Origin of the sequence: Desulforhopalus sp. IMCC35007, from assembly GCF_005116575.1 — a bacterium.
In the GTDB taxonomy this organism is placed as follows: domain Bacteria; phylum Desulfobacterota; class Desulfobulbia; order Desulfobulbales; family Desulfocapsaceae; genus Desulforhopalus_A.
This window is the reverse complement of the sequence record NZ_SWCN01000010.1, coordinates 1-115,343: the sequence shown is the minus strand read 5'-3', so window position 1 is coordinate 115,343 and position 115,343 is coordinate 1. Positions and strand designations below refer to the sequence as shown.

The window sequence follows — 115,343 nt, the reverse complement described above, 5'->3', positions numbered from 1 at the left end:
GCACTCAATTGATTTAGCCCTGGATAACACACAATCATCCTATGTTTTACTAGCAATATTGTCAATTCAAAATTTGGTTATAATGAAAACAATTTACATAAAACATATTTATAACATGGGTTATGTGTTATTTTTTCACAAAACACTCAGCATTACTTTTTCTATGCTCTGTAAGATGAGAATAAAAAAAGCCGTCCCCGGAAGGAGACGGCTAGCATAAATGACGGTTTAAGCCGATACAGTCGAAAGATCCCCCTCGACGTTCTTCAGCTCAGCCATTTTCTCTGTTAAAAACCACAGAGCCTGGTTCAGTTTGATATTTCGATCAAGTGCTTTAACCGGTCGTGTTGTTGTTCTCCTCAGCCGGCCATTTCCACCTCTGGTAAGACCTTTAAGACCGCCACGCATGACATTTTCCTGGATCACATTAAATGTTGTCCAAAGATCTTTGCCCTTGTCGTCGTAGCGCCTTTCATCAAGCAATTGATTTGGTTGCACGGGGGCCTGTTCGGGCTCATCATACATCAAACTGTGCGCTGCCTGGGCGAATACGCCTCGCTCGTCAGGGGTCATCTCGATTATTTTCATCTCGTCGACCCGCTCGGCAATGGTTCCGGCTGCAGAGGCAATCTCACCTGCCGAATGGATAAAATCATCCGGAGAAAAACCAATATGCTTATGGCTGAAGTTGGCAAACTCGGATGAAACCATGAGGCCATTGCTACAGACCTGTCGCCAGACCGAAGCTATCAGCTTAAAAGCACAACCACAGTCATGGGAATTATAGAGAACCAGATCAACCCGTTCACCAGCAAAGGATAAACCGTTTTTGGCAAAACGGATGAGGTGCCGCTGGTACCCTTCTCTCTTGGCCTTACGAACTGTGCTTTGTTCTGCATGGATTGGAAACCATCCTGCATCGCGCAGTAAATCGACCGCTGTTAAGGTCGGTACAAACGAATACCTGGGTGATACTCCATGAATAGGTTCGAGAGCTCCTGCAGCTGGGGCGAGAGAAATTATATGATCGTTGGATAAAGTTTTGAGCGTGTTCATACCTGCCTCCTTGATTTTTATAGGTATCAATGGGGCAGGCCACTCCCTTCAAGGGACATGTCTGCCCCTTGATATGGGATGTGAGTTAATTTTCGGGTAAAAGTCCCAGATCTGAAAACGCGGTTACCTCATCGCCAACTACCAGGTGATCGAGGATCCGCACATCTACAACTTTAAGAATATTTATCAGAGTGGCAGTCAGTGAAATATCCTGACTGCTCGGCTCACTGCCACCTGAAGGGTGATTGTGGGCCAGAATGATTGCCACAGCGTTGAGTTGCAGGGCCTCTTTTACGATCTCTCTGGGATGGACTGTTGCATGGTTTATTGAACCTGTGAACATCTCTTTGAATGCCAGAACCCGGTGACGTGCGTCCAGAAACAGACAGGCAAAGACTTCGCACTGTTTGCCACGGAGCTTACCGCCGATAACAGCCTTCGCGCATTCTGAAGAGAGGATCAAGGCACCGCGTCGCAACCGGTAGCCCATGAGCTTATTCGCCTCAGTGAGAATCAACTTTTTCGGTGCAGGATGATATTCACCATCCTGATCTTTTATAAAGAGCATTAGCTTCCTCCTTTTAGGCCAGGGGAAACAATGCCCCATGCGGGGAATTGATTCCCCTGGATAGGTGAATGGTTGTTAATGTAATCGGTTAGAACGGGACATCATCTGGCAGGGGTGGCTCAGCGCCATCACTGTTGGGTGGAAGATTTTTAACAATCTTTTCACCATGACCACCAAGCATCTCCATTTCCGCGGCGATAATTTCGGTGGTGTAGCGGGTATTGCCATCCTGATCTTCCCATTTCCGTGTACGGAGTTTTCCATCAATATAGACCTTATCGCCTTTTTTGAGATGTTCGCCACACACAAGGGCAAGTCCACCCCAGGCAACGACACGGTGCCAGTCTGTCTGTTCTTGTTTGTTGCCGTCGGCATCTTTCCACCGTTCGGTTGTGGCAACAGATAAGGTTGTCACAGGAACAGCACTATTCTTGGTGTAATGTAGTTCAGGGTCATTGCCGAGATTGCCAATTACCATTGCCTTGTTCATGTTGATCTCCTTTAATGAGTGGTTGGTACAGATAATTTTGGAGAAATACAGATTCCCACCATGGGAAAATGTTCTCCCCGGTTAAGGATCCTTTTGTTCTACTTAGGCGGCTGTAGCCTTTGCCTTTTTTATCTCCAGAAAGGAGAAAGGCCGATCTTCTTGAAATTCATCAATGGAACTGCCATGATCTCTTAAAAACTGATCAAGCCGATCCGTTACGAGATGTTTTCTATTTCTGGTGGCCTTTCTGAGAATGCAACCGCCTGATTTGATTGATCCCCTCTTTTGCACAATGGCGAAAATCTTCTCCTTGCAAAGATCAATTTTATCTTTGAACTTTTTCTCGCTCGCCTGCAGTTCCTGTAATTCATCAACACTTGCTGCCAGTTGAGGTACTTCTTCAGCCTCGAACCTGGGGCAACTTGTTAAATGGTTACAAAATCCACAGAGGGGTCCTGGATCAGTATCGAGTTCAATCTCTTTACTGGCAAGTATTGTCAGGTAATCAGACCAGAGACGTTCCGCCTTTTTCACTAGTCCTTCAAAGATGGTTTGCTGCGGGGAATAGCCATTGAAAAATTCAACATCGCCATTTGCGAGGTCAAGTGCTATAACCGCACCCCTGATGGTGTAATCAGGAAATTTGCTCGCCAATGCTCCCATCTGGATATAGAGCTGAGACTCCCAGGAACCATAGGGATCGTCCGGGATATTACTCGTGCTCTTGGTCTCCAGTACAGATTTGATCTTATGGACTTTTGAGGTAAAAACGAAATCTATATGTGCTCTGAGTGGAACCTTACCATCGACTATAACTTCAACCTGTCGCTCAAAGTTTGTGAAACCTGCGGCGGCAAAAGCGTTGGCAACGATCTCCTCAGCCATATGGCCCCGCTCAAAACGAAGAAGGGTCGCTAGATCATGTTCGGTTGGATTGATTTTCTCCAGGATCACTTTTCTTGGGCAGTATCCGATATCGGATGCTCCAAGGTAATTTCTGCGATCTCCAAGAGTCTCTTTAGTGTGTTGTTGAGCCAGCTTGCGCAGACTTGTCAGTAGTGTGGTTTTGATATCCATGTGTCATTTCCTCCGTAAGGTAAAGAGAGAGAACACACGAATCCCACGAGGGGAAACAAGTCCTCCCTCATTGGGTGAGTTAAAATAAGTGTGATGGGTTGAGCGTTAGCCCCGATAAACGGGATCAGCACCTCGAAGGCCTGCCACTATATAGCTAAATTACTCCTTAAAACAAATCGATAATCGCAGACTTTAAACAATTTTCTAAGGTACTAATGCACTACAACCTCTTTGAACCAGCTTTTATCCGCTTTATCCCATTTGAAACCGGCTGATTTCAGCAGATCTTTTTTATCAAACGAGTTACCGACAGCTATAACAATTCCATCCCTCTGCTGATAACTGATTCCAGCTATCTTTGGCAGATCGGAATTGTGAGGCGCTTGATCGGCATCGTGTTCCTGGCTTGATTGAGCAGGTTGATCTAATTGTTGCTTAGGCAGTAAAAGATCAGGACGATTTACAGAGAGATAGACATCACGAAGCAATCCCCTGTAGGCATCAGTTCCAATGGAGAGCAGAGACAGACATTTCTGGATAGCATCCGTAATTGCCCCTTTAAAGGAGTCGCCGACATTACCTTTGACGATTTGCATCTGCCCTATCTGAGATCCTTTACAGATCCACTGATCATCATTCACACGAATAAAGAGCCGGACCTCAGCTACCACCTGGCTATCAAAAATTTCTTTGCTTACGACTTCGTAGCGCCAGTTTTCCGGGAGCAGGATACTATTTACAGCATCAAAAACAAACTGCGGCTTGTACCCGTAGCGGACCTGGCCAATGACTTTGCCATCTTTCATCATCTTGATCTCTTGCACAGCCGCGTGGCCAAAACCGCGCAGCACTGCATTGATCTCTTCAACCTGTTTTGTGAGCTTTTTGTTTTCAGGCATTGTTGTTTCCTCCTGTGATGTGGGAGAGAGACAACACGTCCCCAGTCGGGAGTATGTGTTACTCTCCCTGTTTATGGGGTTGTGGTAGAGATGATTGAGAAATGATATTAAAACGCAGAATCAACCTGGAAGGTCTCATAGATAGAGTAACTTTCGGTTTATCGACGTAGCGCGTAAGATTAATATTTGGGAAGAGCCACTCAGGAGACAAGACAAAGAAGTCCGCCATTGCGGTTAAACGTTGCCTGAAAAATGGGTGGCAAATGTACCTGGAATTCAAGAACACGTGAAACGTATTCAGCTAAGCCCTGTGACGGGGTATCTCATAGAATATGAGCTGGAGTAATACAAATATATTATTACTGACATCGAAAAATGCAAGAGAAAATCAAACGCAAAACCAATTGGGTTTACTCCTCCTGTATATTTCCTCGGGATTATTTCTTCATCTATGGGTATCCGCCGCACTTTTATTGATGAGATGCATATTCATCGAGCAATCTACGAATCATTTTCTGATACTGGGTATTATATTTTTTTGCTTCTTTTTTAAAGAAGTCAACACTCGTTTTGCTAAGAGAGATTGTAACTTTGATAGTTTCGTCTTTCAGAGCAAGTTCTTCCGGTGAAGGAAGAAAATCAGCAATTACTTTTACCCTGCCCATTGGCTCATCTGTGTATTTTATTTTCTCTTTCATATATTTTCTTCCCTTTCCGCCAATACCCTGAACCGATGATTCTGATTTTATTTTTTCGATAAGCAAATCTGACTGTTATGACGCCTCCGGCGACTTTTCCAAGACAATAATATCGTTTTTCATTCAGGCTTATGTTCCAGATCTTCCAGAATAATACGATTATGATCCATAAAAGCAAGTTACGCTATGGCAAAGGATACACCGTGTTTTTCCTGATTTATCTTATCTTTAGTTGAACCCCACTCAAAATCAGAGGCTACTGTCATAAATGATAAAATAAAGTTAAAGAATATTTAAGTCAATATAAATATATGGCTATTTATATGGTTTAAAAACATTAGTTCATCCAGTCTTCTTCGTTCCTGACCTGTCGCTTTTTATAAATTCCTTCATTATTTTTCTGTACCTTTATTTAAACGAATTTCTCCCCCCTTTTTCAAGAAACCGTCATCCCCTCTGAAAAAAGGATATAGAACCGACAAGGATGAGTTGTCCTTACAAGTACAACGGGGTGAAAAAAATCATGCAGAACATCATCAACTTGTTTGCCAAGCAATATGGACTTACCAGAAACGAGGTCATGGCGGAGATCGAAAATGTTTTCTCTACCGTACTTTCCAGGTGGTATCGCCTTGAAGTGATGGTCTTTTTTAGAGATGATCTACAGCTGGAGGCTGTAGCGTATAATAAAGTCAATGGTGTTACCATGCAACGCCTGGTTGATCTTGCAGCAATACGGGGGCCAAACACCCTTAAGAAGCATTTGCAGAAAAGTCTCACCAGGTCAGCTGTCCTCAAGCAAACCAGATACTACAAATCCTATAAGAAACAATTGTGCTGGGGAGACATCATATCCCACGATTCTGCACAGAATATCTTCGTCGAGACGGAAATCATACCAGGCCAGATTGTGACAGCGTTTTGCCCGCTAAACCGCATCGGTCTGCATGAGCGAAATTTGCGGCACTATCGCCTGTTCACTAATTAACAAATTGGGTACAATACAATGATATTTCTGGAAATATTATCATCAGTACAATCATGACACCGATCATAAAAACGAAAGGTGCTGCACCGATCATTACATCACTAATTGATCCTGATCGCCTTACACCCTGAACGACATAAAGATTTAAACCTACAGGCGGGGTAATAAGTGCCATTTCGATCAACAAAATCAGTAGTATTCCAAACCAGATGGGATCGTAACCCAGGTTTACCAGGATTGGAGCTACGATTGGAACGGTAATCACCATAAGTGAAAGAGTTTCGATAAAAAAGCCCAACACAACATAGAGCCCAATAACTACCATCAGTGTATATATTGGAGAAGTTCCAAGATTTATAACAAAATCGCTAAGCATCTCAGCCAGGCCTATAGAATCCAGGATAAAGTTCAAGAAATTAGCAGATATGAGAATCAGCATAATCATAGAACTCGTGCGCATTGTCCCCTCAAAAACCTGCTTGAAGAAACTGACACTGACCGTCCTATAGTAAAACGCTAATCCCAATGAAGCCAACACGCCTAGCGCCGCAGATTCTGTTGGAGTGGCAAGTCCCGCATAAATAGAACCGATTACCACAAGAAAAATCAGAAGAACAGGGATTAAATCTTTCAGGCTTTCTAACCGCTCCTTCCAGGATGTATTCTGTTTATCGCCACTAAGTTCAGGTTTTATCAGACATGCCACAGCGATACAGAGCATAAAGAGTATTGCCAACAGAACACCGGGCACAATACCTGCCAGAAACAGACGAGGAATGGATGTGTTAGTTAAAAAACCATATACAATCAGGTTAATGGAAGGTGGAATAAGTATTCCCAACGTTCCGCCCGCAGCTATTGATCCAGCAAAAAGCTTTTCTGAATAATTGTATCGCCTCCCCTGAGGCAACGCCACCGTGGTGATAGTTGCAGCAGTAGCTACCGAAGAGCCGGATGTTGCAGCAAAGAGAGCAGAAGTTCCGATATTCGCCTGCAGCAGGCCTCCGGGCAACCAAGAAAGCCATTTATTCAAGGCATTATATGTTCTTTTAGCAATACCAGCCCGCAGCAGGATTTCACCAAGCATCACAAAGAGAGGAATCGAGAGGAGGAGAAAATCGGTGCTAGCAGACCATGTTATTTCTCCCAAAACTCTATACAACGGAAAGCCAGAAAAAATCTCTCCAATGGAAAGTCCGAGAACTATGAGTGCCGCCGAGACCGGGACACTCAGCACCAATAAAGTAAGCAGGATTGCCAGAGTAATTGCAATAATCATTTGTCCCCTCCGGCTGTAGTGCCCCGCTCTGTTGTTTCCTGGATCTCGTCATCCAAAGTGGAAATGCCTGCCAACCTGTTCGCCTCATTATGCTTGTTGTTGAGCCTATAGTATATTGTTCCTGCAAGAACGATGAAAATAGTAAACCCAAACCACAATAGCCCTAAGAACCAGAGACCTTGGGGGATCCATAAAGGGGTTGCGAGTGGGGTGTTGGCTGCAGAGTGTTTGAGGATAGATGTTTTCAATACGAAAAAAGCATAATAGGACAAGGTTACAATATAAATACCCAGCAGAAGGTGGGCAAAAATATCAAGAAAAGAACGCCCAGCCTGAGGGAGATGGTTATAGAGAATATCAATTCGAATATGAGATTTCCTTATCAGGGCAAAGCTAAAACCCCAGGTACAGCTTATCGCAAGTGCATAGCTGGAGAGCTCGTCAGCGCCGCCAATCGAGTAAGAAAAAGCTTTTCTCATGATTACTTCGAAGGCAATCATGATTGCGGCCAAAAAGAGAAGTAGTCCTGAGCACCAGGCGGCCACCTGAGAAATCTTTTCAGTTTTTTCTATAAAACCGTTCATATTTTACCTGCTAAACTATCTGACTGAGATCTTTAAAACCAACAGACTAATTGCTTTATAAAGCCCTTATAAAAAATGCGGCCAACATATTTCCCGGTCACACTCTAGGACAAAAAGGTACGCGGCTTAATATTTGAGAAACCGCGTACCTATCTAAAATTACAGTTCTTACTTGGCCTGGATTCCTACAACTTTACCGATAGTCTCATTCCAGGTGGCAATTGTGCCAGGAGAAACTTTTTCTGCCAACGCTGGTAATACGTTATCAACCAGAACCTGCTTAACTCTGGCCTTGGCCTCATCAGTCACAGCAACTTCTATCAAATTCTGTGGGTCTCCCTGTGAACAGGTCTTCCCAGTAAGACAGTCAATACCTTCCTGAGTTTCTTTTGCAGTGACAGCCCAACCCGGTTCTTCGAGTTGGTCATGAACGAGTGTTTGTAGCTTGTCCTGCTGTTCTTTGGACAAACTGTTCCAAGTTTTCATTGACATCATGCCGACCACATAATCCCAACCGCCAACAGGCAGAGGATAAATGTATTTGGAGACTTCCCCCCAACCCGCCGAATACCCGGACAGGGAGCCGGTGATACCACAGTCTACAACGCCGCGTTGAAGAGATTGAGGAACTTCACTAAAGGACATGGTTACACCCGTTGCCCCCAAAGCAGACACAAACTCAGAAGTAGTCCAACCTGACGCTCGTACCTTTTTGCCTTTTAAATCATCAAGTCCTCCAATTGGCACACGGCAGAAGAGAACCTGGGCGGGATACGGGATGACACTAAGCAGCTTGACATCAAAATCTTTTTCCAGGTATTTCTCAAGCGCGGGTCGATATGCTTCGACGGTCTTCTTTGCTGTTTCGATATCTGTAGTTACACCAGGAAGATCGAGACCTGCAAGATCAGGAGAATCTGAGACGATATAATCGGCGACGGTGTGAACAACATCGAAGACTCCCATGCTCATTTGTCGTACAACTGCCGGTCCTTTTAAATTTACCTGTCCAAGAGAGGTCATACTGGTTTTTATGCCCAGTTCTTTCGGTACAGTTTCGGTCCAGAATGGTTTCTCAAAATTTTTAAAAAGAGTTAAGCTGTTCCAGCTTCCAACCACGCGTAACTCGTCTGTCTGGGCCATAACTGATGAGCAGGAAAAAAGAAATCCTGCACAAACAAGTGCTGTTAATTTTTTACCTAATTTCATAAAACCTCCTGAGATTAAATTAATATTGAATCTACCCAGTAGAACATCCTGCAAAACAGCGAATTTATTGGGTACATGCATAGTCTTTATTCTTGATATCGCTCACGAACATAAAACCGGGAGCGTGCGTTATGGCAAAGGGTAGTTTTGCACTGCGCAAGACATTTTGAGGTGTAACTCCACAGGCCCAGAAAACTGGAAGTTCATCTTCCTTTATTTCGACGAATTCGCCATAATCTGGATTGTTGATATCAACAATTCCGATCTTTCCAGGATCCCCGACATGGACAGGAGCGCCATGCACATCTGGGAACATTCCGGTAATCTGGCTAGCCTGTTCGACCTGATCGCGTCGGATAGGTCGCATGGAGACCACCATATTTCCCGCAAAAATCCCAACTGATTCAAGCTTGATATTAGTGCGATACATCGCCACATTCTTTTTCTGGTCAACATGCCTGAGGTAAATTCCAGCTTCAATCAATGCCTCTTCAAAAGAAAAACTACAACCTAACAAGAAATAAACGAAGTCAGTTGTATCTATTGCTTTTAGATTTGAGACAGTTTCAGCGCAGGCCCCGTCACGCCAGATCTGATACCGAGGAATAACATCCCGGATATCTGCTCCCGGTGCCAGTTTTTTGGACAGGCTGGTCTCAGGTCCAATGACCTCCAATAACGGACATGGTTTTGGATTTGCTTTGCAGAAAGCTTTGAAATCTGCAGCATATTTTTTGGGAAAAGCTGCAAGGTTCGCCTGTACAAATCCTGGACAGTATCCAGCTGTGGGAAGTTCAAATTTCCCCGCCGCAGATAAAGCTCTAAATTCTTCAGGAGTCATAGAAAACATCTCCTCTAAATAGTTACATGCAAAATATAGTATTTCTTACCAATATAAAGCTAATACAATTCTGGACGGCGATCCTTGAATACGGGCACCGCTGTTCGAATGGCTTCTACTGCCTGCGTCTCAATACAGACTTGATTGACCCCCTCCTGGAATTCGAATTGGCAGAGAGTACTACCGTCAGGTCCATGGGCAACCGAATGCCCTGCAAATGGAGCATCCCCTGTAGCAACATTGTTAGCAGCAAGAACATAACATTGATTTTCAATGGCTCTTGCCTTGAGCAGTGCCCGCCAATGACTGAGCCGGACCAGGGGCCATTCTGCAGCAACTATTATTGCCTGGGCGCCATTGAGAGCGAGTTTTCTGATAAACTCACAGAATCGGATATCATAGCAAATCGCAAAACCAAATTTGACACCTTCGATTTCATGGATACATAGGTTAGACCCAGCGGTTAAATACTTGTGCTCGTTAAGCATGGGGACGAGATGAACCTTGTCGTATATGCCTTGTAGTAGCCCGTTTCGATCTATGATTTGTGCCCTATTAGTTATTCCGTCCTTTGTCTTCGCGGCAACCGAGCCCCCGGCAAACCATACCCCATTTTTTCTGGCGAGCTTACCGAGGAATTCTGCTTCTTCACCACCCTCATCACTCGCTATACGAGCAAGATCGGCAAGCGCATAACCGGTTGACCAAAGCTCAGGTAATATTAGCAGATCTGGTTTCGGGGAACGGGTCAGTGCTTGTTCAACCAACTGAGTGATACGATCGTAGTTTTTTTGTTTGTTACCAGCTGAGACTGCCTGCTGAATCAGTGCTATTTGCATGTTGTCCTTAGCTCCGGTCCGGGAGGACAATAATTTGGTATTGTTTGGTAATAACGCGATGTAAAATAGAGTCTGTCATCGTTATTTTGCAGGCTGATGTAAATATTGCATCACCACCTATAACCGGAATCGTGCCACTCAATAGCGAAGGGTGTTTACCTGCAGGTGAATCCCTACGAATCACATCCAGCAGATCATTGTAGTGAAGAATTTGAGATAGTGTTCCCGATTGATAAGGGATCCATTTTTCATCTTTTAACACCTCAGAACGTATCTGAATTTCATCCCAGTGGTCTGCGATATCATCTACCTTCCAGAAATGATCCCCCAGTACTTTATCACAAACCTGTTTTGCTTTTCCGACAGAAACTGCCTCAAGTTCCCGGTCAGTATGGTCACTTGCGACTGTTATGTAGAGGGCTCCGTTTTCATCTTCAGCAAGGAAAAATTCCACCTCTGGACTTGTCTGGCTTCCTACAACCTGCAATTCCTTGCTACTGGTCAGGCGTGTTGGACAAATCCAATATAGTGCTGGAATGGCGTATGGAGTGGCAACACCAAGTTTTTTGAGTTCTTCGATATGGGTTTGAACCATTTCTTGGTTTCTACCTGTATATCCTGCAGCCACACAACTATCCATCTGCAAATTAATAATTTCCTGATCCTTATTAAGATGCTCAAAATATGCTTGATGGGTAAACATGATATTCTCTCTCCACATTTATTAGGGATACGAAAAAAAGATAACACCCTGCTAAAAAACTTAATCGCTTTATTACATTTATGGAACAATTACATAATGCTGACACTTTGTCTATATTTTTTCCACACTTTGCACATATTTGTAATTTAAGTGCTCTAGGATTTGCCTAAACCAACTATTGTTACACAAATAAAAACGGGTCCATGGCCGTAGCGTCATATCCATCCTAACATTTTTCTGTACAATTATAAACAAAGCCAAATTTCCTCCAAATATTGCCGTCAATCTCTAAAACCGTCATCCCCTCTGAAAAAAGGATATAGAACCGACAAGGATGAGTTGTCCTTACAAGTACAACGGGGTGAAAAAAATCATGCAGAACATCATCAACTTGTTTGCCAAGCAATATGGACTTACCAGAAACGAGGTCATGGCGGAGATCGAAAATGTTTTCTCTACCGTACTTTCCAGGTGGTATCGCCTTGAAGTGATGGTCTTTTTTAGAGATGATCTACAGCTGGAGGCTGTAGCGTATAATAAAGTCAATGGTGTTACCATGCAACGCCTGGTTGATCTTGCAGCAATACGGGGGCCAAACACCCTTAAGAAGCATTTGCAGAAAAGTCTCACCAGGTCAGCTGTCCTCAAGCAAACCAGATACTACAAATCCTATGAGAAACAATTGTGCTGGGGAGACATCATATCCCACGATTCTGCACAGAATATCTTCGTCGAGACGGAAATCATACCAGGCCAGATTGTGACCGCGTTTTGCCCGCTAAACCGAATCGGCCTACACGAGCGTAACACAAGATGTTTCTCCATCGGCATGCGACGGGCCTTTCACGTGCGGCGTATTGATCCTGTTGTACTGGGTGATACTCCCCGGCTGAAAATTGTCGTAGATCGGGTGTCAAAAACCCTGGTTGAGACTTTACTGAGAAACAATCTCGGTCCGGACGCTGAAAGGATCAATTTTCGCTGCGTCAAACGCTATGTCGGCCATAAAAGTTTTGTGCTGACCACCAGACGACTGCCGAAGTCAGCCATCAAAGCGGTCTCTCAGGAACTCAAAGAACGGGTACAGGTCAACTTTGTCAAAAAAATCTAATGATTAAAATAAGAAGAAAACAAAAACCACTCTGGACACATATCGGTACCGGTATTCATCTTGACCATCCGGAAACAATTCTGGAGCTTGGTTTTCCCGATAGTTTCCGCAAGGGCCACTTCTGGTGTTTCGGTACCACCAGGGTTGGCAAAACCCGGATTATGGAGCACATCATTGAGCAGGATATCCGCAAAGGGTACTCTGTTGTGGCTATTGACCCTAAAGGTGATATTGCCCTTTTTTCCAAGATTACTCAACTTGCGGGTAAAACCGGCCGTCTGCAGGATCTGATGTTGATCACCCCTATTTTCCCTGAATACAGCGCTATTCTCGATCCCCTCTCCTCTTACTACATGCCCGAAGAATTAGTGGCCCATATAACAGCCGGAGTTGCAGTGGGACGGGAACCCTACTTCTTCGGGGTGGCCTATGAGGTGAGTCTGGTCGTGGTGCAGGCCCTGATCATGCTGGCGCAGGTTGCTGGTACAATTCCATCATTTAATCTCAACGACATCAAAAACCATATCAGCCACCAGGACCTGGAGAGACTGAAAGAAAAGCTCGAATATGTGAATACACCGGATGCCGAGCAACTTTGCCTGGATATGCAAAAAATCCTTTCAACTCCGGCAGATTACTACTCCAAGGTGGCCAGCTCACTTCGGGTGGCACTCACCGAGTTGACCTCAGGGAGTATTGGCCAGATCATCGGGAAAGCTGACGAAAACCGTTTTATCAAACGCCTCGAACAGGGGAAAGGCATCATCCTGGTGGTTCAGTTGGGTTCACTCCTGACCAAACGAGCGGCCTATACTGCAGGAAAAGTGATTATCTCCATGATCCAGGCCTTTGTCGGCCGGGTCTATTCCAGTGGCAAAAGTGTCACGCCCTCTTTGGTACTGCATATCGACGAGGCACAATCTGTTCTCTACCACGGGATTGAAGATCTGTTTGCCAAAGCCGGCGGAGCTGAGGTTTTTATCCACGGCTACTGTCAGTCCATCAGTCAGTTGCATGCAGAAGTTGGAGAGGACCGGGCCAACACGATCCTGGATAACTGCAACACCAAACTCTTTATGCGGGTACCCGACGCAAACACCGCAAGCTATGTGTCGAGGCATCTCGGCGAGGAACGCAGGTTCTCGCCTATTATCTCTGTTGGCGGCGGTTTGTCTATTCGAGAAACAGAAGAGATCAGGATCAAGCATACTGAGATTCTTAACATGGCACCTCGCGAGCTGTTCCTGAGCACCTATTCCGGTACGTTTAAGGGCAAAACCGCTACTGTCAGTGACGGGAAGTTGAAGGTGCTATTCCCAGATCTTTCTATAAAAAATCAAGTCAACCAGCCAAATGGCACCTGAGAGTTGATGCTCGCCTTTGGTAACTTGGTTGAGAGGATTGATTGGGACCACTTCATATTATGGCTAGCATTAGGGTTGGCTGTAATGGTTGTTATGATCCTGATTTTTAGTAAGAAAAAGAGAGTAAAAGAAATTCATCTGCATGAACTGTCGAAGATCTGGATTAAGGAGGGTTCCAAGACAATCCACATCTCGGAGCTCTCCCCTCTTTGGCGAGAGCAGCAGCCTGTGCCTGGAGACAATGAATCTCTTGAACTGCATAATCCCAGAGCTATTGCATTTATGGAAAACATCCTGCATAAGCCCTTATTTGAAAAATTCCCTCAGCAGAAAGCGGTATGCGAACAGATCCTCAAACTCCTCGACAAAGAAGGAAATTGTCCCTCAGTGGTCAATTTACAAGGGGATGTGGAAGGAAACTGGGATGAAAACACCTACCGGTTACTTGCAAAAACGACTCTTCTTGATCATTCCCTCAATGTAGCCGAACAGGTTGTCCAGATTCTCTCTGACAATAAGGCCTGGCATGTCATCCCGGATACAATTATCGCGGCCTTAGCCCACGACCTTGGCAAACTGCAATCCATACGGGGGTATCTCTATTCCCTGGGAGAGCATCCCCTGGCCGCAGGACGACCCTTGGCTGCAATTGCCGGTTTTAATGCGTTACCTAAAAAAGATGAAATCTTACGGGCAATCAAACTTCACCATAAAATGGCCAAAGGCCTGCTTGGCAAGACCTTGAAAAAGGCGGATCAACTTGCCAGACAGAAAGAATTGGAAACGACAGTTCTCCAAGAAGTACCGAAAACGGTGGTAAATGAAGATATCTCAGCGGATATTCCACATCCAGTGACAAAAAGTATAACGACGTCAGCTCGCCAGGCACAGGCAGATATTTACAACGACTGCGATGAGTCCGACCAGGAAAAATCTACATCCATTGCACCAGAATTAATCGATATCTCTGGCTGGTTCGATGCTTCTCAGTACTTGGAAGAATTGAAACCGTATATCAACAAGATGTTTGGCCGCAGGTTCCTCGCTTTTTCCATGCCCGATGGCCATGTCTACTTTCAGGTGAAGGTACTGGAAGAGGTGGCCCGTAAGATGGCTGAAAAGGCTGGGTCTATGGACATCGCCACGATGGCGCAAAAGGATGAATCCATGCGCAGCGTATTACTCTCCATCGTCCACCAACTCCGAGCCGAGCATGACGTTATTGACAGGGGTCTGATCAAAGATTCTTTTTTCGGCGGATATTTCACGGTGACACGAAAGATCGGCAAATCCATCAAAGGCTATTACACGCCATTTCACGCTGAACCCTTCGGATCCATTGCTGAAATGGAACAAGCAAAACCTGCAATACTGGGCGATATCGTAAAAGTCAGTCCCTATCTCGACAACAATGACTCACAGGACAAATAATGGTCAAAGATTGGGAGAACAAAGGGCAAAGTGACACCAACGCCCAGATTATTACCACAGATAACGGCAGGATTTACAGGCCAAGCAATCTGCTAAACGCCATCTCCGAGATTCAGCAATTCTATGTTATCGAGAGCAAAGGCCAGAATATCCCTGCGGAATTCCTTACCCTGGATCGAACTCTGGACTTTTTCAAGATCGGCATAAAAAGTGGCTTTCATGAAGGTTTTGCCCTGATACTACTGTTCCCGGTCTTCCATTTCTATCTCTTTCCCTTCGTCTTTCATAAACTCGATGCCTTCAGCCATTTGATGTTTAGCTCCATCCCCTATCTTGTCCTGCTCATCAATACCGCGATGTGTACCTATATCAGCCGCTACTATGTCGGCAACATTACCAGAAAGGCAATAAACTCACTGCTTCTGGGCCGGGCCATGTCCCTGCTGCTCAAGTCCTTTCTTATCTATGTGATATATCTGGTGCTCTATCGGCTCAGTACACCACAGAATATCTGGAAACTGGTCGTCCATTTTGGCTCCATGGCCGAGAAAATATATTACGGGTTCTTCGAGATAAAACCGCACCTGTTGCCGGTGGCCAGCAAAAGTTCCATGCTGATGGTCATAGCAGCCATCTGCCCATATGGTTCAGTCTATCTTCTGGACCTCTGGCATCGGTACCGAATCAAGAGAAACGCAAAAATCATTTCCGCATAGCATTGAGGTGAGATAAAATGGCTGAAAAAAATGAGACAAAACCAACCTGGCAGGAGATTCAGGAAAAAAAGATCAGTATGGTCAAAGAGCGCGGATCTCGGGTATTGAAAATCAACTCACCGCTCAGCTCGACCATGTTTAATATCCTGCGCCAGTTCGACCTGGCATATATCAATTTCAAGGCAAGACTTGGCGAGTTCGATGGAATATCACACAAGGAGGGAGAACAGTTAATGGAAGAAGGTCGCGAGATTGTCATGGCCTTTTCCGACTATACCAAAAGGCTGAGCAAGAGGATACGGTTTCAATATTATACGCCCCGGGAAATTGTGGAATTCATGAAAAACGAACAGGAAACGGATTCGAAATAACCTTGAAAAAGATAAGCAAACCTACTATCTGAGCAATGCAACGCTTTCCAACCCCTATAAAACTTAAAAAATAACAAGGAAAAACTATGAACAAAGGCGATCTGGTAGAAAAAGTGGCAACTGAATGTGGACTGAGCAAAGCTGTAAGCGATCAGGTGTTAAACAGTATCCTCAGTTCAATCACAGAAGCCGTTAAGGCGGGCGATAAGGTTACCCTCATCGGTTTTGGTACCTTTTCGGTGAGCGCACGGTCAGCTCGCGAAGGTCGTAATCCCCAGACGGGAGAAACCATCCAGATTCCAGCTAAAAAGAGTGTTAAATTCAAAGCTGGCAGCAAACTAAATGATGCAGTGAAATAAATTGTAAAAACCTGGATTGTGTCGGTCGGCAATCTAGAAACCTTTCCTCTATTGGAAGTGTTGCCCTGCACAAATTAACCTACTCGCCAAACGCAACTAGGGAGGCTATAGTAATTAATGGAAAAAAGACATCCCCATTGCAATCTCCCGGTTGCCAAGGAATTAGTTAAAGCTGGCAAAGTGCGAACCACTCATTCGGCTCGAGCAGGTGCTAATGATTTGGGGGTCGATTTTCAAGGCATGCTGAATGTGGCGTGGCACTCAAGCCATCAGATTTTCACAAAAGTATGACTAAATATGCCGACCATACAATCTGGCTAGACGTTTACCGACCGAACACTTCTGCGTGAGATGTGTACCTGAAACTCACGGTCATTGACGACGTGCTGATTGTGTCTTTTAAGGAGCTGTAAATATGAAATGTCCTGTTTGCGGCGCGGTGGAACTGATCCATGACACCCGTGACATCCCTTACACTTACAAGGGTGAAACTACCTCTATTCCAGCGGTAACCGGTGACTTCTGCCCAGCCTGTGCAGAATCAGTTCTTGATGCGACGGAATCCGATCGCGTCATGCAAGAGATGCGCGCTTTCTCGAAGCAGGTCAACGCAGCAATTGTTGACCCCAAATTTATCGCCGCTGTGCGCAAAAAACTCATGCGTGATCAACGTGAAGCTGCAGAAATCTTTGGTGGAGGTGCCAATGCCTTTTCTCGGTATGAAAACGGTAAAACCAAACCACCTCTTTCCTTAGTGAAGTTGCTCAAAGTGCTTGGCCGTCACCCTGACTTGCTACATGAAGTTTTTTTGAAACAGAATGGCGTAGACAGTCTCTGTTTCAAAAAAACTTCATGTATTTGATCTGGAAATATTAATCTGGATTCTGTCAAATCCACCTCAATGCAGCACACCAACGCCTGGGAGAAACCTCAGATGCCGAGATTTCCAATGTGATCAATGGCCTTTATTTTATGATCGTCGAGCAAGTGTGTGTAGCGCTGAACCATTTGCATGGTACTGTGGCCCAAAATATCTGCCAGAGTACGAAGGTCAACGCCGGCCATCAATAAATAGCTTGCGGCGGTGTGTCGCAGGTCATGCATGTTGAAATTTTCGATTTTGGCCTTTTTCACCGCATTGTCAAATGCTCGGCGGAAAAATAGATTCGGCCGTCGCTGAACAGTTGCCGATATCTTTTCTGGTAAGAACACTCGGTTCTCCCTGCTACAATTTTCCGGCATTATATCAAGCAAAATTTCGATCGCCTTTATCGTTAAAGGCACACGCCGGGGCTCTGTCTTGGTAACCGTCAAATCAATGATTCGTTTATCGATACTGATTTGCCCCCAGCACAGCCCGGCACCTTCTGATGGGCGCATACCCGTATGAAGTAACAGTTGGACATAATGATAGAGTTTCTCGTTACGGCTTTGTCGACATATCTCCAGTAAATTTCGCGCTTCATCTTTGCTCAAGAGACGCAGTCTGCCTGCAGGCATGGCCGGTTTCCTGATGGCTGCAACCGGATTATTAATCTCCAAGGCCCACTCAGTCCTGGCAATTGTATAAAGATGAGACAGTAAAGCTAGATCCTTTTGAAGTGTTGACGGCCCGATGGTTTCTAACCGCTTATCCCTGAAGGCAGCAACCACGGCCGGAGTGATTTGTTTCAAGCTCAACCCTTTAAAGCCCGCACGCAATGCGTTAGCGGATGTTATCTCCCGGGCCCTGGTATTTGGTCGTTTCTGACTGGAAATCTTGAGTTCGTACTTGTCGAGAGCCTGGGAAAATGGCATATCATCTGGCGGAGTTTCACCAACATGCCCACCAGAGCGAAGTATGGCTTCTGTATCTTCCGCCCATCTTTGGGCATCAGAGAGCCTATCAAATGTCTGGTAGAGAGGCGAGCGCCCCTGAACCCTGATCTCTGCCTTATATATAGTCCCTTTTTTTCGTTTGACGGTTCGAATATAGGCCATAACTCACTCTCACTGTTTTTTTAATAAGTTGTTTTAGCCGTCGAAGTTCAATCTTGAGTTCTTCAACCTCATCAGACAACACAGAGAAACGATCATTTATGGTTAACACTTCTTCATTTTGTTCCGACATTCGCATTATATTTTCTTTATCTTTGGACCAATTTCAAGAAGCAGAGAGCGTAACAAATGTTTTTTGAAGTGAATTGATGCTCTTTAAATCTAACCTCAGCCGTATAAACAGTTCCTTTTTTCCTTTTTTCCTATTTTTATGGCCGCCATATTTTTAGACGGAGCTTTGGACGGAATTTTGGACGGAGTAAACTGCAAATCAGTGCTATTTTCTGTCATTTTACGCTAAACACAGCTAAAAATCAACCCAAAGAAAAAAGGCCGGAACCCCAGTAATACTGGGATCCGGCCTTGATTTTATTGGTGCCCCCGGCATGATTCGAACATGCGACACCAGGATTAGGAATCCTGTGCTCTATCCCCTGAGCTACGAGGGCATTCATGATATTTTTTCCAGGGGGGATAATACCTAAGATTTTACAAAGCGCAATCTTTATTTAGCCCTGCAGAAGAATTAGCCAATCCTTGTTAATTGATTTCCCCATCAGCAAAGATTGTCTCTCCATCTTCAATATCTTGACCTGTATAGGCACTTTCCGCAACTCCTCCGTTGACCACACAGTTTCTCCCGATTTTCTGACCAGCAGGAACAACAGCACCTTTACCAACAAGAGTGATGCCAGTATAGAGATGGGTCGGTTTGAGTACATTGGCAACCTTGTAATTTTCACCACATCCAACAATGGCATTTTCTTCAATTACAACACGCTTATCGAGTATAGCAAGATCAACTGTAGCACCCTTTTTTATTACACAATCTTGAAATATAATAGAGTCTTTGACTATAGCCCCCTCTTCAACGATCACCCCAGGGGCCAGCACAGAATTAATAACAGTTCCATCTACCCTGCTTCCTGCGGAAATCAGACAGGTATCAAGCGTACAATTGTCACCAAACCGCGCAGGTGCTCTGTCTGCAATCCGGTTATCTTCATCAACATTGGTTCTTATTTGCCAGTTCTCAGGCGATAGACCACTATCTTTTCTCAACACATCCATATTGGCTTCCCAATATGCCTGAATAGTTCCAACATCACGCCAATAACCGTAGAATGGGTAAGCAAAGACATTGTCTTCAGCAATCGCCCGCGGAAGTATATGCATTCCGAAATCAACTTCTGAGCTATCTCTTTTTAATGTATCAAGCAGATATTTATAATCAAAAACATAGATGCCCATAGACGCAAGATTGGTCCGTGGTACCTTTGGCTTTTCTTCCCATTCAATTATTCTATCGTGCTTATCAACAATCCCTGCACCAAACTGATAGATCTCGCTTCGAGGAACAACCATCATGGCAACCGTTACATCTGCACTCTTAGAACGGTGAAACTCTATCATGGCATCGAAATCCATATGATAGATATGGTCACCTGACAGAATAACGATTTCATCTGCTGGATTAGATTCAAGAAAATCGATATTACGCCGAACAGCATCAGCCGTTCCTTTATACCAGTCAAACTCCTTTTCACCAGTTCGAGGAGGTAAAATTGAAATTCCCCGGCTCCTCCCAGAAAAATCCCAGGCGTCTCCCTTTCCCAGGTGATCCATCAGGGAGAGAGGCTTGTACTGGGTGAGAATACCGACCTTATCCAAGTCTGAGTTCATCACATTGCTGAGACTAAAGTCAATAATCCGGTAAATACCGGCAAATGGAACCGCAGGTTTTGCTCTTTTTTGCACAAGAATATTGAGTCTACTTCCAACCCCACCCGCTAAAATAAGGACAAGTGCCTCTTTTGCTCTTTTCATTATAGTTCACCTCCAAAAGCAAGACTATCGTCCGGACGCTGACTTTGGTGACCTGGGTGGATCGTCACACCTTCATCAATTTGGGTGTTTTCAAGGATGGTATTGTTCCAGCCGATAACCGTTACCTGGCTGTTCGGCTCACATGCCTCTGGTCCAGCCTTCACATTATCTTGAAATAAATTGTTAACATCAGAAACAACCTTGTTGAGATGGCAACCTTCTCCAACCATATTATTATAAAAAAGAATGGAATTTTCGACAATTGCCCCCTTTTTTATGTGAACTCCAGGAAAAAGGATCGAATTTTTTACCGTTCCATCAATTTTACAACCATTATAAACTAGAGAATTCTGCACCACCGCATGTTCGCCCATAAGGGCCGGTTCATTGTCTCTTATGTTACGGTGGTCAAGATTTGTACGGAATTGCCATTTTTCAAGATCGATGGCAGGCTCTGGACCGAGCATATCCATACTCGATTGCCAGTACTCATCGATAGTTCTGGTGTAGCCCCAGTATCCATTGTATTTATATCCGTATACTTTAAGTTTTTGACGCAGCAGTGAGGGAAAGATATCCAAGCCAAAGTGATAGGAATCTCCCTGATGATTTTCCTCTAGAGCCTTATACAAAACCTCAGGTTTAAAACACATAATGGTCATAGAAGCCCAGTTTGACTGAGGAACTGATGGTTTCTCCCAGTAATTGAGGATTCTGCCCCCACGAGAATCATCAGATTCTTCTATTTCTGCAAGGCCAAAACGGTGCGCATCCGATTGTGGGACGCGGGTAAAGGCAATAGTAAGATCCGCATCTTTTTCCCAGTGGTAGTCGATCAAATCCTGATAATCCATGTTATAAACATGATCGCCTGACAAAATGAGAACTTCTTCAGGACAATGATTGCGAATAAAATCTATATTCTGATGAATGGCATCAGCCGGGCCACGGTACCAATCGCCTCCCTCGGACCCTTGAGACGGCGGGAGAATCGATACTCTTCGATAGCGACCAATCATATCCCAGGCAGCACCGGTGCCGATATGATTGATAAGGGAATAACTCCGATATTGACTGAGAAGAGCAACCTGCTCAATTCCAGAATTGAGCAGGTTGCTGAGAGGAAAATCTATAACACGCCCAAGACCACCAAATGGGACCGCCGATTTTGGGCGAAACGATGTCAGGACATTAAGTTCATTGACCCTACTTCCAGCTAAAATCATAGCCAGCGTAGTTGGCTTCAGCATGCAACCACCTCCTAAGAACGAAAAACTTGCGAATAAATAAGAATTTCAATTACCCTGCTCTACTTTCACCTTAATTCTTTCTGTCTGTACACATGGTAAAAGAAATAATCGTGAACCGCAACATTTCCCGGCTGAACTGAGGTAAAATATCTAGATATGGCGCATGATAAATCGCTTCAAGGTATCTGAAGTAAACTCTTTATCTCCGAGATTAAGATTCTTTAGTGGAACTTCAGCACGAGCAGCACCTTTATGTCCGCCAGCCGAACCAAGAGAGCCAAAGATTTTGTCAGCGAGCTTCCCTGCACTTTTCCGGTAACCATCACTGCGAAAAATAACCACAAGTTTTTCACCATGGATGCCCGAGACAAAAACCCAGTCAATCTCTCCAACGTGATTGAGAAAGTCAGCTACAATGACAAGGACATCAGGGCTTCTTACCCGCCCGACATGGCTATAATATCTGCCTTTTGAATATTTGAGTTCGGCAAGAGCTATAGTGAAATATTTCAACTCTGATCGACGCAGATCGGTAAGCTCAAACTTTCGGACCAGATCACGGTTAGCAATGTTAAACAGGTACCGGAAGGAGATGCCGTCACCCAGCACGGATTTTTGTTCAAAGTCCTGTGTATCAACTTTGATGCCGTAAAAAAGAGCCGTAGCCAAAGCAACAGATGGCACCATTCCAGCCGCACGCAGATACTCAACCGCCATCGATGCTGTGGCCCCGTACTCCGGGCGGATATCTATAAACTCAGCATCCCAGTCACCACTTACAGGATGGTGATCAATTATGGCATGAATCTTAATTTTTTCAAAACACGGGAGATGACTCGGCTGAGAATCAACCATCACTTTTTTACTAAAAGCGTCAAGTTTAACATCTTTGAGACGTTCAAGAGGGATACGCAATCGCTTAACCATCTCCTGATTGTTAAGGCGTCGTATCTCATTTGGGTGGGCTATGGTTACACTCTTCACCCTATATCGCAACAGACGCTTAACTGACATTGCCGTTGCCAGGGCATCAGGGTCTGCATTTATGATAACTAAAACTTCGTCTTCTTTTTCAAAAACTTGCCAAAAAGCCTGCAAACGATCCCTTGCAGTACTTTTATAAGGTTGTTTACATCCAGAATTACTGTTTTTTTTTCGTTTTTGAGCCATAAACTGTAACAGTGACCATTAGTAGAATCAGACGGCCATAAACACAGCCCCGTCCATTGCTGTTATTGGAAATCAGAGTATCTCAGATTTCAGCAATTCACAGACAAAACAGACTCTAACACATCCTAAAAGCCAACCATCCCCAGTAAAAAAAAAGCCCTGTTTCAGTAATCCATTCGACCTCGACAGAGCAGTTAAATGTCGCAAAACCCTACAATTACGTACAGTTTTGTAATAAAACGACATCACAGTGAAGTTTTGATTATACCACATGAAAAAAAGAAAATGCAAGCGAATGTAATTTCCACAGCGGAGGACAAAGGTCTTCTTGACGCCATTAACCCATACATGTTACCTATTTTGTGCAGATATAGTCTGGCGAAGCAGGGGAAAATAGTTCTATGTGTATATTTTTTCTGCAACCCTCCAGAGAAATTGAGAAAATTGTATGGTAAGCTCAGTATTTTTGCCGTCTTAACATCACTTCATATATTCCGCAGCTCAATATTTATCAGTTTTCGTGTTTTTTATTACAGGCTTTTGAGTAAGACTTTTTAAAAAGTCTGTGTATGTATTATGATAATTTTAACCCCAAAATTTGAACTTCACTTTAATTTCATTCAAGCACAATAATTAACCATGATAATTGTTTTAGCCATCATGCTTGGAGGAGGCCTTGGAGCTCTCACAAGATATGGTGTAAGTATAGGTATTGAAAAACTGATTTCTCTGAATTTCCCTTTAGAAACATTGACAGCCAACCTGCTGGGCTGTCTTCTTATCGGTTTTTTCTGGTGCTATTTTGATAGGGTACATATTTCCCATGAGTTCAGATTGTTTCTTTTTACCGGGTTTCTTGGTGGCTTTACCACCTTCTCGACTTTCGGCAGAGAGAGCGTGCAGCTCCTGAAAGCAGGAGAGCCTCTACAGGCTTTTTCTTATATCATGGCAAGTAACGTCCTTGGTATCTCAATGGTAATACTTGGTTTTTTTCTCTGTAATCGTTTTTTTCGTTCGTAAGGATATTACGTGAATCTGCTCAATCGATATCTTCTCAAACAATTTTCTAAATATTTTTTCACCGTAAACGCGGGGTTCGTCTCGATCTATCTTCTTGTTGATTTTTTCGAAAAATTCGACGATTTCACCAATGCAGGAAAGCCATTATCCATGGCACTTGAGTATTTTATACTCACCATCCCTTCGATAGTCGATCAGCTCGGGCCGGTATTTATCCTCCTTTCCGGAGTCATCACCCTCGGTATACTCAATCACACCAATGAACTGACTGCATTAAAGGCAGGCGGAATCCCGCTACGCCACATCACCAGACCACTTTTACTCGGCTCGGTGGTCATTACTGTTCTTTTTATTCTTGCAGCTGAATTTATCCTGCCGGTGACGGTTTCCAGAACAAACAGCCTCTGGTTTGAACAGCTTAAGGGTAAGGTAATGCTCGGGATTATGCGCAATGACCGCTACTATTATAAAGGAAAGAACGGGTTTTATTCGTTTAACTGGCCTGATCCCAAACGTTATGTTTTCAAAAACTTCTCTTTTTCTGAATGGGATGAAAATTATAACATTAAAGTTCTCACAACAGCCCGTTGGGCGACCTGGGACGAAAAAAAGAACAACTGGAGCCTCAAACACGGCCAGGTTCAGGATCAGGGCAAAGATAAAGAATACAAGATAAAAAATTTTGAAAAAATAACGATCCCCCTGCCCGAACATCCTCAGGATTTTCTTATTCCCGCAAATAAAAATGCAGAGCTTTCACTTTCCGGACTCTATCAGGAGATTTATCGGGCGGACGTAGATCATGAGATCCAGGCAGCCTGGACCATGTTCCTGGGCAGGATTTCCTACATCCTTTTAGGGCTGCCATTGCTTCTGCTGGGACTGCCCATCCTTCTTTATTCGTACCGCAAATGGGGAAGAGATCTTTCTGTCGCCATCCCTGTGAGCTGTGGACTTGCATTTGTCGCCTGGGGTATTTGGGGCGCCCTACAGTCATTGGCCATTGCCGGGTATATATCTCCTATTCTTGCCGCTTGCAGTATCCACGTAGTGTTTTCTCTTGCGGGGCTGCTGCTCCTTGTAAAAGAAGACCGGTAAAACCAGGCTCCCAACAAAAAAAGGCCCAACCGGAGTTGTTCTCCGACTGGGCCTTTTTTATTCCAAAACGTTTTCTTACTTTTTAACGATTTCCAAAAGCTCTACATCGAAAACCAGCACGGAGTTGGGCTGAATTCGGGGAGCAGCACCCTGTTCTCCATATGCAAGATCGGAAGGAATGGCCAGACGTAATTTACTTCCAGCATTCATCATCTGCAAAGCTTCAGCCCAGCCTTTAATAACCTGTCCAACCTGAAACTCCGCAGGCTCACCATGCTTTGCAGTGCTGTCAAACTCAGTGCCGTCTATCAGGGTTCCGACATATTCTACCTTCACTGTATCTTCGGCGGTAGCTTTGTCACCGGTTCCTTCTTTTATGACTTCATACTGCAAACCACTTTCGGTTACCATTACACCGGATTTTTTCTTATTTTCTTCAAGAAATGCTACACCTGCAGCAAGGTTTGCCGCTTTCATTTCTTCAAGTTGAGCCATTTGCTGTTTCTGCATTTTCTCAGCATATTCTTTTTTAACCGCAAGCATCTCTTCATCGGTCAATAAAGGCTTATCACCGTTATATGCCGCTTCAATACCAGACACAAGGAGATCTTTTTTGATATCTCCACCAGCTGCCTTAAAATAGCTGCCAACCTCAAAGCCCATACTGTAGCTTAATTTTTCCTCAAAGGTTTGCAAACCTTCTCCCTGAGAAACTACTGGAACAGTGAGACAGAGGCCCAGGACAGTGGATACAAAATATTTTTTCATTAAAATCTCCATTTAAAGGTTTAAAGTACTTCTCAGAAAAGCGACATTTTATCGCAAGATCAATTATAAAAAGAGGAGGAATAACAGCGCATGTTAAGTGCGTTGCAGATTGCTCTTATGTTTTTTATGTAAGAAATCAATCTGTATTATGACACTTTTCCCGGCTTCATTAACATTGAGTAGGGTAGCGCAGTTTACAACCTGTCAATTGAGAATCACCAGAGTAATTCCTCTGTTCCCCCGGTTCAGGTTTCTATCCAAAGCAAGCTCTGGAAAACGATTCAACTGTGCTTTAACAGGTGCTGCTCGTTTGTTGAAGTCTTCCCCGCAAATATAGTCCCGGATGTCATTTTTTATTTTCATGTATTCCAGTGTTTTGCGACATTCCTGGCGAATAATTCCACCTTTTCCACTGGAACCATAACCATGAATCAATGTCAGTACATGCACACCGTTTCTTTTCGCATCAGCTATGACTTCATTCATCCGATGAAGAGCAATATCCAGCACCGGTCGTCCAATCTCTAGATTCACCGTTTTCTTGCTAAAACGGCCAGATCCTACGGCCGGCTTCGATTCATTTTGGACGCCACAAAAAGGGCAGAGAGAAACACCGTCAAGAACCTCATTGCCACAGATTTCACAGATAAACTCCATGTTAATACCTTAATACGAAACAGACCATTACCTTTTTATTACAAACGACGTACTGTTATCACAGCACGAATCTGGCGTAAATGCTGCAAGATAACATTAAGATGATCAAGAGTTTCAACTTCAAGAGTAATGGTCATATGCGCCTGATCAGTAGGAGTGGTATGGGCTGAAATATCAACAATATTGGCATTATCACTGGAAATCGTTCCACTGATTTCTGCAAAAATGCCCCGTATATTTTCTGCTACAACATTAATGGTTACCCGGTAGGTTTTATCCGCAATACCAGACCATGATACATCAATCCAGCGTTTTGGATCAGAACTGAGCAGGTTCGGACAGTTTGCTTTATGCACAGATACCCCACGCCCCATTGTTATAAAACCAACGATGGCGTCCCCCGGCAGAGGACTGCAACACTGACTGACTTTAACCAGCATCCCATCAATACCGTCTATACGTACTCCGGCTTTCCCCTTATCCGGTTGCTGACTATGTTGGCTCACCATAAGGCTTGCCAACTCTTCCGGTGGCAGATGTTCTAGCTGCTGGGTATCATTTTCTTTTCTGAGTTCGGGTGGAACAAGCCCTTTGACAAGATTTTGTAAGGTGATTGTACCATTACCGACTTTCACCAGCAGGTCTTCAAGGGAATTACAACGAAGTTGTTTGAGAAGAAGACGAATATGGCCGCTCTTAATGATCTTTTTCAGAGAGGTATTATGCTTGCGTATCTCACGCTCGCAGATTTCGCGGCCAAGTTTTAGAGCTTTTTCTTTTTCTTCACGTCTGAGCCAGGAGCGAATTCGTGTTCTTGCCCGGCTGGTCTTGACCAGATCAAGCCAGCCTCTTCGAGGAAACTGAGTGGCTGAGGTGATAATTTCGACAATATCACCATTTTGCAACTGATACTTCAACGGCACATGACGACCACCGACCTTGGCACCAACGCATTTATCTCCAACTGCTGTATGGATAGAATAAGCAAAATCTATAGGACAACTACCAAGAGGAAATTCCTTCACCTCTCCTTTTGGAGTAAGGGCAAACACCTCAGGGTCATAAAGCTCACCGATTAAATTATCGAGGAACTCTCGTGGATCCTCAACTTCCTGCAGTGAGGTTACAAGTTTCTTCAGCTCACGAAAAAGCTTGGCATCCTTGTTCGACGCCTTTTGCCCTTCCTTATATGCCCAGTGAGCCGCAACACCTTCCTGTGCAATCAGGTCCATTTCATCGGTGCGGATCTGAATCTCGATAAAATGACCACGTGGCCCCACCACCGTTGTGTGCATAGACTGGTAATTATTTGCCTTTGGTACCGATATAAAATCTTTTATTCGGCCCGGCACAGGTGCCCAGTTGGCATGAATCGTGCCCAGGGCTTCATAACACTCGTTCACCGTTTCGACTATGATCCGAAAAGCAACTTTATCATACACCCTTTCCAAGGGAATATTCTGAGCGACCAGTTTTTTATAGATCGAATACAAGTGTTTTGGCCGGCCGATAATGCGCATAGGGACAATATTGCTTTCCCTAAGTTTTTCATGGAGAATTTCGATCACCTCGTCGACATACTGCTGTCGCTCATCCAGAGAACTTTCCATGGCATGGCTCAGCTCATAATGCTCTTCGGGATAAAGAAATTTAAAGGCGTGATCTTCAAGCTCTCTTTTGAGCCAGTCAATTCCAAGACGAGAGGCCAGTGGAGCATAGATATCCATGGTTTCTCTGGCGATATAGAGCTGCTCCTCCCGGTCAACCATATCCAGGAGAAACATATCCAGCAGCCTGTCTATCAAACGCACCAGTAACACTCTGACATCAGAAGCAATTGCCAGGAGCATTTTTCTTAAATTTTCCGCCTGGCTTGCAAGCTGGGAATTATAGGCAACCTCGTTTATCCGGGTGGTACCGTCAACAATTACCGCAACATCTTCTCCAAATTTCTTTGCAATCTCTTCAAAGGTAACCCCGGCCTTAAAAACTCCATGGAGCAGTCCCGCGAGTATTGTCTCAAGATCAAGCTGCATTGAAGCAAGGGTGGAAGCTACCTCAAGCAAGTGAAGAACATACAACTCACCCGAAAAATGCCTGCGCCCTTCATGGGCCTTGGTAATTAACTCCCAGGCTTCATCAATCTTTGATAAATCCTCGTCATGCAGATAATTGCTGACCAGGACTTTCAACCCGTTTGGATTAATGGTTGCTAAATTTGTCATAACATTTTCAGCTTATGAACTTAGGGCACTGCTGATTCTTTTTTTAAGAACTGTAACAAGACTCTCCGGAGTCATCTCTTCGACATCGCCGGTTTTCCTGTTTTTTACTTCAACCTGACCACTTTTTACAAAGCCCTTGCCAACGTTAACTCTAAAAGGTATGCCCAGAAGATCTGCATCTTTAAACTTAAACCCGGGTCTTTCATCCCGATCATCGAGTAATACCTCGATCCCAGCCTTCTGCAAATCTCCATACAACTTTTCAGCCGCATCGGTAATAACCTTGTCATTTACACCCAGATTAAGCACGACAACACTAAAAGGTGCCAGAGGAATAGGAAAAATTATGCCATTTTCATCATGATTCTGCTCGATTGCTGCAGCGACCACACGGGTAACACCAACCCCGTAACAACCCATGACAAAATGCTTTTCTTTCCCATGCTGATCCTGAAAGGTTGCATTCATCGACTCTGAATAACCTGTACCCAGTTTAAATACATGACCGACCTCAATGCCTTCAGTCGTTGCCAACTGCCCGCCACATTCAGGACAGGGGTCTGCAGTTGTTATCTGACGAAGATCTCCTATAGCCTCAATAGTGCAGTCCCGGTCCAGATTGACATTTTTGAGATGAAAATTTTTCTCATTGGCACCAACATAAAAATTTTCCATGCTGGCAACTTCCTGATCAGCCACTACTTTTATTTTGATTCCAACAGGTCCAAGGTAACCGGTTGGAACACCGGTAGCATCAAAGACCTCCTTATCATCTGCCAGCTCTACATCGGCGGCACCAAGGAGATTTTTAAGTTTGACCTCCTCTACATCACGGTCCCCACGAACAAGCACGGCAACGGGTACGCCATCAGCCTTAAACACCATGGTTTTAACAAGTTTGGAAGCCTCTATACCAAGAAACTCACACACCGCCTCAACCTTTCTTTTTCCTGGTGTTTCAATTTTTTCTAGCTCCGCCATCGGCTCAACCCGTTCTTTTGGAGCCACAACAACAGCTGCTTTTTCCATATTGGCAGCGAATTCGCAGTTCTTGCAGATCACGATAGTATCTTCACCGGTCTTTGCCAGCACCATGAATTCATGGGAGAAACTTCCGCCTATTGAGCCGGAATCAGCCTGAACCGCACGAAATTCAAGACCACATCGTGTAAAGATCCGTTTATATGCATCATACATCTTCTGATAAGAAAGACTGGCCGCCTCGTCACTCACATCAAAGGAGTAGGCGTCTTTCATAACAAATTCCCGTCCCCGCATGAGGCCGAAACGTGGACGAATTTCATCCCGGAATTTAGTTTGGATCTGATAGAGATTGATCGGAAGATCCCGATAGGAATGCAGTTCCTTTCTGGCAATATCAGTAATGACTTCTTCGTGGGTTGGTCCAAGGCATGATTCCCGGTTGTGGCGATCATGAAAACGAAGGAGTTCGGGACCATATTTTTTATAGCGCCCGGTTTCTACCCAGAGATCTGCAGGTTGAACCATAGGCATAAGCAACTCCTGGGCGCCGGCCCGGTTCATCTCCTCACGAACGATATTCTCAACCTTACGAATGGCCGCAAGTCCTAAAGGAAGATAGGAGTAGACACCTGCCGTCAGTTTACGGATAAATCCGGCACGTAGCATAAGCCTATGACTGATAACTTCGGCTTCTGCCGGGGTTTCTTTGAGCGTGGGTATAAGGGTTTTTGAATAACGCATAAATTTATATTGTTCTATGAGGGTTCATCTTACGAAAATATCATTGTCGAGAATACTGTTGGGAAAACATGTCGGCCAGCACCTGTGTAAGGATCTGGCGTCACCATATTTTAACAGTTATTCAATGCCTCTTTATCCATCTTCTTTAATTCCGCCATAAAGACAGCCATGAGCTCATTTTCATCAACCTTTTTCCAGATCTTGCCTTTTTTGAAAATGATTCCAACGCCGTTACCACCGGCAACCCCTATATCCGCCTGCTTCGCCTCACCTGGTCCGTTGACGACACATCCCATTACAGCAACTTTTAGAGGTGAAACCATAGTCTGAACAAATCGCTCAACCTCTTCTGCAAGACCAAACAGATCTATCTTCGTTCTGCCACAGGTAGGACAAGAGATGAGTTCGGGGCCGCGTTCACGAATTTTCAGAGATCGCAACAACTCAAAGCCCACTCGGATTTCTTCAACCGGATCACGGGTAAGAGAAATTCTAAGGGTATCACCTATTCCCTGACTGAGAAGAATCCCAAGGGCAACGCTTGATTTGACAGTTCCCGCAATCAGGCCACCGGCTTCTGTTACGCCAAGGTGCAGGGGGTAATCAATGGCTTTTGAGATCTGCTGATAGCTGCTGATAGTCGTTAACACATCGGAAGACTTGATGGAAATTTTAATATCGGTCAGGCCATATTTTTCTACCAGGCGAACATTTCGAAGAGCACTCTCGATCAGGGCAGTGGTATTTTCAGGAGATGGATACCCATGTTTTTTCAGCAGGTCTTTTTCAATGGAACCACTGTTAACACCAACACGAATGGATACTTTGTGCATGCGAGCAGCTTCAACCACCTGCTTGGTCTTTTCCTCTCCCCCAAGGTTGCCCGGATTGATACGAATGCAATCTGCTCCATTTTCCATGGAGGCAATGGCCAGCCGATAATCAAAATGAATATCGGCGATGAGGGGAATCGAAATCTGGTCCTGAATAGCTTTAATGGCTGTCGCTGCCTCCAGATCAAGAACCGCAACCCGAACAATATCGCAGCCAGCGGCTTCAAGACGTTTTATCTGAGCTACCGTCTCAGAAACCTTGGCAGTGTCGGTGTTAGTCATCGACTGCACGGCAATAGGCGCACCTCCACCAACGGGCACCGAACCAACCATAATTTTATGGGTCTGTCGCCTAATAATCATGATGCTATCATGTACGCTACTGAGCAACCGGCTTTTCGATTAAAGCCAGAGCCCGCTGCTTCTTCTGAAGGTTAAGTTCCGCATCCGAACTTCTTACGTACAACGGAACAGCGCTATCTATACTTAAAACATTACCAGCCAGGAGACGTTCTCCACACATCAGACCAAGGGTTGCCGCCGAAGGTTCATGCTGCTCTGAACTGCCAATGAAAAAGTTTTCTGCCAACTCCTGCTCAAACAACTCTCTGTACGCCACCGCACCATCACCCACCATTAGTACCGGCTCTTTTATTGCTGCTGCGAGAGCTGTCGGACTATAGGCTACAATCTCACTTACCCTCGTTGGATAGCCGTTATGGTCTGCTTTATAAAACGCTGCGTAAACCTCTTTTTTTCTCGCATCGACGACAGAGCAGACAAGTCGCTCGGTTATACAAGCCGATGCCAGAACATCCAAGGTCGAAATACCCAGGAGTTGAAGCCCGGCACCAGTAGCCAACCCTTTGGCTGTGGCCATCCCGATTCTTAGCCCGGTAAAGCTTCCCGGGCCAACACTGGTACCAATACCATGAATATCTGCCCAGCAAATCTCAACCTGCTGCATTAGCCAGTCGATGCCGGTCAACAGGCGTCTGGAGTGAGTGACGTTAGAGGAAAGGCTAAGAGAAGCAACAACCTTACCGGTATTCCTCGTACCTCTGGTGATGGCAATTCCGGTTGCAGCTGTTGCGGTATCAATTGCAAGTATAACTGGACTCTCTAGCTCCATTAATGAAACAACCTGGCTATATCATTATAAAACACAAAAACCATCAATGTGCCCAGAAGCCCCATACCAACCTGCTGGGCGACGATCTGCGCCCTTTCCGCAACCGGTTTTCTCCGTAACCCTTCAAGCGTTAGAAAGACAAGGTGTCCACCATCAAGAACCGGAATTGGCAGGAGATTGAGAATACCAAGATTGACACTGAGCAGACCCATAAAATAAATGAGATTAATCCAGCCAGCCCGCATCTGCTCTCCTGCTATCTGGGCGATGAGAATGGGTCCACCGAGTTCGGATGCTGGAACGACCCTTTGAAATATCTTAACGAAACCCATCACCGTCAGCTCAATATACATCCAGGTCTGAAGAACCGCATTTTTTACAGCACTGATTACCCCGACACTTTCATAGGTAAAATCATCGCTTTTGACTATGCCGATCATGTACCGCTGCTCTACGTCTTCTCCAAAGACATTTTTCACGGTATCAATTGCGGGAGTCACATGAACTGTCTGCTCACCGCCATTTCTTTGAACAACAATCTCTATCTCGTTTCCTTCGCTTTCCTTGACACTTTCCAACACATCCATCCAGCCAAGTGTCTTGTTCTTATTGATCTCAAGGATAATATCTCCCTGTTGCAAGCCGCTCTTATCCGCGGGGGAATCAGCAGTAATTTTCCCAATAGTGGTCGAGTCCATTGAGGTCGGAACACCAACAAAGGCAAAGACCATAAAAAAAAGAAAAACGGAAAAGAAAAGATTAAAGACCGGTCCCGCAAGGACAATTGCAAATCGCTGCAGCACACTTTTATGGGCAAAAGAGGCATCTTTGTCCTCACTGCTCATTTCTTTTTCATCGGGGTTCTCCCCAAACATCTTCACAAAACCGCCTAATGGAATTGCAGAGATGACATAATCCGTATCACCAATTTTTTTGCCGCCAATCCGTGGGCCAAACCCAAGAGAAAATTTTAAGACACGCACACCAAACAGTTTGGCAAAGAGAAAATGACCAAGCTCGTGGACAAAAATTAAAAGTCCAAGAACGAGTATAAAAGAGAACATAGTATTCATAAGCCAATATCTTATATTAAGTTAATTGAAGTGAAGATTCGTTTAACAACCAATTATTCTGGCTGCTTCTTTTCTGGCTAAAATATCAGCCTCAAGAATATCTTCAAGGCAGTTTTCATCACCATCAATAACAATATCCATTGTTTTGGCAACTGTCTCCGCAATTTGCAGAAAACTTATCTTTCCAGCCAAAAATGCCTCCACTGCAATTTCGTTGGCACTGTTCATCACAGCTGGCAAGGTTCCACCGCTTGCAATGGCATCAAATGCAAGCCGCAATGCTGGAAAACATTCGTAATCTGGCTCTATAAATTCTAACTGACCGCAGCTTGAAAGATTGAGCGGTGTAAGCCCTAACTCCATACGCTCTGGATAGGACAGTGCGTAGGCAATAGGGATGCGCATATCTGGTATGCCCAGTTGGGCGATGACGGACCCATCTAAGTATTCGACCAGAGAATGGACAATGGACTGGGGGTGTACGACTACATCAATGGCATCAGTGGATACGTTAAAGAGCCACCTCGCCTCAATCACCTCAAGTCCCTTGTTCATCAAAGTGGCAGAATCGATTGATATTTTACGCCCCATACTCCAATTTGGGTGATTCAAAGCCTGTTCAGGTGTAACTGAGAGCAACTCATTATATTTTCTTCCGCGAAAAGGGCCGCCCGAGGCTGTCAGGATAATCTTCTTCAGATCATCCCTTCGTCCGGCTTCAAGGGCCTGAAAGATGGCAGAATGCTCAGAATCCACAGGTAATAATTTAACACCTGAACTCTTGACGCCATCCATTACTATCTTCCCTGCCATGACCAGGGTCTCTTTATTGGCAAGACCAATATCTTTTCCGGCTTTTATCGCAGCTAGAGTTGGCAGAAGACCTGCGGCTCCGACAATTGCGGAAATGGTAATCTCGGTTCCCGTGGCTGCGGCTACCAGTTCATTGCCCTTTACCCCAAAGTAGATACGATCTTTATAGAATGACGGCAGGAGCTCAGCAAGGCCCTGGGCACGGCGTTCATCAATTACAGAGACAAGCTCAGGAGTAAACTCAAGGACCTGCTGAGCAAGAAGTTCTATATTTGTTCCGGCGGCAAGGGCCACAATCTTAAAACGATCGGGATACTGTCTTACAACCTCAAGAACATTTACACCAATCGAACCTGTCGACCCCAGCAAGGAAACACCTTTCATTAAACCACCGAAAAGATAAGAAAATAATAGAGAACTGGAGCGACAAACAACAGAGAATCCACCCGATCAAGAATGCCACCGTGCCCGGCAAGGCAGTTACCTGAATCTTTTGTTCCTGTGCCTCTTTTGATTATAGATTCCGTCAAATCCCCGGCGATACCAACACATGTCAAAAATACTGTCGCTATAATCAGAGAAAAGTAGTTGACAGCTGGTAGAAGCAGAACGGCAAAACCAATGGAACCAAGGAGTGCACAACAAATTCCACCAATCGCCCCTTCTACAGTCTTATTTGGACTTATATTGGGACAGAGCTTTCTTTTTCCAAATTTTTTCCCGGCGAAATAGGCCCCGCTGTCCGATGATGCGGTTATAGCTGTAGCAATAAGTATCCAGCTTGCCCCTTCCGGCAAAACCCGAAGAAGCAGAAGATGCCCTCCCAGCACTCCCACATAAAAAATACCGAACACCAGGCGGCAAAGCAGAGAATAACTGTTATCAAGCCGTCTATAACGGTAGAGAAAATAGCTTACAGCTAAAGAGAATGAAACGAGAGAGGCAGGAAACAAAAGGCCCTGAGCAGGTTGCAGACAAAGGACAATACTTGGAAAGGTGACAATCAGGCCAAGAATACAGCGGTCTAAAGGGCTTAAAAAGGTTGAAAACGCCATGCGCAGATATTCGTCGGCACCGATAAATACTATTGCAACGATAACGAGGTTAAAGAAAGACACCGACCCAACGAGCAATAACAACAGCCATAAACCTGCAATCAACAACCCGGGTACGATACGTTTCATATTCTACTCTTTAATCACCTGCTCACCTGTTTTACCAAACCTTCTTTGCCGCTGTTGAAAGTCAGCAATCGCGTTGAGATACACATCTTTTCGAAAATCAGGCCACATAACGCCGGTAAAATATATCTCAGCGTAGGAAAGTTGCCAAAGCAGAAAGTTAGAAAGCCGAGCTTCCCCTCCCGTTCGTATGAGCAGATCAGGATCAGGCATACCACATGTGTCAAGAGATTGCGAAATATCATCATCGCAAAGGGATTGCACATCTAAATCTCCGCTAACACACCTTTGGCTAATTTTTTTTACGGCACGAACTATTTCGTCCCTTCCTCCGTAACTCAGAGCAAGGTTGAGAGTAAGTTTTCTATTATTTTCAGTAGCCTTTATAACGGACTGGAGAGATTTGCGTACAGCATCAGGAAGTCTGGTCTGATCACCAATTGAGACGAGACGGATACCGTTTTTTTGCATTTTAGGTAACTCCGACTCAAGGTAGTGCTTTAATATAGACATTAAACCACTCACTTCCTGTTCCGGACGACGCCAATTCTCCGAAGAGAATGCATAGAGAGTGAGAAATTCAATTCCAAGTTCCCCACTAACCTCAACGATTTCCTGTACAGAGGTCGCACCAGCTTTATGTCCAAAGAGTCGTGGCTTTCTCTTTTTCTGAGCCCAGCGTCCATTGCCATCCATGATGATGGCAACATGGCGTGGAAGACGATTCAAATCAACTTCTATAGACTCACTCATATTGTATTTAACACAGTAAAAAGAGGTGCATCAATTAACAGCGACAAAAAGATCTAAACTTCCATAACCTCTTTTTCTTTCAACGCGGTAGCTTCGTCAATTTTTTTAATATGGGCATCAGTTTCAGCCTGCGCCTCATCCTGAAATTTAAAAAGATCGTCTTCAGAGATTTCTTTATCTTTTTTAGCCTTTTTAAGAGTCTCAAGGGCATCACGACGAACATTTCGAACAGCCACACGAAATTCCTCTGCAACCTTTTTCACCTGCTTGACCAGTTCCTTGCGTCTTTCTTCGGTGAGCATTGGAATATTTAGGCGTATTGTCTTTCCATCCCCGACAGGGTTGAGACCGATATCTGATTTAAGGATTGCTTTTTCAATGGCTGGAAGCATTTGTGGATCCCAAGGCTGGATAGCAATCATCCTGCTCTCAGGAATAGTTAACGTTCCCACCTGATTCAACGGCATGACGCTGCCATAGGCATCAACGGTTATTCCATCAAGAATTGCAAGAGAAGCTCTTCCCGTGCGAACCTTAGATAATTCCACACGAAAAGCATCAACACTTTTTTCCATTTTCAGAGACATCTCTAAAATCACATCGCTCATCATATCACCCTATTTGAGTAAAATATCAATAATTATAGTCCTCTACTTTGAAGTAATTATCGTTCCTACATTATCGCCAATTGCGGCTTTCTTAATGTTACCGACAACCCCCATATTCAAGACCATAATAGGCAGGTTGTCCTCTTTAGCGAGTGCAATGCCAGCTGCATCCATAACCCGTAATCCTTTTCTCAATACCTCATCGTAGGTGAGAGAATCATATTTTACCGCATCGCTGTGAATCATGGGATCTTTATCATAAACACCATCAACCTTCGTTGCTTTAATGACAACATCCGCATCTATCTCAAGAGCACGAAGTACTCCAGCCGAATCGGTGGTAAAATAGGGATTTCCTGTTCCTGCAGCAAAAATCACAACACGTCCTTTTTCAAGGTGCCTTGTAGCCCGTCGTCGTATATATGGTTCTGAAACGGACTGCATGGGAATTGCTGACATCACCCGGGTAATGACACCGTGTCTCTCCAGCGCATCCTGCATGGCAAGGCTATTCATAACGGTTGCCAGCATTCCCATATTGTCCGCAGTGGTTCTATCCATCCCCTTACTGGCGCCTGCAACACCTCTGAAGATGTTTCCTGCACCAATAACGACACCCAGCTCAACGCCTGCGGCTACAACTTCCTTAATCTCTGAAGCGACAAATTCGAGAACACCGGTATTGATTCCGTAGGAATCCTCTCCCATCAATGCTTCACCACTGAGTTTGAGTAGAATCCGTTTGTATTTCAAGTTCCCTGACATAGTGTCTTTCCTTTTATGTGAAATTATATGGAAACAGAGATAATAGTTAGGGGTGGTTATCACAACCACCCCTGAAAAACAAGAATTTACTCTACACCAACCTGAAAACGCGCAAAGCGTTTTATGGAGATATTCTCGCCCATTTTTCCAACTAGTTCATTAAGTAGATCCTGAACAGTTAAATCGGGGTTCTTTACATATTTCTGTTCGAGAAGTGCTACTTCTGCAAGAAACTTTTCGATTTTACCCGTTACCATCTTCTCAGCAATATTTTGAGGTTTACCGGAATCGATAGCCTGCTGAATAAAAATCGCCTTTTCCCGCTCAACCATTTCTGCGGGGACATCTTCTCTTGAAATAGCTGCAGGGTTTACCGCTGCAATGTGCATAGCGATGTCCTTTGCAAAAGCTCGAAAATCTTCATTTTTTGCAACGAAATCAGTCTCACAACCGAGTTCGACCATAACACCCAGGTTCCCTCCGGCATGGATGTAGGTTTCAATACATCCCTCGCTTGTAGCACGTCCTGCTCTTTTTGCAGCAACGGCGAGACCCTTCTGGCGAAGCAGGTCAACCGCTTTTTCCATATCTCCCTTGGTCTCGTTGAGGGCTTTTTTACAATCCATCATTCCAGCCTGGGTCTTATCACGCAGATCCTTTACCATCTTAGCGGTAATTTCCATGGTAAATCTCCTTTTTACTTACATTGGATATCAATAAGAATTCTGCAGGTTATTTGCCTGCAAACATTCATGTCACTCTACATATGAAAAAGGGGCGGTCGCACGACAGCCCCTCTTCACATAGTACTTCCTAAAACCGGCATAAAACCGATACAATTACATTCTTTTACTCTGCACTACCCGCTTCTTCAACCATATCCTGACCAGCATCGCCCATGGCTGCAGCCACTGCTTCCTCAGAAGCATCATCACCATCACGCATCGCCTGTCCGGCGAGAACTGCCTCAGCAATATGGTGGCTTAAGAGTCGAATGGAACGAATCGCGTCATCGTTGCCTGGGATAACAAAATCAATATTATCGGGGTCACAGTTGGTATCAGTAACTGCTACAACTGGTATACCTAACTTAATGGCCTCATTGACTGCGATACTCTCCTTACGAGGGTCAACCATGAAGATTACCGAAGGAACACTCTTCATATCTTTGATACCGCCAACATTACGCTCTAGTTTGATTCTCTCTTTTTCCATAAGCAGTATTTCTTTTTTTGGAAAACGATTGATAGAACCATCTGCCTGCATGTTTTCAATAGCCTTTAACCGATCAATACTATTACGAATAGTTTGAAAATTGGTAAGCATACCACCAAGCCAGCGGTGATCAACATAGAATTGACCGCATCTGCGGGCTTCCTCATTTATAATACCCTGAGCTTGGCGTTTGGTACCGACAAAAAGGATAGTTCCACCTTTTTTCACTTGCTCAGTAATATAATTACAGGCCTTATCGTACAATTTTTTGGTGACATCAAGATTGATGATGTAGATACCATTACGAGGTCCATAAATATACTGCTTCATTTTTGGATTCCAACGTCTGGTTTGGTGTCCAAAGTGAACACCGGCCTGTAACATGTCTTTAATAGTAGCGTTTGCCATGATTTTCTCCTTCTGGTTATTCCTCCATCTTCTGTAATCAACTGGATCGTTTGAGATCTAGTCAACACCAGAACTACTCGAAGATGTGTGTTATAGTAATCGAGACTCCATCAGTCCCATAGATAAAACGAACAACATCGTCTATTACCACGACTTAAAACAATTTGCAAGAATTCTTCCAACACAATGATTATGAACTGCTATCTAATCTGAAGGGATGATTTTCCTGTGAGAATGTGTTTCAACCATTCAAAACCAAATTTCATAAGTTCGCTGTCTTCTTTTTTGATACGATTTTTAAAATCTTTGGCTAATTTAAATTGTTCAAACAGCTTGTGGATATTACAGAATCGGCGAAACCCGTCAATATTATAGCACACCATAAAGGCAAGCTGCTGCTTTTCCCTACCTGAACCTTCACCTTTCCAAGGGTTATCCCTGAAAAGCATATCAATCTCAGCCCATAGCCCATTCATCATGTTATAGTCATGAAGTTGCTGGGAACGAATCCATTTATTCACATCCATTTCTTTTGGTTCATTATGGCCAAGGCAATAACTGTGATCGGTTAAAAAATAGAGATCCTTTATCGTAGAACGTTCACTTGAACCAATAACACCCCGCTCGAGTGGGTAAGTACGGCAGGCCGAAGGCCGGTTGGAATATACAGTACATCCTTGTTTGGAAAGAAATGGGCATGACGACTCTACATCATCTTTAAGCTTAAGCTTTACCGTGGGAAAAAACGGGTTATCTCCTTTTACAAGAAACGTGTGGCTGCGTATAAAATCTTCAGAATCGAGGGAAAGGTGGTTTTTTATTCTGATGATGTCATAGGGATAGAGAGTCAGATTAACATTCTTGCAGCAAACCGTAAAACAGGCAACTCTTGGGTGACAGTCAAAATTAAAAGTGGCCGTACCTATTGCTTCCCCAGCTATTCGGTCCTGTATGTTGTCATTCGTCACATCAACCTCCAGAAGTTGTGAAAAAAAAAGCTGGTAAGAGCGAAATGCTCTCACCAGCTTTTACTAACTGACTTTTGTTCAGGTTATTCCTCGGTTACAGGAACCTCGATCACTTCCTCATAACCAACAAGCTCGAGTATTGCCATTTCAGCGGCATCACCTTTTCTAACACCAGTTTTAATGATCCGAGTGTAACCACCTTTCCGATCATCAAACTTATCTTTTATTTCTGTAAAGAGTTTTTCAACAACGTCCTTACTACGAATAAAACTGAGTGCCTGACGTCGTGCGTGTAAATCACCACGTTTACCTAAGGTGATCATCTTCTCAGCTATTGGACGAGCTTCCTTAGCTTTTTCCGTAGTAGTTACTATACGCTCATGTTGTAAAAGGGAAGTAACCATATTTCGGAACATTGCAATTCTGTGTGAACTGTTCCGTCCCAATCTTCTACCGGAGTATTTATGTCTCATTTTTTTTCCTCAACTACTACACAAAACTAAAGTAAGTATATCAGTTTTATAAAATTAAAGTTATCTGAGATCAGGCTTCTTCTTTATCAGATCTTTCATTGGGGGGTACCCAATTCTCGAATTTCATACCGAGGCTGAGATCCATCTCAGAAAGAAGTGCTTTTATCTCATTTAGTGACTTACGACCAAAATTTTTCGTCTTAAGCATTTCCTGATCCGATTTCTGTGCCAGATCGCCAATAAAATTAATATCGGCGTTTTTCAAACAGTTGGCTGAACGGACAGATAACTCAAGATCCTCGACAGGCTTATCCAGATATGGGTTGAGAGGCTCTAAATCAGCCTTAGCATCAACTTTTACTTCAGGTTCAGCCCTTTCTTCATCGAAATTAATAAATATAGTTAACTGCTCTTTTAATATTTTACCTGCATATGCCAAAGCATTCTCAGGCTTAAGGCTGCCATCAGTTTCAATCTCAATGGTGAGCTTATCGTAATCGGTCTGCTGACCCACACGAGCCTGTGATGTGACATACTGAATCTTTTTAATGGGAGTAAAGATAGCATCAATTGGAATTTGACCAATTGTAAGATTTTCTTTATCCATTTTTTCGGCAGGTTGATACCCCTTGCCCCATTCAACAGTTAATTCGGCATGAAAGGTGATGGCTCCTGTTATCGTGCAAATGACAGCATCAGGATTCATCACTTCAACGTAACCACCAGGAATTATATCTCCTGCGGTAACAACACCAGGTCCGGTTTTGTTGATGGTTACTTTTTGTGAATCACGGCAGTTCATCTTTAACCGAACCTGCTTCAGGTTCAGAATGATTTCACTCACATCTTCCATGATATCTTTCATGGAGGTGAACTCATGCAAGGCACCTTCAATCTTTACCGTGGTAATCGCAACACCCTGAATAGAAGAGAGAAGGATTCTTCTAAGAGAGTTTCCAATCGTTGTAGCGAAACCCCTTTCAAGCGGTTGACAAACAAACTTACCATAAGTGTCAGTGTGTCTGCTTTGATCTACCTCTAACTTTTCAGGTTTGATCAGCTCGTGCCAATTACGGTGAAATGGTATTTTTTCGTCGGCAACTTGAGTCATAGATTTCCTTTTACGCGCTGTAAAGACCCTTAAAAGTGTTTACAGCAGATATTTTACTCTTTTTTAGGATAAAGCTTTTTGTTCTGTTAAAAATAAGTGTTGCGCTGTACAACGATACAACGCAATCACTAGTACATCGACAAATTTTACTTGGAGTAAAGTTCGACGATAAGCTGTTCCTGCATAGGCATAGTCAACTCTTCTCTGTTTGGCAGAGCTTTGACTACAGCCTTGTAGTTATCCTTGTCTAATTCCAACCAACTGGGAACACCACGTCTAACAACTGCCTCAAGATTTTCGTTAACTGCAGCATTAGCACGACTCTTTTGTTTGAGTGTAATGATATCATTCACTGAAACTTGAAAAGATGGGATATTCACCTTCTTACCATTAATAAGAACATGATTGTGTCGAACCAACTGACGGGCTTGATTTCTCGATGATGCAAAACCAATTCTAAAGATGGTATTATCGAGCCTTCTTTCAAGGAGTACGAGAAGATTTTCGCCGGTTACGCCTTTTTGGCTCTCAGCTTTCTGAAAATAGAGACGGAACTGGCTTTCAAGCATACCGTACATGCTTTTAACCTTCTGTTTTTCCCTTAACTGGATGGCATAGTCAGATTGCTTTTTAAATCTAGATTGTCCGTGCTGACCGGGACCAAAAGCCCTCCGCTCGAAAGAACATTTGTCGGAGTAACAGCGATCACCTTTGAGGTACAATTTTAAATTTTCTCTTCTGCATCGACGGCATGCAGCACCAATATTTCTAGCCAACGTGGGCCTCCATTCTAATTAGAATTCTATAATTTTAAAACAAAAAGCCGTTAAACTCTACGGCGCTTTGGAGGTTTACAACCATTGTGAGGAATAGGTGTTACATCGTAAATTTTACTCACCTCAAGCCCGGTGGTGATGAGCGCTCTAAGAGCTGCCTCTCTACCTGGCCCTGGTCCTTTCACTTTAACCTCAACTTTTCTCATACCACAATCTGTGGCTTTTTTGGCGGCATCGGCCAGCGCGTTTTGGGCAGCAAAGGGGGTGCTTTTGCGAGACCCTTTAAAACCAAGAACACCAGCACTGCACCACGATACTACGTTACCCTGCTTGTCTGAAATCGTAACGATAGTATTATTAAAGGTGGAATAGATAAAGACAACACCTTCAGGTATGTTCTTTTTCACCTTTTTCTTTTTTGAAACAGCCATATTCTACACCTGTATATAGTTCAATTACTTGCGACGGCCCGCACCCTTACGCGGACCTTTTCGAGTACGTGCATTTGTCTTGGTCTTCTGACCACGAACCGGAAGACCCATGCGATGCCTACGACCACGATAGCAGCCAGAATCAGTTAGACGTTTGATATCCATAGAAACTTCTCTACGACGATCACCTTCAACGACGTATTCGTCTTCGAGTACCTTTCTGATTCTGTTTACATCGTCACCATCAAGATCGTCACTATTCATAGTGTACGGGAGGTCAACTTTGTCTAAAATGTTTCTTGCTGAGGTTAGGCCTATACCGTGGATATAGGTTAACGCTCGATCCATATGTTTATTTTTTGGAAGGTCAATTCCTGCTATACGTGCCAAGACATATCTCCTTAAGAGAAGTAGGTTAAATTAGCGGTAAAAGTGCTTTATCCCTGCCTCTGTTTATGTTTTTTAATTTTACAGGAAACGCGAACGACACCGTTACGTTTGAATATTTTACAATCACTACACATTTTTTTTACAGATGCGCGTACTTTCATGATGAACGAACTCTCTATTTTTTCTTTTTGGCATTTTTCGCCCGAAATGTAACCCTACCCCTTGTCAAATCGTAAGGAGAGAGTTCTATAGTCACCCTATCACCAGGTAGTATTTTAATAAAATGCATACGCATCTTTCCTGAGATATGAGCGAGGACCTTATGACCGTTATCTAATTCAACACGAAACATTGCATTAGGTAGCGGCTCAATAATAGTACCTTCAACTTCAATAGCTTCTTCTTTTGCCATGGTATTCCTGGAGGATCATAGTTTCAATTAAAAACGGATCAATATACAGCATTTCTTCCGATAAGAGAAGATTTTTTTTTGGATCTGTTAATTTCCCCAGGAACTTAGTACCAGAGGGCCCTTTTCTGTAACTGCCACAGAATGTTCAAAATGAGCTGATGGTTTTTTATCAGCGGTAATAACTGTCCACCCGTCTCGCAGTACTTTGACTTTGGATGTTCCTAAATTAACCATCGGTTCAATAGCCAAAACCATTCCAGGCATTAACCTGGGGGTTCTTTCCCCCTGATAAAAATTAGGAATTTCAGGCGCCTCATGGAGAGACCGCCCAATACCATGACCTACGAATTGCCGGACAATTGAAAAACCGTTGCCTTCAGCGCACTTCTGAACCGCCTGGGAAATATCAGAAATTCTATTTCCAACAACAGCTTGCTCAATGCCTTTTTCAAGCGATTCTTGTGTAACTTTTACTAATCTACTAATATCTTCCCTAACAGTTCCTACTTCTACAGTTATGGCTGAGTCACCGTAAAATCCATTGTATAGAACTCCAAAATCAACCGAGATGATATCTCCCTTCTTCAATTTTCGTTTCCTAGAAGGTATACCATGTACAACCTCTTCATTAATAGAAACGCAAAGTGATCCTGGAAAACCTCTGTATCCCTTGAATGCTGGTTGTGATTTTTTCGAAAGACAGAATTCTTCTGCAATCTTATCTAAATCCCATGTCGTAATACCGGGTTCGACATTTTTTTTTACCAACTGAAGAGTTTGAGCAACAATCTGATTGGCTTCCTGCATGACCAGGATATCATTTGGAGATTTGATAAGGATAGATTTTTTATCCTTATCAACTCCTTCCGAACCAGTCACCTTTATTTTCTTCCTTTAATCTTACCCTGCTTCATAAAACCTTCGTAATTCCTCATGTGAAGGTGCGACTCAATCTGCGAAATTGTATCGATCCCAACTCCGACTACAATGAGTAGGGCAGTACCACCAAAGAAAAAGGGAATATTAAACTGTTGAATAAGTAAGGTCGGTAACACACAAACAGCACTAAGATATATTGCACCGACTACCGTTAGCCTGGTCAGCACTTTATCTATAAACTCAGCAGTCCTTTTGCCAGGACGGATACCTGGAATAAAACCGCCGTTCTTCTTTAAATTTTCAGCGACATCGTCGGGCTTGAATGTTACTGCTGTGTAAAAGAAGCAGAAAAAAACAATCATACCTATATAACAGATGTAATAATAAACGGTGCCTGGTGACATGGCAGCGGAAACTCTCTGCACCCAATCAATCTGGATAAAACTTCCAATAGTTGCTGGAAACATCATAATTGAAGAAGCAAAAATCGGTGGTATAACCCCGGAGACGTTTATTTTCAGGGGCAGATGTGAGCTTTGACCACCATATACTTTCCTACCAACGACTCTTTTAGCGTACTGAATCGGTATCCGTCGCTGAGAGGTTTCGAAAAACACGATAATGGCTACGACTGCGAACATAAACAATACTAAAAATGGCACAAAGAACATTGGAATCTCGCCTGCCTGAACCAGCTGAATTGAGTTAACAATTGCAGCAGGCCCACGTGCTACGATACCCGCAAAAATGATCAGGGAAATACCATTTCCGATACCTCTCTCCGTCATCTGCTCACCTAGCCACATTATAAAAGCTGTGCCTGAGGTTAGGGTTAGCATGGTCATAAGCTGGAATTGGATCCCAGGTTGAAGGACAATCGCCTCTCCCCCGGGTCCTGTCATTCCTTGTAGACCTGTCGCTATAAATGTTCCCTGAATGACACTCAATACTACGGTCCCGTATCGAGTGTACTGGGTAATTTTTCTATTTCCAGCCTGACCTTCTTTCTTGAGCGCCTCAAGCTGGGGAATTACAACGGTAAGGAGTTGAATGATAATAGACGCACTGATGTAAGGCATAATACCAAGTGCAAAAATGGAGAAATTCTCTAAGGCACCACCCGAAAACATATTGAACATACCAAAGAGTGTTCCAGCATTTTGATTAAAAAATGCTGATAATGCCTCTCCATTAATCCCTGGTGTTGGAATTTGAACTCCAATCCGGTAAACAGCCAGCATGATGAGCGTAAAAAAAACTCTCCTACGTAGCTCCGGAATATTTGCAGCACTCTGCAATCCACTCATTAATCGTACCTATAGCCTTTCAAAAAATATTAAGTGTCAAGGTCTTTACAAAAAGTCGTATTCTTATTCTATAATTTTAAGAGTACCACCAGCAGCTTCAATTTGTGCTTTTGCACTTGCAGATGCTTTGTTTACCTCTACGGTTAATGCAGTTTTAAGCTCCCCGTTTGCGAGAACCTTGACAAGATTGTTCTTTTTAACAAATCCTGCAGCAACGAGTGCGTCTACAGTAACAACAGAGTCCTTTTCAAAAGAATCAAGCTGACTCAAAGAAACAAGAGAATACTCAGCTTTGAATATATTGGTAAAACCTCTTTTGGGTAGACGTCTTTGAAGTGGCATCTGACCGCCTTCAAAGCCTGGCTTAACTCCGGATCCAGATCTTGCTTTAAAACCCTTATGACCTCGACCGGCAGTTTTACCGTGTCCACTACCTGGTCCACGACCAAGTCTTTTAACCTGCTTGGTGGAGCCTTCTTTAGGAGAAAGATTACCTAACGTTAACATGCTATATCTCCTCTACTTTTACAAGATGCGATACTTTTTTGAGCATACCACGAATCTCTGCGGTATCTTTTCTTGTGATTTTCTTGTTCATTTTGGTGAGCCCAAGCCCTGTCAGGGTTGCATTGATTTTTTTAGTACTCCCAATGCCACTCTTAACGAGAGTAAATGTAATTGTCTCGGCCATCTGACTACCTTCTATTATATTATTACTCAACCCCCTGTCTAATTTTCCTAGACCAGGTTAGCTGAAATTATGCTGTAATTTCTTCTACTGTTTTTCCACGTAAATCGGCAATACTTTGAGCTGTACGCAGTTGCTTAAGCCCTTCTAACGTTGCCTTAACCATATTATGAGGATTATGAGAGCCAAGGCACTTGGTTAATACGTTAGACACGCCAGCTGCTTCCAGGACGGCACGTACAGGACCACCTGCAATAAGACCCGTACCGGCAGATGCTGGCTTGAGCAGCACTTTTCCAGCTCCGAAATGTCCAGTAACCTGATGGGGAATCGATACATCGGTTAAAGAGACATCGAACATGCTTTTGCGCGCTTTCTCAACACCTTTACGTATTGCGTCAGGTACTTGATTTGCTTTGCCCAGACCATAGCCAACTTTACCATTGCCATCACCTACGACAATAATTGCGCTAAAGCTGAATCTACGACCACCCTTTACAACCTTTGCTACACGGTTGATGAAAACAATCTTTTCAATCAGTTCCTCAGTAGCAACACTTTTGGAACGCTTAAAATCAGACAAGGGGCACCCCCGTTATTCTATAAATCATTAAAATTCCAGGCCACCTTCCCGAGCACCCTCGGAAAGTGACTTAACTCTACCGTGATATACCGATCCGCCCCTGTCGAAAACTACTTTAGTGATACCTGCAGCTTTCGCTCTCGTTGCTAACATCACACCAACCACCTTGGCAACATCAACTTTTTTGGTCACCTCACCAGGGGTATATTCTTTATCAACAGTGGACATCGATACCAGCGTTTTGCCCTCGGTATCATTGATGATCTGTGCATAAATGTGCTTGTTGCTTTTAAAAATGCGTAAACGAGGACGCTCAATAGTTCCAGTGATCTTCTTTCTGATTCTGCGAACACGTTTTGCACGAGCTATTGTCTTTGGATTTGTTCTAGCCATTACTTTTTACCGTTAATTTTATTACAGCCTATTGGCCATTTTAAATTATTTAGCGCCAGCTTTACCTACTTTTCTTACGATATGTTCATCTTCGTAGCGAATCCCCTTGCCCTTATAAGGCTCAGGTTTTTTAATCTGGCGAATCTTTGAGGCAACAAGTCCAAGTAGCTCTTTATCTATGCATTCCAATGTGATCTTGGTGTTTCCATCAACTTTCGCGGAAACCTCCTTTGGAAGATTGAACTCGACCGCATTAGAGTATCCAACGTTAAGCGTCAGCGTGGATCCACTTACATTAGCCTTGTAACCAACGCCTTCAATTATTAAAACTTTCTTGAAACCATCAACAACACCAATTACCATGTTGTTAATCAGGCTACGTGTCAGACCACGAAAAGCATTTACTTTTGTTGTTTCAACACGATTTTTAACTTCTATGACATTATCGGCAATAGAGACTTCAATTTCATCGATAATGTCACGATCTAACGTACCTTTAGGGCCGGTGACAGATATTTTTTGATCTTTCAGATCAATTTTAACACCAGCTGGCACGTTGATTGGTTGCTTACCAATACGAGACATAATTTCCTCCGTTATCAGCGGGTCTACCAGACCTCACAAATTATCTCTCCACCAACGTTCAGGGATCGTGCAACTGTATCAGTAACAACCCCCTTGGAAGTGGAAACAATTGCAATTCCAAGTCCATTAAGAACTTTAGGAATGCTGTTTGCACCAATATATTTGCGCAAACCTGGTTTACTCACACGTTTAATACCCGTGATAACCGCTTCTTTGTTTGGGCCGTATTTCAGATCAATTTTCAAGGTATCTTGAACATCGCCCTTAACCACAGCGTAATTGGTAATATAACCTTCGTCTTTTAGGACTTTAGCCACACTCACCTTTACATTTGAGCTTGGCATCTCTACAGACTCAAATTTCACCATAACACCATTTCTTATCCTGGTCAGCATGTCTGCCAGTGGATCGCTCATAGACATAGCGAACACTCCTTATTTTTCAAATTTGTAAACAATATCAAACAGAGATGAAGGTTAATATTACCAGCTCGACTTGGTTACACCGGTAATTTCTCCGCTTGACGCCAGTTTACGAAAGCAGATTCTACAAATACCAAATTTTCTGATGAAACTTCTTGGGCGACCACAAAGCGGACACCTATTATATTTACGTACACCAAATTTTGGCTTGCGTTGTGATTTTGCAATAATGGATTTTTTAGCCAAACCGACCTCCAAATTCTCTCTATTTAAATAAACTTTTATAATAAGGCTTACTTCTTAAATGGCATCCCAAGCATCTTCAGAAGAGAAAGTCCCTCTTCATTGGTGTTTGCTGAGGTCACTATCGTAATATTTAAACCTTTGATTTTGTCAATTTTATCGTAATCAATCTCAGGAAAAATAATTTGCTCCTGAACACCCATTGAATAGTTCCCACGTCCATCAAAACCTTTTGGTGAGACGCCACGAAAATCACGTACCCGTGGAAGAGCTATATTTATAAGCTTACTTAAAAAATCAAACATCTTATCTCCGCGAAGAGTAACGCAACAACCGATTGGCATTCCTTCACGAAGTTTAAAAGTAGCAATGGATTTTTTGGCCTTGGTAATAACAGCTTTCTGTCCAGAAATCCTTGTGAGTTCCTCTGCGGCACCCTCAACTATTTTTGGATTGGTAACTGCTTCTCCAAGTCCCATATTAAGAACAATTTTTTTAATCTGAGGAATCTGCATAGCATTTGTATAACCAAATTCCTCTTTGAGTGCTGGTACACACTCGTTGTTGTAAATATCTTTAAGCGCACCCATGATGACTCCTAGCGTATCGTATTTGATAATCTATGATTTAGACTCGATGGATTCGCCACAGCTCTTGCAATACCGTACTTTGGTGCCATCATCGAGGATCTTCTTTCCTATGCGACCGGTCTTGGTGCACTCGGGACAAATGAGCAGAAGATTGGAAACATGAATAGGAGCTTCTTTTTCTACGATCTGCCCCTGCTGGTTCATCTCCTGTGGCTTGGTGTGGCGCTTAATCATATTAATGCGCTCAACAACTACCTTGTCTTTATCTTTAATGACACGTAGTACTTTACCAACCCTGCCCTTATCTTTTCCGGCAATTACTTCAACCTGATCATTTTTTCTCAGGTATGTTTTACCTTGTCTCATTGTTATACCTTTATTCAATCAATGTATCTATTGCCCGTAAACAGTACTTTTCTTTACAGTGCTTCAGGGGCCAATGATATAATTTTCATGAAACCTTGGTTTCTTAATTCTCTTGCTACCGGCCCAAAAATACGGGTTCCAACAGGCTCACCGTTTGCTGCAAGCATAACTGCTGCATTGTCATCAAATTTAACCCATGTCTCGTCCATACGCCGCATTTCTTTGGCTGTACGTACGATAACGGCTTTCATGACATCGCCTTTTTTTACTTTAGCATTGGGAATAGCTTCTTTAACTGTAACAACGATAACGTCGCCAATTGTTGCATAACGTTTCCCTGTTCCACCAAGAACCCGAATACAAAGAACTTTCTTGGCTCCGGAATTATCAGCAACATTCAAAACTGTTTCTGTCTGTATCATAATATCACCTGAAATCTCATCTGAAACGACACTTAATTGTGATCAGTGAAGACCATTAAACTGCCTGTTCCAGGATATTTTTAACCCGCCACCTTTTTCTCTTACTCAGTGGACGACACTCTTCAATTTCAACAGTGTCGCCAATGTTGCAACGGTTCTCAGGATCGTCTGCCAAGTACTTGACACAGGTTTTCATGAATTTGCCATAGAGTTTATGGCGAACCTTGCGCTCTACCCGAACGACAACACTCTTCTCCATTCTGTTGCTTACAACAGAACCGGTTCTTGTCTTTCTAGCTTTTGTTATTTCACTCATAATTTAGTCAAATAGTGATGTTTTTTAGAACCTGGCCATACCAAAAATAAATTTTCAAACCATGTTTAGTTACTAGCTTGTTTTTTTATGGTCTCGATTCTAGCAATGTCTTTTCTAATTTTCTTAAGTCTAGAAGAGTCTTCAAGTGGACGAATCTTGTGCTGAAAATTGAGGTTGCCCAATTCTTCGCGAAGATCCTTTAATTTTTTCTCGAGCTCTTCAGCAGACGCTTTACGGATTTCTTCCGTTTTCATAACGTATTCCTTTTTGTTATTACTTTGGTAGAAAATGGTAACTTATTACCAGCAAGTCTGAGTGCTTTTAATGCAATTTCCTCACTAACACCAGTGATTTCGTATAAAATCGCACCAGGCCTAATAACCGCAACCCATGAATCTGGAGCACCTTTACCTTTACCCATACGGGTTTCAGCAGGTTTTGCGGTAAGTGGCTTATCCGGAAAAACACGAATCCAGACTTTTCCACCACGCTTCATTGTCCTGTTAATGGTGATACGAGCAGCTTCGATTTGCTGATTACTCATATAACCGCAACAGGTTGCTTTTAGTGCATAGTCACCAAAAGCGATAGAAGAGCCACGATGCGCCTCACCCTTCATTCTCGCTTTAAATACTTTTCTATGTTTAACCTTTTTAGGACTTAACATCATTTACTCCAAATATATAATGGAACTTTCTTGCAAAACTGTTATTGCGCAGTTACTGCATCGTTCTCACTCAGTACTTCACCATTAAATATCCATACCTTTACACCAATGATGCCATAAGTAGTATTGGCTTCGGCTAGGGCGTAATCAACGTCTGCACGAAGAGTGTGAAGAGGAACTCTTCCTTCTCTCACCCATTCACATCGAGACATCTCAGCACCACCTAAACGACCGGAGCAGGAAATTTTAATTCCCTGTACACCAAATCGTAAAGCTGAGCTTACAGCTTTTTTCATTGCTCTACGAAAAGCGACTCTTCTGATGAGCTGCTGAGCAATGTTTTCTGCAACAAGCTGAGCATCCGCTTCAGGTCTGCGCACTTCTTGGATATCCAGAGTAATCTTTCTAGATATGAGCTTTTCGAGTTCTAGTTTGAGAATCTCAATTTCAGCGCCTTTTTTACCGATAACAATTCCGGGACGAGCAGTGAAAAGCTTGATACGAACCTGCTCTCCAGTGCGCTCGATTTTAACCTTTGAAAGGCCGGCATGCTGTAGGCGCTTTTTGAGAAACTTTTTCAATTTCTGGTCTTCAATCAAATATGTGGAATATTCTTTATCAGCATACCAGATTGAATCCCAAGTCCGGGTAATATTCAGTCTCAGTCCGTGTGGATTAATCTTCTGCCCCAAAACAGTCCTCCAACAAATCCATTGTTCAATTAAGTAATAATAAGTCCCATTTTCCCCTATAGGAAAACCGACTAATTCTCATCCAAAACTACAGTAATATGGCTTGATCTTTTAATAATCCCTGTAGCTCTGCCCTGTGCTCTTGGACGAATCCGTTTGAGGGAAGGTCCACCATCTATGAAGATAGTTTTTACATAAAGTTTATCGACGTCAGTTGCTTCGTCCTGCGTGGCATTCGCAACTGCTGATTCGATAACTTTTTGAAGAATAGCAGCCCCTTTTTTAGGCATAAATCTAAGAGTAGTGATAGCTTGATCAACTCCCATTCCCCGCACCACGTCGGCTACAAGTCGAGCTTTCTGTGGTGAAATTCTAATATATTTTCCTACGGCTTTTGCTTCCATAGTCTTTACTCCTGATGAGTCGTACCCGAAACCAGTAGCGGTCTCTTATTATCTCTTACCCTTCTTATCAGCTGAATGGCCATAATAGGTTCTGGTTGGTGAAAACTCACCAAGTTTGTGACCCACCATGTTTTCAGTGACAAATACAGGAATAAATTTTTTCCCATTATGTACAGCAAATGTGAGTCCAACCATGTCAGGACTGATATCAGAACGTCTCGACCAGGTTTTTATGACTTTTCTTGAACCACTTTCAACAGCGTTTTCAACTTTGCGTTGAAGATGATCATCAATGAAAGGACCCTTTTTAATTGAGCGTGACATACTTAACCCCTTTTACCTTATGATCTCTTCTTGACAATCATTTTGTCAGAAGCCTTCTTTGTCCTGGTCTTGAATCCCTTGGATGGTTGTCCCCATGGACTACAAGGATGTCGACCACCTGAACTCTTTCCTTCACCACCGCCCATTGGGTGATCAACAGGATTCATTGCAACTCCACGAACATGTGGTCGAATACCCTTCCAGCGGTTACGTCCCGCCTTTCCGAGTTTCTGACTTTCGTGCTCCCGGTTACCGACCTGACCGACACAGGCACGACAGGTGTTGTTGAACTTACGAACCTCACCGGATGGCAGACGTACAAGTACATACCCACCCTCCTTGGCCATAAGCTGTGCACTGGTTCCAGCACTACGGACCATTTGAGCACCTTTGCCAATCTTCATCTCAATGTTATGAATGATTGTACCAAGGGGAATGTTCGCAAGTGGTAGACAGTTACCTGGCTGAATATCAACATTGTCACCTGCAACGACGGTATCACCTACTGAAATTCCATCAGGTGAGAGTATATACCTCTTTTCTCCGTCTTTGTAACTGAGCAATGCAATATTTGCTGAACGGTTAGGATCATATTCAATTGCCACAACTTTTGCATCAATATCAATTTTATTACGTTTGAAATCAATAATTCGATATTTGCGTTTGTGGCCGCCTCCGATATGACGGGATGTGATCCGGCCATAATTATTCCTACCGCCGGTCTTCGTGAGACTACACACGAGGCTTTTCTCCGGGCGGTTATTTGACAGTTCAGGATTCTTGGTAGAAACGTGCTGTCGCTTTCCAGCTGATGTTGGTTTGTATACTTTAATAGCCATGATTTCCCAATCGCTCCATCATTAATGATTAGATAGATTCGTACAATGTAGAAGGTTTATACTTTTAATTTATCGTTTTAAATTAAAGCTCATCGGCAAAGTTGATGGTTCCTTCAGACAAGGTAACATAGGCCTTTTTCCAATCACTGGTAAAGCCGACCGTCTTTCCAACCCTTTTCTTTTTCCCCCGCATCGAAACAGTTTTCACATCTTTGACTTTGACGTCAAACATGAGCTCAACCGCTTTCTTAACTTCAATCTTATTCGCCTTGGGATTCACCTTGAAAACGACTTTTCCACCTACTTCCTGTAACAATGCAGCCTTTTCAGTCAGACAAGGCCCCTGTAATACGCTATAGATATTTTTCATGCCATTAACCTCTTTTCAAGGCTTTCAATTACCGGTTGAACCAGTATGACCTTCTTGTGGAGCAAAATGTCATAAACATTAAGACCTTCAGAAGACAATACTTTATATCCATTCACGTTACGGCTTGATTTCGTAAGATTTTCGCTGGCATCGTTTGTAATGATGAGCCCGTTTTGTACATCTAAAACGCCCATTACGCCAACAAAATCTTTCGTTTTTATAGTTTCTAATGAAAAATCATCCATAACAATGAGGTTGCCCTCTTGAAACCTTGCGCTCAGCGCCATGGCGACAGCCTGCTGTCTCACCTTGCGGTTGACCTTAAAACTGTAATCACGTGGTTTAGGACCAAAAGCAACACCACCTCCACGCCATACTGGAGAAGTTCTAGAACCTGCACGAGCTCGACCGGTTCCCTTCTGTTTCCAGGGTTTGCGACCGCCGCCACTTACTTCTACTCGGGTCTTGGTACAGGCATTTCCACTACGACGGGCTGCTCTTTGCATCCGAACAACCTCATGAAGCACGTATTCCTTAACCTCTCGGTTGAATACTTCATCATTGAGTTCTATCTCGCCAACACTCTCGTTCTTTGTGTTAACAACATTTACAGTAGACATATTTTTCTCCTCGAACCTGTTATGATCGAAAATCTGTTATTTCCTGAAAATCTTCAACAGGCCGTTTTTTGCTCCAGGCAGTGGGCCTTTCAAGAGAACGACATTCTCTTCAGGCCGAATGTCAATGACAACAACATTCTTTCTGAGGACGGTATCGTTACCCATACGACCAGGCATCTTTTTACCCTTTACAACTCTTCCCGGGTAGGCTGAACATCCAATTGAACCAGGTGCCCTGTGGAACATGGAGCCATGACCTGAGCCGCCACCACCAAAGCCGTGACGTTTGATAACACCCTGGAAGCCACGTCCTTTACTTGTTCCCTGAACGTCTACCTTATCTCCAACCTTCATAATTTCATCAACAGGAATGGATTGACCAACGGTGTAAGCAGATGCATCTTCAACCCTGAATTCGCGAAGGAAATAATATCCGTCGGAATCAGATTTTTTGAAATGGCCTGCTTCTGGCTTGTTGATACGTGAAGCCTTTTTGTCAGAAAAACCAACCTGTATTGCACTGTAACCATCTACCTCAGGGGTTTTGACCTGAAGAACCTTGCATGGACCAGCCTCTATAACTGTAACCGGGATGGATTGACCTACCTCGCCATACACGCGAGTCATTCCGATTTTTTTCCCTAATATACCGATTGTTTTTGGCATGTTATTACCCGATGCTTCAATTAACTTTTAGGTAGTGCCTACTTATGGCAACTTAATTTCGACATCAACACCCGCAGACAACTCTAACTTCATCAGCAAGTCGATGGTTTGCTGAGTTGGCTCAAGAATGTCAAGGAGACGTCGATGGGTTCTCATTTCAAATTGTTCACGTGATTTTTTATCTACGTGAGGAGAACGGAGAACACAAAATTTATTTATGGTCGTTGGCAGGGGAATTGGCCCAGCAACCGCAGATCCAGTTCTTCGTGCAGTTTCAACGATCTCAGTTGTTGATTGATCGAGTAACTTGTGGTCGTATGCTTTTAAGCGAATACGAATCTTTTCTGTAGGTATCATTCCACACCTTTAAGCAATAATTTCACTGATAACTCCGGCACCAACTGTACGCCCACCTTCACGGATTGCAAAACGAAGCCCGACATCCATGGCAATAGGGGTGATCAGCTCAACCTCAGCGGCTATGTTATCACCAGGCATTACCATTTCAACACCGTCTGCAAGAGTCACAACTCCAGTCACATCCGTTGTTCTAAAGTAGAACTGTGGACGATAACCATTGAAGAATGGAGTATGACGTCCACCCTCATCTTTTCCTAAAATATAGCACTCCGCCTTGAACTTTGTGTGAGGGGTAATTGATTTAGGTGCAGCAAGGACCTGACCGCGCTCAATCTCTTCACGCTTAACACCACGAAGCAATGCACCAATATTATCTCCAGCCTGGCCCTCATCGAGAAGTTTACGGAACATCTCAACACCGGTACAGGTAGTTTTCATGGTGTTCTTAATTCCTACGATCTCAATCTCGTCACCCACGTGCACAACACCGCGCTCAATACGACCGGTTGCTACAGTTCCACGACCTGAGATAGAGAAAACGTCCTCAACAGGCATAAGAAAAGGCTTATTAACATCGCGCTCAGGCTCTGGGATATAAGAATCGATGGCATCCATGAGATCCCATACACACTTAGCTTTCACTTCATCTTCAGGATTCTCAAGTGCAAGAAGCGCTGATCCTTGAATGAAAGGAATATCGTCTCCTGGGAATTCATACTTATCAAGAAGCTCACGGAGTTCCATCTCAACGAGTTCGATTAGCTCTTCATCATCTACCATGTCACACTTGTTCAGGAAGACAACGATAGCAGGAACACCTACCTGGCGAGCAAGAAGGATATGCTCACGGGTCTGAGGCATAGCACCGTCGGTTGCAGCAACAACAAGTATTGCACCATCCATCTGGGCAGCACCAGTAATCATGTTTTTGATATAATCTGCATGGCCAGGGCAGTCAACGTGAGCATAATGACGTTTCACGGTCTCATACTCAACGTGAGCGGTGGCGATAGTAATTCCGCGCTCTTTTTCTTCAGGCGCCTTGTCAATATCACTGAAATCAGTAAATTTTGCCTGACCCTTGGTGGACAATACACGTGTAATCGCAGCGGTCAGCGTGGTTTTACCATGATCGATATGTCCTACAGTACCGACATTGACATGCGGTTTAGTCCTATTAAATTTTTCCTTTGACATAGTGCTTCCTCAATATGCTTGGACTTAAATCCCTCTGATTTTTTTAATAATTTTCTCTGCCTTTTGAGCAGGTACCACATCGTATTCTAAAAATTGCATGGTAAAATTTGCTCTGCCCTGAGTTGCTGACCGTAATGAGGTTGAATACCCAAACATTTCAGCAAGAGGGACATGGGCCTTAAGGGTCTGTAAACCGCCCTCCGCATTAACCCCAACAATTCTACCTCTCTTTCCGTTTACATCAGCAATAACATCGCCAATGTATTCTTCTGGAGTTGTTACTTCAAGGTCCATAACAGGCTCTAACAGCTTTGGATCAGCTTCTACTGATGCTCTCCTTATAGCCATTGCTCCTGCAATACCGAAAGCCATCTCCGTCGACTCCTCCTCATGACAAGAACCACCAATCAGACTGACTTTAATATCAGTGAGCGGGTACCCTATTAGAGGACCGGAATCCAGGGAATCAATAATTCCTTTCTCAATTGAACTTATAAACTGTTGAGGTATAAGGGTGTCATCAATTTTAGAGACAAACTGGACACCTTCTCCTCTTTCAAGTGGTTCAATTTCAATAATAACATGGCCGTACTGACCTTTTGCGCCTGTGAGCTGATCAAACTTACCTTCTGCTTTTTGCACCGAAGCAATTGTCTCTTTATACGCCACCTGAGGCTTGCCAACATTTGCAGCAACTTTGAACTCATTGAGCAATCGGTCAACAATAATTTCGAGATGCAATTCTCCCATCCCTGAAATTATTTTCTGCCCCGTATCACCGTCGGTTGTTACCGTAAACGAAGGATCTTCAAGAGCAATTTTGGCAAGAGTCTCTTCAAGTTTCTTTTCTTCAGCCTTGCTTTTTGGCTCTATCGCAACTCCTATTACAGGCTCAGGGAACTCCATGCTCTCCAGGATGATAAAGTCACCCTTTTCACAGAGCGTGTCACCTGTGGTCGTGAATTTCAGACCAACAAGAGCTGCAATATCACCTGCAGAGATCTCTTGAACTTCTTCACGCTTATTGGCATGAAGACGCATGATCTTAGATATTTTTTCCTGTTTCTTTTTAACAGGATTATATACCTTATCACCAACCGAAACTGTTCCGGAATAGACCCTTACAAAAGCGAGGTTCTCTACAAAAGAATCGCTCATCAATTTAAAAACCAGCGCAGCCAGTTTTTCTTTAGGATCGGTCTTTCTCGCAACAAGTTCGCCATCCGGTCCCTCACCTTCAATGTGTTTTACATCCAGAGGAGACGGCAAAAAGTTTACGACGCTATCAAGCAAAGGCTGCACACCTTTATTCTTGAAAGCACTCCCGCAAAGCACCGGCACTATCTCAAGCGCCAGCGTGGCTTTCCTAAGAGCTTTATATATATCAGGCGCAGATACTGACGTATCATCTAAAAATTTTTCCATGATGTCCTCATCGAAGTCGGCCAACTTCTCGAGGAGCACCATACGTGCGGCCGTGAATTTCTCTTTATATATGGCGGGGACTTCTCGTTCTGTTACTTCCTGCCCCATAGATTGCTCGTCGAAAACAAGCATTCTTTCTTCAATGAGATCGATAACACCTTCAAAATCGGACTCTGCCCCGGCGGGTATCTGAATAGGCACGGGGTTTGCCCCAAGCCTTTTTCCAATCATTGACACACAACGTTCAAAGTTGGCGCCAATACGATCCATCTTATTGACAAAAGCAACACGAGGAATGCTGTACTTATCAGCTTGCCTCCAGACGGTCTCCGATTGCGGTTCAACTCCGCCGACAGCGCAAAAAACTGCTATCGCCCCATCAAGAACCCTCAGTGATCTCTCGACTTCAATAGTGAAATCGACATGACCAGGAGTATCAATGATGTTAATTTTCTTGTTTTTCCATTCACAGGTCGTGGCAGCCGAGGTAATTGTAATTCCCCGCTCCTGCTCCTGCTCCATCCAGTCCATGACCGCAGTGCCATCATGAACCTCTCCCAACTTGTACGAACGCCCAGTATAGTAAAGAATTCTTTCTGTCGTTGTCGTCTTACCAGCATCAATATGGGCCATTATCCCAATATTGCGTACATCACACAAATCTTTTAGGGCTGCCATAACGTTCTATTCGTTTTGAATCTAAGTTTTGCGAGCCCTAATATTTGCTATCAGCGGCCCTCAGGGCCACTTTATCTACCAGCGATAGTGAGCGAAAGCTTTATTCGCCTCAGCCATACGGTGGGTATCGTCTCTCTTCTTAACTGCTGCACCACGGTTATTGTAGGCATCCATCATCTCAGCAGCCAACTTCTCAGACATAGACTTACCAGAACGAGATCTGGCAAAACTTATAATCCAACGAATAGCCAATGCGTTTCTTCTCGACTGACGCACCTCCATTGGAACCTGATAGGTAGCACCACCGACACGTCTTGATTTTACCTCTACACGTGGACGGACTTTTTCCATCGCTTCCTCAAAGATAGTTAAGGGGTCTTCATCCTTAACTTTTTCTTCAACGATATCCATAGCATCGTAAAATATTCTTTGAGCGAGACTTTTTTTACCGCGCTCCATCAAACCATTAGTAAACTTAGAAACCAGGACGCTATTAAAACGTGCATCTGCTTCAATTGGACGCTTATTTATTGCTCTTCTTCGTGACATTTATCTACCTCTTATCGACAGAGAACCAATCAAGATGGTTTCTTCGCACCATATTTTGAACGACCCTGACGGCGATCAGAGACACCTAACGTATCAAGCGTACCACGAATGATATGATATCGCACACCTGGTAAATCCTTAACCCTACCACCCCTTATCATAACAACAGAGTGTTCCTGGAGATTATGACCGATACCTGGGATATATGAAGTAACTTCAATTCCATTGGTCAGTCGCACTCTCGCTACTTTCCTGAGCGCTGAGTTAGGCTTCTTAGGAGTAGTAGTATAGACTCTTACACAGACACCTCTTTTCTGAGGCGATCCCTTCAGGGCAGGGGTATTTGTCTTCTTGACAGACTTTTTACGCCCCTTTCTTACGAGTTGGTTAATTGTTGGCATTACGTTAACTGCTCCTGTTTACATACCGTTATAGAAGTTCTCCGCCTTATTTTACATGACGTGAACACTTAAATTAAACACGAAAGTGAGGGATATTACATCACCTGAACAAGGCTGTCAAGCAAAAAACACCCCTATCACTTCCTCTTCTATTGTTCAGCAGCCAAACCTGTACCTGCTGAAATCAGTCGACCCATGATAACATTTTCTTTCAATCCAGCAAGTTCATCAATTTTTCCAGCAACAGCGGCATTGGTTAATACCTTTGTTGTTTCCTGGAACGAAGCTGCAGAAATAAAACTTTCTGTTGAAAGTGATGCTTTGGTCACCCCAAGCAACAGGGGTTCTGCAACAGCCGGAGTTTTACCTTCCGCCATCAGCTTGTCTCTCTCTTCTTCAAACTTCCACCATTCAACCTGCTCACCGATCATGAATCTGGAGTCTCCAGAAGCGGTAATCATGACACGTTTGAGCATCTGTCGAACGATAACTTCGATGTGTTTATCATTAATTTTAACACCCTGAAGCCGATATACTTCCTGAATCTCATTAACCAGGAATTTGGCAAGTTCTTTAACCCCAAGAACGGAGAGAATATCGTTCGGCACGACCGTTCCTTCCATAAGAGCCTCACCGGCCTGGACGAAATCACCTTCATGCACAATGATATGTTTAGCTTTAGGAACAAGATATTCCTGCGACTCTCCATATTCCGGTGTTACAATAACCCGACGCTTTCCTTTGAGTTCTTTACCAAAACTTACTTTTCCGTCAATTTTAGAAATTATTGCAGGATCCTTCGGTTTACGAACTTCAAAGAGTTCGGCAACCCTTGGCAGACCACCGGTAATATCTTTGGTTTTAGACGTTTCACGAGGAATCTTACCAACGATAGTTCCGGGCTGAATTTCATCACCTTCCATTACTGAGATAATTGACCCACCTGGAAGACTGTAACGGGCGTAAGCATCATTACTTCCAGGCAACTTCACCGTCTTGCCTTTGTCATTTTTAACAGTGATTCGTGGATTCAACTGAGCACCAGCTGCGGTCTGGACAATTACCAGTGATGAACGCCCTGTTACAGGATCCACCTTCTCCTGCATAGTGGTACCCTCGATGATGTCACCATATTTGATGATACCTCCAACCTCTGCGACAATAGGTATCGTGTAGGCATCCCAGTCTGCGAGAATGGTGTCTCTTTCAACAACAGCACCGTCTTTAACGAGAATCTGCGCGCCATAATTCACCTTAAAACGTTCACGCTCGCGACCAAGTTCGTCTTTGACCGAGATCATGGCACTTCTATTCATGACAATCTGAGTACCTTCAGAATTGGTAACCGAATGTAAATTACTAAAGGCGATAGTACCACCGATATTGGTTTTCAGTTCCGCCTGCTCAACCGATCTACTCGCCGTACCACCAACGTGGAAGGTACGCATGGTAAGCTGAGTACCGGGTTCACCAATGGATTGTGCTGCTATAACTCCAATAGCCTCCCCCCTGTTTACCATATGCCCCCGGCCAAGATCACGGCCATAACAGGCAGCACAGACACCTCGTTTAGACCTGCAACTCAACACCGAACGAATAGGCACCCTGTCAACACCGGAAGCGTAAATAGCTTCTACAATCTCTTCAGTGATTTCCCGTCCCGCCTCTACAAGAATGTTATCATTAAAAGGGTCAACAACATCCTCAAGGGCCACTCGGCCTAAGATACGATCTCCAAGTGGTACTATAATTTCACCACCGTCCATAAGCGGTTCGGCAATTATGCCATCAAGAGTCATACAGTCTGCTTCTACGATAGTCGACTCCTGAGCGACATCAACCAGTCTTCTTGTCAGATAACCGGAGTTTGCAGTTTTAAGAGCTGTATCGGCAAGACCTTTACGGGCACCGTGGGTGGAAATGAAATATTCTAGAACACCAAGGCCCTCACGGAAATTGGCTTTAATTGGTGTCTCGATAATTGCTCCAGATGGCTTAGCCATCAAACCACGCATACCAGCAAGCTGTCTGATCTGATCCCTGGAACCACGGGCACCTGAATCTGCCATGATAAAAATTGAATTGAAACTCGGAGCTTCAACTACGTGACCCTCTTTATCGCGGAAGTAATCAACTTTGATTTCATCCATCATGGCATTAGCGACATCATCTGTCACTTTAGACCAGATATCGACCACCTTGTTATACTTCTCACCGGAAGTAATAAGACCATCCGTATACTGCTGCTCAACATCAAGGACGTCGTTTTCCGCCTTCTCAACAAAGGTTTCTTTGTTAAGTGGAATCTTCATATCATTGATACAGATGGAAATACCTGCCCGGGTTGCATATTCATAGCCGATATCTTTCAATCTATCGGCGAGAATTACCGTATCCTTGGTACCTGCATGGCGGTAACAGTTATCAATGAGCTTAGCAAGAGCCTTTTTGGTCAGAACCTTGTTAACTTCGCTAAAAGGAACTGACTTGGGTACAAGCTCACCGAGGAGAATTCTCCCCATGGTTGTATCTACCAATTCGCCATCACGCCGTACTTTAACTTTTGCCTGAAGATCAATCTCGCCAAAGTCGTAAGCGATTACAGCTTCATCAACAGAACTGAAAACCTTACCTTCACCAGGGACGTTGATACGTTCACGGCTCATATAGTAAAGGCCAAGAACGATATCCTGGGATGGTATAATAACGGGCTCACCGTTAGCAGGCGAAAGAATGTTATTGGTGGACATCATCAGAACACGTGCTTCCACCTGAGCTTCGACGGAAAGCGGCACGTGTACGGCCATCTGGTCACCATCAAAGTCGGCGTTAAATGCCATACAAACCAGTGGGTGAAGCTGAATAGCCTTACCTTCTATAAGCACCGCCTCAAAAGCCTGCATACCAAGTCTATGCAAAGTAGGTGCACGGTTGAGAATAACAGGATACTCGGTAACCACCTCATCGAGCACGTCCCAGACTTCTTTTACCTCTTTTTCGACCATCTTCCGGGCAGACTTGATCGTGGTGACATAGCCTTTTCTTTCAAGCTTGTTATAGATAAACGGCTTGAAAAGTTCGAGTGCCATTTTCTTTGGAATACCGCACTGATGCAATCGTAAATGTGGTCCTACCACAATTACTGAACGTCCAGAGTAATCAACACGCTTACCGAGCAGGTTTTGACGAAAACGTCCCTGCTTACCTTTGAGCATGTCAGACAGTGATTTAAGAGGACGCTTGTTGCCACCTGTGATAACCCGGCCTCTTCTGCCATTATCAAAAAGAACATCGACCGCTTCCTGCAACATACGTTTTTCGTTTCGTATGATAATATCCGGGGCATCGAGTTCAAGTAAGCGTTTTAAACGATTGTTACGGTTTATAACCCGTCTGTACAAATCGTTCAAATCTGAAGTCGCAAAACGGCCACCTTCAAGAGGTACGAGAGGACGAAGATCCGGAGGTAATACAGGGATAACTTCTAGAATCATCCATTCAGGTTTATTACCAGAATCTCTAAACGCTTCAATTACAAACAACCGCTTTCCAAGTTTTTGGCGTTTGGTCGCAGAGTTGGTAGATAGCATTTCTTCTCGAAGCTGTTTGGAAAGCTCCACAAGATTCTGAGAGGCCAATAGTTCACGAATAGCCTCTGCTCCTATACCCACCTTGAATTGTGCTGGATACTCGTCACGGGCAAGCCTGTATTTTTCCTCAGAGAGCAAGGTCCCAACTGGCAGCGCTTCAACTTCGGATTCCACTATGGCATACTGCTCAAAATAGAGGATCTTCTCCAACTGCTTCAAAGTCATATCAAGAACAGCACCAATTTTACTCGGCAGACTTTTCAAAAACCAGATATGTGCTACCGGCGCAGCAAGCCGAATGTGACCAAGTCGCTCTCGTCGAACCTTCGACTGGATAACTTCAACACCACACTTCTCACAAACAACACCGCGGTGTTTCATTCTCTTATACTTTCCGCAATTACATTCGAAGTCCTTTACAGGTCCGAATATTTTCGCGCAAAAAAGACCATCCCTTTCCGGTTTGAAAGTTCTATAATTAATGGTCTCCGGCTTTTTAACCTCGCCATGGGACCAATCCATGATCTTTTCAGGTGAAGCCAGCGAAATTTTTACATTTTTAAACTTAACTGGAGCTTTCGGTTTTTGAAAAAAATTGAATAACTCTTCCACGAAATCACCTCTCCCTTATATTAAAGGATTTCCCCGGTATCTGAAAACATCCAGATCCGAGGAAAATCTTGTCTTAACAAAGCTACTGTATCAATCAATAAATGGCGTCAGCCTGACTTATTCTTCAATAAGTTCCATATTCAAACAAAGCGCCTGCAGCTCTTTGACAAGAACGTTAAATGACTCTGGCAGGCCAGTAGTCAGAAAATTATTTCCTTTTACAATCCTTTCGTACATAGAGGTACGACCTTCAACATCATCTGATTTAGCAGTAAGAAATTCTTTGAGGGTGTAGGCTGCTCCGTATGCTTCCATAGCCCATACCTCCATTTCACCAAGACGTTGACCACCAAATTGAGCCTTTCCTCCAAGTGGTTGCTGGGTTACAAGTGAGTATGGTCCTGTTGATCTCGCATGGATTTTGTTATCGACAAGATGATGCAGCTTAAGCATATACATAACTCCAACCGTCACATTGTTTGCAAAAGGTTCTCCAGTGAGGCCATCGTACAGTCTGGCCTGACCTACTTCATCTACTCCAGCTTCAACGAGAAGCTTGCGAATAGACTCTTCAGGTGCACCGTCAAACACCGGAGTTGCCATATGTACCCCTTCAAAATGTTTCCTGGCCCAGTCGATTATTTCCTGGTCACTCTTGTTTTCGGTTAAAGCGGTGAACTCAACTTCATTGTATATGGCTCGCATTTTTTTCCGAATCTCAGAAACTGCCTCCTGCTTTGCCAAGGTTTCGAGTTGTTCACCCAATCTTCTTGCTGCATAGCCAAGATGCACTTCGAGGACCTGACCAACATTCATCCTTGAAGGAACACCGAGTGGGTTAAGAACGATGTCGACGGTCGTGCCATTATCAAAATACGGCATATCTTCTTCGGGGAGCAGACGGGAGACAACACCTTTGTTTCCATGACGCCCCGCCATCTTATCGCCCACAGAGAGCTTCCTCTTCGTTGCAACATAGACTTTGACCATCTTAACAACACCAGGGGGTAAATCGTCACCTTTCTTAAGACGCTCGATGATCCCATCGTATCGCTCTCTGATAAGACGTGCCTGATTTTCGTATCTCTCGAAAACCTCGTCCATATCGTCGATGTATTTAGCTTTTTCAGAAAAATCAATCTCTCGTAAAAGTTCGAAACCTATGAGTTCTGCATGATGTTGCTCAATCTTCTTGCCAAGTTTGACAACGACATCACCATGTTTGTCAACAATATCAGCCTTAGCGGTCCTGCCGTCTATAACCTTCCCGACTTCACGACAGACACCACGTTTTAAACTCCGAATTTCGTCGACTTTATCCTGGTTAAGCTTTTCGATCTCAAGATCTTCGATGAGAAGAGAACGTTCATCCTTATCTACACCCTTACGTGAAAATACCTTGGCATCAATAACCACACCAGACACCCCAGGCGGAACACGCAGAGACGAATCTTTTACATCCTGAGCTTTTTCACCAAAAATGGCTCTTAGTAACTTTTCTTCAGGTGAGAGAACTGTCTCCCCTTTAGGGGTGACTTTTCCTACAAGAGTGTCACCTGCTTTGATTTCAGCACCAATACGGACAATACCGGAATCATCAAGATTGCGAAGTGTCTCTTCACTGACGTTTGGTATATCGCGGGTGATTTCTTCTTTACCAAGTTTTGTGTCCCGGGCCATTGTTTCAAAAACCTCAATGTGCACGGAGGTAAAGGTGTCCTCTTTTAAAAGGCGCTCATTGATGAGAATCGAATCCTCAAAGTTAAAACCACGCCATGGCATGAATGCTATGACCACATTTTTACCAATAGCAATCTCACCCGCCTCGCAGGAGGGACCATCAGCAAGAACAGTACCCTTGGTAACCCGAGTTCCAGGAAGAACAATAGGCCTCTGATTAAAACAGGTATTCTGATTTGATTTTTTATATTTTTCCAGGCGGTATACCGCCACACCGGTCTGATAGCCATCGGTCCCCGGTTTGTCGTAGCGTACCACAACACGGTTGGAATCAGACTCTTCGACAACTCCATCCCCTGCACTCAACAGACAGGCCCCTGAATCCCGAGCCACATAACGCTCCATTCCGGTTCCGACAAGAGGTGCTCTGGTAATCAGCAGTGGAACAGCCTGACGTTGCATGTTTGATCCCATAAGAGCACGGTTCGCATCATCGTTTTCTAGAAACGGTACGAGCGAAGCTGCCACACTGATCATCTGGTTGGGCGCAATGTCCATGTAGGTGATATTGTCACTGGTCGTTGTTATAACCTCACCATCTTCACGAACGATAACATTATCTGCAATGATATTCTTGCTTTCACCTACCTCAATCAAGGCCGGAGCAATAAATTGTTTTTGTTCCTGAAGCGCACTCAGATAATCGACCTTATCAAGGACTATTTTGTTCTCAACCTTCCTATACGGAGTTTCAATAAAACCGTAGGGGTTAATTCTCGCATAAGTCGCAAGAGAGACGATAAGCCCGATGTTCGGGCCCTCTGGGGTCTCAACCGGACAGATTCTGCCGTAGTGAGTCGGGTGAACATCACGGACCTCAAAGCCTGCACGTTCACGACTCAAACCACCTGGTCCAAGAGCACTCAGACGCCTCTTGTGTGTCACCTCGGAGAGCGGGTTGGTTTGATCCATAAACTGTGAAAGCTGACTCGTACCAAAAAATTCCTTAATTGCAGCTGATATTGGCTTAGGGTTAACGAGATCGTGCGGCATCAGGGTCTCGACGTCTTGCAAGGTCATTCGCTCCTTAATGGCACGCTCCATCCTTACCAAACCCATGCGGTACTGGTTTTCAACAAGTTCACCTACAGTACGAACCCTACGATTACCAAGATGATCAATATCATCCACACCACCCTGGTTATCCTTTAAACGCACCAGATGTTTGACAGAGTATATGATATCATCCTTGGTTAGAGCACGGTTCGATATATCAATATCAAGCCCGAGTTTCGCGTTGATTTTATAACGACCAACCTCAGAAAGATCATAGAGATCCATATTGAAAAACAGATTATTGAAAAATGTTTCAGCTACCTCTGGTGTGGGAGGGCTCGAAGGCCGTAACCTTCTATATATTTCAATGAGAGCTTCTTCTGTGTTTCGAGCCTTATCTAGAGCCAGGGTACGACTGAAGGAATCCGAATATTTAACGCCATCAATATGAAGAATCTGGAATTCGTTGATACCTTCTTCGGCGAGCGACTCAAGTACGGTCTCTGTAACTTCTGTGTTAGAGAGAGCGATCGGATCCTCTTTGCCAGCTTTAACGATAGTACGCGCAAGAATAGACCCTATGAGAGCATCTTTACTTATCTTGATGAACTCTATCCCCACGCTTTCGATTTTTTTACAGAGTACTTTTGATATCTTCTTCCCTTGCTTAGCCAAAACCTCACCATCAGCAGGGCTGACGATATCATATTCAAGTCGTTGCCCGATCATAAGTTCTGAATCAAAGCTCATCTGGAAGGCATCGCCTTCTCGCTTAATTACTGAGATCGGATAAAACTTTTCAAGAAGTTCCTCACTATTATAACCAAGTGCTTTCAGAAGGGTAGTAACCGGAAATTTTCTTCTTCTGTCTATACGGACATGGAGGACATCCTTAATATCAAACTCAAGGTCTATCCAAGAGCCACGAACAGGAATGATACGGGCTGAGTACAGCAGTTTACCGCTGGAATGGCTTTTACCATTATCGTGGGTGTAGAAAAGGCCCGGAGATCGTTGCAACTGAGAGACGATAACACGTTCTGTACCATTAACAACGAATACACCATCACCGGTCATAAGCGGTAAAGAGCCAAGAAAAACTTCCTGCTCCTTAATATCACGGATGGATTGTACGCCTGTATCAGCGTCTACATCGAAAGTTATAAGGCGAACGACAATTTTTAAGGGAATCTCATATGACATTCCTCTTTGCAAACACTCTGCAATGGTGTACTTTGGTTCTCCAAATTTGTAGCGGACAAATTCAAGTGAACAAAGACCATTAAAGTCGTTTATGGGAAAAACATTGTTCAATATCCCCTGCAAACCAAAATCTTCACGCTGATCAGGATCGGTATCCATCTGAAGAAACTTCTCATAGGAGATACGCTGCATGGATATCAAATGCGGTGGCTCAAGTATCCTTTCTGCCTTGGCAAAATTCTTTCTTACTCTTTCCATATTTTCCCTCGAAATTGCCTTAAAATAGAACTATCTATATTAAATAAGGTTGTAAACTTTTAGCTGCCTGCTCAGATGACCGACGGGGGGGTGTTACTGACCGCCTCGAGTGAACATAAATGCACTTGAATGGTGTTAAAGCTGTTGGCTGGACCAGCAGAATCATAAGCATTGTCTGGAAGCATTGTAATAATCCTTTTTTGATTTGTTCAAAAAAATAAGAAGAATACAAGCACCTAAAACACAAAACCACGCTGATATTAGTATAGTAAAAGAGCTAACTTCTATAAAGCACAACACGCCACGAAGCAAAGCCCGTAGCGTGTTGTTATCAAGCTAAGTTGCTCAAAAACTCGAACAACCAATGTGAAATCAATTACTTGATCTCCACAGCAGCACCGACAGCTGCTAATTTAACTTTGATGTCCTCAGCGTCTTCCTTGCTGGTTCCTTCTTTGAGTGGAGCAGGCGCAGACTCAACTAGAGTCTTAGCTTCTTTGAGACCGAGGCCGGTAATTGCACGAACCTCTTTAATAACCTTGATCTTCTCTGCACCAACGTCAGTAAGAATTACATCAAACTCGGTTTTCTCTTCAGCAGGAGCTGCGGCATCACCAACTACGCCAGCAGCTGCTACAGCCACTGGAGCTGCTGCAGAAACGCCAAATTTTTCTTCGAACTCTTTGATAAGCTCTGAGAGTTCGAGTACGGACATATTTGAAATAAAGTCAATTACATCTTCTTTAGTTACAGCCATGATTAATAACCTCTTATTTTCTAATATTTTTCTAAGTAAATCTAATTAATTACTGCCTGCTTCTTTCTGATCTTTAATGGCTTGCAGCGCATATACAAAGGTGCGAGGAACTCCACTGAGAACCTGTACAAGTCCTGTAGGAATACTGGTCCAGGTAGAGAGCAGTTGACCAAGAAGAACTTCCTTTGAAGGAAGCTTGGACAGTGCAATCAACTCATCAACACCAATTTTTTCGCCATCAAGAGCGGCAGATCGGATAATAAATTTATCATGTGACTCAGCAAACTTTGTAACAGCTTTTGCTGGAGCTACGGGATCGGAATATCCCATGACAACCGCAGTGGTCCCGGTGAAATCATCAGCGAGGGCGGCATTACCTGTATCTGTAACTGCTCTTTTCAGGAGAGTATTTTTTGCTACGCGTATTTCCGAACCACAACTTTTCAACTCAATACGGATTTGTTGAAATTCGGAAACTTTTAAACCACAATAGTCAGCGACAACAGTTAACTTCGCCCGATTGAACGAATCGTTCAATTCGGAAATGATTGTCACTTTTTCATCACGATTCAAAGCACTCCTCCTAGGTTAAAGGTGAAACATTTTTCAAAGCAGCAGCTACGAATAAAAAGACAAGCAGAGAAGATACTACACTTAGAATATAAGATTTCTACTCATAATTCGTCTCGGCAGGTCGCGTCTATCACGATTAAACATATGTACCCGCTGTCTTCGACTACAACAAAATCCTGATAAGTTTCTACCAGGATCCATTTTTACATAAAATTTATTTGACTAATGCTCTTAACGCAATTGGATCAAGCTTTACACTTGGCCCCATTGTTGAAGAAATAGCAATGGACCGAAGGTAAATACCCTTACTCGCAGATGGTTTTAAAGCTATAATTTTCTGTAAGAAAGCGACAAGGTTTTCACCAAGCTTCTCTTTGCCAAAAGAGACTTTACCAATACCGGCATGAATAATACCGGCCTTGTCAACTCGAAAGTCAACCTTTCCAGATTTAATTTCCCTGACAATGTTGCCTACATCCATTGTGACAGTACCGAGCTTAGCATTGGGCATAAGGTTACGAGGCCCAAGTACCCTACCAATTTTTCCTACAACGCCCATCATATCAGGAGTTGCGACTGTCTTGTCAAATTCAAGCCAACCGTCTTTAATTTTCTCCACCAGATCATCACCGCCAACATAATCGGCGCCTGCTTCAAGAGCCTCGGCTTCCTTTGGTCCTTTGGCAAAAACCAAGATCCTGGTCACCTTTCCATTACCATGGGGTAACGAGACAGAGGATCGAATCATCTGATCAGCATGACGAGGATCAACACCAAGCTTCATGGCGATATCGAAGGTTTCATCAAATTTGGCATATGCTGTGTTCAGTACAAGCTCTATGCCTTTCTCCATTTCATGAAGAACTGATTTATCAATTTCCTGAACTTTATTTCTATATGTTTTTCCGTGTTTCGGCATTTTAGCCTCCTACTCGTGCAGAACCTGTAATTCTGCCAGCAGTATTGAATTTTCTTAATCGACTACAGTAATTCCCGCACTTCGTGCAGTACCTTCAATAATCCTCATTGCACTTTCAACATCATATGCATTCAGATCAGGCAACTTAATCTCCGCAATTTCACGAATCTTATCTCTCCCGATCTCGGCGACACGATCAAGCTTTGGGTTACCGGAGCCTTTCTGCAGGCCAGCAGCTTTGAGCAGCAACACAGATGCAGGTGGGGTTTTAGTGATGTAGCTGAATGAACGATCCTGGTAAACAGTTATAACCACAGGAACAATGGTATCACCCATTGATTGAGTCTTTGCATTAAATGCTTTGCAAAACTCCATAATATTCACTCCGTGCTGCCCTAACGCAGGTCCAACAGGAGGTGAAGGATTGGCTTTACCTGCAGGGATCTGCAGTTTGATGTAAGCCATTTCTTTTTTTGCCATTGTCTTACTCCGACTATCTTTTATTCATTGCCCCAGGTCAGGCTGCGACCAGCGTGCGACCGAGGCTGTAAAATCAAACCACAAACTTAGGTGTTTGACACCTGCACGAATTCAAGTTCTACAGGTGTCTCACGACCAAAAATTGACACCATGACACGAACTCGACCTTTTTCAGGAAACACCTCATCAACGGTGCCTTGAAAGTTTGCAAAGGGACCATCTATGACACGAACCACTTCGCCTATATCGAAAATAACTTTTGGCCTCGGTCGGTCGGATCCATCTTGAATTCGCCCAATAATCTTAGCAGCGTCTTCATCTGAGAGAGGAATCGGATCACGGTCATCACCAACAAAACCTACCACCCTCGGCATATTATCGTGAATTGTATGCCAGGTCTGATCATTGAGATCCATACTGACCAGCATATATCCTGGGAAAAAGCGTCTCGACGAGGTTTTCCTTGAGCCCTTGATCATTTCGACAACCTGTTCGGTCGGAACAAGAATTTCACCAAAAGACTCTTCGAGCCCTTCTTTGTGAATACGTTCCTCAAGGGTCGTTTTGACCTTATCTTCAAATCCTGAGTGGACCTGGAGTATGTACCATTGTCTTGCCATTTGCTCTACTATATAAAAGTTTTAAAATGCTTGATGCGCCGACAGTATCAGCTCAAAAAAGCAGTGTTTAATCGGTTTATCTCAAAAAAGATGAAACTATCTTTCCAAGCAAAAGGTCAACTGACCCGAGGTAAATTGAAATCACAACAGTCAAAACGACAACGACTCCGGTCAAACCGAGAGTCATTTTTTTATCAGGCCAAACAATTTTCAAAAACTCAGTCTTTACTTCCCCGACAAAATTTTTTATCTGGGTCGGAGAAAAAACTGATTTCTTTTCATCTGCCGCAGCGATATTGTTTTTGGATTTTCCTTTAGCTGCCATTGTTCTGCCATACCTCCCAACCGAAATACACCTTTAGCAAACACAAAACCTGTTAACAGCGCTCTGCCCACAACAAACACCAATGGCAGGCCAGGAGGGACTCGAACCCCCAACATCCGGATTTGGAGTCCGGCGCTCTACCAATTAGAGCTACTGGCCTGCAATTAAAGACTACTTTGTCTCTTTATGCGGTGTATGAGCCCTGCAAAACGGGCAAAATTTATTAAACTCCAGTTTATGCGGAGTTTTTTTCTTATTTTTTGTCGTCGTATAGTTTCGACGCTTACATGTTCCACATGCAAGAGTTATTATATCTCTCATCTATCTTTCCCATATGAGAAATTGCCATGACCGCTGAGACGACCAAGGCAATTACAATTTTCGAGGAATTAAGCGACAATCTCGCTAATAACTCCAGCACCTACAGTGCGTCCACCTTCACGGATTGCAAAACGAAGTCCGACATCCATTGCAATAGGAGTGATAAGCTCTACAGCCGCAGCTATATTATCACCAGGCATTACCATTTCAACACCGTCTGCAAGAGTCACAACTCCAGTCACATCCGTTGTTCTAAAGTAGAACTGTGGACGATAACCATTAAAGAATGGAGTATGACGTCCACCCTCATCTTTTCCTAAAATATAGCACTCCGCCTTGAACTTGGTGTGAGGGGTAATTGATTTAGGTGCAGCAAGTACCTGACCACGCTCAATCTCTTCACGCTTAACACCACGAAGCAATGCACCAATGTTATCTCCAGCCTGACCCTCATCGAGAAGTTTACGGAACATCTCAACACCGGTACAGGTAGTTTTCATGGTGTTCTTAATTCCTACGATCTCAATCTCGTCACCCACATGGACAACACCGCGCTCAATACGACCGGTTGCAACAGTTCCACGACCTGAGATAGAGAAAACATCCTCAACAGGCATAAGAAAAGGCTTATTAACATCGCGCTCAGGCTCAGGGATATAAGAATCGATGGCTTCCATGAGATCCCACACACACTTAGCTTTCACTTCATCTTCAGGATTCTCAAGTGCAAGAAGCGCTGATCCTTGAATAAAAGGAATATCGTCCCCTGGGAATTCATACTTATCAAGAAGCTCACGGAGTTCCATCTCAACGAGTTCGATGAGCTCTTCATCATCTACCATGTCGCACTTGTTCAGGAAGACAACGATAGCAGGAACACCTACCTGGCGAGCAAGAAGGATATGCTCACGGGTCTGAGGCATAGCACCGTCGGTTGCAGCAACAACAAGTATTGCACCATCCATCTGGGCAGCACCAGTAATCATGTTTTTGATATAATCTGCATGACCTGGGCAGTCAACGTGAGCATAGTGACGTTTCACGGTCTCATACTCAACGTGAGCGGTAGCGATAGTAATTCCGCGCTCTTTTTCTTCAGGTGCCTTGTCGATATCACTAAAGTCGGTAAATTTGGCCTGACCCTTTGTGGACAATACACGTGTAATTGCAGCGGTCAGCGTGGTTTTACCATGATCAATATGGCCTACAGTACCGACATTGACATGCGGTTTAGTCCTATTAAATTTTTCCTTTGACATTTCCTTGTCTCCTCAGACCGTTGAAAAGTTTTTTCGAAGATTACTAACGGTGTCCACATGGAGCCCACGACCGGAGTTGAACCGGTGACCTCATCCTTACCAAGGATGCGCTCTACCAACTGAGCTACGTGGGCAACTTGCTGCAACACAAACAAAAATGGAGCGGGAAACGAGACTCGAACTCGCGACCCTCAGCTTGGAAGGCTGATGCTCTACCAATTGAGCTATTCCCGCTCGGATATCATCACCCTTACAAAAGGCAAAGAAAGAGTGGTGGAGGGGGGAGGATTCGAACCTCCGAAGGCTGAGCCGACAGATTTACAGTCTGTTCCCTTTGGCCGCTCGGGAACCCCTCCTAAAGAACCGTCTGAAAAAGACAGCATCCTTTTAAACTCTTACAATCACTTTGTAAAGTCTTTTTTTTATGGAGCTGGCGATAGGACTTGAACCCACAACAACCTCATTACAAGTGAGGAGCTCTACCAATTGAGCTACGCCAGCTTACAAGACGAGAGAATATACTCAGTTGATTTTTTTAATGCAAGAAATATTTTGCATTTTATTTGTATTTTTTAAATAGGCACTCTAAAAACTACTCGTCGCTTCATGAATTACTCAAGTGCTCAGACAACACAATACACCCTCTTTTATCAGGGTGTACAATAAAAAAGGCCTGATCAATTGACCAGGCCTTTTAGGTTCTTAAAGCTACGGCGCTACAAAGAAGATTTACTTATTTTGAGCAAAGATACTTTCTCTATATTTTTCAAATGTATAGGCTGTTGTTCTATAGAGAAGATGTGCAAGTTTCGTATAAGGCAGATATAAAAACAGCATCATTACAGATACGAGGTGTAAAAAGTAAACGATATATCCGAGTACCGGCATACCAGCCCATCTCAGTAACTCAGCGGCAATACCGGTAACACCAACGGCTGTTATTTCCCAGATCAGGAACCAGTCATAAAAGGTGGCCTGGGCTGACATTTCCGTTTCCATTTTCTTGCGATTCGACCAGAGTACAGCAATTCCAAATATCAGGGCAATGGCACTGACGTTTGCAAGAAGCTTAAAGGGATCCGTCAGAGGCAGTGGTCCGTGCAGTGATGGCCAGATAAGTCCAAGAACATCATTTTTTAACAACGACCAGCAGGTAACAATGAAAAGTCCAATAAAAGCAAGCATCAATGGTAGATGGCCCCGAACTCGATTCAGATGGGTTCCACATTCATTGAAACGGGAGTGCTTGATAATCTCCACAAGGGAAGGCCAAATAAAATCGGTTACAAACTGACCAACGGAAGGCCTGTACTGTGGGTTCATATCAGCTTGCTCAGACATGGCCTTCCACATCTTTGAGATCCCCATAATCCCAGAAAATAAACCAAGACCTAGGCTCGGCACCATAAAGGCTACAATAAAAAAGATGTTTTTGGCGTACCATTTGAAATCCCAGTGGCCAAAGAACTGCTGATAACCATGCTCGGCAAAAAATTCCTTATTAGGGATATGCATACCTCCGGAAATAAGCCACATGAAAAAAATCACAACAACAGGAATGCCAATCATCATTGGCAAGCCTTTTGCGCTTGATGCAAGCTTTGCCAGAGGCTGTGGCCAGCCGTAAAAAGTGTACGCATAGGAGCGGATAGCACTCAAGACATCTCCTGGTTTCGCTCCACGTGGACAGTTTGCTGTACAGTCACCACAATGATGGCAAAGAAAGACATCAGGATCTGTTACAAGCTTGTCTTTCATCCCCCACCCTGCCCAGATCATCTCCTTTCGAGGGAAAGGTTTTCCATCCTTGGAAAGAGGGCACATAACAGAACAGGTTGCACACTGATAACATTTTTTCAGTGTATCCCCCCCTGCCTCCTTCAAGGTTCTTATAAAATCTAAATCCGGTTGAACATTCATTTCTTCCTCCTGCTCTATTATCAATTTTTACTGTATCGTATCGCGAGTGTTAAACAAAAGGCCCATCAACTGGCCACAAACAGATATCTGTGGCCAGCATTGATAACAACAGGTTAGAAGCCTTTAAATGGATTTGGACCCATCTCAACGATTTCTTCTACGAAATCATTGATAATATGTGGGATCTTATCGTAATCGGTAATGGCAATCTGATTTGCTGCACATCTTTCAGGCTCAAGCCCTAAAGTTGACAAGGTATCACCGATATTTTCCATTCGTTTATTGGCGATCTCGGATCCTTTAACAAAGTGACATTGATAGTCGTCACCATAAGTACAGCCAAGGAGCATAGCACCGTCCATTCCAGCTGAGAGTGCATCTCTAATCCAGGCCATATTCACGGAACCAAGGCAGCGAACAGGAATAAAGCGGACCATATGGTTAAGTCCAAGACGTTTCATACCGGCCATATCGATTGCAGGATAGGCGTCATTCTCGCAAACAAAAACGATAATTCTCAGTCTGTCTTCATCGTCTTCAGGAACCTCCACCGATTTAATCATGGAACCGATCAGATCGATATTGTAATCTTTAAAGCCGATAATACGTTCAGGACAAGCACCCATACACGTACCACATCGACGACAACGGGTTGGGTTCGGCAGCGGTGTCCCCTTCTCATCATCATCAAGAGCACCAAATGGACACTCTTCAGTACAGCGTTTACACTGGGTACATCTCTGCATGAAGAACTCAGGATATGTTGAATCACCCGAACGTGGATGAACAGAAACGCCGCGATCCGAGGATTCAATACACTGAATAGCTTTTAAGGCAGCTCCAGTTGCATCATCTACCGCCTCTTCCATGGTTTCGGCTTTTCTAACACCACCACAGGCATACACGCCAGTACGTCTTGTTTCATATGGGAAACAGATGAAATGGGAGTCAGCATACCCATCAAACAGGTCAAGGTCATTAAAACCTGGGCCCTGCCGATATGCCAGGTTGATGGACTTTTCATGCAGGGTCATTGGTTCCATACCCGCTGCAAGAACAACCATGTCTACATCTATGGTAATATCTTCGCCAAGCAGAGTATCTTCAACGGCGACCCGCAGACCTCCGCCATTTTCCTCCACCTTGGTAACACTTCCCTTGGTGAGGAATATGCCATCGTTCGTCTGTACATTTTTGTAGAACAACTCCATACTGCCAGGGGTTCTCATATGCTGATAGAGGATAAAGGCCTGACCGTCTGCATTATCCTCACAGACATACTGTGCCTGCTTCAATGCCACCATGGAAGTAACTGAGTTACAGTATGGAAAATCCTTGTCATTATCCTTACCACCTGGACTTTGAACAAATGCAACTTTGGCTGGTACCTTGCCTGCTTTTGAGAGTTTTTCAAATTCAGCATTTGTAACAACGTTTGGCAGAACACCATGACCAAGATGCTCAAACTGGGAAACGTCTGCAGGCTTCCAACCGGTAGCGAGAACTACGGAACCCACCTTGGTTGCATCTGGGTTGATTGATGTATATTTCTTCAACCCTGCATTTGGATCTTCTTTTTCGCCTTTATTAATAAGATCCTGCTCATCAACAGTTACTTTTGCAGGAGCATCCCACTCTGTTTTGCTGTTGGCAGCCTTAAAGGAAACTCCAAAATCTCCAGGCGCGCCGGTAATACGAGCAACTTCGATTCCGGTTTTGATTGTAATTTTAGGATTTGCCTCAACTTCAGCTATCAGAGCCTGGATTGGGTTTTCTTCTAAATCAGTCCATGGCGCCTTGGTTGGAAAAGACTTCCTCCAGCCAAGAGCCTTACCACCGAGCTGGTCTTCCTTCTCCACTAGAATGACATCATACCCAGCAGCAGCAGACTCCTTGGCGGCGGTAAGTCCTGCAAGTCCACCACCCATAACCAGAATGGTTTTATTGATGACTTCAAGCTTAAAAGGAGCAGGAAGTTCTGTTTTCTTGGCACGGCTACAGGCCATACGCATATAATCAGCTGCCGTTTCGGCGAGAAACTCAGCGGCTTCTGCGTGGGGCTCTTCGCCTTCTGCAGGTTTTACCTCTGCCCACACAACCTGCTCTCGCAGATTTGCACGCACTGTAATTTTTCCTTCACCAAAATTGAACTCATTGGTCATGACTCTTGGTGAGCAGGCACCAACAACCACGGTGTTCACACCCTCTTTGATGTCAGCTTCTATGAATGCGCGGCCAGCAACACCGCAGAGACATTCGTGGGTTTTACATTCCATTGACATCTCACCAGTTACAACTCCGGCGAGTGCCTCAAGGTCAAGCGCGTCACCAATGCCACAACCAGCACAAATATATGCGCAATATTTCTTATCCATCGATTCTTACCTCCTGGAAACTTGAATAGCCTTTAAGGCTGCAGCAGTTGATGATTGAGTACAGGTAACAACATCTGCAGCTTTCTTAGCGCAACCTGCTGATATCATAGCCTTGTCAGCATCTGAAATGACAAATCCGTTTGAATCCATCTGCAGAGTTACAGGGGCTCCTTGTAATGACAAGGAAGGCTGCATACCCGTGGCTAATACTGCCATATCGACTCTTTGGGACATCTTTTCGGCGGTTACAGCATTTTCAGCAATAACAGTTACACTACCATCTGCTTCGATTGTGATATCAGCGACCTTACCTTTAATAAAGGTTGCATTTTTATCCGCCATTCTCGCTTCACGGAATTTTTCATATTTTCCAGGAGTACGTAGATCAATATAAAACACGTAGATCTTAGCATCAGGATACTGCTCTCTCACGTAAGACATCTGCTTGAAGGTTGCCATACAACAGATATGGGAACAGTATTCAAGGTGATTCTCATCACGGGAACCTGCACACTGAACAAAAGCGATTGACTCAATCTCTTTATTATCTCCTGGACGAAGAATCTTGCCACCAGTGGGTCCACTCGGAGCGGCCATTCTTTCGATCATCATATTAGTGACGATAGACTGGGACTGACCAAATTTTAGATTTTCCATTTTTGTTGCGTCGTATGGTACCCAACCGGTAGCCCATACAATGGAAGCAACATTGATGGTGCAGGTCTGTACCTGCATGTCAAGATCGACTGCATTATATTTGCAAGCCGATTTAACTGCCTCGGCACCCGCTGCAGTCAAGCCCTTTTTGTTAATGACATAGCGTCTTGGGAAAGCCATCTCGTGGGGCAGATAAGCGGCTTTGCTCTTGTTCATGCCAAAGTTGAAATCATTGTCGATTTCATCCGGACAGGCAACAGCACAGTCACCGCAGGCTGTACAGTTACTGTTTACATAACGTGGAGCAGTCTCAAGGGTTACCTCGTAATTACCCGGACCACCAGTCACAGATTTTACTGTGGTCATGGTGTAGGTTCTGATTTTACGATTATCTCTTATACGCTTGAAATTGATCTCAAGCCCGCAACTTGGGGGACACATTTTCGGAAAATATTCATTGAGTTGAGCTACTCGCCCACCGAAGCTGGCGCTCTTTTCAACAAGAAACACGTCATTTCCGACTTCAGCGGTTTCAAGAGCAGCAGTTAACCCGCTGATTCCGCCGCCTACGACCAAAACTGCACCAGAGGTGCCTTGCTCGTCAGTCATACCTAACCTCCATAATTACCTAAAATATTGTACTATTGCCACCCGAACCCATCGCTTACCCCACAAAGGGGAAGCTTTGCAATGGCAACTGTTAAACGTAAATACAACCCCAATAAACTTGTCCATATGTTTTAGCTTATGTTGACTGGAGATGCAAGCTCTCTGCAAGCAACATAAAACAAAACAATAGATACAAAAAATCTCCAGAAGTCGAAGACTTCTGGAGATTCATTTTACTTCATATCAAGATACTACCAAGTCTCAATTAGAGCCATGGGTCGGTTGGTAGAATATTGATACACTCAACTTTCTCACAGAGCCATTCTTGGGTCTCTGGGTTAAAAGTGGAGTTTACAAAGCACTTCCAGTTTTCATCATCACAAGTTGGGAAGTCAGATCTGTAATAGAATCCTGGGTAACGGGATTCTTTACGGAACTCAATGTGACGAATGTGAGTCTCAACACACCAGATACGATGGTAGTTTTCCCAGCAACGAAGCAGTTCATGCAGGTCGCCAGCAGCCATTTTCTCTGCATCTTCACGAAGAAGCTTGAGGAGATCAAGACAGATGTTGAGGAGTTTACCAGAGGTCATGTAATAGGTCGCAACACCACCACCATACTCATCGGTAGCTTTCATGAGACGCATCATGAGACCTGCAGGCTTGCAGTAGTTAGGGTTGACATCGGCAGCGGTGGAGGCTCCTTTGAACTCTTCATAGAGTTTGACTGGTGCATAAATCTCATCAGCAATCTCTTGAGCAGTCTGCTTGAGCTCTGGTTTGAAATCAGCATTGTCACGGCAGAATTTAACCATCTGCTTAGCAGCAATACGACCCTCAGCATGGGAACCGGAGGAGAACTTATGTCCGGAAGCACCAACACCATCACCAGCGGTGAAGAGACCGTCTACGGTGGTCATACGGTTGTAGCCCCACTTGTACTTATGAGCACGGGACTCATTAGCAACGTCTGGAACCCAAGCTTCCTCTGGACCAGAAGTCCAGATACCACAACAACCGGAATGTGATCCGAGCATGTATGGTTCGGTAGGCATAATCTCAGAACCAATTTTCTCTGGCTCAACGTTAGCACCAGCCCAAAGACCAGCCTGACCTACTGACATATCGAGGAAATCTTCCCAAGCCTCAGACTCGAGGTGTTTCCAGAATTTCTTCAGTGACTTCTCATCCATTCCTTTTGCTTTACGATCATCAAGGAAGGCATTAAGAGCAACATCAGTAGCCATATAGATAGGACCGCGACCTTCACGGAGCTCATTGATCATCAAGTGGTTACGCAGACAGGTAGGAGTAACTGCAGAAGCGCCATAAGGCATGAACTTCTCGAGTTCTTCTTTTACTGCATCGCTGTTTGCATAGAACTCACCAAGACCGTTCTGTACTTTGGCTTTGAAGAGAAGGAACCAAGCACCAACAGGACCGTAACCATCTTTGAAACGAGCTGGGGTGAAACGGTTTTCCATCATGGTAAGAGTAGCACCAACCTGAGCACACATAGTGTAAGTGGAACCTGCGTTCCATACTGGATACCATGCACGACCTTTACCTTCACCAGTAGAACGTGGACGGAAAATATTAACCGCACCACCACAAGCAACCATTGCAGTTTTGCAACGGAAAACGTGTACTTTGTTCTCACGGGTTGAGAAACCAGCTGCACCAGCGATCTGGTTTGGCTTGTTCTTATCAAGAAGAAGCTTAACGATGAAGATTCTCTCCATGATATTATCGGCACCAAGAGCGGTAGCTGCAGGCTCAGCAACGATACACTTGTAAGACTCACCGTTGATCATGATCTGCCATTTACCGGTCCGCACAGGGGTTCCACCTTCACGAAGGGTTGGCGCAGGTTTTGAACCATCAAGGTTCTCACCATCAGCATCTTTCTTCCAAACAGGGAGGCCCCATTCTTCGAAAAGCTTAACTGACTCATCAACGTGACGACCGCAATCATAGATCAAATCCTCACGGACAACGCCCATAAGGTCATTACGAACCATCTTTACATAGCTCTCAATCGGATTGTCACCGATATAGGTATTGATAGCAGACAGACCCTGAGCAACTGCACCGGAACGCTCAAGGGATGCTTTATCAACGAGAACAATTTTCATATCTTCTGGAGCCCACTTTTTAATTTCAAAAGCAGTTCCACAAGCAGCCATTCCACCACCGATGATGAGACAATCAACATCATGTTCCACCACCTCAGGGTTCACTACGGCTTTGAGTTCACCTTTTGGTTTATTTGGTAATGCCATTTTCAAATCTCCTTAAAATAAAGATCTTGTAGTTAAAAAGTTTCTAACTCAACTTATTTAGGGGTAGGAAGGTTGGCCTCGAGGAGCAGACATTCGTCATCGAGATTAGCACCTTTCTGTCCAGCATAAGCATTGGCAGCACCCTCAGCGGTAGTGCGAATTGGGAACTTGAAACGCTTCATATTTCCATTACGGAACTTAACAGTCCACATAATGGAGTCAGAAGATCTCATTGGATGAACCTGGCCGCCCATAGGTACGAAGTCATCGTATCCACGAACAAAGATTGCGCCTTGTGGACAAATTTTAACACAGGAATAACACTCCCAACATGCATCAGGCTCTTGATTGTAAGCCTTCATCTCCTCAACGTTTAATACCATCAAGTCGTTGGGACAGATGTACATGCACGCCGTTTTGTCTCCACCTTTGCAGCCATCACATTTGGCAGGATCTACATAACTTGGCATTCAACTACCTCCTCAGTTTTGTATTAACTGTTGTGACCCTGAACCGACAGGGTCCACTTAAACTATTTACTTCTAAAAACAACTTGTCTGCACACTTTCTAACAACAGCACGAAAAACAAGTAACACCTTTTAAAAACGTATATTATTACTCATATTGAAATCAAATTTCTGAATGAGCACTCATTTTTTTCTCAAGATATTTTTATATTAGGTTGACTGTCAATTGTCAAGAAATTTTATTCCGAGGCCTAGTTGGTCTAGCTATAGTCATTTCGCACAATGACCTCTCTTGGCTTGGCACCATCGGCCGGCCCAACGATCCCTTCTTTCTCCATAGTCTCAATCATTCTGGCGGCCCTGTTGTAGCCTACTCTCAATCGCCTCTGCACCATGGAAATAGAGGCCTGACCGGCCTCAGTGACTATTGCAACAGCCTCGTCATAGCGATCATCGAAATCCTCTTCACCCGCCCCACCATCAGGGTTGTCATCTTTCTCAATCTCTTTCATCACCCCTTCGTCATAGGTGGAATTCCCCTGATTTTTCCAGAAGTCCACGATATCAGAAGTCTCTTTTTCGGAGATATAAGCCCCATGAATTCGCTTTATGGAAGATGTTCCCGGAGCGAGAAACAACATGTCACCGGCGCCAAGTAAATGCTCGGCACCAGAAGCATCCAGAATGGTTCTTGAATCAATTTTAGAAGACACTTTAAAAGAAATCCGCGTTGGAAAGTTTGCCTTGATCAGGCCGGTCAGAACATCGACAGAAGGGCGTTGTGTCGCCAGAATCATATGGATGCCTGCCGCTCTTGCCATCTGAGCCAGGCGGGCAATAGCCGCCTCCACATCCTTTGAGGCCACCATCATCAGATCGGCAAGCTCATCAACTATGACGACAATGTATGGAAGCTTTTCTGTATTTGTCTGATTATAGGAATCAAAGCTCTTAACCTTGGCTTCCTCAAGGAGCCTATAGCGACGCTCCATCTCACGAACCGCCCAGTTCAACGCCCTTGACGCCAGCTTGGGATCCACCACAACGGGGTGAAGCAAATGAGGAATGCCTTCATAGCCGGACAGTTCAATTCTTTTTGGATCAACCATAAGAAAACGAACTTCCTCTGGAGTGGCGTTATACAGGATAGAGGCAATAATCGTATTGATACCGACACTCTTTCCGGCACCTGTAGCGCCAGCTATGAGAAGATGAGGCATTTTAGCAAGATTTGCCATGGAAAGATTACCCACAACATCAAGACCAAGTGCAATGGCAAGTTTGTGGGAGCCAGACCGGTATTGTTTAGCCCCTATCAGCTCCCGAATGTAAACTATCTGACGGTTATCGTTTGGTATTTCAATACCAAGCGCCGCCTTGCCGGGCACTGAACCCACCACACGAACAGACTGTGCCTTGAGCCCAAGCGCCAGGTCATCTGCAAGGCCAGCAATTTTATTAATTTTCACCCCAGGGGCAGGAGAATATTCATAGGTTGTCACAACTGGTCCTGGTGAAATCCCAACAACCTTACCGGAGACACCAAAGTTTTCCAGCTTCTGCTCAAGCTCCTTGGATAACTGGTAGTACACTTCCTTGTCGATTTTTTCATGAACCTGCTCGCCACTATTGAGCAATGACAGCGGCGGAAGCTTCCAGTCACCTCGGGCAACCGGCATTGCGGCGAATTCTTCATCTTTTGCACTGGCCTTATTCGACCTTGCAGACTCTTTTACGACCGGAACCGCACTGCTTTCAGCCACAGGCACTTGGACGACCGGCCCTTGGACCACTGGGGACTCTGAATAAACCTCCGCCTTTCTCACCTGGGGGGACCTGCGTTCCCTGACCATTTTTTTCTCTCTCCGGTTGTTCATAGCCGAGGTCGAGAGTTTCTTGATCAGCTGCACCGCCATTACAAGGACCTGATAGGGTGAAAATTGCGCGGACAGCATAAGAGAAATGAGAAAAACCATCAAGAAAACAAGGACTGTTCCCCCGTGACCAACAACAGCATCTAAAAGTACGAATCCTGTTTTCCCCAAGAATCCGCCAGCGCCGAGATAGGAAGAGTCATGGATAGTAAAGGAAGAGAGCAGGCCACAAAATGAAATAATTGCTCCGGTCAAACCTGCAATGACGTGGGGAAGACGCTGAAAACTTATTTTAGAACCAAAAAAGAGAAAAGAAGAAATGAGGAGGAGCGTGGGAAGCAGATACGCTCCCCAGCCGATAAAGCCAAAGAGGACTTCAGCGATAACGCTGCCAACTTTACCGCTCCAGTTGGCATCAAATTTAAAGATATATGCAAATAAACTTAAATAGAGAAAAAGCGAAAGAGAGATTCCGAGAACAGCAAGAGCTTCCTGTTTTAATCCCGGCTTGGGAGGTTCATTTTTTTGAGCCATATTGGTTTAACCACTTCTTGATTTAACATTTATGAGAATCCTTCGGGCACACATCTACCCGGAATTTACCATAATTGCAAGAAGAGGCCCAAGAGGCATTTACGACTTCTGACCGGTTAAAATCGCATCAAGAATACCGTTGATAAACTTTGGCGATTCTTCTCCTGCGAATTTTTTGGCAATCTCAACAACCTCGTTGATTGCAACTTCCGCCGGTACATTGTCACCGTAAATAATTTCGTACACAGCAATTCTCAGCAGATTTCGATCCGTGGCAGCAATACGTGATAAACGCCAGTTACTGGCAGCCTTGCTGATCTGACTATCTATTTCGTCAAGCCTTGGACATATCCCTTTGAGCAGGCTCAGAGCATATGACTTGGCTTTTTTATTCACCTGAAAAAGGGTGCAGAAAAGATCAAATCGTTCTTCCAGATCATAACCAAATTCCTGCCCTTGAGTTATGGTAAAATCTTCCTGATACAAAAACTGGAGGGCTGTTTCCCTCGATATACGCCGAATACCCATTATCTCTTAAGGTCTCTTCTGAAAATTGATAAAACCAAAAAGGGGCAGCCGAAGAAATCTCTTCCAGCTCGCCCCTCATACCATGGCAATACTTTACCGCTTCGTATTTTTACGACACGGATTAATGCAATGCTTCAATGATATTTGCCATTTCTATTGCCGCGATGGCCACATCGCTTCCCTTGTTACCGGCCTTGGTACCGCTCCGCTCTATAGCCTGTTCAATGGTCTCAGTGGTAAGCACACCAAAAAGTACAGGTACCCCTGTTTCAAGGCTTGCCTGTGCGCTCCCTTTGGAGACCTCGTTGACAACAACATCAAAATGAGGTGTAGCACCACGGATAACAACTCCTAAAACGATTACAGCATTGTACTTTTGAGAACCGGCAAGTTTTTTGGCAATCAGTGGAATCTCAAACGCACCAGGGACACGTACCACATCAATATCAGAATCCGCTGCACCTGAACGTACAAGGCTGTCCAGTGCGCCTTCCAGAAGCTTTTCAACGAGAAAAGAGTTAAACCTTGCAACAACAATAGCAAACTTTTTCCCATCAGCCTTCAGGTTACCTTCAATAAAATTAGCCATTTTTCACACCATTATTTTTTTAGAGCCTTAGGCTGTACATTAATTATTAACTTCTATAAGATGCCCCATCCGGTCCCGTTTGCACATCAGATAGTCTTTGTTTTCCTTACCAGCAGGCATCTCCAGCGGCAAACGCTCAACGACCTCGATACCATAACCTTCAAGACCAACTATTTTTTTGGGGTTATTGGTCAGGATCGCCATTTTGCTCACCCCGAGGTCTCGCAGGATCTGGGCACCAATTCCATAATCGCGAAGGTCGCTCTTGAAGCCTAATCGATGATTTGCCTCAACAGTATCTACACCCTCATCGTCCTGCAGACAATACGCTTTCAGCTTATTGACAAGGCCTATCCCCCGACCTTCCTGCCGCATATACAAGACAATACCACTGCCCTTTTCATCTATCATCTTCATGGCCGCCTTCAACTGCAGACCGCAGTCACAACGGGCAGAACCAAAGACATCTCCTGTAAGACACTCGGAATGGACACGAACAAGTACCGGTTCATTCTCGCTAATATCACCTTTGACAAGTGCTATGTGTTCGAGATTGTCAACGGAGTTGGTATAAACCACAGCCTTGAATTCCCCTGCATGTTCGGTTGGAACCCGGGCGACAACCTCACGTTTGATCAGCATATCCTCTCGTAGTCTGTAAGCCACGAGATCTGCGATGGTAGCTATCTTGATGTCATGAATCTTAGCAAACTCTTCAAGATCAGACATTCTCGCCATCGTTCCATCTTCATTCATGACTTCACAGATGACACCCGCAGGTATCATTCCAGCCAGCCGAGACAAATCAACGGAGCCTTCGGTCTGGCCGGCACGAACGAGCACTCCGCCTTCTCTTGCCCGCAGTGGGAAAATATGGCCAGGACTCACCAGATCTTCAGGCTTTGCATCTTTGGCTACTGCCGCCTGAATGGTACGTGCACGATCCGCTGCAGAAATACCAGTGGAAACACCTGTTTTTGCTTCGATGCTGATGGTAAATCCAGTACCGTAAGGAGAAGTGTTTTTGGGAACCATCATGGGCAACTGGAGCTTATCGACCATCTCGCCTGTCAGGGTAAGACAGATAAGCCCACGACCATGGGTTGCCATGAAGTTGATCGACTCCGCATCAACCATTTCCGCGGCCATGTAGAGATCCCCTTCATTTTCCCGGTCCTCATCATCAACCAGAAGAATCATCTTTCCGGCCTTAATGTCTTCTATTACTTCCTCAATTGAACTCACAGCCATAGTAATTCACACTTGTTTAAAAATTAGTAACATTACACTCTAAGGATTATATAAATCCGTGTTGAGCTAAAAATCCGGGATTAAGGTTATCTTTTGCATTTTCAGCGTATCCATCTTTGGGAGCAAGGAGCTTTTCAACATACTTGCCGATAATATCCACTTCAATATTTACCATACTGCCCACTTTCAAGAGCCCAAGGGTGGTCATCTTCAGGGTATGGGGAATGATCGATACCGAAAACGTTCCCCTGCCACAACTGTTCACGGTAAGACTCACCCCATCTATAGTAATAGAACCTTTTTCAATTATGTACCTACCATGCTCAACAGGCAGAGAGAAGTTGAAAATAGTATAGTTACCAACTTCTTTTTTACTGGTGACAGAGGCCATACAGTCAACATGACCGGAAACAAGATGGCCACCGAGCCTATCTGCAAGACGAAGAGCCCGTTCCAGGTTAACGGAGTCCCCGGGCCCAAGAGTTCCAAGCTTTGTCCTCGATATCGTCTCCGGCGAGACATCAGCGGTAAAATGGTGACCGCGAATATTATAGGCCGTAAGACAGATTCCGCTTACCGCAATGGATTCACCTTCTTCTGGATCAGCTATAGGGAAATCAGCTTCAAGATCAAAGGCGAGGCCACCACCAACATTTCTCTTTCCTCTTATCTTGCCGACCCCTGCTATTATCCCTGTGAACATCGCAATTCCTCAGTTCTAGAGTGAAGCATCAAGGGCTGCTGCTTTTTCTAAAAACTGTCCCGCCATATTTTCATGCTTAAAGTTTTTGTGAATAGAACTAATGGTCCGATATGCATCTGCGGCTTTAGATTTTTCACCCTGGTCAAGATAAATTTCTGCCATCTTTTCAAGGGTATCAACCGTACCTTGTGGATCCCGATTATCCTGATAATGGTCGAGAATATCAAGACAGAGCTTAACCGCTTGAGGGTGATTTCCAAGTTCTTTATTCGCCTCTACCATCTTATGCATCACCGCAAGAATACTCATACGGTCGTTGGCTTTATCACATATTTCAAGAGCTCTCTGATAGTGACTCAGAGCACTTTCAAACTCCTTGCGTGCAAGGCAGACATGGCCAAGCTGGTTACTCGCATTCGCAATGCCAGAATCGTCTTTTCTTTCTTCAAAACCAACCAGTGCATTATGCAGTGCCACAGCGGCCTGGCCGTAATTTTGATTTTCGTAGTATTTTTTCCCTTCGTTATACTCAATCTTGACGGGGTCCATCTCTTTTTTGGCCGTATCATTAGCAACCGGCCCAATAGAATCGAGAGGTTGTATAGTATTGCTACTCATTTGTTTTTCCTTCATGTATTGCTTGCATTGCGATAGCTGCCTGTTCAGAGACGGTAGTCGTCACCAGTTTACCATCAACACAATACAAGAACTCTTCCTTATCGTTTGTCAGTCCCATAATCTGAACCGCTGCTTCAGATGCCTTAATCCTGCCAAGCAATCTCACCACCTGCCCCCGGACCTGAGCCTCGGGGTGCTGCAAAAAGTGAAAAAGGTTGTAAAAAGGTGTCTTACGAATAAGATCAGGTCGATCCCCTGCGATTTCAGCAAGCCCCCAGATAGTCTGATTGCGCGTCGACGGCTCGCCGATATAGTTGAGCAGATACCTGGAAAATGCGCCGAAGATATCAGGCCTGAGTGAAATAACATATCCGATCGTTTCAACCATGCCCCAGGGAGTGGCCGCCGAATCCGAGCAGGCTTCAAAAAGTCGATGAAGCAGTTCAGAAACCGAACCCGGCTCCCGTGTGGAAACCCGCTCGCACACCTTACCGATCACATAGGCAATATGCCATCTTTTTGCTTCGTCAGGAGCATAGAGCAGGCGTTGCATTAGACGAAGGGTTTTTTTATCATCAAGACAAAGCCCAACCAGCTCGTCAATATTTCCTTCCTCGACATACTGCTTCACTAAAGGCTTACTCGCCTTACGGCGAACACGGGCCTTGTCAGGTACAGGCTCGACGGTAACACTCTTCTCTTTTTTCAGATCCGGGAGGATCTCCTGTAACGCGGCCTCCTGCTTGTCCTTAATGCGCTTGGCAATATCCTGCATATCCGTGTGCAATCTGACGAAATACAAAACTCCACGGACAGCACGACCGTCTACATTTTTCTTGGCAACAACCTGATTGTGCTCTTCATCATAGTTCTCGATCCTGCCGGTGAGATAATCATCTTCGGGAAGCAGCTCCCAGGCCAAATCCGGATTATCATTACAGGCGTAGACCAGGGTTTCAACTATTGCAGCGCCAACATTATGCCCCGTGACATCACAGGTATAAACAGCGCCACAAAGACAACGTCCGACGGGGAATTCGTTCATTCTCCTTTCAGGGGCATGGGATGGTTTCCCAACAGTCTGGCCGCAGAAAGGACACCACGGACGAACCACATTATGATCTTTAGACATTATTACTTCCGCTCTCAATTTTCAGGGGACGGTCTCTCTATTGTGCCAGTTTTTCCTGCAGCCTTGACACAAAATTAGGATCAACTGAGTAGCCAAGTTCCTGCGCCTTATCCGCGTGGACCTTCGCCTCGCTGAATCTTTCTGAAAAATAAAGGGCAACCGCTAAATTATTATGTCCCAGTGGCGAATCCGGTTCCAACTCAAGACCTTTCGTCGCCGCAGCAACGGCTCTGTCATCATAACCTTTCATCGTCAGAACAGAGGTCAGATTCATCCAGGCGCTGGCCAGCTTGGGATCATTCTGAATCGCTTTTTCGTAGGATGCTATGGCTTTTTCAAGATCATTGCGCTGCTGCCAAATCAGTCCAAGGTTTGCATAGGCCTGGGCACTCTCATTATTGACGCCAAGTGCCTTTTCATTCATTTCCTGGGCCTTATCCAGATTACCCTGGCCAAAGTATATAGCCCCAAGATTAATCATACTTTCAATACTCTGATCATCTATTTCTATGGCACGATCCAGCATCTGTATCGCTTCATCTATACGTCCGGCTTTCATGTAGACCAGTCCAAGATGATGAAATGCCATCACAGACTTCGGGTGTTCTTTACATTTTTTTTCAAGCTCTTTTATGACTGTTGGCAAATCTTCTTTCAAGTTTTCTGACATTGCATCCTCTAGTTATAAATCACGAAAATAATATATAGTAACTTTTAATAAGCGTATTAATGAATTGGAGTGGCAAGCTCAGCTCTTCACCAAACACAAAGGGAAGAGATGAGAATCAGTGCCTGTATTGAGCGCCTACACTATAGACACCTTGGGCTTTCTTGCAACAATAAAATAGTCGTCCTTATCTCAGCAAAGCCTCAGGACTTTAATCTTTATCAAGCTCCTCAGAACAGGCAAGACTCAACTCCAGAGCTTGTTCCTGCAACACCTGTTTTGCAACAACCACATCTTTGGCGATCTGTTCAGCCAGGTCAGCGGCACCTTTAAACTTCACTTCTCCGCGTAAAAACTTGAGAAGATTCACCCGTATTGGTTTGCCATAAATATCTTCGTTAAAGTCAAAGATATGGGTTTCTGCAACAAGCAGTTCTTCTCCAAAGGTCGGATTATAACCAATATTTAAAATTCCCCCATAGCACCGCCCACCATAGATAACCTGAGCAACATAAACCCCATGATGGGGAACCAGATCTTCCTTATTAAATTTGAGATTTGCTGTTGGAAAGCCAATCAACTTCCCACCCCGCTGTTTACCCACCTGAACGGTCCCGCGGATCTGATAGTTTCGTCCTAAAAGTTCACGGGCTGCAGCCATCTTGCCTTCCTTGACAAGCTCACGGATTCTCGTGGAGCTCACCAGCTGATCATTTGCATAAAATGCATCAACCACAGTAACTGGAAACCCATACTGCTGGCCCTGCTTCTTCAAAAAATCGATATTACCACCGCGTCCTTTACCAAAGGCATAGTCATAACCTACGACGAGCTCTTTGATGCGCAGAGTGCTGATAAGAAAATCCGTTACAAAAACATCAGCAGAGGTTTTTGCAAACTCTTTGGTAAAAGGTATCACGACGAGAACATCAATCCCCGCGGCTTCAATGAGCTCAGCCTTCTGCTCACAATTTGAAATAAGCTTTATCCCGCCAGGCAACAGAACCTGGAGTGGATGAGGGTCAAACGTTATGGCAATACTGGTTCCTTTATTCCGCCTGGCTTTTTCAACCACTGTGGAAAACAACTGCTGGTGGCCGATATGAACCCCATCAAAATTGCCAATTGTAACACAAGGACAAGGAAATACCTGATCCCCCATACCCATATTTCGAAATATTTTCATTTTGCTCATCTACTTTTTTTATAATCTATCACAAGAAAGTCTTGACAAAACCCCGCTCAAGAAGCATATTCATGCGCGTTGCCGAAGTGGCGGAATTGGTAGACGCGCTAGGTTCAGGGTCTAGTGGGGGTCTCCCCGTGGAAGTTCGAGTCTTCTCTTCGGCACCAACTAACAATTCAAGGGCTGCAACCTTACTAGGGGTTGCAGCCCTTTTTTTGTTCCCACCTAAACACTCACTCCACAGCTTTTACAGCAAAGCACCTCCACTACAGTGGCACTTGAGGCCTGCGACAGTGTTTATTAACGAAGCCGTATAGCACGATTTACCAAGAGATGCAATCTTACATTGATCTTTTACTGTAATATCAAGATATTACATAATCACTACATTGAGCCTTCAGTCATCCTGAAACCTCTTCCCCCTCTGAAAAGGGAAGCAGAAAAGTAAAAATGGCTCCGGACGGTTCATTTTGTTCTGCCCAGATTTTTCCTTTGTGATCTTCAATAATCCTTTTGCAAATCGCAAGGCCAAGACCGACCCCAGCTCCAGCATTTGAAGCCTTACTTCCTTGAGCAAATTTTTCAAACACCCGCTCAAGTTGATCGTCTTCGATACCGATACCATGATCTACAATTCGCACCTTCCATGCCGGGCGGATCTCCTGATCGACCTCAATGTGATCCGTGCCAATATCGATATATATTTCCTGCCCAGCTGACGAGAACTTCAGGGCATTGGCGATCAGATTTCTCAGTACCTGATAGATTCGTATCTGGTTATAGCTTGACAACAGAGGAAACTGAGGTTTTTGATAGCTTAGAGTAATGTTCCTCTCATCCGTCATTGCCAGGAATTCAGAAACAATTTTGCCCACATCTTCTCCAAGATCATGCTCTCTGAAGTCAGAACATACAGGAAGAGACTCCAGGGTGCTGAGATCCAGCAAATCATTGAGAAGCTCCAGGAGAAGGTCGCCACTTGTGACGATCATTTTAAAATATGATTCAAGCTTACTCCAGTCCCCAAGTGCGGCCCGTTTTTCCCCAAGCCGGGCAAAACACAAAATAGAGTGCATAGGTGTGCGCAACTCATGGGACATAGAAGCGAGAAATTCAGATTTCGCCTCATTTGCAAGCTGGGCGGCATGCAGGGTTTTCTGCAGGGTGGACACATCAGAACAGATACCTGCCGTCGCATATATCATATGTTCACTGTTTCTCAGAGGGAACTTATGAATCAGCAGATTTCTTTCCTGGCCACCCAGCTGGAAGGTCCCTTCAATCTCGACGGACTCCCCGGTTGTCATAATTTCTGTATCACGAAAACTGAAAAAGTTTGCGACATTTTCTTCAAAGACATCAATGTCGCTTTGGTTTTTCAGTTGATCACGTGTCTTGCCACAGATTTTTTCAAAGGTCGAGTTCACTGCGATATATTTACCTTGCAAGTCCTTACAGTAGAGGGGCAATTCTATATTTTGCAGTATAGCCTTCATATACACTTCACTGTCAGTAAGCGGTTCGTGCCCAAAGCTACGGCTGTTTTTCGTTCCCACCGTATCCGTTCTATCCCGAACGGTAATAAAGAGAACCTGCTGATCAAACCACAGTACCCGACGAAGATTGATACAGACGTAATAGTCACTGCTTTTCAGACGAATCCAGCAGGAGAAAGAACATGTCTTTCCTTTTTTCGCCTTTTCGAGCTGATCGGCAATAGAATCCTTGCCACTCTCCGGCTCCCTGAGGATTTCTCTAAGCCTCTTACCAACCACCTCGTCCGCCAGTTCAGTCATGAAATTGAGCATTGTCTGGTTGACATCAAGCACCCTTTCAGCAAGATCTGCTATGACGATTCCATCGAAAGAATAATCAAACAGCTGACGCATTCTTGATTCCGCACTTTCTGCATCCAGTTCTCGCTGCCGATGTTTTTCCATCATGACCTCAAGATCCATCATGGACTGCGAAAGCCTGTATGTCTGCATCTTATAAAGATTGGTGGTCAGCAGATTATCCCAGTACTGTTCATTCCAATATTTCAACTGGCCTGTATTAAAAATTATAAAGAAGACCATGGCTGCAACCACCGGGAGCAGCTCGGGGGAGCCTGCAAGACCTGCGGTAACGATACCAGGTAAAAAAGCACAGCAAAGATAGGAGACGGCAAGACTGCGAAAGATAAAAAAGCTTGAGATGGCACCAGCCCCAATACCAACGGAGAGGATCAAAATAAGCACAACAGGGAGGTCAAAGAAAAAATAATAAATAAATAGAGCGGTGACGGTTCCCCAGATAGCAGCCATTGCAAGCGAACTGCGAAAGAGAATCTTGAGATATCTCTCCGTCTGCCCCTCAGGTCTATGCATAATCCGGTGTACCGCAAAGCCCCTCAAGGCAACTGCAATGGCCATGAGTGCACATAGTACACTAGAGGTTATCGGGGCAACGGAAAAACAATCCGAACCGACAAAAACGAGAATCAAACAAAGCGGCAGAATCCCCGTCCCCAGCATCGCTCGCTTTGCCAGCTCAAGGCACGCCTGCTGGAGCATTTCATCCCTGTCTTTCTGGCTGAGACTGATACCTCTTTGCTTTTCAGCCCTGATTAAATCTGGAAAATAAATCATATATATTTTTAGCTCCAGGAAGGGGGCAATCTCATCTTGGTGAATTTTAGAAACAGATCAACCAGCACATAACAATGATAGAGTTGACCACTCGCACAACTTCGTGCCTGTGGACAAATATACACCAGAACCAGAATCCGCAATAAATATTCACCTATCATTCTCATGCATTTATCTGTTTTTTTCAAGAACATGATCAGGTATGTCCCATCTAAAAAGATATTTTTAACAATAAAAACACCAAACAGAGCGTCACTACGACAGTTACCTGTGTTAGGACAAGATCTGATATTAATCACAAACACTTATACATAAGTCTATTTTATGTTATCTAAATCCCTTTGGCCATCCAAACAACCGTATAACAAAAGCTTTTGATCTCAATGATATCAGGACATTTTGTCCCATATTATTCTTGCCCCCCAGACAATCTTACTCTTGACTGTCCACACAAATATTCATATTATGGCAGCGTTTGATTAATTGACGATGAGTAATATCCAGACCATAAATGGTGTAAACTGAGCTATCTGTAAAAGGAGCATGGAATGCTTGAATTGAAAAAAGGCAAAGATATTCTTGAAAGTGTCGGTGGTATCAACAATATCACTGAAGCACGAGCAATCTTTGACAGCAAGATCGACGTTTCCAATAGAAAAAAGTTAGAAACTATTACAAATGAAGAAGCGCTCATTAAAATTGCCAATACCATCTCCATGTGTCAGCCGGACAGCGTCTTTATAAATAGCGGGTCACCCGAAGACGTTCAATGGATACGAGAATACTCTCTGCGACAAGGTGAGGAAAAAAAGCTTGCCAAAGAAGGGCATACCATTCATTTTGATCTTCCTGAAGATCAGGCCCGCCTGGTCAAGCAGACCTTTTACATAGTTAACGAAGGTGAGCAGATGAGTTCTCTCGCCAAAACTATTCCAAGAGCAGAGGCCACGGACTACGTAAAAACTTTCATGCCTGGCATAATGGCTGGTAAAACCCTGATGGTTGGTTTTTACAGCCGCGGTCCTGTTGGCGCTGAAGCCTGTTACCCTGCCATTGAGATTTCGTCTTCTGGCTATGTAATGCACTCAGCCGAACTCCTTTACAGAAACTGTTTCGCCGATTTTAATGCAGAAGCAAGCAGAGTTGGACTGTTTTTCACCAACCTACATTCCGAAGGTAAGAACACTCCTGAGAATGTGCCAAATGCCCGTATTTTTATGGATCGCAGCTGGTTCACCACATACTCAACATTCTGCACTTATGCGGGCAACACTCTATTACTGAAAAAAGGCAATCACAGGTTCAGTGTCGACTATGCAACGTACTATAAAATTGAGGAGCAGCTCTCTGAACATATGTTTATCACCGGTATGACTGGGCCTGGTGGACGAAAAACTTTTTTTGCAGGTGCTGCCCCATCTGGTTGCGGGAAAACAACCACCGCCATGGTTGGTACAGATTTCATTGGCGACGACCTGGCTCAGTTCTGGATAGATAAAGATGGAATATTACGGGCTATCAACCCGGAGAAAGGTATCTTTGGTATTGTCGAGGATGTCAACAGGGAAGGCGACCCCTACCTGATGGACTGTCTGCGTGGAGATGGCACAGAGGTTATCTGGTCTAACGTTCTTGTTAAAGACGGTGTACCTCACTGGGTCGGCAATGGCGAAGTAGCACCTGAAGATGGTATCAATTTCCAGGGAGAATGGTTCAAAGGAAAAACCGACGCTGCCGGCAAACCGATACCGATGTCACATAAAAACTCCAGATGCACCCTGCTCGCCTCTGCAATTGCCAACCATGCAACAGAGCTCTCTGAGAATCCTGAAGGTACACCGATTAAGGTTATAACGTATTCCGGCAGGGATTCCGACACCATGCCTCCTGTCTGGGTTGCCAAAAATTCCGATGCAGGGGTTGCAATTGGTGCGTCCATTGTATCGAAGGCAACGGCTACCGAGGTGGGTGCCACGGGCGTCAACAGACAGCCTTGGGCGAATGCCCCCTTTATTCCCGGCGCCCTAGCAGACTATATGAAGGCCCAATTTCTGTTTTTCAATTCAGCCAAATTCAGTGACTCCACCCGGCCTATCATGGCAGGCCTGAACTACTTTCTCAATAAAGAAAACAGAGGTGGTGAAGGTACTGCCCTACTCGGTGAAAAAAAGGATGTTAAAGTGTGGCTCGGCTGGCTGGAACTTTTTGCCAATGGTGACGTGCAGGCCATTACCACTCCCATAGGTCTGTTGCCCAAATACGATGATCTTCTTGCTCTTTTTAAAGGCATAAACAAGGAATATCCTCATTCTCTTTATGAAATGCAATTCTCTTTATATATTGACAAGATCGTTGCCAGGATCGATCTTCAAGAAGAAGCATACAATAAAGAACCAAATATTCCGAAAACCCTTTTTGAGATTTATGAGTCCCAAAAGGCTGAACTCCTTCAACTCAAAGAACAATTCGGCCCCATTGTAAGTATAAGCCAACTCAGCTAAGCCTCTGCTACTGGAGCCCGCTCAACCGGGCTCCAGATTTCATATGTTGTCCGTCTCCCCGGAACCATCCGATACTGAAGACCTCCAGGAAGTGAGACTGGTCAGTTTTTCAAGTATCGAAGGACTCAACACCAGCTCTCTGGTGCTCTCTGCTGCAGGGATATCCCACCGTATCCAGTTTATTCATAGCCATCATATAGAAATGTATGTGGACATATCGGTCCTGCAGGAAGCGCAGGAAGAGCTGCGACGCTATAGTGATGAGAACCGCAACTGGCCACCTGCCCCACCCACTGACAACTACGCCCCCGCCTTTCGGGCCATGGCTCCTCTTTGTATCGCGGGCCTGGTCTACATGTATGCGTTAAGCGGTGACTGGCATGTAAGAGGTATCTATTTTATTGCTGGTGCCGGTGATTCAGACCTGATTTTATCATCGGGCCAATATTACAGACTTATCACCGCCCTTACCCTCCATGCCGACATCGTTCACCTCATGAGCAACTGCTTACTAGGCGGCTTTCTTCTTCATTTTCTTCTGCTGACAACGGGTAACGGAATAGGTGTTTTTTCTGTTCTTGTAAGTTCTGCACTCGCAAACCTGATCAACGTTCTCGTCCACGGTTCAGACCATCATTTTGTAGGATTTTCCACAGCAGTCTTTGTGGTGATCGGAATGCTCTGCACAATGAATTATTCTGGAAAAAGCAGAAGCCAAAGCATTCATTTTCTCATGCCTGTGATGGCCGGACTCGCGCTCCTGGCCTTACTGGGGTCCAGTGGAGAACGCACCGATCTCGGTGCACATCTGTTTGGTCTCCTTTGCGGTCTACTCACAGGTAATATAATCCGACTGCCCATTTTTTTTGTATGGAGAGACTCCTTTACCATACAATTTTGTCTCATATCAGCCACACTTGCGCTCCTCTGGCTGAGCTGGCACAGGGCACTCTTTACCATACTTTAAGCCGAAGGCCACTCACTCTCATAATAAATTAACGATTGCGATTGCAATCGTATCAATCAATTATTAATCTTATCGGTTAACTGGCAGAACGAAATTATAGCGAACTCACTCCTATAATGGTTAGGAGGACAGAGTTCTCTATTGTATAACCTTTTCATAATTGACGAGCAGGAGACCATCTATGTCCAATCAGGATCAACAGCCTCCCTGGGGGAAGAAAAACAAACCTCAGACCCCGGAAGAAGTTGTCGCGCAACTGATTAATAAGCTACAGGATTTTTTCTCGGATAACAAAAAGCCACCACCTCCGCCCGGTGATGCCCCACACCAGCCATCCGGTCCATCTTCTCCCTTTGCAAGCATAGGAAAGCTGTTGGCCATCGCCCTTGTGATAATAATTTTACAAGGTGTGTATTCCTCATTTTTCAAAATCTCTCCCGGTGAAGTTGGCGTTGTCCTCAGACTTGGTGAATATTCAAGAACAACTCCTCCAGGCCTTCACTTTAAAATTCCCTATATCGACAAACTCTTCAAAGTTGACGTAGAAAGTATCAGGAAAGAAGAATTTGGCTTTCGAAGCAGATTTCCAGGACAACAGGCAACATTCGACCGCAAGGGCTATGACATGGAAAGCCTGATGCTTACCGCTGACAAAAATGTCATTAACGTGGCATGGATTGTTCAGTACCGGGTGGCAGATCCTTACGCCTACCTGTTCAAGGTCGCAAATGTCCGCCAGGCTATCAGGGATATGTCCGAGAGTGTAACCCGTCGTATCGTTGGCAATATGGATTTTGATTATGTTCTCAGTAACCGTGACCTTCTTGCAGCCTCGGTAAAGAATGAACTTCAGGATAACCTCGACAAACTTTTTCCAACAGGTATGACAGGAGTCTCAATCGGTACAGTACAGTTTCAGGACATTAACCCACCAGACCCTGTTAAACCTGCGTTTAACGAAGTCAACGAAGCGGATCAGGATATGAAACGTCTGGTCAACGAGGCCCAGGAGACCTACAACCGGGTTATCCCCAAGGCCTCCGGTGATGCAAAGAAAATTATTGAACAAGCTTATGGTTACAGGGCACAGCGGATCAATGATGCCCAAGGTGAATCACAGCGTTTTATGGACATTCTGAAAGAATATAAAAATGCCCCGGATGTTACGCGACAGAGGATGTACCTTGAAACCATGAAAGAGATCTTACCAAATGTACAATCTGTTTATGTGATTGACAAGGATCAGCAATCCCCCATCCCGCTGTTGAACATCACTTCAGCTGCCGGTTTGGCAAATCAACCTAAATAGACAGAAATTACATAAAGGAAATAGATATGAAACAGATCGCTCAATTCTTTCTTGTTGGTCTCGTCCTTCTGGCAATTGTAATTGTCTATGACGGATTCTTCATTCTCGAAGAGGGACAGCAGGTTGTTATCACTCAGTTCGGTGCACCTGTTGGTGACCCGGTAACGGAAGCTGGCATACATTTTAAGATGCCCTTTGTTCAGCACACTGAGATTTTTGAAAAGAAAATACTCATCTGGGACGGAGAACCTAATCAGATACCTACAAATGACAAAACCTATGTGTATCTTGATGTTACCGCCCGCTGGCGGATTTCTAATGCACTACAGTTTTTGCAGGCAGTGAAAAATGAAACCCGGGCCCAATCACTCCTCAGTGATATCATTGATGGTACGGTTCGTGACATGGTCAACAAAAATGACCTCACAGAAATTATTCGCAGTTCCGACTGGTCGCTTGAAACCATGTCAAAATCCACTCCTGCTGCAAGTATCGGCAAAAAACCGGTAAACGGTCGGGATAAAATTTCCAACCAGATACTTGACCTCGCTTCAAAGATCACTCCTCAGTACGGCATCGAGCTCATTGATGTCATGATGAAACGTGTCAACTACATTGAGTCAGTTCAAGCAAAGGTGTATGACCGAATGATCTCTGAGCGAAAAAGAATCGCTGCAGAAAAAAGATCTATGGGTGAAGGCGAGAAGGCCGAAATCCTTGGTACTGTAGACCGTGAGCTCCAGGAGATCCTTTCCACCGCTAACAAGGAAGCAGTAACCATTAAAGGTAAAGCAGATGCAGAGGCCACCAAGATCTATGGTGATGCATACTCTCAGGACCCTGATTTTTATGCTTTTCTGAAAACTCTGGAAAGCTACCCAGAAATAGTTGGTAAAAACAGCTCTCTGGTTCTTTCTTCAGATTCAGATCTTTACCGCTACCTCAAATCTGTCAACGGCAATTAAATCTATCCCCCAGAGTAGACGTGAAACATTTCACGTCTACTCTGGAGAACTGTATACCTTATCCCTCTGCATTTACTGGTTTGTCAAGACCTTCGCTTGTTCCGGGAAAAGAAACATTCTGCTCTTTAGTATAGGGAATTCTTCCCTTGGCCTCAAGAAGTTCACTGAAGGTTTCTAACTGCTCTTCGGTTTCAATTTCATCTATTTTCAACTGCTCAAATCGACAGTTACAGCTATTTAGCGTTCCTTCACACCACGGACAGATCTCAACAATACAGCCTAAAAGATGCTCTTCACCCTCTAAAACCCCGCAAACAGGGCAGCCTGACTTCGCCCCTTTTTTCCCAGATGGAAAAGGTTTTAATTTTTCGATGGCAGGACAATCTTTCAAAAAGGCCGCCTGAGAGCCATAACCAAAAAAAGAGAGCACCTCCTCAGGCACCTCTTTCCGGTATTCACCGAGCAACAGTACCTCTTCTGGGGAAATGACATAGAGATAGGAATAAGAAGTACAAACAATAACGAATAACCCCACCCCACTTTGCTCCATGAGACGGTTCAGAGAGTGTACCGGCTCCTCCCTTGCTTCTGGAAGAGCCACATAATACTCACGAAGAAGGCGCAGTATTCTTTCATCATCCCTATAATTATGGATAACGGCTCTAGCCGCTTTCAGATCATTTTCCGGCACACCATACTGCACGTACATATCCAGCTCTTCCAACAATGCTTCACTCCTATTTTTCACTACCCTGTTCTCCTTTGCTTCTTCCACTATTTACGAGGTCAATGTGTACATCCTTTAGAGGGAGAGGACACAAAACATTCAGCACTCTGGCCCAAAATTCATTTTTTATTTGGCAAGGCTGTGGCCGATTTCAAAATTAGCAACTAAAGGAACATCAAGGGTTAGTGCACCCTCCATGGCTTTTTTAATCACAACCTTTGTCTGTTCCATTTCCTCTTCCGGCAATTCAAATACCAGTTCATCATGTATCTGCAGCAGCATCTTCGCCTGAAGACCATTGGCCTTTAATGCTTCATCACAATGGATCATCGCGAGTTTGATAATATCCGCAGCCGTCCCCTGAATGGGGGTGTTTATCGCCATTCTTTCTGCAAATTCACGCTGACTGCGATTCTTTGCGTGAATATCGGCGACTGTTCGACGCCTCCCCAGCAGAGTAGTAACAAACCCGTCTTCCCGAGCGGTCATGACAATATCTTCCATAAAACGTTGAACGCCGCTATAGAGGCCAAAATATTTATCAATAAACCGCTGAGCATCTTTACGACTGATTCCAAGCTGGTTTGACAAGCCAAAACTGCTCATACCATAGACAATACCGAAGTTTATAGATTTAGCGACCCGGCGCATTTCGGATGTTACCAACAGCGAGGAGACACTAAATATTTCGGCAGCAGTCCTTGCGTGTATGTCAGCTCCTGAACGGAACGCCTCAATCAAAGCTTCATCCTGAGAATAATGGGCCAGCACCCGCAGATCAATCTGTGAATAGTCAGCAGACAAGAATATCAAGCCATCTCCAGGAACGAAAGCACCACGAATGCGCCCACCTTCTTCTGTACGAATAGGGATGTTCTGCAGGTTAGGATCGCTTGAAGAAAGTCGCCCGGTGGCAGTCACCGCCTGATTAAACGAGGTGTGAATTCTACCGGTAACCGGATCTTTCAACAAACTCAGCTTATCAACATAGGTGGATAACAGTTTTGCCATGGTCCTGTACTGTAAAACCAACCTGGGGAGTTCGTGCTGTGCAGCCAACGTCTCCAGCACTTTAACATCGGTGGAATAACCGGTTTTGGTCTTACGTCCGTGGGGCAGTCCCTGTTCCTCAAAGAGTATGACTCCCAGCTGGCGAGGTGAGTTGATATTGAACTCATGTCCGCTAAGCTGAAATATTTCTTTTTCGAGCAAGCTTAATTTTTCATTAAACTCAAGAGAGAGTGCTGCAAGAACCGAAAGATCAATACAGATACCGGTAATTTCCATCTGAGCCAAAAGCCTCAGAACCTTCATCTCTACGTCCCAGAAAAGAGACGACAGCCCGAGATGGTCAAGCTTTTTCTCAAATTCCTGCCATAAAACAAGGGTGCCGTAGACATCTTCACAGCTATAGTTCACCGCGTTATCTATGGGTACGTAGGCAAAACAATCTTCCCGTTTATCACCATTGACTACCTCTGTAAACGACGTCATGCGAAGCCCCCGCTCCTGACACAGGTCATCAAGTTTGAGTGACCGTCCACCGCTTTCCGTCAGATATGCCGCAATAAGTGTATCCGCGAGAGGCCCCCGTAGCTCAAGGCCACTATGCTGGGACAACACTGTGAAATCATACTTTAGGTTATGGCCTACCTTGAGCAGCTTTTCTGATTGCAGATACGGTGCAAGGAACTCTATTACAGACTTTTCATCGAGTTGGCCATCCAATAAGCATCCCTGTTCATCAAGATGACCAACCGGTATGTAATAGGCCCGTTCAAGAGAGGTGCACAGTGAGAGGCCAACAAGTTTGGCCCTGCGAGCGTTAAGAGAGGTCGTTTCTGTATCGACCACCAGCAGGTGCGCATGGTCGAGTTCCGTCCTGAGTTTCTTTAAATCATCAACAGTCGTGATTGCCTTAAAGGTATCGGTTTCAATTTTCTCCGAGGTGTCAATACCTTTTAAAAGTGATAAAAATTCAAGCTCCGTGTAGAGACTTGCAAGGGAACTATCATCTGCCTTTTGGAGGGTAAACTGGTCGATTTTTTCCGGGATCTTGACATCTTTTTTCAGGTCAATCAACTGCCGAGAGAGATAGGCCTGTTGACGATTATCAATGATTTTCTCCTTCATCTTTGATTTTTTTAAGGTATCAACCCGCTCGTAAAGGCCATCAAGCGAGCCATAGTCGGCGATAAGCTTTTCAGCAGTCTTTGGCCCCACTCCCGGAACCCCTGGAACATTATCTGCCGAATCACCAACCAAAGCAAAGAAATCAAGCAGCTGATCAGGCCTCACCCCATATTTTTTCTCTACCTCTGCCCTATCCATAACCTTGTTCTTCATCGGGTCATACATGGCGACACTGTCATCGACGAGTTGCAGCAGATCTTTGTCACCTGAAACAATTACAACCCTGTAACCCTGCTTCGTATATCTTGCTGCTATTGAGGCAAGGATGTCGTCGGCCTCTACCTCTGCCTCTTCCAGCATGAGAATGTTTGACGCCCTGACGAACTCTTTTATATAGGGTAACTGCTCCCGGAGATCTTCAGGCATTGGTGGTCTATTTGCCTTGTACTCCCTATAAAGATCGTGCCGGAAGACTGGCCCTTTGCTATCAAAGGCAATCGCCAGATATTTGGGGCCATGTTCATTTATAAGCTTTTGCACCATCTTCACAAACCCGAGAACGGCATTTGTCGCCACACCCTTACTGTTCGTCAGGGGAGCAATTGCATGATACGCCCTGTAGATATATGAACTGCCATCAATAAGATATATTTCCTCTTTCACTCACAACCCCGTCATTTTTTTTGTTGGTGCAGCCCCTTCTGGCTACCGGTCTGATCCGTTCGATAAACTGTCAAATATAGCTGTTTTTTCCACGTTTGTATTCTACTATCGAACCTTCTACCTGTTTTACAACAGAACAAAAATGGCCCTGGGCTTTACACCCAGGGCCATTTTAGGTCTTTACTAAAAATTGTTGTATTTATCCAGCTGAACGAACCCAGGATGCCTGTGGTCCATTATCCCCATAACTCTCACCGTACACAACGCTGTCACCTTCTGACAGTTCATCTATATTGATATTTTTGAGAGCATTTTCATGAAAGTAGATATCTCTTTCATCAACTGAGGTTATAAAACCGTATGATTCATGGGGAGAAACTTTTCTGATAACCCCTACGTTATCAACCTGCTCGCTCACTCCCGGTTGCTTTTTACTTTTTCGCTTCTTCCTTTGAATTTCTTTCAGTTTCAGGTTCAGAACATCAAACGATTCAGTCAAACCCGCACGGACAATCTCAGAACTTCTGGTTACAACCACCGTGTCATTTGGTACCGTTGCAACAAGTTTGATCTCGTACCCACCTTCTTTGTAATGGGTAGTTGCCTCAATGCTTACACGTAAATGGAGAACGAAATTTGGGTAATGGCGAATAAGCTTTTGTTGCTCATCCTCGATCTTTGTCTGCCAACCTTTACGCAATTCAACATTTCTGGCTTCGATCTTTAGTTCCATATAAATTCCTCCATCTCTAAATCAGACAGTGTTTGCCACTGCTCTATCTTGCACCACATGTGCACCCTGACAGGTTTAGACCGGTAATGCTACGGGCAGACAACAGCCCATATAACCAAGCCCGACCTGAGTATATCTTTATTATATTCTCCTCCACTGTTTAATCAAGGAAAGCTGTCTGTTTTTCCTCAAACAAAAATCACAAGAGTAGTTCATTTCCAATTCTTTTCAGTGTTTTATAGCATTGATTGTAAATTGGTATTAAAATGGCCGAGCAATATCTTGTAACAGAAAAATCAGCGAGAGATTTTCATGGACAAACAGAAAAACGGTGTTGTTCTCCTGAATATGGGAGGGCCTGAAAAAATTGATGATGTTAAACCGTTTCTTTACAATCTGTTTTCAGACCGGGACATTATCAAGTTGGGACCCGCTTTCCTGCAAAAGGTTATTGCCCGTTACATAGCAAACAAAAGGACACCGAAATCCAAAAATATTTATAGTAAAATCGGAGGCGGATCCCCTCTGAAGAAAATAACTTTTCAACAGGCATTCTGCCTTGAAAAAGCTCTCAATGAGACGGGAACAGATCAATATTTTGTGACTGTTGCCATGCGCTACTGGCCGCCGTTTGCCGATGAAGCGATAAAAGAACTCATGGGAAAAGGAGTCGAGCAGATCACAGCACTCAGCCTTTATCCGCATTACTCCAGAGCCACATCCGGGTCCTCGATTTCAGAGTTGAAAAAAAGTATTGCCCGTTTCGCTCCAACACTGCCGACCCACTACATTAAGGAATGGCCAGTCCAACCTTCCTATATCAAGGCACTGGCCGATAACATCCTCGCGGGTCTGAAAGAATTTAACGACCAGGCTGTCCAGGTGGTCTACAGCGCCCATAGTCTACCGACATCTTTTATAAAAGACGGTGACCCATACGTGGACCATCTTCTACAAACAATAGAAGCTACAGAAAAGATTACAGGGCATAAAGGTCAAATTTGCTATCAGTCACGTAGCGGCCCCGTGGAATGGCTATCACCATCCACTCCGGAAATGATAAAGAAGCTGGCCAGCCAGGGATGCAAAAATATTCTTATGGTGCCAATCAGCTTTGTCTCTGATCATGTCGAAACACTCTATGAGATTGATATACTCTATTGCCAGCAGGCGAAAAATCTTGGCATCACTCTGAGATCTTCTGCCTCAATGAACACCAATACTGTCTTTATTGAGGGCCTGAAACAACTGGTGCTACAAGCCGTAACCTCAGAAAACCCATCATTGGCTTCCTGGCGTGGCGGGCAATAAGATCGATAGAACGTAGAGAATAGAATCTCTATCAGGCTACCCGCGTTCCCCCTTCAGACATACTCGCATGGAAACGGCGCATCCGAACATTCATCAGAATTGCAAGACCTAACATTGTTGTAATCAGGGAAGAACCTCCGTAGGAAACCAGCGGAAGAGGGATTCCTACAACCGGCAAAAAACCCATTATCATAAAAAGATTTATTACAGCCTGCCAGAAAATAAGCATCACAACTCCAAAGGACAGCAGCACCCCAAAACGATCTTTAGCATTCATGGCCACATACAGTCCCCAGATGAGTAAAAAGAAATAGACACCTAAAAATACGAGAGATCCTGTAAATCCCCATTCTTCTCCCCAGACAGAAAATGCAAAATCCGTATGTCGCTCAGGTAGAAAATGCAGGTGTCCCTGAGTCCCCTCAAGGTATCCCTTGCCAAATTTTCCTCCACTACCAACAGCGATTTTGGACTGGAGAATCTGGTAACCATGTCCCATCGGGTCATTCTCTGGATTGAGAAAAGTCTGAATTCGCTGCTTCTGATACGGCTTGAGGAGTCGCTCCCAGGCGAAAACCCCAAGCGCAATTCCAGAACTTCCCAGAATAGTGTACGCGGACATCTTTAATTTAACGAAAACTGTCATCGATACAAAAATTATCCCCAGCATCAACGCCGTACCAAGATCCGGTTGCTTTAGAATCAGAACAAAAGGCAGGGCGGTGAGAGCTATCGGCATTGCCAGATCTTTCAGTGAATAGCCATCATTGATTTCTTTTCTTGAATAATAGCTGGCGAGGGTGATAACCAGCATCAACTTGGCTGGTTCTGATGGTTGCAGTTTTAAAAAGCCCATATTAATCCAGCGCTGCGCTCCTCCTGCAGAATCACCGACAAAATAAGAAAGAATCAGCAGCACTATAATAAATATATAAAAAGGATAGTTCCAGAAATGTAATTCCTGATAATCAAAACTGATGACAAAAACAAAGAGTGCAAAACAGATGAGGAAAAAATACGCCTGTTTAATATAAGGTGCAGCACCGTAGCCTTTGGGAGGAGAGGAGGCACTATACAGGTTAAAAAATGCCATGGTGCAGACGAGACAGATAAGAATCATCAGGACCATATCAAAATTTTCAAACAAGCGCCTATCTACACGAAACATATGCCCACACCTACGGTAAAATTTGACAAACTCATCTCAGCATACTCTCAATATTGCGGCTCTCACTGAACAATCTGATTTAATCGTCCACTGAAATACTGTTTAAGTACTGCTTTGGCGATCGGTCCTGCGCCAGAGCCACCATGGAGGCCATGTTCCACAAGTACAGTGACAGCGATTTCCGGATTATCCGCCGGTGCAAAGCAGGTAAACCAGGCATGGTCTCTATATTTATAGGGAATATCTTCTTCTTTTAAGTGCTTGTATTGGGCCAGTTTTACAACCTGAGCCGTTCCAGTTTTACCAGCAATGCGCAGGCCATCAATCGCCACGGACCTTGCAGTACCTCTCTTGCCCTGAACAACCTCTTCCATACCCTTTCTAATGGCTTCAAGATAATGGTCAACACCTGTAAGTTCTGATGTAATTTCAGGCTTAAAGCTCTCTACAATATTCCCCTCAGGGTCTACTACCTGTTCGACAAGTTGCGGTCGATACACCTTGCCACCATTGGCGATGGTTGCGGTCATCAGACAAATCTGTAAAGGGCTGGTAATATTAAATCCCTGACCGATACCTACGGAAAGCGTCTCCCCTTCCTGCCACTTTGCTTTACGGTTTTTAAGTTTCCATTTCTTGGTCGGAGTGAGCCCCGCTTTTTCGTATTCCATCTCAATACCGGTAGGTTTGCCAAGGCCAAGTTTCTGGGCATACTCAGCGAGTGAATCGACCCCAACCCTTTGTGCAACCTGATAAAAATATACATCGCAGGATTGGCTGATCGCTTTTTCAAGGTCGACCGGCCCATGCCCGCTATGCTTCCAGCATCGATAGGTCCGATTTCCAAAAGAGTATCGCCCCGGACAGTAGAACACCGTATCTTCGTCGATGACACCTTTGGCAAGACCTGCCAGAGCTGTCACCATTTTATACGTAGATCCAGGAGGATAGGTCGCCTGGGCGACTTTATTTATGAGAGGATGTTTGGGGTTATCCAGCAACTCCTTCCACTTAGTACTGGAGATCCCTCCGATAAAATCCTGAATATGAATTGTCGGTGCAGAAACCGCAGCCAGAACCCGACCGGTATTCACCTCCATTGCAACCACCGCACCTGATTTTTCACCAGCATCCATATAACTTTCTGCAATCTGCTGTAAATCAACATCCAGGGTTAAGCGAATTTCTCTGCCAGGGAGAGGCTCTTCGGCTTTCAGCATCTGCTGCTCAAATCCTTTGGAGTCGACCTCTGTGTAACTGTGGCCCTTTTCCCCCCGTAAATCCGATTCCCTCAGCCTTTCCAGGCCTCTCTTACCGACGATATCACCGCCGCTATACACCCCACTGTCTGCCTCGGCAAGTTCCTGTTTAGATATAGATCCCAGATAGCCAATGACGTTTGCGGCCAGATCATTATAACGGTAAACCCGAACCGGTTGTACCTCTGTTCTTATTCCTGAAAATTCATGATTGTGGTTTTCCAGATAGGCAAGAGTTTTCCAGTCAATATCCTCTTTCAGCAGAATCGGGAGATATCTGGGTGTACCCGAGGCCTCTCTCACCTTCTCCCAGAGCTCAGACACTTCCATATTCAGAATGGGTGCCAGTCGCTCCAGAACATCACTGAGATCATGGGAATCTTCCTGAAGGAGTGCCACATTGAACGAAGGACGATTGGTGACAATTTCCCTCCCGAATCGGTCAAGGATATGCCCCCTTGGCGGAGCGAGCTGACGGATTCTCACCCGGTTGCCATAGGCACGTTTTTCGTACTCAACACCATTGGTAATCTGCAGGAACCAGAGACGCAGAATGATGACGACAAAGAAAAACAATACGACTACTGTCACCGCAACCAACCTCTTTTTCAGCAGGTCAAGGGCTCCATCGTCTCGTTCTTCAATCTCCTGAACTTCTTTAAAGGCTAATTTCAATCTCATTTCTTCACGCTATTGCGTTCTAGGACGGCGACGCCGCATGGGTTTGCTGCGAAGCTGACGTTTCTGAATATTTTCATAGAGTGAGCTACAGAGTAAAAACATTGGAATTGCAGAAACCATCACCAACGCCGTTCTTTGCAAGGTAACTCCCCAGGACCACTCAGGCAAGAGATCTGGGGACGTGAGAGAACAGATAAAATAGAGAAACATCTGCATCAAAAAATAACTGAGACCAACCAGAGGTATCTGGTAGGTGGTTTCTTTCACAGGGCTTTTATTTGTTAAGATTTTCAAACCTGTAAAAGTAAGCAGGCACATCAGAGGATAAATCCCAAGCTGAATGCCTGCGACAACATCAAGGATCCAGCCAATAGTGAAAACGAGAAAAATACCAGGAATCCAGGCAAAACGGTAGGCGATAATGGCTACGAAGATAAAAATAAAATCAGGGCGTCCAAGCCATAGGGGCAGATACTGTAACAGAGTCGTCTGTAAGACGATGAGTGCAATTCCCAGCAACCAGAATACGAGGACCATCATGAGTGAAGCTACCTCTTTGTAGAGAGATCCATTGAATCGAGAATTTGACGTCTGTCGGTAGGATCAATGAGCACAAATTCAAGTTTTTGAAAATCTACGTACGGGGTGACTTCAATTTCCTGAAACATACCACGTCTCTTTTTATACACTCTCGAAACCTGTCCAAGTGGAATACCGGCAGGGAAAACACCACCGATACCTGCAGTCACAATATTGTCGCCCACCTGTACGTCGGCGTTTTTCAACACATAGTGGAGAACAAAGCCTTTTTCTCCTGCACCTTTTAAGATACCACGGATTCTATTTTTCTGAATCATCACATCAATGGCACTACTGGGAGCATTAGCCAGCAGAATTTTAGAATAGTGCTCCCCAGTGTGAATGACCTGCCCAACAACCCCTGCTGGAGCCAGAGCGATCATTCCATCCAGTACATCATCTTTTCTGCCACGGTCGACAACAATGGTCTGGTACCAAAAGGCAGGTTCCTTGCCGACGACGCGCGCTGCCAGAGGTTGAAAATGTAGTTTTTCCTTGAAAGCGAGAAGCTGCTCAAAGTGAAGATAATTGCTATACCCCTCCCGGTACTCACCAAGTTCCGTGAGGTATTTATCCACCAGAAGACGTAACCGCTTATTTTCTGCCCGTACATTCCAAAGGGCAATATAATCGTTCTTTAAGGCTGCTATTCCTCCAACCGACCGGGTCACCGCACTCTGCAGTGGCCCTATGAAATCGAGAGTGAGTTGATGTGGCGTGCCAAATCGTCCCCCAAGAAGAGAGGCCAGAAGCAGTAGGCCAACCAGCGCCAGAATTATGATCAGAAACAGCACCCTGATAGAGGAAAAAAAAGGCCGTTCCTGCTTGGTTTTAGATGGTTTTCTCACGGATCACTACAGCAAGAGGCAAAATAAAAGTGATGGACAGATATCCATCACTCAGTATAGGCAAACAGTATGGATTATTCGATAGTAACTTCTCTGAGGATATCGATATTATCAAGTGCCTTTCCGGAACCCAGAACAACGGATGAAAGAGGGTCTTCTGCGACAATTATTGGCATTCCCGTGGCTTCTTTCAGACATTTATCGAGGTTTTTCAATAAAGCACCACCACCAGTTAAAACAATTCCATTGTCAACGATGTCTGCTGCGAGTTCCGGCGGTGTCACCTCGAGAGCAACTCTTACAGCCTCAACAATAACATCCACCTGTTCCGCGATGGCAGACTGGATTTCTTCCGCTGTAATCTGGAGGGTCTTTGGCACTCCGGAGACAAGGTCCCGCCCTTTTATATCCATAACCTCATATGGTTCCTCCGGCATGACATTACCAATAGTAGTCTTAATCAGTTCGGCGGTTCGCTCTCCTATTGCGAGGTTATGTTTTCTTTTGATGTATTGGAGAATAGCTTCGTCCATTTTGTCACCTGCGACACGAACGGATTTAGCGTAAACAATACCGGACAGTGAAATGACAGCTACTTCGGTCGTACCACCACCAATGTCGATAATCATATTGGCAGTCGGCTCTGTAATGGGTAGCCCTGCACCGATGGCAGCAGCCATTGGCTCTTCTATGAGATAGACTTCACGTGCACCGGCAGACTCAGCAGACTCTTTCACCGCCCGTTTCTCAACCTGGGTAATACCGGAAGGAACGGAAATGATGATACGCGGGTGCACCAGAGTTCTTCTGTTATGCACCTTATTGATAAAATACCTCAGCATGGCTTCGGTCACTTCAAAATCGGCTATAACACCATCTTTTATAGGTCGGATAGCTGTGATGTTTCCGGGTGTTTTGCCGAGCATCATTTTAGCTTCCTGGCCCACAGCCAGGACTTTATTCATTCGGCCATCCTGACGGACGGCAACCACGGATGGTTCTCTTAGGACAATTCCTTTTCCTTTGACATACAGGACAGTGTTTGCTGTACCTAAGTCTATCGCGAGATCATTTGACAACCAACCAAACAAAAAATTAAATGGAGAGTACATGCATTTTTCCTAGTAATCCAGGCGCTTTACTACGCCCTATATGTAATTTCCCACCTCAATTTCAATCAGAAATGAAGGTGGGAATACTGATGTTTATACAGAAAACAAAGCGCTTCTATCGAGCTTGCAAAACATACCAAACCTCTTTTTCATTAGCAAGTCATATGCTCTGTCCACTCATTTATTTATCATTTTCTGTTGACACGCAAAATAAACCCTGTTAATGATATCCCTGCTTTTTAATGAGACCGTTATTGGGGCTATAGCTCAGCTGGGAGAGCGCTTGACTGGCAGTCAAGAGGTCGACGGTTCGATCCCGTCTAGCTCCACCAAAAATATTGGCACTTACAGTTACTTCTGTAAGTGCCTTTTTTCGTTTTCGGTCCAACTGTCTTCACATGTTCCAAAACATGGAAACAACTCCTGAAACTTTTTCATCCTTTGACCAACTCTTCCTCCGAAGAGCTCATTATTTTCTTTACCTGTCCCGATAATAAAAAACAAAAAATGCAGTGAAAAATTGGAAATATTTTATTTCTTCCACTAAGCTACTTTGAGGACATCCTTTTTTATTAACCGACTCTTACACTTTTTTATTGAAATTGGTCTGAGTTTTTTACGTCATGTGGCTTATTTGTTTTGCTAAACTGTTTCCATATCAATCCTTATATTCTGCAGAAAATTACGTTAATTTTTATGCTGCTCATCTGTCTCTTTGGCATAGGACGCAGCGACAATCTCTTTACTCTTCCCCAGGAGATTGTATCTACAGCGGAATTACAGTACGGCGAATCCGCAAAACTCCGACTGCTTGCCTGGCAAACACTGATCCGTGAAAGTTCGGGGGTAACTGAGGAAGAAAAACTTAAAAAGGTAAACTCCTTTTTCAATCAACTTCAATTCATTGATGATATCGTGCATTGGAAAAAATCAGATTACTGGGCGACACCAATCGAATTTTTGTCAACAGGAGGTGGGGATTGTGAAGATTTCTCCCTGGCTAAATATTTCACATTAAAAGCTCTCGGAGTAGCCGAAAAAAAAATTCACATGACCTACGTCAGAGCCTTAAACCCCAATCAAGCCCATATGGTAGTAACCTACTATGCCTCTCCACGAGCCATTCCGCTCATCCTTGACAATCTTATTGCAGCAATAAAGCCTGCCACCCAGAGAAAAGACTTAATCCCTGTTTACAGTTTTAATGGCTCCGGCCTCTGGCTTGCAAAATCTCGAGGCCAAGGTCAGAAGGTCGGCGACAACGTGCGCCTTGAACGATGGCAAAGCCTCCTTAAAAGAATGCCCGAAAAATTGAAATAGAAAAAGGAAAACATTATGACACTCCACAGGCAACTATTCCTCTTTACCGTATTCCTGGTAATGATTCTTTTTTTAGGTGTTTGGGTTGAAAAGCTCCAGAGTACCCGCTCATTTCTGATAAACCAGTTAGAGTCCCATGCTCAGGACACTGCGACATCTCTTGCCCTGTCACTCTCTCCAGTCATGGCTGAAAACGATTTGCCCACCATAGACACCATGATAAACGCCGTTTTTGATCGTGGTTATTACAGAATCATCAGTCTAAGAGATCCCGATGACAAAGTGATTACGGAACGGACCCTCAAGATTGAGATCGCCGGTGTACCTGATTGGTTTATTGATTTCATTTCTATAAAAGCGCCAAGGGCCGGAGCTTTGGTCATGTCTGGCTGGACCCAGGCAGGAACACTTTTTATTGAAAGTCACCCCGGTTTGGCCTATCAGACCATTTGGAAAACCATGATTCGAATAAGTACATACTTCGTCCTCGCCGGATCAGTGATTCTTCTGCTTGGCAGTTGGGGCTTAAAAGTGTTGCTCAAACCTCTTAAACAGGTCGAGGAACAGGCGGAAGCCATCTGTCGCAGAGAATACCAAATCCAGAAGGTCCTGCCGAAAACCCGGGAACTCCGCCTCGTTGTCGAATCTATGAACCGCATGACTGTAAAGGTCAGGGAGATGTTTACCAGACAGGCGAAGATCGCAGAACGTCTGCGTCAGAAAGCATATTATGACCAGGTGACAGGTCTTGGCAACCGGCGCTATCTGACAGCTCAGGTGGGTGCACGTCTGGAAGCGGCCAAAGAAGAAGTCAACGGAGCCCTGCTGATGGTTCAGGTTGCTAACCTGCAAAACATTAATGAAGCCGAAGGCTTTGAGTCAGGCGACGCTCTTTTGAAAAATGTTGGTGATATTATTCAAAAAGAAACACAAATTTTAAAAGACGTTGCCCTGGCAAGACTTACCGGAGGTGATTTTGCTATCTTCATTTCTCAGATCAGTTCATCAGACACCATTGACCTTGCCGAAATCCTTATGTCTAAAATCAACCGCTTAGCTACTGAAAACAGCAGTAGTACAAATAATCTGGCATATATTGGAGGGGTGTTTTACGAGCACTCACCGACCCTTCCACAACTCCTTGCCGAGGCTGACAGTGCTTTGCAGGCAGCCCGGCAGAAAGGGCCGAATAAATCGTTCATCAATCCATTTTCAGCAGACAAAGACACCGCCGTAAAGGGACGAACATGGTGGAAACAGACGCTCGCCGATGTTCTTCAGCGAAAAGACATCGCCCTTTTTAGCCAACCGGTGATGAACAGTAGAAAACAGGACGAAATCGTCCATCAGGAACTGCTTTCTCGTATTATATTAGAATCCGGCCATTTCGTCAGTGCCGCTATTTTCATACCGCTTGCCGAACGACTAAGAATGATCTCAAAACTTGATCAGGTTGTACTTAGTCGAATCTTCTCTGCGCACGAGATACTATCAAAAATGGACACAATTGCCGTTAACGTCTCGCCATCATCTCTTACCGACCGCTTTTTTGTTCAGTGGGTAATTTCCGAACTTGCAAAACTGCCAGGAAGCTACCCCCACATTATCTTCGAATTCCCAGAATTTGGCGCCGTACAACATCTTGATATTGTCAAAGACTTCTCCAAAAAAGTTGGTGAGCTTGGCCACTCGATCGGCCTGGATCATTTTGGTCAGAGTTTTACAAATTTTGGCTACTTAAAATCACTGCGCCCTGAATACGTAAAAATAGACCGAGGTTTTACTAAAGAGCTTGAGAACGACCAGGGCGACAGCGGTTTTTTTATAGAGGCATTAGCAGGCGTTGCTCACAGTCTTGACATACTGGTCATCGCAGAAGGCGTTGAACGTAATGAGCAGGTGCAGATGTTGCTCGAGACAAACATTGATGCCCTACAAGGCTATCTTTTTGCGCAACCTCAGCAACTCAGTACCTAGGCCATCTCTGAAACAGCTGGATCTGCGGCTCTATTTTCTATTTGCGGAGTCCTACCAAAGCCAAGGGGTATTGTGACTTCACCTTCCCCTGTATTCTCCGTGAAAAATTGTACTTTGGTACAATTACCTTTTGCAGGAATTATTCCTACAATAAGAAGACTCGGTTAATGAAACAAAAAATTATCCCTTACCTAACGGCCCACAACAGAGCAGCACAATGCTCTTGGCTATATAAAGCATATTAATGAGGTACAACATGGCTCAAGTTGGAAAAGTTCAGGCAATCAACGGTATCGTAACTGCACGTTCGGAAAATGGGCAGATCAGAGAACTGCAAGTTGGAGACTTCATCTATGAAAACGAGATAATAACGACTTCAGCCAACGCCAGCATATCTATTATAGGCGAAGATGGAAGTATCATATCTTTAGCAGGCAATGATCAGCTGCTTGTTGACGAATCCGTTTTCGGGGATATTGACCCAAGAGACGCCGTTATCCAAGAGGTTGCTGAACTTCAAGAAGCCATTGTAGAGGCTCTGGCACAAAATCAAAATATTGATGACATCACAGACGATCCTGCTGCAGGAGGCCTCATTGACAGCTATGATTTCCAAACAACTTACCATGCAGGAGATGATTCAAAAGGTCAGGTTGGTGCATATCTCCTAGATAGCAACAACGAGACAACGACCCACGAATACAACCAATATATTGCTGATAGCCCAGACGAAGAAATTCCGGCAGTAGCCACTCCAGTCTCAACCTCTCCTGTCTCAGCCCCCCAAGCACCTGCTATCCCCGGTACACCCGCAACTCCAACACCAACACCAACCCAACCCCCTGTTATAATAATAACAGACGAAGATGAAGACATAACGTCGGCTGATAACAGTGTTGCTGAAGGAAGTGGAGCCACCACAAGCGGCAGTATTGTCATTTCAGCTGAAGCAGGCGTTGCTGCTGTCACGATTGCTGGTCAGGATATAAGCAACGCAACGGCTAGCCCAGTTGTTATAATCGGAGACGAAGGTACTCTTACCATCACCGGCTATAATCCTGCGACAGGTGAGATCACCTACGAATACACGGAAGATGGTGAGGCAGAAGATCATAGTGCAGGCGATGACAGTGTTATTGACCAGTTCACCATTATGGTTACTGATAGCACCGGTGCAAGCAGTTCTGATGTTCTCGATATTCAGATCATTGATACCGCACCAGTGGCAAACCCTGACTTTGTCACCATTTCTGAAGATCTTGCAACTCCATTTAACGGCAACGTAATTACAGGTACTGGCGCAGATACCCTGGGCGCGGATGTAACGACGGTTACTGGAATAACAGGCGGAAACATTGGAGAGGAATTTAGCACCGATTATGGAACATTAATAATTAACGAAGATGGGTCTTACATCTATGAACTGACTCCGGGCAACCCAATTGTTCAAAGCCTCAACGATGGTGAAACTCTCACCGAGGAATTCACCTATACCATCACCGATGCTGATGGTGATACCTCTGAGGCAACCCTTACCATCACCATCGACGGCCTGACCGACGGTGCGCCGACCATCTCTATTGATGATGCGGATGCGGATGTTACTCCTGCCGACAACAGTGTGGTTGAAGGTTCCGGTGACACCGTTAACGGGGCGATCACTGTTGGGGCAGAGGCCGGTATTTCTACAGTCACCATCGGTGGCACAGACATTACCGATGCAA

At 44.4% G+C, this 115,343-nt stretch carries 115 protein-coding genes, 8 tRNA genes and 3 pseudogenes; 21 read left to right on the top strand and 105 right to left on the bottom strand.

Features of this window, described 5'->3' with window-relative positions; all coding sequences use genetic code 11:
- Positions 1–228 precede the first annotated feature (228 nt).
- The 7 genes and pseudogenes from FCL48_RS12475 to FCL48_RS25900 all read right to left on the bottom strand — a co-directional run bounded on the left by FCL48_RS12475 (position 229) and on the right by FCL48_RS25900 (position 5,054).
- Positions 229–1,056, bottom strand: a complete 828-nt coding sequence (locus FCL48_RS12475; protein ID WP_136872609.1) for a DUF932 domain-containing protein — start codon at positions 1,054–1,056, stop codon at positions 229–231.
- A gap of 85 nt (positions 1,057–1,141) precedes the next feature.
- Complete coding sequence (locus tag FCL48_RS12470) at positions 1,142–1,624, bottom strand: JAB domain-containing protein (protein ID WP_136872608.1); 483 nt, start codon at positions 1,622–1,624, stop codon at positions 1,142–1,144.
- Positions 1,625–1,712: 88 nt separating this feature from the next.
- Complete coding sequence (locus tag FCL48_RS12465) at positions 1,713–2,114, bottom strand: single-stranded DNA-binding protein (RefSeq protein WP_136872607.1); 402 nt, start codon at positions 2,112–2,114, stop codon at positions 1,713–1,715.
- 102 nt (positions 2,115–2,216) lie between these two features.
- Entirely contained in the window at positions 2,217–3,191 is a 975-nt protein-coding gene (locus FCL48_RS12460) for a hypothetical protein (protein WP_136872606.1), read from the bottom strand.
- Between the two features lie 212 nt (positions 3,192–3,403).
- Positions 3,404–4,090 carry a hypothetical protein gene (locus FCL48_RS12455; RefSeq protein WP_136872605.1) on the bottom strand — a complete coding sequence of 229 codons (687 nt, stop codon included), beginning with the start codon at positions 4,088–4,090 and terminating at the stop codon, positions 3,404–3,406.
- Between the two features lie 470 nt (positions 4,091–4,560).
- The gene (locus tag FCL48_RS12450) at positions 4,561–4,788 is read right to left on the bottom strand and encodes a CopG family transcriptional regulator (protein WP_136872604.1); all 228 of its coding nucleotides are present in this window, start codon (positions 4,786–4,788) and stop codon (positions 4,561–4,563) included.
- Positions 4,760–5,054: pseudogene (locus FCL48_RS25900) on the bottom strand (BrnT family toxin). Before FCL48_RS25900 ends, FCL48_RS12450 begins: the two are co-directional and overlap by 29 nt.
- A gap of 257 nt (positions 5,055–5,311) precedes the next feature.
- Between FCL48_RS25900 and FCL48_RS12440 the strand changes: the two are divergent.
- Entirely contained in the window at positions 5,312–5,776 is a 465-nt protein-coding gene (locus FCL48_RS12440; protein WP_136872603.1) for a hypothetical protein, read from the top strand.
- Here FCL48_RS12440 and FCL48_RS12435 read toward each other — a convergent pair.
- From FCL48_RS12435 to FCL48_RS12410, 6 genes are all read right to left on the bottom strand, one after another.
- Positions 5,769–7,052, bottom strand: coding sequence for a TRAP transporter large permease (locus tag FCL48_RS12435; protein ID WP_136872664.1), 1,284 nt, complete (start codon positions 7,050–7,052; stop codon positions 5,769–5,771). The genes FCL48_RS12440 and FCL48_RS12435 overlap by 8 nt on opposite strands.
- Entirely contained in the window at positions 7,052–7,639 is a 588-nt protein-coding gene (locus FCL48_RS12430) for a TRAP transporter small permease subunit (RefSeq protein WP_136872602.1), read from the bottom strand. The genes FCL48_RS12435 and FCL48_RS12430 overlap by 1 nt, the downstream gene beginning before the upstream one ends.
- Before the next feature lie 168 nt (positions 7,640–7,807).
- Positions 7,808–8,848: a TRAP transporter substrate-binding protein gene (locus tag FCL48_RS12425; RefSeq protein WP_136872601.1), complete on the bottom strand. Its 1,041-nt coding sequence runs from the start codon at positions 8,846–8,848 to the stop codon at positions 7,808–7,810.
- A 64-nt stretch (positions 8,849–8,912) separates the two neighbouring features.
- Complete coding sequence (locus FCL48_RS12420; protein WP_136872600.1) at positions 8,913–9,689, bottom strand: putative hydro-lyase; 777 nt, start codon at positions 9,687–9,689, stop codon at positions 8,913–8,915.
- Between the two features lie 59 nt (positions 9,690–9,748).
- Positions 9,749–10,528 (bottom strand): carbon-nitrogen family hydrolase, encoded by a 780-nt coding sequence (locus FCL48_RS12415; RefSeq protein ID WP_136872599.1) that lies wholly within the window; start codon positions 10,526–10,528, stop codon positions 9,749–9,751.
- Between the two features lie 7 nt (positions 10,529–10,535).
- The gene (locus FCL48_RS12410) at positions 10,536–11,231 is read right to left on the bottom strand and encodes a DUF2848 family protein (protein ID WP_205747705.1); all 696 of its coding nucleotides are present in this window, start codon (positions 11,229–11,231) and stop codon (positions 10,536–10,538) included.
- 373 nt (positions 11,232–11,604) lie between these two features.
- Between FCL48_RS12410 and FCL48_RS12405 the strand changes: the two genes are divergently transcribed.
- The 8 genes and pseudogenes from FCL48_RS12405 (at position 11,605) to FCL48_RS12370 (ending at position 17,445) form a co-directional block, all read left to right on the top strand.
- Positions 11,605–12,342, top strand: a complete 738-nt coding sequence (locus FCL48_RS12405; RefSeq protein WP_136872598.1) for a hypothetical protein — start codon at positions 11,605–11,607, stop codon at positions 12,340–12,342.
- Positions 12,342–13,706, top strand: coding sequence for a type IV secretory system conjugative DNA transfer family protein (locus FCL48_RS12400; RefSeq protein ID WP_136872597.1), 1,365 nt, complete (start codon positions 12,342–12,344; stop codon positions 13,704–13,706). Before FCL48_RS12405 ends, FCL48_RS12400 begins: the two co-directional genes overlap by 1 nt.
- An 84-nt stretch (positions 13,707–13,790) precedes the next feature.
- The gene (locus FCL48_RS12395) at positions 13,791–15,137 is read left to right on the top strand and encodes an HD domain-containing protein (protein ID WP_240744832.1); all 1,347 of its coding nucleotides are present in this window, start codon (positions 13,791–13,793) and stop codon (positions 15,135–15,137) included.
- Positions 15,137–15,853, top strand: a complete 717-nt coding sequence (locus FCL48_RS12390; protein ID WP_136872595.1) for a hypothetical protein — start codon at positions 15,137–15,139, stop codon at positions 15,851–15,853. The genes FCL48_RS12395 and FCL48_RS12390 overlap by 1 nt, the downstream gene beginning before the upstream one ends.
- A gap of 17 nt (positions 15,854–15,870) precedes the next feature.
- Positions 15,871–16,224: a recombinase gene (locus FCL48_RS12385; RefSeq protein ID WP_136872594.1), complete on the top strand. Its 354-nt coding sequence runs from the start codon at positions 15,871–15,873 to the stop codon at positions 16,222–16,224.
- Positions 16,225–16,310: 86 nt separating this feature from the next.
- The gene (locus FCL48_RS12380) at positions 16,311–16,583 is read left to right on the top strand and encodes an HU family DNA-binding protein (protein ID WP_136872593.1); all 273 of its coding nucleotides are present in this window, start codon (positions 16,311–16,313) and stop codon (positions 16,581–16,583) included.
- A gap of 117 nt (positions 16,584–16,700) precedes the next feature.
- Positions 16,701–16,996: pseudogene (locus FCL48_RS25895) on the top strand (type II toxin-antitoxin system MqsR family toxin).
- Positions 16,997–16,998: 2 nt separating this feature from the next.
- Positions 16,999–17,445 (top strand): type II toxin-antitoxin system MqsA family antitoxin, encoded by a 447-nt coding sequence (locus tag FCL48_RS12370; protein ID WP_136872592.1) that lies wholly within the window; start codon positions 16,999–17,001, stop codon positions 17,443–17,445.
- Positions 17,446–17,513: 68 nt separating this feature from the next.
- Here FCL48_RS12370 and FCL48_RS12365 read toward each other — a convergent pair whose 3' ends face one another.
- The 5 genes from FCL48_RS12365 to FCL48_RS12345 all read right to left on the bottom strand — a co-directional run bounded on the left by FCL48_RS12365 (position 17,514) and on the right by FCL48_RS12345 (position 22,867).
- Complete coding sequence (locus tag FCL48_RS12365) at positions 17,514–18,563, bottom strand: site-specific integrase (protein ID WP_136872591.1); 1,050 nt, start codon at positions 18,561–18,563, stop codon at positions 17,514–17,516.
- Positions 18,564–18,993: 430 nt separating this feature from the next.
- A tRNA-Arg gene (locus FCL48_RS12360) sits at positions 18,994–19,069 on the bottom strand.
- Positions 19,070–19,160: 91 nt separating this feature from the next.
- Positions 19,161–20,447 carry a glucose-1-phosphate adenylyltransferase family protein gene (locus FCL48_RS12355; RefSeq protein ID WP_136872590.1) on the bottom strand — a complete coding sequence of 429 codons (1,287 nt, stop codon included), beginning with the start codon at positions 20,445–20,447 and terminating at the stop codon, positions 19,161–19,163.
- The gene (locus FCL48_RS12350; RefSeq protein WP_136872589.1) at positions 20,447–21,697 is read right to left on the bottom strand and encodes a glucose-1-phosphate adenylyltransferase family protein; all 1,251 of its coding nucleotides are present in this window, start codon (positions 21,695–21,697) and stop codon (positions 20,447–20,449) included. Before FCL48_RS12350 ends, FCL48_RS12355 begins: the two co-directional genes overlap by 1 nt.
- A 150-nt stretch (positions 21,698–21,847) precedes the next feature.
- The gene (locus FCL48_RS12345; RefSeq protein ID WP_136872588.1) at positions 21,848–22,867 is read right to left on the bottom strand and encodes a bifunctional oligoribonuclease/PAP phosphatase NrnA; all 1,020 of its coding nucleotides are present in this window, start codon (positions 22,865–22,867) and stop codon (positions 21,848–21,850) included.
- 639 nt (positions 22,868–23,506) lie between these two features.
- On the opposite strand from FCL48_RS12345, the gene crcB reads away from it, so the two are divergent.
- Positions 23,507–23,887, top strand: a complete 381-nt coding sequence (gene crcB, locus FCL48_RS12340) for a fluoride efflux transporter CrcB (RefSeq protein ID WP_205747704.1) — start codon at positions 23,507–23,509, stop codon at positions 23,885–23,887.
- A gap of 9 nt (positions 23,888–23,896) precedes the next feature.
- Positions 23,897–24,985 (top strand): LptF/LptG family permease, encoded by a 1,089-nt coding sequence (locus FCL48_RS12335; RefSeq protein WP_136872587.1) that lies wholly within the window; start codon positions 23,897–23,899, stop codon positions 24,983–24,985.
- A gap of 75 nt (positions 24,986–25,060) precedes the next feature.
- On the opposite strand, the gene FCL48_RS12330 is transcribed toward FCL48_RS12335, so the two are convergent.
- From FCL48_RS12330 to FCL48_RS11945, 78 genes and pseudogenes are all read right to left on the bottom strand, one after another.
- A complete protein-coding gene (locus FCL48_RS12330) occupies positions 25,061–25,753 on the bottom strand; it encodes an FKBP-type peptidyl-prolyl cis-trans isomerase (protein ID WP_136872586.1) in 693 nt (230 codons plus the stop codon).
- Between the two features lie 204 nt (positions 25,754–25,957).
- Positions 25,958–26,410 (bottom strand): Smr/MutS family protein, encoded by a 453-nt coding sequence (locus FCL48_RS12325; protein ID WP_136872585.1) that lies wholly within the window; start codon positions 26,408–26,410, stop codon positions 25,958–25,960.
- Positions 26,411–26,448: 38 nt separating this feature from the next.
- Positions 26,449–28,635 (bottom strand): bifunctional (p)ppGpp synthetase/guanosine-3',5'-bis(diphosphate) 3'-pyrophosphohydrolase, encoded by a 2,187-nt coding sequence (locus FCL48_RS12320; RefSeq protein ID WP_136872584.1) that lies wholly within the window; start codon positions 28,633–28,635, stop codon positions 26,449–26,451.
- Between the two features lie 12 nt (positions 28,636–28,647).
- Entirely contained in the window at positions 28,648–30,360 is a 1,713-nt protein-coding gene (locus FCL48_RS12315) for a proline--tRNA ligase (RefSeq protein WP_136872583.1), read from the bottom strand.
- A gap of 110 nt (positions 30,361–30,470) precedes the next feature.
- Complete coding sequence (gene ispG, locus FCL48_RS12310; protein WP_136872582.1) at positions 30,471–31,556, bottom strand: flavodoxin-dependent (E)-4-hydroxy-3-methylbut-2-enyl-diphosphate synthase; 1,086 nt, start codon at positions 31,554–31,556, stop codon at positions 30,471–30,473.
- Positions 31,557–31,572: 16 nt separating this feature from the next.
- Positions 31,573–32,325, bottom strand: a complete 753-nt coding sequence (gene tsaB, locus FCL48_RS12305) for a tRNA (adenosine(37)-N6)-threonylcarbamoyltransferase complex dimerization subunit type 1 TsaB (RefSeq protein WP_136872581.1) — start codon at positions 32,323–32,325, stop codon at positions 31,573–31,575.
- Complete coding sequence (gene rseP, locus FCL48_RS12300; RefSeq protein ID WP_136872580.1) at positions 32,325–33,398, bottom strand: RIP metalloprotease RseP; 1,074 nt, start codon at positions 33,396–33,398, stop codon at positions 32,325–32,327. The genes tsaB and rseP overlap by 1 nt, the downstream gene beginning before the upstream one ends.
- Positions 33,399–33,440: 42 nt before the next feature.
- Positions 33,441–34,595 (bottom strand): 1-deoxy-D-xylulose-5-phosphate reductoisomerase, encoded by a 1,155-nt coding sequence (locus tag FCL48_RS12295; protein WP_136872579.1) that lies wholly within the window; start codon positions 34,593–34,595, stop codon positions 33,441–33,443.
- Positions 34,595–35,395 (bottom strand): phosphatidate cytidylyltransferase, encoded by an 801-nt coding sequence (locus FCL48_RS12290; protein WP_136872578.1) that lies wholly within the window; start codon positions 35,393–35,395, stop codon positions 34,595–34,597. Before FCL48_RS12290 ends, FCL48_RS12295 begins: the two co-directional genes overlap by 1 nt.
- Before the next feature lie 3 nt (positions 35,396–35,398).
- Positions 35,399–36,145 (bottom strand): isoprenyl transferase, encoded by a 747-nt coding sequence (locus tag FCL48_RS12285; RefSeq protein ID WP_136872577.1) that lies wholly within the window; start codon positions 36,143–36,145, stop codon positions 35,399–35,401.
- A 53-nt stretch (positions 36,146–36,198) separates the two neighbouring features.
- A complete protein-coding gene (gene frr / locus FCL48_RS12280) occupies positions 36,199–36,756 on the bottom strand; it encodes a ribosome recycling factor (RefSeq protein ID WP_136872576.1) in 558 nt (185 codons plus the stop codon).
- 39 nt (positions 36,757–36,795) lie between these two features.
- Positions 36,796–37,518: a UMP kinase gene (gene pyrH / locus FCL48_RS12275; protein WP_136872575.1), complete on the bottom strand. Its 723-nt coding sequence runs from the start codon at positions 37,516–37,518 to the stop codon at positions 36,796–36,798.
- A gap of 86 nt (positions 37,519–37,604) precedes the next feature.
- The gene (tsf, locus tag FCL48_RS12270; RefSeq protein ID WP_136872574.1) at positions 37,605–38,201 is read right to left on the bottom strand and encodes a translation elongation factor Ts; all 597 of its coding nucleotides are present in this window, start codon (positions 38,199–38,201) and stop codon (positions 37,605–37,607) included.
- 166 nt (positions 38,202–38,367) lie between these two features.
- Positions 38,368–39,141, bottom strand: coding sequence for a 30S ribosomal protein S2 (gene rpsB, locus FCL48_RS12265; RefSeq protein WP_136872573.1), 774 nt, complete (start codon positions 39,139–39,141; stop codon positions 38,368–38,370).
- Between the two features lie 200 nt (positions 39,142–39,341).
- Positions 39,342–40,109, bottom strand: coding sequence for a YkgJ family cysteine cluster protein (locus tag FCL48_RS12260; RefSeq protein WP_240744831.1), 768 nt, complete (start codon positions 40,107–40,109; stop codon positions 39,342–39,344).
- Positions 40,110–40,234: 125 nt separating this feature from the next.
- Positions 40,235–40,582: pseudogene (rplQ, locus tag FCL48_RS12255) on the bottom strand (50S ribosomal protein L17); the annotation flags it as partial.
- Positions 40,583–40,652: 70 nt separating this feature from the next.
- Positions 40,653–41,693: a DNA-directed RNA polymerase subunit alpha gene (locus FCL48_RS12250; RefSeq protein WP_136872571.1), complete on the bottom strand. Its 1,041-nt coding sequence runs from the start codon at positions 41,691–41,693 to the stop codon at positions 40,653–40,655.
- 146 nt (positions 41,694–41,839) lie between these two features.
- A complete protein-coding gene (gene rpsD / locus FCL48_RS12245; protein WP_136872570.1) occupies positions 41,840–42,469 on the bottom strand; it encodes a 30S ribosomal protein S4 in 630 nt (209 codons plus the stop codon).
- A gap of 50 nt (positions 42,470–42,519) precedes the next feature.
- A complete protein-coding gene (rpsK, locus tag FCL48_RS12240; RefSeq protein ID WP_136872569.1) occupies positions 42,520–42,900 on the bottom strand; it encodes a 30S ribosomal protein S11 in 381 nt (126 codons plus the stop codon).
- Between the two features lie 24 nt (positions 42,901–42,924).
- Entirely contained in the window at positions 42,925–43,290 is a 366-nt protein-coding gene (rpsM, locus tag FCL48_RS12235) for a 30S ribosomal protein S13 (protein WP_136872568.1), read from the bottom strand.
- Between the two features lie 47 nt (positions 43,291–43,337).
- The gene (rpmJ, locus tag FCL48_RS12230; RefSeq protein WP_136872567.1) at positions 43,338–43,451 is read right to left on the bottom strand and encodes a 50S ribosomal protein L36; all 114 of its coding nucleotides are present in this window, start codon (positions 43,449–43,451) and stop codon (positions 43,338–43,340) included.
- 14 nt (positions 43,452–43,465) lie between these two features.
- Positions 43,466–43,702 (bottom strand): translation initiation factor IF-1, encoded by a 237-nt coding sequence (gene infA / locus FCL48_RS12225; RefSeq protein WP_035234762.1) that lies wholly within the window; start codon positions 43,700–43,702, stop codon positions 43,466–43,468.
- A gap of 87 nt (positions 43,703–43,789) precedes the next feature.
- On the bottom strand, positions 43,790–44,581 hold the full coding sequence (map, locus tag FCL48_RS12220) for a type I methionyl aminopeptidase (RefSeq protein ID WP_256374287.1): 792 nt from the start codon (positions 44,579–44,581) through the stop codon (positions 43,790–43,792).
- 2 nt (positions 44,582–44,583) lie between these two features.
- Complete coding sequence (gene secY / locus FCL48_RS12215; RefSeq protein WP_136872566.1) at positions 44,584–45,888, bottom strand: preprotein translocase subunit SecY; 1,305 nt, start codon at positions 45,886–45,888, stop codon at positions 44,584–44,586.
- 63 nt (positions 45,889–45,951) lie between these two features.
- On the bottom strand, positions 45,952–46,395 hold the full coding sequence (rplO, locus tag FCL48_RS12210) for a 50S ribosomal protein L15 (RefSeq protein WP_136872565.1): 444 nt from the start codon (positions 46,393–46,395) through the stop codon (positions 45,952–45,954).
- 1 nt (position 46,396) lies between these two features.
- Entirely contained in the window at positions 46,397–46,579 is a 183-nt protein-coding gene (gene rpmD, locus FCL48_RS12205) for a 50S ribosomal protein L30 (RefSeq protein WP_136872564.1), read from the bottom strand.
- 67 nt (positions 46,580–46,646) lie between these two features.
- Positions 46,647–47,159 carry a 30S ribosomal protein S5 gene (rpsE, locus tag FCL48_RS12200; RefSeq protein WP_136872563.1) on the bottom strand — a complete coding sequence of 171 codons (513 nt, stop codon included), beginning with the start codon at positions 47,157–47,159 and terminating at the stop codon, positions 46,647–46,649.
- A 27-nt stretch (positions 47,160–47,186) separates the two neighbouring features.
- Positions 47,187–47,552, bottom strand: a complete 366-nt coding sequence (rplR, locus tag FCL48_RS12195; RefSeq protein ID WP_136872562.1) for a 50S ribosomal protein L18 — start codon at positions 47,550–47,552, stop codon at positions 47,187–47,189.
- 45 nt (positions 47,553–47,597) lie between these two features.
- Complete coding sequence (gene rplF, locus FCL48_RS12190; RefSeq protein ID WP_136872561.1) at positions 47,598–48,137, bottom strand: 50S ribosomal protein L6; 540 nt, start codon at positions 48,135–48,137, stop codon at positions 47,598–47,600.
- A gap of 23 nt (positions 48,138–48,160) precedes the next feature.
- Positions 48,161–48,559: a 30S ribosomal protein S8 gene (gene rpsH / locus FCL48_RS12185; RefSeq protein ID WP_136872560.1), complete on the bottom strand. Its 399-nt coding sequence runs from the start codon at positions 48,557–48,559 to the stop codon at positions 48,161–48,163.
- A 60-nt stretch (positions 48,560–48,619) separates the two neighbouring features.
- Positions 48,620–48,805: a type Z 30S ribosomal protein S14 gene (locus FCL48_RS12180; protein ID WP_136872559.1), complete on the bottom strand. Its 186-nt coding sequence runs from the start codon at positions 48,803–48,805 to the stop codon at positions 48,620–48,622.
- A 47-nt stretch (positions 48,806–48,852) separates the two neighbouring features.
- Entirely contained in the window at positions 48,853–49,392 is a 540-nt protein-coding gene (gene rplE / locus FCL48_RS12175) for a 50S ribosomal protein L5 (RefSeq protein ID WP_136872558.1), read from the bottom strand.
- A 30-nt stretch (positions 49,393–49,422) separates the two neighbouring features.
- On the bottom strand, positions 49,423–49,758 hold the full coding sequence (rplX, locus tag FCL48_RS12170) for a 50S ribosomal protein L24 (RefSeq protein ID WP_136872557.1): 336 nt from the start codon (positions 49,756–49,758) through the stop codon (positions 49,423–49,425).
- Positions 49,759–49,811: 53 nt separating this feature from the next.
- A complete protein-coding gene (rplN, locus tag FCL48_RS12165; RefSeq protein WP_136872556.1) occupies positions 49,812–50,180 on the bottom strand; it encodes a 50S ribosomal protein L14 in 369 nt (122 codons plus the stop codon).
- A 55-nt stretch (positions 50,181–50,235) separates the two neighbouring features.
- Positions 50,236–50,496, bottom strand: coding sequence for a 30S ribosomal protein S17 (rpsQ, locus tag FCL48_RS12160; protein ID WP_136872555.1), 261 nt, complete (start codon positions 50,494–50,496; stop codon positions 50,236–50,238).
- A 65-nt stretch (positions 50,497–50,561) separates the two neighbouring features.
- Complete coding sequence (gene rpmC, locus FCL48_RS12155) at positions 50,562–50,750, bottom strand: 50S ribosomal protein L29 (RefSeq protein ID WP_136872554.1); 189 nt, start codon at positions 50,748–50,750, stop codon at positions 50,562–50,564.
- Positions 50,747–51,163, bottom strand: coding sequence for a 50S ribosomal protein L16 (gene rplP, locus FCL48_RS12150; RefSeq protein ID WP_136872659.1), 417 nt, complete (start codon positions 51,161–51,163; stop codon positions 50,747–50,749). The genes rpmC and rplP overlap by 4 nt, the downstream gene beginning before the upstream one ends.
- 41 nt (positions 51,164–51,204) lie before the next feature.
- The gene (gene rpsC, locus FCL48_RS12145; RefSeq protein WP_136872553.1) at positions 51,205–51,855 is read right to left on the bottom strand and encodes a 30S ribosomal protein S3; all 651 of its coding nucleotides are present in this window, start codon (positions 51,853–51,855) and stop codon (positions 51,205–51,207) included.
- Positions 51,856–51,926: 71 nt separating this feature from the next.
- Positions 51,927–52,259, bottom strand: coding sequence for a 50S ribosomal protein L22 (gene rplV / locus FCL48_RS12140; RefSeq protein ID WP_136872552.1), 333 nt, complete (start codon positions 52,257–52,259; stop codon positions 51,927–51,929).
- A 48-nt stretch (positions 52,260–52,307) separates the two neighbouring features.
- A complete protein-coding gene (gene rpsS / locus FCL48_RS12135) occupies positions 52,308–52,583 on the bottom strand; it encodes a 30S ribosomal protein S19 (RefSeq protein ID WP_136872551.1) in 276 nt (91 codons plus the stop codon).
- 17 nt (positions 52,584–52,600) lie between these two features.
- Positions 52,601–53,422 carry a 50S ribosomal protein L2 gene (gene rplB / locus FCL48_RS12130; protein WP_136872550.1) on the bottom strand — a complete coding sequence of 274 codons (822 nt, stop codon included), beginning with the start codon at positions 53,420–53,422 and terminating at the stop codon, positions 52,601–52,603.
- A gap of 82 nt (positions 53,423–53,504) precedes the next feature.
- Entirely contained in the window at positions 53,505–53,792 is a 288-nt protein-coding gene (gene rplW, locus FCL48_RS12125) for a 50S ribosomal protein L23 (protein WP_136872549.1), read from the bottom strand.
- Complete coding sequence (rplD, locus tag FCL48_RS12120; RefSeq protein ID WP_136872548.1) at positions 53,789–54,412, bottom strand: 50S ribosomal protein L4; 624 nt, start codon at positions 54,410–54,412, stop codon at positions 53,789–53,791. The genes rplW and rplD overlap by 4 nt, the downstream gene beginning before the upstream one ends.
- A 36-nt stretch (positions 54,413–54,448) precedes the next feature.
- Positions 54,449–55,078 (bottom strand): 50S ribosomal protein L3, encoded by a 630-nt coding sequence (gene rplC, locus FCL48_RS12115; protein ID WP_136872547.1) that lies wholly within the window; start codon positions 55,076–55,078, stop codon positions 54,449–54,451.
- Between the two features lie 42 nt (positions 55,079–55,120).
- Entirely contained in the window at positions 55,121–55,432 is a 312-nt protein-coding gene (gene rpsJ / locus FCL48_RS12110) for a 30S ribosomal protein S10 (protein WP_205747709.1), read from the bottom strand.
- Between the two features lie 12 nt (positions 55,433–55,444).
- On the bottom strand, positions 55,445–56,635 hold the full coding sequence (tuf, locus tag FCL48_RS12105) for an elongation factor Tu (protein WP_136872545.1): 1,191 nt from the start codon (positions 56,633–56,635) through the stop codon (positions 55,445–55,447).
- A gap of 24 nt (positions 56,636–56,659) precedes the next feature.
- The gene (gene fusA, locus FCL48_RS12100; RefSeq protein ID WP_136872544.1) at positions 56,660–58,738 is read right to left on the bottom strand and encodes an elongation factor G; all 2,079 of its coding nucleotides are present in this window, start codon (positions 58,736–58,738) and stop codon (positions 56,660–56,662) included.
- A 75-nt stretch (positions 58,739–58,813) separates the two neighbouring features.
- Positions 58,814–59,287 carry a 30S ribosomal protein S7 gene (rpsG, locus tag FCL48_RS12095; RefSeq protein WP_136872543.1) on the bottom strand — a complete coding sequence of 158 codons (474 nt, stop codon included), beginning with the start codon at positions 59,285–59,287 and terminating at the stop codon, positions 58,814–58,816.
- 29 nt (positions 59,288–59,316) lie between these two features.
- Positions 59,317–59,688, bottom strand: a complete 372-nt coding sequence (gene rpsL / locus FCL48_RS12090; RefSeq protein ID WP_136872542.1) for a 30S ribosomal protein S12 — start codon at positions 59,686–59,688, stop codon at positions 59,317–59,319.
- A 149-nt stretch (positions 59,689–59,837) separates the two neighbouring features.
- Positions 59,838–63,890 (bottom strand): DNA-directed RNA polymerase subunit beta', encoded by a 4,053-nt coding sequence (gene rpoC / locus FCL48_RS12085; RefSeq protein ID WP_136872541.1) that lies wholly within the window; start codon positions 63,888–63,890, stop codon positions 59,838–59,840.
- 117 nt (positions 63,891–64,007) lie between these two features.
- A complete protein-coding gene (gene rpoB, locus FCL48_RS12080) occupies positions 64,008–68,087 on the bottom strand; it encodes a DNA-directed RNA polymerase subunit beta (RefSeq protein ID WP_136872540.1) in 4,080 nt (1,359 codons plus the stop codon).
- 376 nt (positions 68,088–68,463) lie between these two features.
- Positions 68,464–68,844, bottom strand: a complete 381-nt coding sequence (rplL, locus tag FCL48_RS12075) for a 50S ribosomal protein L7/L12 (RefSeq protein WP_136872539.1) — start codon at positions 68,842–68,844, stop codon at positions 68,464–68,466.
- A 45-nt stretch (positions 68,845–68,889) separates the two neighbouring features.
- Positions 68,890–69,417, bottom strand: a complete 528-nt coding sequence (rplJ, locus tag FCL48_RS12070) for a 50S ribosomal protein L10 (protein WP_136872538.1) — start codon at positions 69,415–69,417, stop codon at positions 68,890–68,892.
- A gap of 214 nt (positions 69,418–69,631) precedes the next feature.
- Positions 69,632–70,336 (bottom strand): 50S ribosomal protein L1, encoded by a 705-nt coding sequence (gene rplA / locus FCL48_RS12065; RefSeq protein ID WP_136872537.1) that lies wholly within the window; start codon positions 70,334–70,336, stop codon positions 69,632–69,634.
- A gap of 54 nt (positions 70,337–70,390) precedes the next feature.
- Positions 70,391–70,816 (bottom strand): 50S ribosomal protein L11, encoded by a 426-nt coding sequence (gene rplK / locus FCL48_RS12060; protein WP_136872536.1) that lies wholly within the window; start codon positions 70,814–70,816, stop codon positions 70,391–70,393.
- A gap of 86 nt (positions 70,817–70,902) precedes the next feature.
- Positions 70,903–71,436: a transcription termination/antitermination protein NusG gene (nusG, locus tag FCL48_RS12055; protein ID WP_136872535.1), complete on the bottom strand. Its 534-nt coding sequence runs from the start codon at positions 71,434–71,436 to the stop codon at positions 70,903–70,905.
- A 76-nt stretch (positions 71,437–71,512) separates the two neighbouring features.
- The gene (gene secE, locus FCL48_RS12050) at positions 71,513–71,761 is read right to left on the bottom strand and encodes a preprotein translocase subunit SecE (protein WP_136872534.1); all 249 of its coding nucleotides are present in this window, start codon (positions 71,759–71,761) and stop codon (positions 71,513–71,515) included.
- Positions 71,762–71,844: 83 nt separating this feature from the next.
- Positions 71,845–71,921 (bottom strand) — tRNA-Trp (locus FCL48_RS12045).
- 11 nt (positions 71,922–71,932) lie between these two features.
- Positions 71,933–72,082, bottom strand: coding sequence for a 50S ribosomal protein L33 (rpmG, locus tag FCL48_RS12040; RefSeq protein WP_136872533.1), 150 nt, complete (start codon positions 72,080–72,082; stop codon positions 71,933–71,935).
- 68 nt (positions 72,083–72,150) lie between these two features.
- The gene (gene tuf, locus FCL48_RS12035) at positions 72,151–73,341 is read right to left on the bottom strand and encodes an elongation factor Tu (protein ID WP_136872532.1); all 1,191 of its coding nucleotides are present in this window, start codon (positions 73,339–73,341) and stop codon (positions 72,151–72,153) included.
- 58 nt (positions 73,342–73,399) lie between these two features.
- A tRNA-Thr gene (locus FCL48_RS12030) sits at positions 73,400–73,475 on the bottom strand.
- A gap of 24 nt (positions 73,476–73,499) precedes the next feature.
- Positions 73,500–73,575: transfer RNA gene (locus FCL48_RS12025), tRNA-Gly, on the bottom strand.
- Between the two features lie 37 nt (positions 73,576–73,612).
- A tRNA-Tyr gene (locus FCL48_RS12020) sits at positions 73,613–73,697 on the bottom strand.
- A gap of 69 nt (positions 73,698–73,766) precedes the next feature.
- Positions 73,767–73,842: transfer RNA gene (locus tag FCL48_RS12015), tRNA-Thr, on the bottom strand.
- Between the two features lie 228 nt (positions 73,843–74,070).
- Positions 74,071–75,261 carry a quinone-interacting membrane-bound oxidoreductase complex subunit QmoC gene (qmoC, locus tag FCL48_RS12010; protein WP_136872531.1) on the bottom strand — a complete coding sequence of 397 codons (1,191 nt, stop codon included), beginning with the start codon at positions 75,259–75,261 and terminating at the stop codon, positions 74,071–74,073.
- Positions 75,262–75,374: 113 nt separating this feature from the next.
- Positions 75,375–77,636: a hydrogenase iron-sulfur subunit gene (locus FCL48_RS12005; protein ID WP_136872530.1), complete on the bottom strand. Its 2,262-nt coding sequence runs from the start codon at positions 77,634–77,636 to the stop codon at positions 75,375–75,377.
- Positions 77,637–77,642: 6 nt separating this feature from the next.
- Positions 77,643–78,902, bottom strand: a complete 1,260-nt coding sequence (locus FCL48_RS12000; RefSeq protein ID WP_136872529.1) for an NAD(P)-binding protein — start codon at positions 78,900–78,902, stop codon at positions 77,643–77,645.
- A 265-nt stretch (positions 78,903–79,167) separates the two neighbouring features.
- Entirely contained in the window at positions 79,168–81,186 is a 2,019-nt protein-coding gene (gene aprA, locus FCL48_RS11995) for an adenylyl-sulfate reductase subunit alpha (RefSeq protein ID WP_136872528.1), read from the bottom strand.
- Between the two features lie 53 nt (positions 81,187–81,239).
- Positions 81,240–81,656, bottom strand: coding sequence for an adenylyl-sulfate reductase subunit beta (gene aprB, locus FCL48_RS11990; protein ID WP_136815886.1), 417 nt, complete (start codon positions 81,654–81,656; stop codon positions 81,240–81,242).
- A gap of 258 nt (positions 81,657–81,914) precedes the next feature.
- The gene (locus FCL48_RS11985; RefSeq protein WP_136872527.1) at positions 81,915–84,062 is read right to left on the bottom strand and encodes a DNA translocase FtsK 4TM domain-containing protein; all 2,148 of its coding nucleotides are present in this window, start codon (positions 84,060–84,062) and stop codon (positions 81,915–81,917) included.
- Between the two features lie 99 nt (positions 84,063–84,161).
- Positions 84,162–84,590, bottom strand: coding sequence for a transcription antitermination factor NusB (gene nusB, locus FCL48_RS11980; RefSeq protein ID WP_136872526.1), 429 nt, complete (start codon positions 84,588–84,590; stop codon positions 84,162–84,164).
- Positions 84,591–84,711: 121 nt separating this feature from the next.
- The gene (gene ribE, locus FCL48_RS11975; RefSeq protein WP_136872525.1) at positions 84,712–85,179 is read right to left on the bottom strand and encodes a 6,7-dimethyl-8-ribityllumazine synthase; all 468 of its coding nucleotides are present in this window, start codon (positions 85,177–85,179) and stop codon (positions 84,712–84,714) included.
- Positions 85,180–85,218: 39 nt separating this feature from the next.
- Entirely contained in the window at positions 85,219–86,430 is a 1,212-nt protein-coding gene (locus FCL48_RS11970) for a bifunctional 3,4-dihydroxy-2-butanone-4-phosphate synthase/GTP cyclohydrolase II (protein ID WP_136872524.1), read from the bottom strand.
- 46 nt (positions 86,431–86,476) lie between these two features.
- Entirely contained in the window at positions 86,477–87,133 is a 657-nt protein-coding gene (locus tag FCL48_RS11965) for a riboflavin synthase (protein ID WP_136872523.1), read from the bottom strand.
- A gap of 15 nt (positions 87,134–87,148) precedes the next feature.
- On the bottom strand, positions 87,149–87,751 hold the full coding sequence (locus FCL48_RS11960; protein ID WP_169309197.1) for a lipopolysaccharide assembly protein LapB: 603 nt from the start codon (positions 87,749–87,751) through the stop codon (positions 87,149–87,151).
- A complete protein-coding gene (locus FCL48_RS11955; protein ID WP_136872521.1) occupies positions 87,744–88,883 on the bottom strand; it encodes a DVU0298 family protein in 1,140 nt (379 codons plus the stop codon). The genes FCL48_RS11960 and FCL48_RS11955 overlap by 8 nt, the downstream gene beginning before the upstream one ends.
- 37 nt (positions 88,884–88,920) lie before the next feature.
- Complete coding sequence (locus FCL48_RS11950; RefSeq protein WP_136872520.1) at positions 88,921–89,553, bottom strand: tetratricopeptide repeat protein; 633 nt, start codon at positions 89,551–89,553, stop codon at positions 88,921–88,923.
- Between the two features lie 208 nt (positions 89,554–89,761).
- Entirely contained in the window at positions 89,762–90,736 is a 975-nt protein-coding gene (locus tag FCL48_RS11945; protein WP_136872519.1) for a bifunctional riboflavin kinase/FAD synthetase, read from the bottom strand.
- 80 nt (positions 90,737–90,816) lie between these two features.
- On the opposite strand from FCL48_RS11945, the gene FCL48_RS11940 reads away from it, so the two are divergent.
- Positions 90,817–90,903 (top strand) — tRNA-Leu (locus FCL48_RS11940).
- Between the two features lie 234 nt (positions 90,904–91,137).
- On the opposite strand, the gene FCL48_RS11935 is transcribed toward FCL48_RS11940, so the two are convergent.
- The gene (locus FCL48_RS11935) at positions 91,138–93,366 is read right to left on the bottom strand and encodes an ATP-binding protein (RefSeq protein WP_136872518.1); all 2,229 of its coding nucleotides are present in this window, start codon (positions 93,364–93,366) and stop codon (positions 91,138–91,140) included.
- 548 nt (positions 93,367–93,914) lie between these two features.
- Between FCL48_RS11935 and FCL48_RS11930 the strand changes: the two genes are divergently transcribed.
- From FCL48_RS11930 to hflC, 4 genes are all read left to right on the top strand, one after another.
- Positions 93,915–95,867 carry a phosphoenolpyruvate carboxykinase (GTP) gene (locus FCL48_RS11930; RefSeq protein WP_136872517.1) on the top strand — a complete coding sequence of 651 codons (1,953 nt, stop codon included), beginning with the start codon at positions 93,915–93,917 and terminating at the stop codon, positions 95,865–95,867.
- A 43-nt stretch (positions 95,868–95,910) separates the two neighbouring features.
- Positions 95,911–96,834, top strand: a complete 924-nt coding sequence (locus FCL48_RS11925; protein ID WP_136872516.1) for a rhomboid family intramembrane serine protease — start codon at positions 95,911–95,913, stop codon at positions 96,832–96,834.
- Positions 96,835–97,015: 181 nt separating this feature from the next.
- Positions 97,016–98,143: an FtsH protease activity modulator HflK gene (gene hflK / locus FCL48_RS11920; protein ID WP_136872515.1), complete on the top strand. Its 1,128-nt coding sequence runs from the start codon at positions 97,016–97,018 to the stop codon at positions 98,141–98,143.
- A gap of 26 nt (positions 98,144–98,169) precedes the next feature.
- Positions 98,170–99,108, top strand: coding sequence for a protease modulator HflC (gene hflC, locus FCL48_RS11915; protein ID WP_136872514.1), 939 nt, complete (start codon positions 98,170–98,172; stop codon positions 99,106–99,108).
- Positions 99,109–99,166: 58 nt separating this feature from the next.
- Here the strand turns inward: hflC and FCL48_RS11910 are convergent, their stop codons facing one another.
- The 3 genes from FCL48_RS11910 to FCL48_RS11900 form a co-directional block, all read right to left on the bottom strand.
- Positions 99,167–99,856, bottom strand: a complete 690-nt coding sequence (locus FCL48_RS11910; protein ID WP_136872513.1) for a hypothetical protein — start codon at positions 99,854–99,856, stop codon at positions 99,167–99,169.
- A gap of 105 nt (positions 99,857–99,961) precedes the next feature.
- On the bottom strand, positions 99,962–102,631 hold the full coding sequence (polA, locus tag FCL48_RS11905) for a DNA polymerase I (RefSeq protein WP_136872512.1): 2,670 nt from the start codon (positions 102,629–102,631) through the stop codon (positions 99,962–99,964).
- 199 nt (positions 102,632–102,830) lie between these two features.
- Positions 102,831–103,364, bottom strand: a complete 534-nt coding sequence (locus FCL48_RS11900) for a cold shock domain-containing protein (protein ID WP_136872511.1) — start codon at positions 103,362–103,364, stop codon at positions 102,831–102,833.
- A 312-nt stretch (positions 103,365–103,676) separates the two neighbouring features.
- Here FCL48_RS11900 and hemH point away from each other — a divergent pair, with 312 nt between their 5' ends.
- Entirely contained in the window at positions 103,677–104,675 is a 999-nt protein-coding gene (gene hemH, locus FCL48_RS11895; protein ID WP_136872510.1) for a ferrochelatase, read from the top strand.
- 31 nt (positions 104,676–104,706) lie between these two features.
- Here hemH and rodA read toward each other — a convergent pair whose 3' ends face one another.
- The 5 genes from rodA to FCL48_RS11870 all read right to left on the bottom strand — a co-directional run bounded on the left by rodA (position 104,707) and on the right by FCL48_RS11870 (position 110,322).
- A complete protein-coding gene (gene rodA, locus FCL48_RS11890) occupies positions 104,707–105,843 on the bottom strand; it encodes a rod shape-determining protein RodA (protein ID WP_136872509.1) in 1,137 nt (378 codons plus the stop codon).
- Positions 105,844–105,905: 62 nt separating this feature from the next.
- Positions 105,906–107,783 carry a penicillin-binding protein 2 gene (mrdA, locus tag FCL48_RS11885; RefSeq protein WP_240744830.1) on the bottom strand — a complete coding sequence of 626 codons (1,878 nt, stop codon included), beginning with the start codon at positions 107,781–107,783 and terminating at the stop codon, positions 105,906–105,908.
- Positions 107,784–107,792: 9 nt separating this feature from the next.
- On the bottom strand, positions 107,793–108,323 hold the full coding sequence (locus FCL48_RS11880) for a rod shape-determining protein MreD (RefSeq protein WP_136872508.1): 531 nt from the start codon (positions 108,321–108,323) through the stop codon (positions 107,793–107,795).
- An 8-nt stretch (positions 108,324–108,331) separates the two neighbouring features.
- Positions 108,332–109,210, bottom strand: coding sequence for a rod shape-determining protein MreC (gene mreC / locus FCL48_RS11875; protein WP_136872507.1), 879 nt, complete (start codon positions 109,208–109,210; stop codon positions 108,332–108,334).
- A 74-nt stretch (positions 109,211–109,284) separates the two neighbouring features.
- Positions 109,285–110,322 carry a rod shape-determining protein gene (locus tag FCL48_RS11870; protein WP_136872506.1) on the bottom strand — a complete coding sequence of 346 codons (1,038 nt, stop codon included), beginning with the start codon at positions 110,320–110,322 and terminating at the stop codon, positions 109,285–109,287.
- A 256-nt stretch (positions 110,323–110,578) separates the two neighbouring features.
- Here FCL48_RS11870 and FCL48_RS11865 point away from each other — a divergent pair.
- From FCL48_RS11865 to FCL48_RS11850, 4 genes are all read left to right on the top strand, one after another.
- Positions 110,579–110,654, top strand: a tRNA-Ala gene (locus FCL48_RS11865).
- Between the two features lie 364 nt (positions 110,655–111,018).
- The gene (locus FCL48_RS11860) at positions 111,019–111,642 is read left to right on the top strand and encodes a transglutaminase-like cysteine peptidase (protein WP_136872505.1); all 624 of its coding nucleotides are present in this window, start codon (positions 111,019–111,021) and stop codon (positions 111,640–111,642) included.
- Positions 111,643–111,657: 15 nt separating this feature from the next.
- A complete protein-coding gene (locus tag FCL48_RS11855) occupies positions 111,658–113,619 on the top strand; it encodes an EAL domain-containing protein (protein WP_136872504.1) in 1,962 nt (653 codons plus the stop codon).
- 256 nt (positions 113,620–113,875) lie between these two features.
- Positions 113,876–115,343: retention module-containing protein (locus FCL48_RS11850; protein ID WP_169309196.1), on the top strand; the 1,468-nt coding region annotated here is incomplete at its 3' end.

Bases quoted from the DNA above. Each gene is read 5' to 3' on its own strand.
- pyrH (WP_136872575.1), bottom strand. From the start codon at position 37,518: ATGTCAGGGAACTTGAAATACAAACGGATTCTACTCAAACTCAGTGGT.
- rplR (WP_136872562.1), bottom strand. From the start codon at position 47,552: ATGGCTAGAACAAATCCAAAGACAATAGCTCGTGCAAAACGTGTTCGC.
- hflK (WP_136872515.1), top strand. From the start codon at position 97,016: ATGTCCAATCAGGATCAACAGCCTCCCTGGGGGAAGAAAAACAAACCT.
- rseP (WP_136872580.1), bottom strand. From the start codon at position 33,398: ATGAATACTATGTTCTCTTTTATACTCGTTCTTGGACTTTTAATTTTT.
- rplD (WP_136872548.1), bottom strand. From the start codon at position 54,412: ATGTCTACTGTAAATGTTGTTAACACAAAGAACGAGAGTGTTGGCGAG.
- rpmD (WP_136872564.1), bottom strand. From the start codon at position 46,579: ATGGCCGAGACAATTACATTTACTCTCGTTAAGAGTGGCATTGGGAGT.
- rplK (WP_136872536.1), bottom strand. From the start codon at position 70,816: ATGGCAAAAAAAGAAATGGCTTACATCAAACTGCAGATCCCTGCAGGT.
- tuf (WP_136872532.1), bottom strand. From the start codon at position 73,341: ATGTCAAAGGAAAAATTTAATAGGACTAAACCGCATGTCAATGTCGGT.
- rpsH (WP_136872560.1), bottom strand. From the start codon at position 48,559: ATGTCTATGAGCGATCCACTGGCAGACATGCTGACCAGGATAAGAAAT.
- rplF (WP_136872561.1), bottom strand. From the start codon at position 48,137: ATGTCTCGTATTGGTAAGCAACCAATCAACGTGCCAGCTGGTGTTAAA.
- crcB (WP_205747704.1), top strand. From the start codon at position 23,507: ATGATAATTGTTTTAGCCATCATGCTTGGAGGAGGCCTTGGAGCTCTC.
- FCL48_RS12380 (WP_136872593.1), top strand. From the start codon at position 16,311: ATGAACAAAGGCGATCTGGTAGAAAAAGTGGCAACTGAATGTGGACTG.
- ispG (WP_136872582.1), bottom strand. From the start codon at position 31,556: ATGATTATTAGGCGACAGACCCATAAAATTATGGTTGGTTCGGTGCCC.
- rpsB (WP_136872573.1), bottom strand. From the start codon at position 39,141: ATGGCAAACGCTACTATTAAAGACATGTTACAGGCCGGTGTTCACTTT.
- FCL48_RS12475 (WP_136872609.1), bottom strand. From the start codon at position 1,056: ATGAACACGCTCAAAACTTTATCCAACGATCATATAATTTCTCTCGCC.
- FCL48_RS12000 (WP_136872529.1), bottom strand. From the start codon at position 78,902: ATGACTGACGAGCAAGGCACCTCTGGTGCAGTTTTGGTCGTAGGCGGC.
- rplA (WP_136872537.1), bottom strand. From the start codon at position 70,336: ATGCCGAAACACGGAAAAACATATAGAAATAAAGTTCAGGAAATTGAT.
- FCL48_RS12285 (WP_136872577.1), bottom strand. From the start codon at position 36,145: ATGAGTGAGTCTATAGAAGTTGATTTGAATCGTCTTCCACGCCATGTT.
- FCL48_RS12410 (WP_205747705.1), bottom strand. From the start codon at position 11,231: ATGTTTACCCATCAAGCATATTTTGAGCATCTTAATAAGGATCAGGAA.
- FCL48_RS12365 (WP_136872591.1), bottom strand. From the start codon at position 18,563: ATGGCCTATATTCGAACCGTCAAACGAAAAAAAGGGACTATATATAAG.
- FCL48_RS12345 (WP_136872588.1), bottom strand. From the start codon at position 22,867: ATGGCTCAAAAACGAAAAAAAAACAGTAATTCTGGATGTAAACAACCT.
- rpoB (WP_136872540.1), bottom strand. From the start codon at position 68,087: ATGGAAAGAGTAAGAAAGAATTTTGCCAAGGCAGAAAGGATACTTGAG.
- FCL48_RS12385 (WP_136872594.1), top strand. From the start codon at position 15,871: ATGGCTGAAAAAAATGAGACAAAACCAACCTGGCAGGAGATTCAGGAA.
- FCL48_RS12400 (WP_136872597.1), top strand. From the start codon at position 12,342: ATGATTAAAATAAGAAGAAAACAAAAACCACTCTGGACACATATCGGT.
- rplO (WP_136872565.1), bottom strand. From the start codon at position 46,395: ATGTTAACGTTAGGTAATCTTTCTCCTAAAGAAGGCTCCACCAAGCAG.
- FCL48_RS11965 (WP_136872523.1), bottom strand. From the start codon at position 87,133: ATGTTCACAGGGATAATAGCAGGGGTCGGCAAGATAAGAGGAAAGAGA.
- rplN (WP_136872556.1), bottom strand. From the start codon at position 50,180: ATGATACAGACAGAAACAGTTTTGAATGTTGCTGATAATTCCGGAGCC.
- ribE (WP_136872525.1), bottom strand. From the start codon at position 85,179: ATGGCTAATTTTATTGAAGGTAACCTGAAGGCTGATGGGAAAAAGTTT.
- FCL48_RS12295 (WP_136872579.1), bottom strand. From the start codon at position 34,595: ATGAAAGGTGTTTCCTTGCTGGGGTCGACAGGTTCGATTGGTGTAAAT.
- tsaB (WP_136872581.1), bottom strand. From the start codon at position 32,325: ATGGAGCTAGAGAGTCCAGTTATACTTGCAATTGATACCGCAACAGCT.
- rplL (WP_136872539.1), bottom strand. From the start codon at position 68,844: ATGGCTGTAACTAAAGAAGATGTAATTGACTTTATTTCAAATATGTCC.
- FCL48_RS12405 (WP_136872598.1), top strand. From the start codon at position 11,605: ATGCAGAACATCATCAACTTGTTTGCCAAGCAATATGGACTTACCAGA.
- FCL48_RS11870 (WP_136872506.1), bottom strand. From the start codon at position 110,322: ATGTACTCTCCATTTAATTTTTTGTTTGGTTGGTTGTCAAATGATCTC.
- FCL48_RS12465 (WP_136872607.1), bottom strand. From the start codon at position 2,114: ATGAACAAGGCAATGGTAATTGGCAATCTCGGCAATGACCCTGAACTA.
- hemH (WP_136872510.1), top strand. From the start codon at position 103,677: ATGGACAAACAGAAAAACGGTGTTGTTCTCCTGAATATGGGAGGGCCT.
- tsf (WP_136872574.1), bottom strand. From the start codon at position 38,201: ATGGAAATTACCGCTAAGATGGTAAAGGATCTGCGTGATAAGACCCAG.
- FCL48_RS12455 (WP_136872605.1), bottom strand. From the start codon at position 4,090: ATGCCTGAAAACAAAAAGCTCACAAAACAGGTTGAAGAGATCAATGCA.
- FCL48_RS11970 (WP_136872524.1), bottom strand. From the start codon at position 86,430: ATGGCTGTGAGTTCAATTGAGGAAGTAATAGAAGACATTAAGGCCGGA.
- secY (WP_136872566.1), bottom strand. From the start codon at position 45,888: ATGAGTGGATTGCAGAGTGCTGCAAATATTCCGGAGCTACGTAGGAGA.
- aprB (WP_136815886.1), bottom strand. From the start codon at position 81,656: ATGCCAAGTTATGTAGATCCTGCCAAATGTGATGGCTGCAAAGGTGGA.
- rodA (WP_136872509.1), bottom strand. From the start codon at position 105,843: ATGTTTCGTGTAGATAGGCGCTTGTTTGAAAATTTTGATATGGTCCTG.
- rpsL (WP_136872542.1), bottom strand. From the start codon at position 59,688: ATGCCAACAATTAACCAACTCGTAAGAAAGGGGCGTAAAAAGTCTGTC.
- rplV (WP_136872552.1), bottom strand. From the start codon at position 52,259: ATGGAAGCAAAAGCCGTAGGAAAATATATTAGAATTTCACCACAGAAA.
- FCL48_RS11960 (WP_169309197.1), bottom strand. From the start codon at position 87,751: ATGAGTAGCAATACTATACAACCTCTCGATTCTATTGGGCCGGTTGCT.
- FCL48_RS11900 (WP_136872511.1), bottom strand. From the start codon at position 103,364: ATGGAACTAAAGATCGAAGCCAGAAATGTTGAATTGCGTAAAGGTTGG.
- rpmC (WP_136872554.1), bottom strand. From the start codon at position 50,750: ATGAAAACGGAAGAAATCCGTAAAGCGTCTGCTGAAGAGCTCGAGAAA.
- rpsG (WP_136872543.1), bottom strand. From the start codon at position 59,287: ATGTCACGAAGAAGAGCAATAAATAAGCGTCCAATTGAAGCAGATGCA.
- secE (WP_136872534.1), bottom strand. From the start codon at position 71,761: ATGGCAGCTAAAGGAAAATCCAAAAACAATATCGCTGCGGCAGATGAA.
- rplW (WP_136872549.1), bottom strand. From the start codon at position 53,792: ATGAAAAATATCTATAGCGTATTACAGGGGCCTTGTCTGACTGAAAAG.
- FCL48_RS12005 (WP_136872530.1), bottom strand. From the start codon at position 77,636: ATGGATAAGAAATATTGCGCATATATTTGTGCTGGTTGTGGCATTGGT.
- qmoC (WP_136872531.1), bottom strand. From the start codon at position 75,261: ATGAATGTTCAACCGGATTTAGATTTTATAAGAACCTTGAAGGAGGCA.
- nusG (WP_136872535.1), bottom strand. From the start codon at position 71,436: ATGGCAAGACAATGGTACATACTCCAGGTCCACTCAGGATTTGAAGAT.
- FCL48_RS12395 (WP_240744832.1), top strand. From the start codon at position 13,791: ATGGTTGTTATGATCCTGATTTTTAGTAAGAAAAAGAGAGTAAAAGAA.
- FCL48_RS12330 (WP_136872586.1), bottom strand. From the start codon at position 25,753: ATGAAAAAATATTTTGTATCCACTGTCCTGGGCCTCTGTCTCACTGTT.
- FCL48_RS11950 (WP_136872520.1), bottom strand. From the start codon at position 89,553: ATGTCAGAAAACTTGAAAGAAGATTTGCCAACAGTCATAAAAGAGCTT.
- FCL48_RS12355 (WP_136872590.1), bottom strand. From the start codon at position 20,447: ATGAAAAGAGCAAAAGAGGCACTTGTCCTTATTTTAGCGGGTGGGGTT.
- rpmG (WP_136872533.1), bottom strand. From the start codon at position 72,082: ATGAGAGATATAATAACTCTTGCATGTGGAACATGTAAGCGTCGAAAC.
- FCL48_RS12415 (WP_136872599.1), bottom strand. From the start codon at position 10,528: ATGCAAATAGCACTGATTCAGCAGGCAGTCTCAGCTGGTAACAAACAA.
- mrdA (WP_240744830.1), bottom strand. From the start codon at position 107,783: ATGAGATTGAAATTAGCCTTTAAAGAAGTTCAGGAGATTGAAGAACGA.
- tuf (WP_136872545.1), bottom strand. From the start codon at position 56,635: ATGTCAAAGGAAAAATTTAATAGGACTAAACCGCATGTCAATGTCGGT.
- FCL48_RS11945 (WP_136872519.1), bottom strand. From the start codon at position 90,736: ATGAAAATATTTCGAAATATGGGTATGGGGGATCAGGTATTTCCTTGT.
- frr (WP_136872576.1), bottom strand. From the start codon at position 36,756: ATGATGAGCGATGTGATTTTAGAGATGTCTCTGAAAATGGAAAAAAGT.
- aprA (WP_136872528.1), bottom strand. From the start codon at position 81,186: ATGGCATTACCAAATAAACCAAAAGGTGAACTCAAAGCCGTAGTGAAC.
- FCL48_RS12430 (WP_136872602.1), bottom strand. From the start codon at position 7,639: ATGAACGGTTTTATAGAAAAAACTGAAAAGATTTCTCAGGTGGCCGCC.
- FCL48_RS11855 (WP_136872504.1), top strand. From the start codon at position 111,658: ATGACACTCCACAGGCAACTATTCCTCTTTACCGTATTCCTGGTAATG.
- rplB (WP_136872550.1), bottom strand. From the start codon at position 53,422: ATGGCTATTAAAGTATACAAACCAACATCAGCTGGAAAGCGACAGCAC.
- FCL48_RS11985 (WP_136872527.1), bottom strand. From the start codon at position 84,062: ATGGCTCAAAAAAATGAACCTCCCAAGCCGGGATTAAAACAGGAAGCT.
- hflC (WP_136872514.1), top strand. From the start codon at position 98,170: ATGAAACAGATCGCTCAATTCTTTCTTGTTGGTCTCGTCCTTCTGGCA.
- rplC (WP_136872547.1), bottom strand. From the start codon at position 55,078: ATGCCAAAAACAATCGGTATATTAGGGAAAAAAATCGGAATGACTCGC.
- rpmJ (WP_136872567.1), bottom strand. From the start codon at position 43,451: ATGAAAGTACGCGCATCTGTAAAAAAAATGTGTAGTGATTGTAAAATA.
- rpsQ (WP_136872555.1), bottom strand. From the start codon at position 50,496: ATGAGTGAAATAACAAAAGCTAGAAAGACAAGAACCGGTTCTGTTGTA.
- rpsS (WP_136872551.1), bottom strand. From the start codon at position 52,583: ATGTCACGCTCAATTAAAAAGGGTCCTTTCATTGATGATCATCTTCAA.
- FCL48_RS12425 (WP_136872601.1), bottom strand. From the start codon at position 8,848: ATGAAATTAGGTAAAAAATTAACAGCACTTGTTTGTGCAGGATTTCTT.
- FCL48_RS11935 (WP_136872518.1), bottom strand. From the start codon at position 93,366: ATGATTTATTTTCCAGATTTAATCAGGGCTGAAAAGCAAAGAGGTATC.
- FCL48_RS12320 (WP_136872584.1), bottom strand. From the start codon at position 28,635: ATGACAAATTTAGCAACCATTAATCCAAACGGGTTGAAAGTCCTGGTC.
- rplE (WP_136872558.1), bottom strand. From the start codon at position 49,392: ATGGGTGCGCTTAAAGATATTTACAACAACGAGTGTGTACCAGCACTC.
- FCL48_RS11925 (WP_136872516.1), top strand. From the start codon at position 95,911: ATGTTGTCCGTCTCCCCGGAACCATCCGATACTGAAGACCTCCAGGAA.
- FCL48_RS12420 (WP_136872600.1), bottom strand. From the start codon at position 9,689: ATGACTCCTGAAGAATTTAGAGCTTTATCTGCGGCGGGGAAATTTGAA.
- FCL48_RS11930 (WP_136872517.1), top strand. From the start codon at position 93,915: ATGCTTGAATTGAAAAAAGGCAAAGATATTCTTGAAAGTGTCGGTGGT.
- FCL48_RS11860 (WP_136872505.1), top strand. From the start codon at position 111,019: ATGCTGCTCATCTGTCTCTTTGGCATAGGACGCAGCGACAATCTCTTT.
- fusA (WP_136872544.1), bottom strand. From the start codon at position 58,738: ATGGCAGCCCTAAAAGATTTGTGTGATGTACGCAATATTGGGATAATG.
- nusB (WP_136872526.1), bottom strand. From the start codon at position 84,590: ATGGGTATTCGGCGTATATCGAGGGAAACAGCCCTCCAGTTTTTGTAT.
- infA (WP_035234762.1), bottom strand. From the start codon at position 43,702: ATGGCAAAAGAAGAAGCTATTGAAGTTGAAGGTACTATTATTGAGCCG.
- FCL48_RS12390 (WP_136872595.1), top strand. From the start codon at position 15,137: ATGGTCAAAGATTGGGAGAACAAAGGGCAAAGTGACACCAACGCCCAG.
- rpsK (WP_136872569.1), bottom strand. From the start codon at position 42,900: ATGGCTGTTTCAAAAAAGAAAAAGGTGAAAAAGAACATACCTGAAGGT.
- FCL48_RS12250 (WP_136872571.1), bottom strand. From the start codon at position 41,693: ATGACTCAAGTTGCCGACGAAAAAATACCATTTCACCGTAATTGGCAC.
- FCL48_RS12350 (WP_136872589.1), bottom strand. From the start codon at position 21,697: ATGCTGAAGCCAACTACGCTGGCTATGATTTTAGCTGGAAGTAGGGTC.
- FCL48_RS12460 (WP_136872606.1), bottom strand. From the start codon at position 3,191: ATGGATATCAAAACCACACTACTGACAAGTCTGCGCAAGCTGGCTCAA.
- FCL48_RS12450 (WP_136872604.1), bottom strand. From the start codon at position 4,788: ATGAAAGAGAAAATAAAATACACAGATGAGCCAATGGGCAGGGTAAAA.
- rplP (WP_136872659.1), bottom strand. From the start codon at position 51,163: ATGTTAAGTCCTAAAAAGGTTAAACATAGAAAAGTATTTAAAGCGAGA.
- FCL48_RS12370 (WP_136872592.1), top strand. From the start codon at position 16,999: ATGAAATGTCCTGTTTGCGGCGCGGTGGAACTGATCCATGACACCCGT.
- FCL48_RS12440 (WP_136872603.1), top strand. From the start codon at position 5,312: ATGCAGAACATCATCAACTTGTTTGCCAAGCAATATGGACTTACCAGA.
- FCL48_RS12315 (WP_136872583.1), bottom strand. From the start codon at position 30,360: ATGCGTTATTCAAAAACCCTTATACCCACGCTCAAAGAAACCCCGGCA.
- rplX (WP_136872557.1), bottom strand. From the start codon at position 49,758: ATGAGACAAGGTAAAACATACCTGAGAAAAAATGATCAGGTTGAAGTA.
- FCL48_RS12470 (WP_136872608.1), bottom strand. From the start codon at position 1,624: ATGCTCTTTATAAAAGATCAGGATGGTGAATATCATCCTGCACCGAAA.
- FCL48_RS12290 (WP_136872578.1), bottom strand. From the start codon at position 35,395: ATGAAACGTATCGTACCCGGGTTGTTGATTGCAGGTTTATGGCTGTTG.
- FCL48_RS12325 (WP_136872585.1), bottom strand. From the start codon at position 26,410: ATGGAGTTTATCTGTGAAATCTGTGGCAATGAGGTTCTTGACGGTGTT.
- FCL48_RS11955 (WP_136872521.1), bottom strand. From the start codon at position 88,883: ATGTCTAAAGATCATAATGTGGTTCGTCCGTGGTGTCCTTTCTGCGGC.
- FCL48_RS11880 (WP_136872508.1), bottom strand. From the start codon at position 108,323: ATGATGGTCCTCGTATTCTGGTTGCTGGGAATTGCACTCATCGTCTTA.